This is a genomic window from Serratia proteamaculans (assembly GCF_949794035.1).
GTDB lineage: Bacteria > Pseudomonadota > Gammaproteobacteria > Enterobacterales > Enterobacteriaceae > Serratia > Serratia proteamaculans.
The window spans coordinates 744,542-859,884 of record NZ_OX461105.1; the positions used below are offsets into that span (position 1 = coordinate 744,542).

Sequence of the window (115,343 nt, forward strand, 5' to 3'; positions counted from 1 at the left end):
TCACGCGATGAGCCGCAACCGAAGTTTTCACGCGCCAGCAAAATGCTGGCACCTTTGTAACGCGGTTGGTTCAGTACAAACTCCGGATTTGGCTGCTGGCCGGCATCGTCCAGAAAACGCCAGTCGTTAAACAGGTGCTGGCCAAAGCCGGTGCGCGTTACCTTCTGTAAAAACTGTTTTGGAATAATGGCATCGGTATCGACGTTAGCCGCATCCAAAGGCACCACTAAACCGGTATGTTGAGTAAATTTAGCCACGGTTGCGTCCCTTAGTGAATATCACGGATATCGGCGAAATGGCCGGCAATAGCGGCCGCAGCGGCCATTGCCGGGCTGACCAGGTGAGTACGTCCACCGCGGCCCTGACGCCCTTCGAAGTTACGGTTGCTGGTGGATGCGCAGCGTTCGCCCGGGTTCAGGCGGTCGTTGTTCATCGCCAGGCACATCGAGCAGCCCGGCAGACGCCATTCAAAACCGGCATCGATAAAGATTTTATCCAGACCTTCGGCTTCCGCCTGCGCTTTCACCGGGCCAGAGCCTGGTACCACGATGGCCTGAACACCGCTGGCAACCTTGCGGCCTTTGGCGATGGCCGCCGCTGCGCGCAGGTCTTCAATGCGTGAGTTGGTGCAGGAACCGATAAATACCTTGTCGATCGGCACGTCTGTCAGCTTGATACCCGGTTTCAGATCCATATAAGCCAGGGCTTTTTCGGCCGAGGCGCGCTCACCCGGATCGCTGAACGATTCTGGCGCGGGGATGGTCTGGTTGACGGCGATAACCTGACCCGGGTTGGTGCCCCAGGTCACCTGTGGCGCGATGTCTTCAGCGCGCAGGGTAACAATGGTGTCGAATTTGGCATCGTCGTCGGATTTCAGCGTGCGCCAGTAGGCAACGGCCTGTTCCCAGTTATCGCCGGTTGGTGCAAACTGACGGCCCTTCAGGTAATCAAAGGTGGTGTCGTCCGGCGCAACCAGCCCGGCTTTGGCACCCATTTCGATCGCCATGTTGCACAGCGTCATGCGGCCTTCCATGCTCAGCGCCTGAATGGCTGTGCCACAGAATTCCACCACGTGGCCGGTACCGCCGGCACTGCCGGTTTTACCAATCACTGCCAGTACGATGTCTTTAGCGGTGATGCCAACGGCGGCATCGCCGGTCACTTCAATTTTCATGGTCTTGGCGCGGCCCTGTTTCAGGGTCTGGGTCGCCAGCACGTGCTCCACTTCAGAGGTACCGATACCAAACGCCAGTGAACCGAAAGCGCCGTGAGTCGCGGTGTGTGAGTCACCACAGACGATGGTCATGCCCGGCAGCGTCATGCCCTGCTCAGGGCCGATCACGTGTACGATGCCCTGATACGGGTGGTTCAGGTCATACAGCAACACGCCAAACTCTTCGCAGTTCTTGATCAGCTCTTGCATCTGAATGCGCGCCATCTCGCCACTGGCGTTGATGTCTTTGGTTTGGGTGGACACGTTGTGGTCCATGGTGGCAAAAGTCTTGCCCGGCTGGCGTACTTTACGGCCCATGGCGCGCAGGCCGTCGAACGCCTGCGGGGAGGTCACTTCGTGCACCAGGTGGCGATCGATATACAACAGCGGGGTTTCTTCCGGTGCTGAGTAGACCACGTGGGCATCGTATAATTTCTGATATAACGTTTTAGACATGTTATGCCCCCTGAGCAACAAAGCGGGCGATGATGTCACCCATTTCATCGGTGCTGATGGCTGGACCAACACCGGCCAGATCGGCGGTGCGGTAACCCTGTTCCAGCGCCTGATTGATGGCACGTTCAACGGCATCGGCCGCTTCGCTGGCACCCAGGCTGTAACGCAGCAGCAGGGTGGCTGACAGGATCTGGGCGATCGGGTTGGCAATGCCTTTACCCGCGATATCCGGCGCTGAACCACCGGCCGGCTCATACAGGCCAAAGCCCTGTTCGTTCAGGCTGGCGGAAGGCAGCATGCCCATCGAACCGGTGATCATCGCACATTCGTCAGACAGAATGTCACCGAACAGGTTGGAGCACAGCAGCACGTCGAACTGCGACGGGTCTTTGATCAACTGCATGGTGGCGTTGTCGATGTACATATGCGACAGCGACACATCCGGGTAATCCTTGGCGACCTGATTGACCACTTCGCGCCACAGAATGGAACTCTGCAATACGTTGGCCTTATCAATCGAGGTCACTTTGTTGCGACGCTTGCGGGCGGACTCGAAGGCGATGCGGGCAATGCGCTCGATCTCGAAGCGGTGATAAACCTCGGTATCGAAGGCGCGTTCTTGCATGCCCTGGCCTTCGCGGCCTTTTGGCTGGCCAAAGTAGATGCCGCCGGTCAGTTCACGCACGCACAGAATATCGAAACCGCGGGCGGCGATGTCGGCACGCAATGGACAGAACTCTTCCAGCCCCTGGTACAAACGAGCAGGGCGCAGGTTGCTGAACAGTTTGAAGTGCTTACGCAACGGCAGCAAAGCGCCACGTTCAGGCTGCTCTGCCGGCGGCAGGTGTTCCCACTTCGGGCCACCGACTGAACCGAACAGGATGGCGTCGGCTTGCTCACAACCGGCGAGGGTGGCCTGTGGCAGCGGGCTGCCATGGCGATCGATGGCGATGCCACCGACGTCGTATTCGGCTTCGGTGATACGGATGTCAAAGCGCTGACGCACTGCGTTCAACACTTTACGTGCTTGGGCCATTACTTCCGGGCCGATTCCGTCTCCGGGCAAGACGGCAATGTGGTAAGTCTTCGTCATGTTCACACCGTTTCCTGATTATTTTGATGTTTGCTTTGCTGCAGACGCTGTTTTTCTTTTTCTACCTGCTGGGAGCGCCAAATATTATTTAATACGTGAACCATCGCCTTGGCGGAGGATTCCACAATGTCGGTCGCCAGACCCACGCCGTGGAAGCGGCGGCCGTTGTAGGACACCACAATATCAACCTGGCCCAGGGCGTCGCGGCCCTGGCCTTTGGCGGTTAACTGGTATTTCACCAGTTCAATGGGATAACCGGTAATGCGATTGATGGCCTGATAGACCGCGTCAACCGGCCCGTTACCGGTGGCCGCTTCGGCTTTCTCTTCTTCGCCGCAGATCAATTTCACCGATGCGGTGGCCATGATGCTGCTGCCTGACTGCACGCTGAAGTAGTCCAGGCTGAAATGCTCGGGCTCTTCCTGCTGCTTATTAATGAAGGCCAGGGCTTCCAGATCGTAATCGAACACCTGACCTTTCTTATCGGCCAGCTTCAGGAAGGCGGCGTACAGATTGTCCAGGTTGTAGTCCTGTTCTTTGTAGCCCATCTCTTCCATGCGGTGTTTCACCGCCGCGCGGCCGGAACGGGAAGTCAGGTTCAACTGCACATCTTTCAGACCTATGGTCTGCGGGGACATGATTTCGTAGTTTTCACGATTTTTCAGCACGCCGTCCTGATGAATGCCAGAGGAGTGGGCGAAGGCATTGGAACCGACGATCGCCTTGTTGGCAGGGATCGGCATATTACACAGCTGGCTGACAATTTGGCTGGTGCGGAAAATTTCCTGATGGTTGATGTTGGTGTGCACGTTCATGATGTCCTGGCGCACTTTGATTGCCATGATCACTTCTTCCAGCGAGGTGTTGCCTGCGCGTTCACCAATGCCATTCAAGGTACCTTCTACCTGGCGTGCCCCCGCCTGCACCGCGGCGATGGAGTTGCCGACCGCCATCCCCAGATCGTCGTGGCAGTGCACAGAGATAATGGCCTTGTCGATATTCGGTACGCGGTCATACAGGGTGGTGATAATGCCACCAAACTGGTTCGGCGTGGTGTAGCCAACGGTGTCTGGAATATTGATGGTGGTAGCACCGGCGTTGATGGCGGCTTCTACCACACGACACAGGTTATCGATCGGCGTACGGCCTGCATCTTCACAGGAGAACTCTACGTCATCAGTGTAGTTACGGGCGCGCTTCACTGAGCGGATTGCCATCTCCAGCACTTCGTCGAACGAGCGCTTCAGCTTGGATTCAATATGCAGGGTGGAGGTAGCCAGGAACACGTGAATACGGAAGGCTTCGGCCACGCGCAACGCTTCGGCTGCGACGTCGATGTCTTTATCCACGCAACGGGCCAGGCCACATACACGACTGTTTTTAATCTGGCGGGCAATGGTTTGTACGGATTCGAAATCGCCCGGTGAGGATACCGGGAAGCCGACTTCCATGACGTCGACACCCATTCTCTCCAGCGCCATCGCTATCTGAATCTTCTCTTTCACGCTCAGGCTGGCTTGCAGCGCTTGTTCGCCATCACGCAGCGTTGTATCGAAAATAATGACTTGTTGGCTCATCAGGGCGTTCCTTATCGTGTTTATTTCACGCTAAGCGGGTAAAAAAAAACCCGCGCAGTAGCGCGGGTTTGTTATGAGGGTGGGCTAAATCAGCTCTGAACTGCGTCCACCGGCATACCGCGCAAACAAGATGCGTTAAGTAGTAGGCCTAGTAGACGGTAAGTACGGTTCATGGCGGTTCAGCTTCTCTAAAATAGTTTCGTTGCCTAATTTGATACGTTATTGGCTTGGTCATGTCAACACCTGATTGAAAATGAGGGTACTCACTGACCTCCTGATTAACGTTCCGCGGCGAACAGAAGATAGTTCGGTAAAAAATGACATTGTCAGATAAAAGGCAATGAAGGATTTGCGGGCCTGTTAGCATAAATGAAATGAATATATATCGTCGCAATTGCTTCTGATGTTCATTAGGTTAAAATTAAAGATGCAAAACGACAGAAGGCATGCTAGCCAAAAGAAAAATAGGGGTGGTTATATTTTTTCCATCAATATGTTTGTGGTTTGTTATGTTTTTTATGAATTATTCATAGAGTTAATGGCTATCAGTAATTAATGAGGGGGTTTTATTAAAGGAAGTGGTTATTAACCGTATTTTTATCGGAGTAAGTAAGGGTGAGGAACAGAAGTTAAATGAAGGTGCAAAGAGAGGTTTGTGAAGTTAACCGATTTAAATGGTGTGTGTGATCTCTTCCCGCGAGAAAAATGGATGTGATGTGCGGCAGGTATTAACTTTTAACCATGTTTGTATATAGGACGTTGCTTGAGCTCGGTTTAAATGAACGGAGCGAGAGATAACTAATTCTGCTTTGTGCGATTAGAACAGCGATGAATTATCACTCGTTAATTGTACTTTGGGGATTATCTACACAGGACTTAGTGGAGTGGGATATGTCGGAATATAATTCAGAAGTTATCACTGAGAAAGAAACCAGCGATTTGCATTTACGCAGTGTCGATCTGAATTTGCTAACGGTGTTTGATGCCGTTATGCAGATGCAGAATATTACCCGGGCCGCGAGCTTTTTGGGGATGTCGCAACCGGCAGTGAGCAACGCCGTTGCGCGCTTGAAACTGATGTTCAATGACGAGTTGTTTGTGCGCTGTGGGCGCGGGATCCAGCCTACTGTAAGGGCCAGGCAGCTTTTTGGGCCGGTGAGGCAAGCATTGCAGTTGGTGCAAAATGAGCTGCCTGGCGCGGAGTTTGAACCCTTTACCAGTGAGCGAGTCTTCTCCATCGCCATTTGCAGCCCACTTGATTTGCGCTTGGGATCCGCGCTAATCAACCACCTGAAGGAAATAGCGCCTCAGACCCATTTAAAAATAAAATCATATATAACGAGTAGTATTGATAGCCAATTGCGCTACCAAGAGGTTGAGTTCGTTATTGGCTATGCCTGTTTTGAATCGGCAGAGTTTAAAAGTGTGAGGCTTTTTGAGGATGAACTGGTGCTGGTTCTTGCCAAGAAACATCCGAGAATTGAAAAAGCCATCACGCCGGAACAAATTCTTGGGGAGCAGCATGCGGTGGTTTCGCTGGATATTTTTAACTCCTTCAGTAAGCCTTACTATATAGAGGAGGCGATGCAGCGCGTCGTGGCTCAGCAATGTACCGATTTATACAGTGTGCTGAATATGGTATCCAATACTGACATGATTGCCATAGTTCCTGCCTGGCTGGCTCAGCAGCAGGCTGAAGCATTACAGCTGCGTTTTATTCCTTTCCCCTGCAGTGAGAATAAGGTGACCTGTTATCTATCCTGGCATGAGTCGGCAGAAAGAGATAAGGGACATCTATGGATGAAAGGTATGCTTGGCCAGTCTGATATGTCTGAGTAAATCAGCCGATTATTACCCCCGAGGTGGTAGTTTCCCGTTGGGGGAATAATTTTTCCCATTCGTTGGTTAGGAATTACCTTGGGTTTATGTAAGATATATCTTGGCTTAAGTGTTCTGAATTAACCGCTTCCGCATGACCTCGGTAGTTTCATTGAAAATTATTATAATGAAATTATATTCTGAAATATTAATTACAGTTGGTGTTTTTATCTGTTTTCTTCGGTGCCTGTCGAACCCGCGTTTTGTGACCTGGATAAAACCTTTTCATCACCCTTCTGTCCAATGAGAGGTTGCGGTGAAATTAACCTGGGTTTTAGCTCACACTTCTACGCTGAAATCTCTTTTCCCGTTGCCAGAGAGTAGGTAGACTGCGCGAAAAAAAGTAAACACGTGTAAGCTGAGATGCAGAGCAAGATGGCCTGCTCAACGCTAACTGTTTGATTCATTTCAGGCTCAGGGCGCTATGATCAATAATCTGCTGCAATACCATTTGACTCACCGTATACAGCACCAAATTTCCCAGCGTGCCGATCGCACAGCTTTTCGCCAATGGTCTCCTGCTGGAGAGACCCAATTGACCTGGCAGCAGGTCGATACGCATATCAACCACATTGCCAGTGCGCTGTTGGCGTTGGGCACCGAGGTGCAGGAGCGTATCGCGATCTTTGCCAATAACAGCATGGCCTGGTCGCTGGCGGATTTGGCGATCCTGCGCTTACGTGGGGTCAGCGTGCCGCTGTATGCCACCAATACACCGGCCCAGGCGGCTTTTATCATTAATGACGCCGATATCCGCATTCTGTTCGTTGGCGAACAGGCTCAGCTGGATGCTGCCATCGCATTACGCGGTGTCTGTCCGCAATTGAACCACATTATTGTGTTTGATGACGGCGTTGATCTGCGCGGTTGTGAGATTGCTCAGCACCTGAGCGCCTTTGAGCATGAAGCCGATCCGGCGGCGTTTGAATCGCAGCTGCAGCAACGCATTGCCGATTGCGATCTGCGGGATCTGTTCACACTGATCTACACCTCCGGTACCACCGGCGAACCTAAAGGGGTGATGCTGGATTACCGCAACCTGGCGGCACAGCTGTATCTGCACGATGAGCGACTGACGGTAACGGAAGAAGATGTCTCTCTCAGTTTCCTGCCGATGTCGCATGTGTTTGAACGCGCCTGGAGTTTCTTCATTATGCACTCCGGTGCGCAAAACGTGTTTTTGCCCAATACCGACTGGGTGCGTGAGGCCATGACGGCGGTACGCCCGACGCTGATGTGCGCGGTGCCGCGGTTCTACGAAAAAATCTTCAGTGCAGTGCACGAGAAAGTTGCCCGTGCCCCCTGGCTGCGCCGTGCACTGTTCCACTGGGCAATTGTCTGCGGTGAGCGTAAGTTCCTGCAAGAACGCGCCGGTAAACCTCTGGGCAAGTTGTTTGATCTTTCCCACCGTTGGGCCGATAAGCTGGTGTTGAGTAAACTGCGCGGCATTCTCGGCGGGCGGGTGCGGTTCTTGCCGGCTGCCGGTGCCAAACTGGACGACAATGTCATCCTGTTTTTCCAGGCGATGGGCATCAACATCAAATATGGTTATGGCATGACCGAGACCTGCGCCACCGTTTCCTGCTGGGAAGAGGGCAATTTCCGCTTTGGCTCGATTGGCAAACCCTTGCCGGGGGTTGAGGTGCGTATTGGTGAGGAGAATGAAATCCAGGTGCGTGGCCCGGTGGTGATGCGCGGTTATTTCAATAAGCCGCTGGAAACCGCCGCCTCCTTTACCGAAGATGGCTGGTTGAAGACCGGCGATGCCGGTGCCATTGACGAAGGCGGCAACCTGTTTATCACCGAGCGCCTCAAGGATCTGATGAAAACCTCCGGCGGCAAGTACATTGCTCCGCAGATGCTCGAAGGCACGCTGGCGCAGGATCGCTTTATCGAACAGGTGGCGATCATTGCCGACGCACGTAAATTTGTCTCCGCCTTGATTGTGCCCAGCTTTGAGTCGCTGGAAGAGTATGCCAAGTCCATCAACCTGAAATACCAGGATCGGCTTGAACTGCTGCGCAACAGCCATATTCTGGAAATGTTCGACAGCCGCCTGCGTGAGATGCAAAAAGAGTTGGCGCGTTTCGAACAGGTGAAAAAGTTTACCCTGTTGCCGGCGGCCTTTTCGATGGAGTTGGGGGAACTGACACCGACGTTGAAGCTGCGTCGTAAAGTGATTTTGCAGCGCTATCAGAGTGAAATTGATTCAATGTACCAGGAGAAGGCTTAACCACGCCTTAGTGCAGGTTTCCCGGTTAAAAAAACGGCATCCTTCTTGCCTGATATAGTTCTGTAATTCCTCGCCTGACTGAAACAATGCCTAGCCCGATTTGCCAGCGGCTAGTGCATTGTTTCTGTAAACCCCCGATCCCCAGCTCGTTGCCAGTAACCCTTTTGTTGTTGTGCCATTTTGCCGTTTGCCTGCCTTATATTCTGACGTTATGTTAATGGGTTATAGTCAATCCATAAAAAGTTTGGGGTATTGCCCCACAACAGGCGCCACGTTCCGGCGCCAGATAAGAATAAGTTAGCCTGGAGGCAAACCCATGGAGATGTTGTCAGGAGCCGAGATGGTCGTCCGATCGTTGATCGATCAGGGCGTTAAGCATGTATTCGGTTATCCGGGCGGGGCGGTACTCGATATCTACGATGCCCTGCATACGGTCGGAGGAATCGATCACATATTGGTACGCCATGAGCAAGGTGCCGTGCATATGGCCGATGGCTATGCGCGTGCGACTGGCGAAGTGGGGGTGGTGCTGGTGACCTCAGGTCCCGGAGCGACCAATGCGATCACCGGCATTGCGACCGCCTATATGGATTCCATCCCAATGGTAGTGCTGTCCGGTCAGGTTCCCAGCTCGCTGATTGGCTATGATGCCTTCCAGGAGTGCGACATGGTGGGGATTTCTCGCCCGGTAGTGAAGCACAGCTTCCTGGTCAAACGCACCGAAGATATTCCCGGCATCCTGAAGAAGGCTTTTTACCTGGCTTCTACCGGTCGCCCTGGTCCGGTGGTGATCGACCTGCCGAAAGACATCGTGGGTCCGGCGGTGAGAATGCCTTACGCCTATCCGCAGGAAGTGAGCATGCGTTCCTATAACCCGACAGTGCAAGGGCATCGCGGGCAGATTAAGCGTGCGTTACACACCGTACTGTCGGCTAAAAAACCCGTGATGTACGTTGGCGGCGGGGCGATCAACTCGGCCTGTGAGGCAGAGCTGCTGGAATTGGCGGAGAAGCTGAATCTGCCGGTGACCTGCACCCTGATGGGGTTGGGTGCCTTTCCCGGTACGCATCGCCAGAGCGTCGGCATGCTCGGCATGCACGGCACTTATGAAGCCAACAAAACCATGCACAACTCTGACGTGATTTTTGCCGTCGGCGTGCGTTTTGACGATCGTACCACCAACAACCTGGCCAAATATTGCCCGGACGCTACCGTACTGCATATCGACATTGACCCTACCTCAATTTCCAAGACGGTAGACGCCGATATTCCAATTGTTGGCGATGCCAAACAGGTGCTTACGCAGATGCTGGAGCTTCTGGCACAGGAAGACAAGGCGCAGGACCACGATGCGTTGCGTGACTGGTGGCAGTCCATTGAGCAGTGGCGCGCGCGCGATTGCCTGAGCTACGACAAAAACAGCGGCACCATTAAGCCACAGGCAGTGATCGAAACCCTGCACCGGCTGACCAAGGGTGACGCTTATGTCACTTCCGATGTCGGCCAGCACCAGATGTTCGCCGCGCTCTATTATCCCTTCGACAAGCCACGCCGTTGGATTAACTCCGGCGGGCTGGGCACCATGGGCTTTGGTCTGCCGGCGGCGCTGGGCGTGAAGTTGGCGCTGCCTGATGAAACCGTGGTGTGTGTCACCGGGGACGGCAGTATCCAGATGAACATTCAGGAGCTGTCCACCGCGCTGCAGTACAACCTGCCGGTGATCGTGGTGAACCTGAACAACCGCTATCTGGGGATGGTGAAGCAGTGGCAGGACATGATTTATTCCGGCCGCCACTCCCAGTCTTATATGGATTCCCTGCCGGACTTCGTCAAACTGGCGGAGGCTTATGGCCACGTAGGCATCGCCATTCGCACCCCGGATGAGCTGGAAAGCAAACTGGCACAGGCGCTGGCCGAGAAGGAGCGTCTGGTATTTGTCGACGTCACCGTCGATGAGACCGAACATGTTTACCCGATGCAGATCCGGGGTGGAAGCATGGACGAAATGTGGTTAAGCAAAACGGAGAGGACCTGATCATGCGCCGTATTTTATCTGTATTGCTGGAAAATGAATCCGGTGCGTTATCGCGTGTGGTGGGCTTGTTCTCTCAGCGCGGTTACAACATTGAAAGCCTGACGGTAGCACCGACCGACGATCCCACTCTGTCACGAATGACGATTCAAACCGTTGGCGATGAGAAAGTGCTGGAGCAGATCGAAAAGCAGCTGCATAAGTTGGTGGACGTGCTGCGCGTCAGCGAACTGGTGCAGGGCGCGCACGTTGAGCGTGAAATCATGCTGGTGAAGCTGCAGGCCAGCGGTTATGGCCGCGAAGAGGTGAAACGCTGCGCCGACATTTTCCGCGGTCAGATTGTCGACGTCACCGCCACGCTATACACCGTTCAGCTGGCAGGTACCAGCGACAAGCTGGATGCGTTCCTGAGTGCGGTGCGTGAAGTGGCCGAAATTGTCGAGGTGGCGCGTTCCGGTGTGGTCGGCGTGTCGCGCGGCGATAAAATCATGCGCTGAGGCGTGATACCGGCATAATCTAGGGGCGTAGCCAGGCTGCGCCCTTTGTTTTTCGGTGTTTTTTGCCCGTTTGCTGGCACCTTTCGGCAAAAGCGGTTGCTAGGCAGTGTTTTCTGCTGTTAGATCGCAGAGGCTGGATTGAATAACCGCACAGGATGCGATGGTTAATCCGGGCATGGTTTTCACTTCTATTTTCAGCGTCATTAAGGGGTTAACGTGAAACTGGATGAAATCGCGCGTCTCGCAGGCGTTTCGCGCACTACGGCCAGTTATGTCATCAACGGCAAGGCGAAGCAGTATCGTGTCAGCGATAAAACCGTCGAAAAAGTGATGGCCGTGGTCAGGGAGCACAACTATCATCCGAATGCCGTCGCGGCAGGGCTGCGCGCCGGGCGGACTCGTTCAATCGGTCTGGTGATACCGGATCTGGAAAACACCAGCTACACCCGCATTGCCAACTATCTGGAACGTCAGGCTCGCCAACGCGGCTACCAGTTGTTGATTGCCTGTTCGGAAGATCAGCCGGATAACGAAATGCGCTGCATTGAGCACCTGTTGCAACGCCAGGTCGACGCGCTGATCGTTTCCACCGCCTTACCGCCGGAGCACCCGTTCTATCAGCGTTGGGCCAACGATCCACTGCCGATTATTGCTCTGGACCGGGCACTGGATCGCGAGCATTTCATCAGCGTGGTGGGGGCCGATCAAGAGGACTCATTCGCGCTGGCGCAGGAGCTTCGTACCTTCCCGGCTGAATCGGTGCTGTATCTGGGGGCCTTGCCGGAGCTTTCCGTCAGCTTCCTGCGTGAGCAGGGGTTCCGTGAGGCATGGCAGGATGACGAGCGGCATGTCGATTATCTGTATGCCAACAGTTATGAGCGTGAGGCTGCCGGCGTGTTGTTTGCCGAATGGCTGAAAACCCATCCGATGCCCCAGGCGTTGTTCACCACCTCATTCTCTTTGCTGCAAGGGGTGATGGACGTGACGCTGAAGCAACGTGGCCGCTTGCCGACCGATCTGGCGATCGCTACCTTTGGCGATCACGAGCTGTTGGACTTCCTCGAGTGTCCGGTTCTGGCGGTCGCCCAGCGTCACCGTGACGTGGCCGAGCGCGTGCTGGAACTGGTGCTCGCCAGCCTGGATGAACCGCGTAAACCCAAACCGGGTCTGACGCGCATCCGGCGCAATCTGTTCCGTCGCGGCAGTCTTAGCAGGAAATAATCCTCAACAGGAGCGCGCCGTTGCGCTCCTGCTTCATGCTTCACACGTAGCCTGCCACTCTGAACAATCTTCTGCAGTATTCGAGAAAGTAACCGTACACCACGCCCATTGCCATCGACACCACTGCGTTACTGGTCACCGCCGTCATGATTTGTTGCCCATCGGCACCGACGCTCCACAGGATGGCGGCATAGACGGGGGACTGGAAACTGACATAGGCCAACAGGTCGGCCAGGTTGCGCAGTAAAAAGGGTTGGCGGTGAAAGCGCCTGGCGACACGGATAAACAGATCGCGATAGCGGCCATAGGGCCAGGCGATCAGGATGTTCACCGGGATCGACAGCAAACGGGACGAGAGTGATTGTTGAAAGCTCATGCCGGACACCAGGATTTCTATCGCCATACCGGCGATGAAGCAGTACACCACCAGTGCAAAGGTATCGGCAGCGGCGCTGCGCCAATGAGGGACAGGCGAAAGCATGATGCAATCTCCGTGGTTATTGGTTAATATTCTGTTAAATCATTAATTATTGGTTGTTAAATCTGGTTTTTTATTCTTTTTGTAGTTTACACTTCCGCTATGAATTAACTAAGTAGCTAAATATTTTTATTTTAAGGTGTTGCGTGGTTTTTGTGCTGAGCTCGGGCAGAGGAATATGGCGCGAAGGGATTAAAAATGGATGAATTGCAACTATTCAATAAAAAACAATGAGTTGCATTATTTGTTGCGGCGAACTGCTTTTTCACAGTAAAAATTGTGGGAATAAATGATGTAAGGAAATGAAACCATAATTGTAAACAGGTATTTTGAGAATAATCTTACTAAATTGATTTAAATCGAAATTAGCTCCCCTCGTAATATCCGAGTCATTTATTTTTTCAGCGAACTTATCACTGAGGCTTTAATTGAAGTAAAATAGCGGCCGGTGTGGGGCGTAATAACCGTTGAGCGTTATTAACTCAATGGCTTAAGCCCTATTTCGGCGGTAAGGCAAGTTTGCGCCGGGCCTTGTCCGGTGCGGGTCCCAACGGGTTACAGGGATGTGATTGCCGAGCTAAAAAATGAGACATCGATTGCAGAAGGAAGTATTGAGTTAATTAATCGCCAATTTGTCAGGTTTTTAATCACGTTCTTTCCGCTTAGAAATTTCTCCCCGTTTATCATGATGTTAATTTTTAATCATCTAATAAATAGCGTTCCTTTCGCGAGCCAGCTCCCAAAATGACCGAAGAAATATTGCCAAAGCGCTGGCGCTCTGGCTTGACAAGGTTTTCATACCCTCCGTAAACTCCATTATGTGGGAATTTGTGGGGTAAAGTGGTGAAAATGGTCGTGGAGGGGTAGCTCAGGCATGTTCCGTGGAGCAACGATGGTTAATCTCGACAGCAAAGGGCGGCTTGCCGTACCCACCCGTTACCGGGATTTGCTGAACGAGCAATCGCTAGGCCAAATGGTTTGCACCATTGACCTCCATCAGCCCTGCCTACTGCTTTACCCACTGCCCGAATGGGAAATTATCGAGCAAAAGTTATCCCGTCTGTCGAGTATGAATCCCGCCGAGCGCCGCGTTCAGCGCTTGCTGTTGGGACATGCTAGTGAGTGTCAGATGGATAGCGCCGGTCGGTTGCTGTTAGCGACAACGCTACGCCAACACGCCGGGCTCACCAAAGAAGTGATGCTGGTCGGGCAGTTCAACAAGTTTGAACTGTGGGATGAACAGACCTGGTATCAACAAGTCAAGGATGATATTGACGCAGAACAGTCGACTCAGGAACCGTTGTCTGAGCGGCTACAGGACTTGTCGCTATAAGCATGTTGGAAAATTATAAACACACCACCGTACTGTTGGATGAGGCGGTAAAAGGTCTCAATATTCGCAGTAACGGCATATATATCGACGGTACTTTTGGCCGCGGTGGCCATTCGCGTCTGATTCTGTCCCAGTTGGGGCCGGAAGGGCGTTTGCTGGCAATTGACCGCGACCCACAGGCGATTGCAGCCGCCAAGTCTATTGAAGATCCTCGTTTTAGCATCGTACACGGCCCATTTTCAGATTTGTCACACTATGTGCGGGAACGCGAATTAGTGGGGCAGATAGATGGCATTTTACTCGATCTGGGCGTTTCTTCGCCGCAGTTGGATGACGCAGAACGCGGCTTCTCCTTCATGCGTGACGGACCACTGGATATGCGTATGGACTCCTCAAGCGGTCAGTCAGCCTCAGAGTGGCTGATGAAAGCGGAAGCCGACGACATTGCCTGGGTGTTGAAAACCTTTGGCGAGGAGCGTTTCGCCAAGCGTATCGCTCGCGCCATCGTGGAAAGAAATCTGGTCGATCCGATGACTCGCACCAAACAGCTGGCTGATTTGATCGCCAACGCCAGCCCGTTCCGGGATAAACACAAACACCCGGCAACCCGTAGTTTCCAGGCGATCCGCATCTACATCAACAGTGAGTTGGAAGAGATCGAACGTGCGCTGGACGGCGCGCTGGAAGTGCTGGCCCCGCAGGGTCGCCTGTCGGTGATCAGCTTCCACTCGCTGGAAGACCGTATCGTTAAACGCTTTATGCGCCACCACAGTCGCGGTGCTCAGGTACCGGCCGGTATTCCGCTGACCGAAGCGCAATTGCGCAGCATGGGCGGACGCACGCTGAAAGCGCTGGGCAAGATGATGCCTGGAGATGCCGAAGTGGCGGAAAACCCACGTGCGCGTAGCTCGGTGTTGCGTATTGCCGAGAGGATGCCCGCGTGATTGGTAATGAGCGTCATGGCTTAGTCGGGGTGATTGGCGGCGATCTGCTGCGTAACGCCAAGATCCCGTTGATTTTGCTGATTGCCTCGCTGGTGTCTGCGGTTTTTGTGGTGACTACCGCGCACCGTACCCGTTTGCTGACCGCCGAGCGCGAGCAGCTTGTTTTAGAGCGAGATGCTCTGGACATTGAGTGGCGCAACCTGATTCTGGAAGAGAATGCTCTTGGGGATCACAGTCGGGTAGAGCGCATCGCTACTGAAAAACTGCAGATGCAACATGTTGATCCATCGCAGGAAAATATCATCGTTAAACAATGAATGGTTTAACTGAAATCACTACACGGAGTAGAAAGGGAACGCATGAAAGCAGCACGCCCCGGTAAGTTGAAACGCCAGGAAGATCAGGCCAGCTTTGTAAGCTGGCGTTTTGCGTTGCTGTGCGGCTGTATTTTGCTGGCGTTGGTGGGGTTGATGCTGCGTGTGGCTTATCTGCAGGTAATTAACCCGGACCGCCTGGTGAAAGAAGGCGACATGCGTTCACTGCGCGTGCAGGAAGTGCCAACCTCTCGCGGGATGATCAGCGATCGCTCAGGGCGCCCGTTGGCGGTGAGCGTGCCGGTTAACGCCATTTGGGCTGACCCGAAAGAGCTGAATGAGCGTGGTGGCATAACGCTGGACAGCCGTTGGAAGGCACTGTCCGATGCGTTGAATATCCCGCTGGATCAGCTTTCTACCCGTATTAACGCCAACCCGAAAGGGCGCTTTGTCTACCTGGCGCGCCAGGTGAACCCGGCGATTGGCGATTACATCCACAAGCTGAAACTGCCGGGGATTTACCTGCGTCAGGAGTCTCGCCGTTACTATCCTTCCGGCCAGGTGACCTCGCATATCATCGGCGTGACCAACATTGATGGCCAGGGGATTGAAGGCGTCGAGAAGAGCTTTGATCGCTGGCTGACCGGGCAACCGGGCGAAAGAACCGTGCGTAAAGACCGCTATGGCCGGGTGATTGAGGATATCTCCTCGGTCGACAGCCAGGCGGCGCATAACCTGGTGCTGAGCGTCGACGAACGTCTGCAGGCGCTGGTTTATCGCGAACTGAACAATGCCGTGGCGTTCAACAAGGCCGAATCCGGTACCGCAGTACTGGTGGACGTGAACACCGGCGAAGTATTGGCCATGGCCAACAGCCCGTCTTACAACCCGAACAATATGGCCGGTACGCCGAAAGAAACCATGCGTAACCGTGCTATCACCGATATTTTTGAACCCGGCTCCACCGTGAAACCTATGGTGGTCATGACGGCATTGCAGCACGGCATTGTGAAAGAAAACAGCGTGCTGAATACCGTCCCTTACCGTATCAACGGCAAGGAAATCAGGGACGTTGCGCGTTATGCGGAACTCTCCCTGACCGGGATCTTGCAGAAGTCGAGTAACGTCGGTGTTTCACGACTGGCGTTATCGATGCCGTCCTCAGCGTTAGTAGATACTTACTCTCGTTTTGGATTGGGAAAAGCGACCAATTTGGGGCTGGTCGGAGAAAGCAGTGGCATATACCCAAAAAAACAACGGTGGTCTGACATAGAGAGGGCCACCTTCTCTTTCGGCTATGGGCTAATGGTAACCCCGTTACAGTTAGCGCGAGTCTACGCAACGATCGGCAGTTTGGGCGTTTATCGCCCGTTGTCGATTACCAAGGTTGACCCACCGGTTGCCGGTGAGCGCGTGTTCCCTGAACCTCTGGTGCGCACTGTGGTGCACATGATGGAAAGCGTTGCCCTGCCGGGCGGCGGTGGGGTGAAAGCCGCGATCAAGGGCTACCGTATTGCCATCAAAACCGGTACCGCCAAAAAAGTGGGCCCGGACGGCAAATACGTCAACCGATACATCGCTTATACCGCCGGCGTTGCGCCGGCGAGTAATCCCCGATTTGCTCTGGTGGTGGTCATCAATGACCCGCAGGGTGGGAAATACTACGGTGGTGCGATCTCCGCACCGGTGTTTGGCGCCATCATGGGCGGCGTATTGCGCACCATGAACGTCGAGCCGGATGCGTTGCCTACCGGTGAGAAAAGCGATTTTGTAATTAACAGAAAAGAGGGTTCAGGTGGCCGATCGTAATTTGCGCGATTTACTCGCTCCGTGGGTGCCAACGGCGCCCGGGCGCGCGCTGCGGGAAATGACATTAGACAGCCGTATTGCGGCTGCCGGGGATCTGTTTGTCGCCGTTGTCGGCCATCAAACGGATGGACGCCGCTATATTCCGCAGGCCATCGCGCAGGGCGTTGCCGCTGTGATTGCCGAAGCTGAAGGTCAGGCTGAAGACGGCGCTATTACTGAAATGCACGGCGTGCCGGTGATTTATCTGAGCCAGCTCAATCAGCGTCTTTCCGCGTTGGCCGGTCGTTTTTACCATCAGCCGGCGGAGCGCCTGCGTCTGGTTGGCGTCACCGGGACTAACGGCAAAACCACCACCACTCAACTGCTGGCGCAGTGGGGCCAACTGTTGGGCGAAACCAGCGCCGTGATGGGCACCGTGGGCAACGGTCTGTTGGGCCAGGTATGCCCAACGGAGAATACCACCGGTTCTGCGGTGGATATTCAGCACGTGTTGAACGAATTGGTCGACAGCAGTGCGACCTTTGCCGCGATGGAAGTTTCTTCCCATGGGCTGGTGCAGCACCGCGTGGCGGCGTTACCTTTTGCCGCTGCCGTATTCACCAACCTGAGCCGCGATCACCTGGATTACCACGGTGATATGGCCAATTACGAAGCGGCCAAGTGGTCGCTGTTCGCCGGTCACGAAGTGGGCCAGGCGATTATCAATGCTGATGATGAAGTCGGTCAGCGCTGGTTGAGCAAATTACCGGATGCCGTGGCCGTTACCATGCAGGATAACCTGCAGCCGGGCTGCCATGGCCGCTGGCTGAAGACCACTGCGGTCAACTATCACGATAACGGTGCCACCATCCACTTCAGTTCAAGCTGGGGTGACGGTGAGATTGAAAGCCGCTTGATGGGGGCCTTCAACGTCAGCAATCTGCTGCTGGCACTGGCGACGCTGCTGTCGCTGGGGTATCCGCTGGACAAATTGGTCGCCACCGGCAATCAGCTGCAGCCGGTCTGCGGCCGAATGGAAGTGTTCAACGCGCCGGGTAAACCGACGGTAGTGGTCGATTACGCCCACACCCCGGACGCGCTGGAAAAAGCCTTGGAAGCCGCTCGCTTGCACTGCCTGGGGCAGTTGTGGTGCGTGTTTGGCTGTGGCGGCGATCGTGACAAAGGCAAGCGTCCGTTGATGGGCGGTATCGCCGAACAGTTCGCCGATCGCGTGGTCGTGACCGACGATAACCCTCGTACCGAAGAGCCGCAGGCGATCATCGCCGATATCCTGACCGGCCTGCTGGACGCCGGACGTGCTCTGGTGATCCACGGTCGTGCGGAAGCGGTAACCAGCGCCATCATGCAAGCTAAAGAACAAGATGTGGTACTGGTGGCAGGTAAAGGCCACGAGGACTACCAACTGGTGGGGAATCGCCGCCTGGATTACTCCGATCGCACCACCGTAGCGCGTCTGCTGGGGGTAGTAGCATGATCCCTGTCTCCCTTCGGACACTGGCCGATGTATTGAACGCTGAGTTGATCGGCGCCGATTGCCAAATCGTTGAGGTGACGACAGATACCCGTCAGGTAACCGCGGGTTGCCTGTTTGTGGCATTGAAAGGCGAGCGTTTCGACGCTCACGATTTTGCTGTTGATGCGGTAGCCGCTGGCGCTGGGGCGCTGCTGGTAAGTAAGCGCTTATTGGTGGAGGTTCCGCAACTGGTGGTAAAAGATACCCGCCTGGCTCTGGGACAGCTTGCTGCCTGGGTTCGTCAGCAGGTGCCGACTCGCGTAGTGGCATTAACCGGTTCATCGGGCAAGACCTCGGTGAAAGAAATGACTGCGGCCATTCTGCGTGAATGCGGTGAAGTGCTGTATACCGCCGGTAACTTCAACAACGATATCGGCGTGCCGCTGACGTTGTTGCGTTTGCAGCCGCAGCACGACTTTGCCGTGATTGAGCTGGGCGCCAACCATATTGGTGAAATTGCTTACACCACGGCTTTAACCTGTCCGCAGACCGCACTGGTGAATAACCTGGCGGCCGCCCACCTGGAAGGCTTTGGCTCTTTGGCCGGTGTCGCTCAGGCGAAAGGCGAAATTTTTGCCGGTTTGCCGGCTGACGGCGTGGCAATCCTCAACGCCGACAATAACGACTGGCCGCACTGGCAGAGCATGCTGGACGGCAAAACCGTCTGGCGTTTCTCGCCGCAGGCGGCAGAAAACATCGATTTCTTCGCCAGCGATGTGCAGGTGAATGGCAAAGGCACGCAGTTTACGCTGCACAGCCCGTTCGGTACCGCGCCCATCGCATTGCCGCTGCCGGGCCGTCATAACGTGGCCAATGCGTTGGCCGCTGCGGCGCTGGCAATGTCGGCGGGTGCCTCGCTCGAAGCCGTGCGTCAGGGATTGAAACAGTTACAGGCGGTACCGGGGCGTTTGTTCCCGATTGCGCTTTCTGACCACCAGCTGCTGCTGGATGACAGCTATAACGCCAACGTCGGTTCAATGACGGCTGCCGCACAGGTGCTGGCGGAAATGCCGGGCTACCGCGTGATGGTGGTGGGTGACATGGCAGAGTTAGGGGCAGAAGCCGAAGAATGTCACCGTCAGGTGGGCGAAGCCGCCCGGCTGGCAGGGGTGGATAAAGTGTTGGGCGTTGGCCCGTTAAGCCAGGTGCTGGTTGCAGCCTCGGGTCATGGCGAACATTTACAGGATAAGGCAGCAGTGATCGCGCGCGTGGCGGAATTACTGTCAGAGCATGCGGTAATTACCGTGTTAATCAAGGGTTCACGTAGTGCCGCAATGGAGCAGGTAGTACGCGCGTTACAGGAGAAAGCACCATGTTAGTTTGGCTGGCCGAACATTTGGTCAAATATTATTCCGGCTTCAACGTCTTTTCCTACCTGACGTTCCGAGCCATTGTCAGCCTGCTGACCGCGCTGTTCCTCTCCTTGTGGATGGGGCCGCGGGTGATTAAACGCCTGCAGGAGATGTCCTTCGGCCAGGTGGTGCGTAACGACGGTCCGGAGTCGCATTTCAGCAAGCGCGGTACGCCGACCATGGGCGGCATCATGATCCTGACCTCCATCACCGTTTCGGTATTGATGTGGGCCTATCCGTCGAATCCTTATGTGTGGTGTGTACTGTTCGTGCTGGTGGGTTACGGGATTGTTGGCTTCGTTGATGATTACCGCAAGGTGGTGCGTAAAGACACCAAAGGGCTGATTGCCCGCTGGAAATACTTCTGGCAGTCGGTGATTGCGTTGGTGGTTGCCTTCGCCATGTATGCCGTAGGAAAAGACACGCCAGCCACCGAGCTGGTTGTGCCGTTCTTTAAGGACATCATGCCGCAGCTCGGCCTGTTATACGTGCTGCTGGCGTACTTTGTGATTGTGGGCACCAGCAACGCGGTCAACCTGACCGACGGGCTGGATGGCCTGGCGATTATGCCAACGGTGTTTGTGGCCGCGGGCTTTGCGCTGGTGGCCTGGGCGACCGGTAACATGAACTTCGCCAACTACCTGCACATTCCTTATCTGCGCCATGCCGGTGAGCTGGTAATCGTCTGTACCGCCATCGTCGGTGCCGGTCTGGGCTTCCTGTGGTTCAACACCTACCCGGCTCAGGTCTTTATGGGTGATGTTGGCTCCCTGGCACTGGGCGGCGCGTTGGGCACCATTGCGGTGCTGCTGCGCCAAGAGTTTTTACTGTTGATTATGGGCGGCGTGTTCGTGGTTGAAACGCTGTCGGTGATTTTGCAGGTGGGGTCGTTCAAGCTGCGCGGACAACGTATCTTCCGCATGGCACCGATTCACCACCACTATGAATTGAAGGGCTGGCCAGAACCGCGCGTGATCGTGCGCTTTTGGATTATTTCGCTGATGCTGGTGCTGATTGGCCTGGCGACGCTGAAGGTGCGGTAATTATGACGGATTATCAGGGTAAAAAAGTGGTCATCATCGGGCTGGGCCTCACCGGCCTGTCCTGTGTTGATTTCTTTATGACGCGCGGCGTGACGCCACGCGTTATGGATACCCGCATCTCACCGCCAGGGCTGGACAAGCTGCCTGAAAGCGTTGAGCGTCATTTGGGCGATTTGAATCTGGACTGGCTGTTGGCGGCAGATTTGATCGTCGCCAGTCCAGGCATGGCGTTGGCGACCCCGGCATTAAGCGCTGCTGCAGAGGCTGGCGTGGAGATCGTCGGTGACGTCGAGCTGTTCTGTCGCGAAGCCCAGGCACCGATCGTAGCCATCACTGGCTCTAACGGCAAAAGCACCGTCACCACTCTGGTGGGTGAGATGGCGAAAGCGGCCGGTTGGGCGGTGGGGGTTGGCGGCAATATCGGCCTGCCGGCGCTGAGCCTGTTGCGCCAGGAATGCCAGCTGTACGTGCTGGAGCTGTCAAGTTTCCAACTGGAAACCACCTTCAGCCTGCATGCGGCTGCGGCGACCATTTTGAATGTCACCGAAGATCACATGGACCGCTATCCGTTTGGCCTGCAGCAGTACCGTGCGGCCAAACTGCGCGTTTATGAAAATGCCAACCTGTGCGTGGTGAATGCGGATGATGCGCTGACCATGCCAGTACGCGGTGCCGACCAGCGCTGCATCAGCTTCGGTGCCGATGTGGGCGACTACCATCTGAACCGTCAACTGGGTGAAACCTGGCTGCGCGTGCGCGGCGAGAAAATCCTCAATACCCGTGAGATGAAGCTGACCGGCCGCCACAACTATACCAATGCGCTGGCGGCGTTGGCACTGGCCGATGCGGTGAATATCCCGCGTGCTTCCAGCCTGAAAGCGTTAACCACCTTTACCGGGTTGGCACACCGCTTCCAACTGGCCTGGGAACATAACGGCGTACGCTGGATTAACGATTCCAAAGCCACCAACGTCGGCAGCACCGAAGCGGCGTTGAATGGTCTGCAGGTTGACGGCACTCTGCACCTGCTGCTGGGCGGCGACGGCAAATCTGCCGACTTCTCCCCGCTGGCGCAGTATCTGCAAGGCGACAATGTCCGCCTTTACTGCTTCGGCCGTGATGGTGAACAGCTGGCGCAGCTGCGACCGGAGGTGGCTACGCTGACCGAGACCATGGAACAGGCGATGCAGGCGATAGCCGGTCGGGTGCAGTCCGGCGATATGGTGTTACTGTCACCGGCATGCGCCAGCCTGGATCAGTTCCGTAATTTTGAAGTGCGCGGCGATGAGTTCGCCCGCCTGGCACAGGAGCTCGGTGGATGAGACTACGCTTGCCGAACTTCGGGCTGACCGAACTGTTTAAAAACTGGGTGGCGGGATCGCGGGATAACGATTCGGTCAATATGGTGCTGTACGACCGTACCCTGCTGTGGCTGACCTTTGGGTTGGCCATTGTCGGCTTTGTGATGGTGACTTCGGCGTCGATGCCGATCGGCCAGCGTTTGGCAGACGATCCTTTCCTGTTCGCCAAGCGTGACGCGCTGTACCTCGGGTTGGCATTTGGCCTGTCGATGGTGACGCTGCGCATTCCGATGGAAGTCTGGCAGCGTTACAGCAATGTCATGCTACTGATGTCGATTGTGATGCTGCTGATCGTGCTGGTGGTCGGTAGCTCGGTAAACGGGGCATCGCGCTGGATTGCATTGGGGCCATTGCGTATTCAGCCGGCGGAGCTGTCCAAGCTGTCGCTGTTCTGTTACCTGGCGAGCTATCTGGTGCGCAAGGTAGAAGAAGTGCGTACCAACTTCTGGGGCTTCTGTAAGCCGATGGGTGTAATGGTGGTGCTGGCGGTATTGCTGTTGGCACAGCCGGACCTCGGTACCGTGGTAGTGCTGTTTATCACTACGCTGGCGATGCTGTTCCTGGCCGGCGCCAAAATGTGGCAGTTCCTGGCGATTATCGGCTCTGGTGGCTTCGCCGTGGCGCTGTTGATCATTGCCGAGCCTTACCGTATGCGCCGCGTGACTTCGTTCTGGAATCCATGGGCCGATCCGTTCGGCAGCGGCTACCAGTTGACCCAGTCGCTGATGGCCTTTGGGCGCGGTGAGTTCTGGGGACAGGGGTTGGGCAACTCGGTGCAGAAACTCGAGTATTTGCCGGAGGCGCACACCGACTTTATCTTCTCGATTTTAGGCGAAGAACTGGGCTATATCGGTGTGGTTTTCGCATTGTTAATGGTATTCTGCGTCGCTTTTCGTGCTATGTCGATTGGCCGCCGTGCGCTGGAGCTCGATCAACGCTTTTCCGGCTTTTTGGCCTGCTCAATTGGCGTCTGGTTTAGCTTCCAGGCGCTGGTTAACGTCGGGGCCGCCGCCGGTATGTTGCCGACCAAGGGCCTGACGCTGCCGCTGATAAGTTACGGCGGCTCGAGCCTGTTGATTATGTCGACGGCGATCGTGCTGTTACTGCGTATTGATTATGAAACGCGTCTGGCTAAAGCCCAGGCGTTTGTGAAGAGGTAAGGGATGAGCGGGAAACCTAAGCGTTTAATGGTGATGGCAGGCGGTACCGGCGGACATGTGTTCCCGGGACTGGCGGTCGCACATCATCTGATGGCGCAGGGCTGGCAGGTGCGCTGGCTTGGAACCGCAGACCGAATGGAAGCCGATCTGGTGCCCAAGCACGGGATCGAGATTGATTTCATCCGTATTTCCGGCCTGCGCGGCAAAGGGCTGAAGGCCCAGTTGAGCGCACCGCTGCGTATCTGGCACGCCGTTCGTCAGGCGAAGGCGATTATGCGCAGCTACCAGCCGGACGTGGTGTTGGGCATGGGCGGTTATGTTTCCGGCCCTGGCGGTTTGGCGGCATGGCTGTGCGGTATCCCGGTGGTATTGCACGAGCAAAACGGCATTGCCGGGTTGACCAACCGCTGGCTGGCGCGCATTGCCAAAACCGTGCTGCAAGCCTTCCCCGGCGCGTTCCCGAACGCGGAAGTGGTGGGCAACCCGGTGCGAACCGACGTACTGGCGCTACCGTTGCCGGCAGAGCGATTGATTGGCCGTGAAGGGCCGACCCGCGTGCTGGTTATAGGCGGAAGTCAGGGCGCCAGGGTGCTGAATCAGACAGTTCCTGAAGTCGCGGCGAAATTGGGCGATAAAATGACGCTCTGGCATCAGGTAGGTAAAGGCGCGCTGGAAAACGTGTTACGCGACTACGAGAGGGTAGGGCAGACACAGCACAAGGTGACCGAGTTTATTGATGACATGGCTGCCGCCTACGCCTGGGCTGATGTGGTGGTGTGCCGTTCCGGCGCGCTGACCGTCAGCGAGATTGCTGCTGCGGGCCTGCCGGCGATATTTGTGCCGTTCCAGCACAAAGACCGTCAGCAGTATTGGAATGCTCGTCCGCTGGAAGAAGCCGGCGCGGCGAAGATTATCGAACAGCCACAGTTTAACGCCGATGTCGTGGCAGAACTGCTGGCCAGCTGGGATCGCCCAACGCTGTTGGCGATGGCTGAAAAGGCACGTGCAGTCGCTATCCCGGATGCCACCGAACGCGTGGCGGCGGAGCTGGTGCGGGTCGCCAAATAATTTGCAGGGGTTCGGTACGCCGGACCTGAATTAAAGAATGTCATACAGGGGCCCGGCAAGCCGGACCCGGATTAGAGAGAGTGATGAATACACAACAACTGGCGAAACTACGTACTATCGTGCCCGAGATGCGACGCGTCCGGCACATTCACTTTGTCGGCATCGGTGGCGCCGGCATGGGTGGTATCGCCGAAGTGTTGGCTAATGAAGGTTATCAAATCAGCGGTTCCGATCTGGCACCGAACCCGGTAACCCAACAGTTGAGCGCGCTCGGGGCGACGATTTACTTCCATCACCGCCCGGAAAACGTGCTGGATGCCAGCGTAGTGGTAGTTTCTACCGCCATTTCCGCCGACAACCCGGAAATTGTCGCTGCCCGTGAGGCGCGTATCCCGGTGATCCGTCGCGCAGAGATGCTGGCTGAACTGATGCGCTTCCGCCACGGTATCGCCGTTGCCGGTACGCACGGCAAGACTACGACCACGGCGATGGTATCGAACATTTATGCCGAAGCCGGTCTGGATCCGACCTTTGTGAACGGCGGACTGGTGAAAGCGGCGGGTACCCATGCACGTTTGGGATCCAGCCGTTACCTGATTGCGGAAGCGGATGAGAGCGATGCGTCGTTCCTGCATTTGCAGCCGATGGTGGCGATTGTCACCAATATCGAAGCCGACCATATGGAGACTTACCAGGGCGACTTCGAGATTCTGAAGCAGACGTTTATTAACTTTTTGCACAACCTGCCGTTCTACGGCCGTGCGGTGATGTGTGTTGATGACCCGGTGGTGCGCGAATTGCTGCCACGCGTGGGCCGCCATATCACCACTTACGGTTTTAGCGATGATGCCGATGTTCGCATCGAGAACTACCGTCAGGTGGGGCCACAGGGCCACTTTACCCTGAGCCGTCAGGATAAGCCGTTGATGACGGTGACCCTGAACGCACCGGGCCGCCATAACGCGTTGAACGCCGCGGCGGCAGTGGCGGTAGCAACAGAAGAAGGCATTGACGACGCAGATATCCTGCGTGCGCTGGCGAATTTCCAGGGTACCGGTCGCCGCTTTGATTTCCTCGGCGAATTCCCGCTGGAGCCGGTAAACGGCAAAAGTGGTAGTGCGATGCTGGTGGATGATTATGGTCACCATCCGACCGAAGTTGACGCAACGCTGAAAGCCGCACGTGCCGGTTGGCCGGACAAACGTCTGGTGATGATTTTCCAGCCGCACCGTTACACACGTACTCGCGATCTGTACGACGATTTCGCCAATGTGCTGTCGCAGGTCGATGTGTTGCTGATGCTGGATGTGTATTCCGCGGGTGAGACGGCAATCCCGGGGGCGGACAGCCGCTCGCTGTGCCGGACCATTCGCAGCCGCGGCAAGCTGGATCCGATTCTGGTTTCCGATGCGGACACGGTGCCGGAAACCCTGGCGCAGTTGCTGCAAGCCGACGATTTGGTACTGGTGCAGGGCGCCGGTAACGTGGGTAAAGTTGCCCGCAAACTGGCTGAGCTGAAACTGCAGCCACAGAAAAAAGAGGAGGAACATCATGGCCGATAAAGTTGCCGTACTGCTGGGTGGCACCTCCGCTGAACGTGAAGTGTCATTGCAATCCGGCGCCGCCGTACTGGCCGGGCTGCGTGAAGCCGGTATCGATGCCCACGGCATTGATATCCGTGACTTCCCGGTAACCCAACTGAAAGAGCACGGGTTTACCAAGGTATTTATCGCGCTGCACGGTCGCGGCGGTGAAGACGGCACCCTGCAAGGGATGCTGGAGTTCCTCGAACTGCCTTATACCGGCAGCGGTGTGATGGCTTCGGCGCTGACCATGGACAAATGGCGTACCAAGATGGTGTGGCAGTCGATGGGCTTGCCGGTTGCGCCCTATGTAGCGCTGAACCGCAAGCAGTATGCCGGTGCAGAGAAAGCGACGCTGATTGCTCGCGTGGAGGCCCTGGGCCTGCCGCTGATCGTCAAGCCAAGCCGTGAAGGTTCCAGCGTCGGGATGAGCAAGGTCACCGAGCGTGACGCGCTTGAAGCGGCATTGGAAGAAGGTTTCCGCCATGACGACGACGTCCTGGTCGAGAAATGGCTGAGTGGCCCGGAATACACGGTGGCGATGCTGGGTGACCAGGTTCTGCCTTCGATCCGCATTCAGCCGGCCGGCGTGTTTTACGACTATCAGGCCAAGTACATTTCGGACGATACCCAATATTTCTGTCCGAGTGGCCTGGGTGCGGAACAGGAAGCCGAGATGGCTGCCCTGGCGTTACGCGCCTACCGTGGGCTGGACTGCAGCGGCTGGGGCCGTGTGGATGTAATGCAGGATAGCGATGGCAGCTTCTATCTGCTTGAGGTGAATACCTCGCCAGGCATGACCAGTCATAGCCTGGTGCCGATGGCAGCGCGCCAGTCTGGTTTAAGCTTCTCGCAGCTGGTAGCGAGAATTTTGGAGTTGGCCGACTGATATGTCGCAAGCTGCCCTGAATGCACGTGAACGCGAGGTGGATAACAACCCGCGCCGCAGCAATGGAACCCAGTTGGCGGGAATGGTTTTCCTGCTGATGGTGTTGGGAACGGTCCTGTGGAGTGGCTGGGCGGTGATTGGCTGGATGAAAGACGCCAGCCGCCTGCCGCTGTCACGACTGGTGGTGACCGGGGAACGTCACTACACCACCAACGACGATATTCGCCAGGCGATCCTGGCGTTGGGATCGCCGGGGACTTTCATGACGCAGGATGTGGACATCATCCAGCAACAGATTGAACGCCTGCCGTGGATCAAGCAGGCCAGCGTACGCAAGCAGTGGCCGGATGAGCTGAAAATCCACCTGGTGGAGTATGTCCCGGTAGCGCGCTGGAATGATTTGCACATGGTGGACGCCGAAGGCAAATCCTTCAGCGTGCCGGCAGAACGAATTGGCAAACAGAAATTGCCGTTGCTTTATGGCCCGGAAGGGAGCGAACAGGATGTTCTGGATGGATATCGGACCATGAGCAGCATGTTAGCGGCCAGCAAATATACGCTGAAAATGGCGGCCATGAGTGCCCGCCACTCCTGGCAGCTGGCTTTGGATAATGATGTTCGGCTGGAGCTGGGACGCGACGATCGCACCGGACGCCTGCAGCGCTTTATCGAGCTTTATCCGGTATTGCAGCAGCAGGGGCAGGCAGAAAGCAAGCGAGTCAGCTATGTCGACTTACGCTATGAGGCCGGTGCATCGGTAGGTTGGGCCCCAGTGTTAATCGACCCGCAGGCAGCAGGCGATCAGCAAAACAGTAATCAGCAACAGAATCAGGCACAGGCAAAACAACAATGATCAAGTCGACGGACAGAAAACTGGTAGTTGGACTGGAGATCGGTACTGCAAAAGTCTCCGCATTGGTAGGGGAAGTTCTGCCCGATGGCATGGTCAACATTATCGGGGTGGGCAGCTGCCCGTCTCGCGGCATGGATAAGGGTGGCGTTAACGACCTGGAATCGGTAGTGAAGTGCGTACAGCGCGCTATCGATCAGGCCGAACTGATGGCTGATTGCCAGATTTCTTCGGTTTACCTCGCATTATCGGGGAAACACATCAGTTGCCAGAACGAAATAGGGATGGTTCCTATTTCCGAAGAGGAAGTGACACAGGAAGATGTGGAGAACGTGGTGCATACCGCTAAATCGGTACGCGTACGCGATGAACACCGCATCCTGCACGTCATCCCTCAGGAATACGCCATCGACTATCAGGAAGGCATCAAAAACCCGGTTGGGTTGTCCGGCGTGCGTATGCAAGCCAAGGTGCACCTGATTACCTGTCATAACGATATGGCGAAGAACATCGTTAAGGCAGTAGAACGTTGCGGTCTGAAAGTAGACCAACTTATTTTCGCCGGTCTGGCCGCCAGCTATGCGGTACTGACCGAAGATGAGCGCGAACTCGGCGTTTGTGTGGTGGATATCGGCGGGGGCACCATGGATATGGCGGTGTACACCGGCGGTGCGTTGCGCCACACCAAAGTGATCCCTTACGCCGGGAACGTGGTCACCAGCGATATCGCCTACGCCTTCGGCACACCGCCGACAGATGCGGAAGCGATCAAAGTTCGACACGGCTGTGCGCTTGGGTCGATTGTTAGCAAGGATGAAAGTGTAGAGGTGCCAAGCGTTGGGGGGCGTCCTCCTCGTAGTCTGCAAAGACAGACACTGGCTGAAGTTATTGAGCCACGCTACACCGAACTGTTGAATCTGGTTAACGATGAGATTTTGCAATTGCAGGAGCAACTGCGTCAGCAAGGGGTTAAGCATCATCTGGCAGCGGGTATTGTGCTGACCGGTGGCGCCGCCCAGATTGATGGCCTGGCAGCTTGTGCGCAACGGGTATTCCATACCCAGGTACGCATCGGCCAACCCTTGAACATCACGGGTCTGACGGATTATGCGCAGGAGCCTTACTACTCTACGGCGGTAGGTCTGCTGCACTATGGAAAAGAGTCTCACCTGAGTGGTGAGGCAGAAGTAGAAAAACGCGCCTCGGTGGGCAATTGGTTTAAACGTATCAATAGCTGGCTGAGAAAAGAGTTTTAATGTTTCAACAAAGAGATCATGCTGAGTAATCTTTTTATGATCTCGCAGCGACAGGCACAAAACGGAGAGAAACTATGTTTGAACCAATGGAACTAACCAATGACGCGGTGATTAAAGTCATCGGCGTCGGCGGTGGCGGTGGCAACGCCGTTGAACACATGGTGCGCGAGCGCATCGAAGGTGTTGAATTCTTCGCCGTTAATACAGACGCTCAGGCGCTTCGTAAAACGGCAGTTGGCCAAACCATCCAGATCGGTAGCGGTATTACCAAAGGTCTGGGTGCAGGCGCGAACCCTGAAGTGGGTCGCAATTCAGCGGAAGAAGACCGTGAAGCCCTGCGCGCCGCACTGGATGGTGCAGACATGGTCTTCATTGCAGCCGGCATGGGCGGCGGTACCGGTACCGGTGCAGCGCCAGTCGTCGCAGAAGTTGCTAAAGATCTGGGTATTCTGACAGTGGCCGTGGTTACCAAGCCTTTCAATTTTGAAGGCAAGAAACGCATGGCGTTCGCTGAGCAGGGTATTGCAGAATTGTCCAAACATGTGGACTCACTGATCACTATCCCGAACGACAAGTTGTTGAAAGTTCTGGGTCGCGGTATTTCTCTGCTGGACGCGTTCGGCGCGGCTAACGACGTGCTGAAAGGCGCGGTGCAGGGTATTGCCGAACTGATCACCCGTCCGGGCCTGATGAACGTCGACTTTGCCGACGTGCGCACCGTAATGTCCGAAATGGGCTACGCGATGATGGGTTCCGGCGTTGCCTGTGGTGAAGACCGTGCTGAAGAAGCAGCGGAAATGGCGATCTCCAGCCCACTGCTGGAAGACATCGACCTGTCCGGCGCTCGCGGCGTTCTGGTCAACATCACCGCCGGCTTCGACCTGCGCTTGGATGAGTTCGAAACCGTGGGTAACACCATTCGTGCTTTCGCTTCCGACAATGCGACCGTAGTTATCGGTACCTCGCTGGATCCGGAAATGAACGACGAACTGCGCGTGACCGTGGTTGCGACCGGTATCGGCATGGACAAACGTCCGGAAATCACTCTGGTGACCAACAAACAGGCCAGCCAGCCAGTGATGGATCATCGCTACCAGCAGCACGGCATGTCGCCGTTGCCGCAGGAAGTGAAACCTGCCGCCAAGGTAGTTAACGATCCGACTGCGCAGCCTAATAAAGAGCCCGACTATCTTGATATTCCTGCCTTCCTGCGCAAGCAGGCAGACTAAGAATATCCTGAGAATTTGGAATCTCCGCTCTTTGTGCTAAACTGTCCCGCCGACCTTGCTGTATGCTTGGTCGGTAGGATTGATAACATTGCGAGATAAAACGATGATCAAACAAAGGACATTAAAACGTATTGTTCAGGCGACTGGTGTCGGTTTGCATACCGGCAAGAAGGTCACGCTGACAATGCGCCCCGCGGCGGCTAATACCGGGGTCATCTATCGTCGCACTGACTTGAATCCCCCGGTTGATTTCCCGGCTGATGCAAAATCCGTGCGTGATACCATGCTCTGTACTTGCCTGGTGAATGAGCATGACGTGCGTATTTCTACCGTTGAGCATCTTAATGCCGCACTGGCTGGATTGGGCATCGACAACATCGTTATCGAAGTTGACGCCGCCGAAATCCCTATCATGGACGGCAGTGCCAGTCCGTTCGTCTTCCTGTTGCTGGATGCCGGCATTGAAGAACTGAACTCTGCGAAGAAATTCCTGCGTCTTAAAGACACCGTGCGTGTTGAAGATGGCGACAAGTGGGCCGAGCTGTCCCCGCATAACGGGTTCCGCCTGGACTTCACCATCGACTTCAACCACCCGGCAATCGATGCCAGTACGCAACGCTACCGCCTTGATTTCTCTGCCGACTCGTTCGTGCGTCAAATCAGCCGTGCGCGTACCTTCGGTTTTATGCGTGACATCGAGTATTTACAGTCACGTGGCCTGGCCCTGGGCGGCAGTTTTGACTGCGCCATCGTGGTAGATGATTACCGCGTGCTGAACGAAGACGGTCTGCGCTTTGAAGACGAATTCGTACGCCACAAAATGCTGGACGCCATCGGCGACCTGTTCATGTGCGGCCATAACATTATTGGCGCGTTTACCGCCTACAAATCTGGTCATGCGCTGAACAACAAACTGCTGCAAGCGGTTCTGGCGAAACAGGAAGCGTGGGAATTTGTCACCTTCCAGGACGAAGCCGAAATGCCACTGGCATTCAAAGCCCCGTCCACCGTATTGGCATAAGCTGATACTGCTGATTACTTATCGCGACTGGTAGCGTTGGCACCTTCTCCGGCCAACGATGCCAGTCGTTCCAATATCTTGCGCAGTTTTTCTGGGCTGCGACTCGCCAATCCCCTTAATTCCTCAGCACTTTCCTGGCTCAGATGACGCATAGGCACCTTCGCCTGCGGATTTCCTGTGGTTTTTGCGGCGTTCTGCACAAGGTTGTTTCCTTTTGCCATCAAGGCAGGATTAATCCTGATGTCGATCGACGACAATGATGGTAGAATTTGCGCTCGTAGTGCAGATAATAAAGCCGGTTGTTCGTAGCGTAGACGCATCATCCAGCTGGCATTTGCCGTTTCTAGCACTAAAATACCCTGTCGGAAATTAGCGACGCGGCACCAGGGATGCAGTTGAACCGGCAATACGCCTTTCACTGCCCGGTTAAGCTTAAGCAGCGCCACTGCGCGTTGCTGGACGTTATACAGCGGGCCTTTGTCTTCTGTGTGAGCGTCGTCAAACAGGGAATCTAATAATTGTGGACGGCTATCGCGCATAATGGGCTCCGGCGGATAATAAACTCGTGATCGGTATTCTAAATCGTTGGCGACAATTTGGCAGACGTTATTTCTGGCCCCATCTCCTGTTAGGGATGGTCGCGGCCACGCTTGGCGTACCTACAAATCTGTCCGGCGCACCCGATCAAGCCGCTCTGCCGAGCACCTCGTCCAGCCTTAACCGGCAAAATTCCGCCAGCGGTGCCTTTAACAGTCTGGCATTGCTGCAGGAAGCGCATCGTCGCCCGAATTTCAGTGTCGATTATTGGCACCAGCATGCGCTTCGCACCGTCATTCGTCACCTTTCTTTTGCTCTCGCTCCGCAGGCAGTTTACGCGCGGATACAGGAACGCGAAGCGGAAGCGACCGAACCCCCATCACAGGTAGCGCAACTGGCGCTGCTTTCTACTCTCAACGCGCTGTTGACGCATGAGCCGAAGCCGCCGACCATCATTCGTGATACCCACCATGCCGTGCTGCCTGCCATTGCGCAGCATCAGACAGGGTTGTGGCTTGCACAGGTGCAGGGCATCCGTGCTGGACCCACAGTCTTAAGCTGATTTTTTGCCCGTCGGGCGACAAAAAACCTAAAAAATAACAGCAAATTGACGGCCTGTGTTGGCTGTCATGACAGAGATATCAAACATTATGTTAGTGAAATTATTGACCAAAGTTTTTGGTAGTCGTAACGATCGTACACTTCGCCGCATGCGTAAATCGGTTGAGCAGATCGGTCTGATGGAACCGGACATGGAAAAACTGTCCGATGACGAGCTGAAAGCCAAGACCAACGAGTTCCGCGCACGCCTGGAAAAGGGCGAAGTGCTGGAAAACCTGCTGCCGGAAGCCTTCGCCGTAGTGCGTGAGGCGAGCAAGCGCGTATTCGGTATGCGTCACTTCGACGTGCAGTTGCTGGGTGGTATGGTCCTGAACGATCGCTGTATCGCAGAGATGCGTACCGGTGAAGGTAAAACCCTGACCGCAACCCTGCCTGCCTACCTGAACGCCCTGAGCGGCCGTGGTGTGCACGTGGTAACAGTGAACGACTATTTGGCACAGCGTGACGCCGAAAACAACCGCCCACTGTTCGAGTTCCTCGGTCTGAGCATTGGTATTAACCTGCCAGGAATGCCTGCGCCAGCCAAGCGTGAAGCCTATGCCGCTGACATTACCTACGGTACCAACAACGAATACGGTTTCGACTACCTGCGCGACAACATGGCGTTCAGCCCGGAAGAGCGCGTTCAGCGTAAGCTGCACTATGCGTTGGTGGATGAGGTTGACTCCATCCTGATCGATGAAGCACGTACTCCGTTGATCATCTCCGGCCCGGCCGAAGACAGTTCCGAGATGTACATCAGGGTCAACAAGCTGATCCCTAAGCTGATCCGTCAGGAAAAAGAAGATTCCGATTCCTTCCAGGGCGAAGGCCACTTCTCGGTTGACGAGAAAGCGCGCCAGGTGCACCTGACCGAACGCGGTCTGATCCTGATCGAAGAAATGTTGATGGAAGCCGGCATCATGGATGAAGGCGAGTCACTGTACTCACCGACTAACATCATGTTGATGCACCATGTGACCGCCGCACTGCGTGCCCATGTGTTGTTTACCCGTGACGTTGACTACATCGTAAAAGACGGTGAAGTCATTATCGTTGACGAACACACCGGTCGTACCATGCAGGGGCGTCGCTGGTCTGATGGTCTGCATCAGGCAGTAGAAGCCAAAGAAGGCGTGGAGATCCAGAACGAGAACCAAACGCTGGCCTCCATCACCTTCCAGAACTACTTCCGTCTGTACGAGAAGCTGGCCGGGATGACCGGTACCGCTGACACCGAAGCCTTTGAATTCAGCTCTATCTACAAGCTGGATACCATCGTGGTGCCGACTAACCGTCCGATGATCCGTAAAGACATGCCGGATCTGGTCTATATGACCGAGCTGGAAAAGATTGGTGCAATCATTGAAGACATCCGTGAGCGTACCGTCAACGGGCAACCGGTGTTGGTGGGGACTATCTCGATTGAAAAATCCGAAGTGGTTTCTCGCGAGTTGACCAAAGCCGGTATCGAGCACAAGGTACTGAACGCCAAATTCCACGCCATGGAAGCGGACATCGTAGCTCAGGCCGGCCAAAGCCGTGCGGTCACTATCGCCACCAACATGGCGGGCCGTGGTACCGATATCGTGTTGGGTGGCAGCTGGCAGGCCGAAATTGAACAGTTGGAAGATCCGACTGAACAGCAAATTGCTGAAATTAAAGAAGCCTGGAAAATCCGCCATGATGAAGTATTGGCTGCGGGTGGCCTGCACATCATTGGTACCGAGCGCCATGAATCACGCCGTATCGATAACCAGCTGCGCGGTCGTTCAGGTCGTCAGGGTGACGCCGGTTCATCCCGCTTCTACCTGTCGATGGAAGATGCCCTGATGCGTATTTTCGCCTCGGATCGCGTTTCCAGCATGATGCGTAAACTGGGTATGAAAGAGGGTGAGGCCATTGAGCACCCATGGGTCACCAAGGCGATTGCCAACGCACAGCGTAAAGTGGAAAGCCGCAACTTCGACATTCGTAAGCAATTGCTGGAGTACGATGACGTGGCCAACGATCAGCGCCGCGCTATCTACAGCCAGCGTAACGAACTGCTGGACGTGTCTGACGTTAGCGAAACCATTACCAGCATTCGTGAAGACGTGTTCAAGACCACCATCGACGGCTACATTCAGCCGCAGTCGCTGGAAGAAGAGTGGGACATTCAGGGGCTGACAGAGCGCCTGAAAAACGACTTCGATCTGGACATGCCAATCGCCGAATGGCTGGATAAAGAGCCTGAGCTGCACGAAGAAACGCTGCGTGAGCGTATTCTCGAAAAAGCGAAGGAAGAATACCTGCGCAAAGAAGAAGTGGTTGGCACCGAGATGATGCGCAACTTCGAGAAAGGCGTGATGCTGCAGACGCTGGATTCCCTGTGGAAAGAGCATTTGGCGGCGATGGACTACCTGCGCCAGGGCATCCATCTGCGTGGTTATGCGCAGAAGGATCCTAAGCAGGAGTACAAGCGCGAGTCCTTCAACATGTTCGCCACCATGCTGGAATCGTTGAAGCATGAAGTGATCAGCGTACTGAGCAAGGTACAGGTGCGGATGCCGGAAGAGGTTGAAGCGCTGGAGCAGCAGCGTCGTGAAGAAGCTGAGCGTCTGGCCAAACAGCAACAGCTGAGCCACTATGAAGAAAATGCGCTGGTCACCGAAGATCCGAATGCGCCGGCAACGGCGGAACGTAAAGTAGGGCGTAACGATCCATGCCCATGCGGTTCCGGTAAAAAATACAAACAGTGCCACGGTCGTCTGCAGAACTAAGACCGGCAGTGTTTAACCAATAAAACCCAGGGGTTCAGCATGCTGAGCCCCTGTTTTTTGGGGCGTTTCCCGCGCCCGACAAATCTATCAGGAGGATGTGATGAAACATCTGAACATCGCCGTTGGCATCATTCGTAACGCCCAGCAGGAAATCTTTATTACCCGACGCGCCGCCGATTCGCATATGGCCGGTTTTTGGGAGTTTCCAGGCGGTAAGATTGAGCAGGGGGAGACGCCGGAGCAGGCACTCAACCGTGAACTGCAGGAAGAAACCGGCATTGAAACCGAGCGCGCAGAGCTACTGGAAGTGCTTGAACACCGGTTTAGCGATCGTATTGTGACGCTGAATTTTTATCTGGTGGAAGGTTGGGCAGGCGAACCCTTTGGCCGTGAAGGCCAGCCTATGCGCTGGGTGAAGCAGGCTGATTTACGGGAGGAGGAGTTCCCGGAGGCCAATGTCAGTATTATCAAACTGTTGGTGGCACAGGCGAACGCTGCACAGTAAAACGAGCGGCCTGGCAGACACCAGGCCGACAAAAGACGATCGATTAACGATCGTCCCCTTCACTCCATTCTTCGCTTTCCGACAGATCGCTGCTGCTGGGAATGCGCTTTTCTTCGTCGGCCCATTCGCCCAAATCAATTAACTGACAGCGCTTGCTGCAAAACGGGCGGAACGGGCTGACTTCACCCCAAACCACGCCTTTGCCACAGGTTGGGCATTTCACTACGGTCGTCATATCTGTTCCTTACTCCCTTCCAACGCGTGAAAGGTTTTTATGTCATTGGGTTAGCAACAGGCCAACTCAAAGGTTAATCGTTCCGGGACCACGCCAAGCTCACTGTCCAGCGGCAGGAAGCGGATCGCATAGCGCGTTTTATGGCCGGAAATCTGTGGGTAAAGCTGATGGGCCAGATTGATGCGCAAGCGCAACAGATCGGCGCCTTCCGCGTTATCCTGGAAGAAACCGTTCAAACTGATCTGATTGCGAAACGGGCCGGACTGACGGATCAGATCCAGCACCATGATCAGCGCCTGGTTCAGGGGCTCCAGCGTTTGCTGCCATTTGCTGACGTCGTCATCCCGCTCTTGCTGTGGAGCATGCATCCACATGTGCAGCGTCGGTAAATCAAAGCTGCAACATCCACCGGGGATGCTCAGGCGTTGACGCACCAGGCTAATCAGCCGGTCTTCACGCAGCGATTGACCGAGGCGGGGAGCAGACATCAGTGCCGCCGCGCGCTGTTTCAGCTGGTTGCGTAACTGATCCACCAGCGACATATCGACGCCCGGTACATCGGCCCATGCCAGCAGCTTTTGCTGCTGACGTTCCAGCTCTTTCAGTAACTCGGTACGCACTTCACCACGTTCCAGTACGTCGAGCAGATCGGCGACAGTGCGGAAGAAGGTTAGGGCGATAGCGGTTTCGCTCAATGCCCGCTGGCCATGCAACTGCTGCAGTAAAAACTCCATACGCAACCAGGTGCGCATTTTTTCATTCAACGGGTGTTCAAAAAGAACGCTTGGGGAAACATCACTCATTCAGTTTAATCCTGTCGGGTCGCTGATGCCGCCAGCTCAAGGTAACGGCGATGCAGTGCGGCAACCAATGGCTCTATCCCCTGAGCGGTGCCGCTATTATCAATTATGTCATCTGCAGCGGCCAAGCGCTGCTCGCGCGTGACCTGCGCGGACAGTATGTTCTGTGCCTGCTGACGACTGATACCGTCGCGGGCGATGGTTCTGGCCAACTGAGTCTCGCTGTCAACGTCGACCACCAGCACGCGATCGGCGCGTGCCTGCAGGTTGTTTTCCACCAACAGGGGAACCACCCAAAGTGCATAGGGGCTGGTGACTTGCGCCAGTTGGCGTTGGGTTTCCTGATGAATCAGCGGGTGCAGCAGTTGGTTCAGCCAGCGCTTTTCGTCAGGGTTACTGAAGATACGCTGGCGCAGTGCGGCACGGTTAAGTGTGCCGTCTGACTGCAACATTTCATTACCAAATCGTTCGACGATGGCAGCCAGCGCTGGAGCACCAGGTTCGACAACCTGTCGGGCGATGACGTCCGCGTCGACCACCATCACGCCGTGGCGGGCAAAGGCGTCTGCCACGGTTGACTTACCGCTGCCGATACCCCCTGTCAACGCAACAATGTAGGTCATGGTAGGGAATGCACCTGATGTTCATAAAAAAATAATAGACGAATCATAAAGCGATCGCGCAGAAGTGCAAGTCAGCAGGCGGCGCTTGTCTGGCAGCTTGCCCCGTACGGTGATAAAAAACGCAGCCGGAAAGGGAAAATGAGCGGGAGGTCACACTGCGTATTCGCAGGTAAATTTGTCGGATTGTAGCGTAAATAAAGGAGAATTCGCAGTCTTGTCCGGCGATTATTAGCGAGTATGATAACGACACTGGAACTGGCATTAATAACGTTCGATCACAACCCTGCGATCCGTCGCCATAAACCAGGAAATCATAAGTCATGCGTATTGAAGAAGATTTGAAGTTAGGCTTTAAAGATGTGCTGATTCGCCCTAAACGCTCCACGCTGAAAAGCCGTTCAGAAGTTGAACTGGAGCGTCAGTTTACCTTCAAACATTCTGGCTTGAACTGGTCCGGCGTGCCGATTATCGCCGCCAACATGGACTCGGTCGGCACCTTCAGCATGGCAGAGGCCCTGGCTTCCTTCGACGTACTCACCGCCGTCCACAAACACTACAGCGTTGAACAATGGGCCGCATTTGTGCAGCGCGTACCGGCATCGGTGCTGCGCCACGTGATGGTCTCAACCGGCACCTCCGAAGCTGATTTTGTGAAGATGCAGCAAATTCTGGCCTTGTCGCCGGGGCTGAAGTTTATCTGTATCGACGTCGCTAACGGTTACTCCGAGCATTTTGTCGCCTTCTTGCAGAAAGCGCGCGAGGCCTGCCCAAACCATGTGATTTGTGCAGGCAACGTGGTCACCGGCGAAATGGTGGAAGAGCTTATCCTGTCCGGTGCCGATATCGTCAAGGTGGGTATTGGTCCTGGTTCAGTTTGCACCACCCGTGTGAAAACTGGTGTGGGTTACCCGCAGCTGTCTGCGGTGATCGAGTGTGCCGATGCGGCACACGGCCTGGGCGGCCAGATCGTCAGCGACGGTGGCTGCTCTGTACCGGGCGACGTAGCGAAAGCCTTTGGTGGCGGCGCGGACTTCGTCATGCTGGGCGGCATGCTGGCGGGTCATGACGAGTGCGAAGGCACCGTAGTGGAAGAGAACGGTGAGAAATTCATGCTGTTTTACGGCATGAGCTCCGAGTCAGCGATGAAACGCCACGTCGGCGGTGTTGCTCAGTACCGTGCGGCCGAAGGTAAAACCGTCAAGCTGCCATTGCGTGGTGAGGTTGAGTTTACCGTCCGTGACATTCTCGGCGGCCTGCGCTCCGCTTGCACTTATGTCGGTGCAGAGCGTCTGAAAGAGCTGACTAAACGCACCACCTTCATCCGCGTAGCGGAGCAGGAAAACCGCGTGTTCGGCAGTAACTGATTTAGCCTGACCAAACCTTGGGTGCCGTTCGGTGCTGCACTCAAGGTTCTCCAGGCGTTATCCCAATACGTTCCCCAATTGAAATATCGGCAGGTACATGGCGATCACCAGCGTGCCGACGATCCCACCCACCACCAGCATCAATATCGGTTCCAGCGTTTGCGCCAGCGTATCGGCTAACTCAAAAGTTTGCTGCTCATGCCACAGCGCCAGTTTGCCTAACAGCGTATCTAACGAACCGGACTCTTCGCCCACCCGCACCAACTGCTGACACAAGGTGGGGAAAAGCGCCTGCTGCCCCAATGCGCTGTGGAAAGTCTGTCCTTGTGCAATCTGTTGCCGCACCCTCTCAATCGCCTGACGGTAAAATAAATTATCCACCGACAGCGCTGCGGCGTTCAGCCCTTCAATCAGCGTGAGCCCGGCCTGCTGAGTCATGGCCAAAATACGAAATATTTGGCTCAGGCAACCGCCTTTGATCAATTGTGCAACCAGCGGCAGGCGCAGCAATACGGCCTGTTCGCGTCTGCGCCAGTGTGGTTGCGGGTGCAGTTGGCGAAAATAGGCAAATAGCGTGCAGCCCAGTATCGCCGCCAGCCAGGGGCCGCCGTGGATCAACAGGGTGGAAAGGTTCAACAGTCCCTGGGTAAACCACGGCAGTGGGGCATCGAAAGACTGGTAGACGCCGGCAAATTCCGGCAGCACCATGACCAGCATCAGAATACTCACCAACAGCGCCACTGCGCAGATAAACAAGGGATAACGCAGCGCTTTAACCACTTTCTTCTGCAATTTTTGCTGTGCTTCCTGTTGCTGGGCCAGTTGCAGGCAGCACTCATCCAGGTGGCCGGTCAGTTCTCCGATGGCGATCAACTGGCGGTAGATCAGCGGGAAGATGGCGTGTTGCCCGGCGATAACCTCGGAAAACGGCTGGCCTTGCCGTACCTGTTCGCCCAGCTCGCGCAGCAGGCAACGCCAGGCTGCGGACGGGTGTTCTGTCGCCAGCAGCTGCAACCCGCTGACCAGCGGCAACCCAGCCTGCAGCAGGGTGGCCAGTTGGCGGGTGAACTGGATCAAGGGCTCTCCGCGCCACTGGCTGGGAGCAATGCGTTTCCCGCTGTTAATTTGGCAGGGTTGCAGTCCTTGTTCGATCAGCCACTGACTAACCCGGTTTTTTTCGCTGCTCATCAGTTCGCCCTGACGCAGTTGGCCCTGCGGGTCAATCGCCTGCCAGAGGAAAAGGCGCAGCGCTTTCATACGGCCTCCTCACCGGCAATGTTGCCGACAATGCGGTACACCTCCTCCAGCGAGGTGACGCCTTGCGAAACCAGCGTTAACCCAGCCTGCAGCAGCGTGGTCTGCCCTTGCTGTCGGGCGATCTCGGCCAGTTGACCAGGAGCCGCTCCCTGCAACAGACCGGCCTGCACCTCCGGAGTGATGGTTAGTAATTCATACACGCCGGTGCGGCCGTAATAGCCGCTAAAACAGTGCTCGCAGCCGTCAGCTTGCCAGGGCAGCAGGGGCGTGGCCCAAATCGCCGCGGGGAAGCGTACCGGTTGGCTGTGCTGATAGCGACAGTGGCTGCAAAGTTTACGCACCAGCCGTTGGGCGATCACCAGCTTCAGGCAAGCGGCAATCAGATAGCCGGGAATGCCCATATGGGTCAGGCGTGTCAGGGTTTCGCTGGTGGAGTTGGTGTGCAAGGTGGATAACACCAGATGACCGGTTTGCGCGGCTTTCACCGCGATCTCTGCGGTTTCCCGATCGCGGATCTCACCGATCATGATCACGTCTGGATCCTGTCGCAGTAAGGCGCGTAAAACGCGGGAAAAATCCAGATCGGTTTTGGCATTAATTTGCGTCTGGTTAACGCCGAACAGGGGGATCTCGATCGGATCTTCGACGCTGCATAAATTACTTTGCGCGTCATTCAACTGGCGCAACCCACTGTACAGCGTGACGGTTTTACCGCTACCGGTCGGGCCGGTGACCAGCATCATACCCTGCGGGCAGGACAACGCGGCGGCGAACTGCGCCAGCGCTGTCGGATCCATTCCCAACCGATCCAGCGGCAGATCCTGGCGCTCGGTTTGCAGGATCCGTAGCACCACTTTTTCGCCGTGCAACGTGGGCAGGGTGGCGATGCGCATTGAGTAACTGGCGTTATCCAATTGCACACTGAGCTGGCCATCTTGCGGCAGGCGACGCTCGGCGATATCCAACTGCCCCATGATCTTCAGCCGGGCAGTGAGGCGGGCGGCGAGCGCAAAAGGCGGTGAGGTTATCGTCTGCAGTACCCCATCAATACGCAGCCGGATACGCAGAGCCTGTTGGTAGGGCTCGAAATGAATATCCGAGGCCCGCCGTTGAATGGCGATGCGCAGCGCCTGATTGATAAACTGGACTACGGGTGCGTCACTGTCATCGTTTAAGGAGGGCATGTCAGGCCCAACTTCTGGAACGTCTTGCGCAGGGCGATCGTCCTGTATTTGACGGTGGTTCAGTTCCAGCTCCAGCCGGGCTGCCGGCCACTGTTCCAAATGAATGCGCTTGCCGGTGGCGAAACGCAGTGCCGACAGCAACGCTTGTGGCGCCTCCTCCGTCAGGGCTACGCTCAGGCTGTGCTGGTCCTCGCTGAGAGCCAGCGCTTGATAGCGCTGGCACAGCGCATGGATTTCGTCGCTGATTGTCGTACTCATGGCGTTGGTGCCGTTGCGGTAGTGTCAAAACGGAAAACTTCCTGACAGGTTTCCTGCAGATTGGCGTTGGCGCTGGTGCATTGGCGTGTCCAACGCGTCAGCCCGCTGGTGTTTTGGGTAGGGGTCAGTGCGACCGTTAGCCCCTGCAGCGTTTGAGTACCGGTCAGCGAGATCACTCCCTGGTTGACCTGGACGGCACTGACATAACGTGAGGCGTCACCGGTCGGGATACCTTGGCTGCCGGCGTTACAACCGGTTGGTGCACCGCTGTCGAGCACGCACAGCTCAACGGCCAGCTTATACGGCGTCATGGTTTGCAGCATGTCGGTCATCGCTGCTTTTTGGATATAGCGCTGGTAGGCGGGAATGCCTATGGCGCTGAGGATCGCGATAATGGCGATCACCACCATCAGTTCGATCAGGGTAAAACCGCGCTGTGTTTCCATCTGTTATTGCCTCCATGTGAATGTGGAAGCAAAGGTAAGCGCACAGGGCGTGAGCTTCGAGCGGGTTATGGCGGTTTTGGGGCGCAGTTCCACAGCAATTTATTAGCATTGCAGAGGAAGGAGAAAAGATGGGGCGAGCTTCGCAATTCTGACGAGAAAATACCTCCCCGGCTGGCCAGGGAGGTCTGGATGGCGGAGATTATTTAAAGCGCATTGACAGATCGAGCGCGGTTACGTGCTTGGTCAGGGCGCCCACCGAGATGTAGTCCACGCCGGTTTCGGCGAAGGTACGCAGGGTTTCGCTGGTCACGTTACCTGACACTTCCAGTTGAGCACGGCCCTGAGTTTGCGCCACCGCGGTACGCATCATCTCGACGCTGAAGTTATCCAGCATGACGATGTCGGCACCGGCGTCCAGCGCCTGCTGCAGTTCATCCAGCGACTCGACTTCTACCTCGACCGGTACGTCGGCATGCAGCCAGAAAGCCTTCTCGACCGCCTTTTTAATCGAACCGGAGGCAATGATGTGGTTTTCCTTGATCAGGAAGGCATCGGAAAGCCCCAGGCGATGGTTACTGCCGCCGCCGCACAGTACGGCATATTTCAGCGCGGTACGCAGCCCCGGCAGGGTTTTGCGGGTATCCAGCAGGCGAGTTTGCGTGCCCTGTAACAGTGCCACATAGCGGCTGACTTCGGTCGCGACGCCGGAAAGCGTCTGTACAAAATTCAGCGCCGTGCGCTCACCGGTCAACAACACCCGCGCCGGACCGGTCAGTTTGCAGAGCGGTTGGTCGGGGACCAGGCTATCGCCGTCTGCCACCAGCCATTCGACCTTCACCTGGTTACCCAGTTGAATGAAGACTTCGTTCAGCCAGCGCTGGCCGCAAAATATGCCGGGCTCGCGGGTAATAATAGTGGCTTCGGCCTGGGTGTCGGCCGGTAATAATTGCGCGGTAATATCGCGTTCGGCATCGACTTCGCCCCCTAGGTCTTCACGCAGCGCCTGGGCAACGGCATAGGGGATATCGCTTTCAATTCGTTCAAGAAGCTCGGTGCGGCGACTGTCGGCACTGTAGCGGCGTGTCGGCATAGAAAACTCCGAAATGGACGGTAATATCGTAGGGGGAACATGCTACTCTGTTGCCGTGACAAGTACCACCGCAGCGCAGTGGTTGCACTGCTAATCAGGCATTAATCCGATGTCAGCGGCGCGGATTACCGGGCACAGTAATATCGCCACAGGCCGTAAAACCGATCCAGGCCCGATATTTGATCGGGATTTAAATCTGGCATCTCTGGAACAACCCGGCAAGCCCGATAACGCTATGCTTGGAACAATGGAAAGGGAGAGGAGTCGCTAATGACGCTGTTTACGCTGTTACTGGTTCTGGCGTGGGAACGTTTGTTCAAGCTGGGTGAGCATTGGCAGTTGGACCATCGCCTGGAGGTGGTGTTTCATCGGTTGCACCGCTTTTCGCTGGCGCAGACGTTGCTGATGACCCTGGCCTGGATGGTGGTGGTCGGCGGGATCCTGTGGCTGGCTCAAGGGCTGTTTTTCGGCGTAGTGACGCTGTTGCTGTGGATCGTTATTGATTTGCTGTGTGTGGGTGCAGGCATCAAGCGCAAACACTATCGCGCCTACCTGAAAGCGGCGCGCCAGGGGGATGTTCATGCCAGCGACCAAATGGCGGAGGAGCTGGCATTGATCCACGGTTTGCCGGTGGATTGCAGCGAAGAGCTGCGCCTGCGCGAACTGCAAAATGCGCTGCTGTGGATTAACTTCCGTTATTATCTGGCACCGCTGTTCTGGTTCGTGGTCTGTGGGCCTTACGGGCCGATCGCGCTGGCGGGCTACTCTTTCCTGCGTGCTTACCAGACCTGGCTGGCGCGCCACAATACCCCGCTGGAGCGTTCGCAGTCGGGTATCGATCATCTGTTGAACTGGCTGGACTGGATCCCGGTGCGGCTGGCAGGCGTGGCTTACGCTCTGTTTGGGCATGGTGAGAGAGCGCTGCCGGCGTGGTTTGCTTCGCTGGGCGATCTCCATTCTTCTCAGTATCAGGTGCTGACACGGCTGGCGCAGTTCTCATTGGCACGCGATCCGCATATGGATCCGGTGCAGACGCCGCGGGCTGCGGTAACCCTGGCACGTAAGGTGACCATGATTATCGTGGTGGTGGTGGCACTGCTGACGATTTACGGCACTTTGCTCTGACGGCAAAATTTGAAAATAAAAACGGGCGCTCAGCGCCCGTTTTTATTGGATGGTCGAAACTTACAGCTTGGCGAAGCAGCGGCGTGCGGCATCGACAGTGCGCTGAATGTCTTCCTTGCTGTGGGCAATGGACATAAAGCCGGCCTCGAAGGCCGAAGGCGCCAGATAAACCCCTTCCTCCAACATCAGATGGAAGAAGCGCTTAAAGCGTTCGACATCGCACTGCATCACGTCCTGGTAGCTGGTGACAGCAGGCGCATCGGTAAAGAACAGGCCGAACATGCCGCCAACGTGGTTCACCACCAGCGCGACATTTTCTTCTTTCGCCGCGTGTAGCAGGCCGGTTGCCAGCATATCGGTCAGTTCGGTCAGCGTCTGGTGGACACCGACCTGCGAAACCTCGGTCAGACAGGCAAAGCCGGCCGCCATGGCAATCGGGTTACCGGACAGCGTGCCCGCCTGATAGACCGGGCCAGTGGGGGCCAACGCCGCCATCACTTCACGACGGCCGCCGAACGCGCCAACAGGCATACCACCACCGATGATTTTACCCAGACAGGTGAGGTCAGGTTCCACATCGTAATAGGCCTGTGCCCCGGCCAGTGCCACACGGAAGCCGGTCATGACTTCGTCAATAATCAGCAGCGCGCCATACTTGTCGCACAGTGCGCGCAGGCCAGGCAGGAATTCTGGCAGAGGTGGCACGCAGTTCATGTTGCCCGCGACCGGTTCGACGATGATGCAGGCGATCTCGGAAGGGTACTGTTCAAATGCGGTGCGTACCGAATCGAGATCGTTAAAGGTGCAGGTCAGAGTATGTTTGGCGAAGTCGGCCGGCACGCCCGGTGAGTTTGGCTGGCCCAGGGTCAGCGCGCCGGAGCCGGCTTTTACCAGCAGACAGTCGGCATGACCATGGTAGCAGCCTTCAAACTTGATGATTTTATCGCGGTTGGTATAGCCACGCGCCAGACGAATGGCGCTCATGGTGGCTTCGGTACCCGAGTTTACCATCCGCACCATGTCCATGGTCGGCACCAGTTCGGTGACCAGCTCCGCCATTTTGACTTCCATTTCGGTGGGGGCGCCAAAGCTCAGACCGCGCTGCGCCGCTTCGATGACCGCGTTGCGGATCGCCGGGTGGTTGTGTCCCAGTACCATTGGGCCCCAGGAACCGACGTAGTCGATATAGGCTTTGCCGTCGACGTCGAACAGGTAAGCCCCGTCCGCCCGTTCGATAAACAGCGGCACACCGCCAACGCCGTTGAATGCACGCACCGGAGAGTTAACCCCGCCTGGGATTACCTGTTTTGCCTGGGCATACAGACTTTCGGACTTGCTGTGTAAGCTCATAAATCGGCTCCTGGATTCTGTTTTGAATGATTTGACCGCGCTATTCTAGTGAAGTGTTCGCCGATATGAAACGATCACAGTCAGATACCTATTTTGAGGGGCGGTCAGCCAGCAGGTAAGCTAGAATAATCGGCTGGCCTATTTGTATTACATTTAATTCCATTAATGAATAACCCATTATGACTGAATTACAGCAACAGCCGCCGCTAGCGCGTGCCCCACGCCTGAAACGCAGTGACGCGGTGCGTCAGCTTATGCGCCGTGATAAAACCCCGATAGCGATCCTGTTAATGGCGGCAGTGGTGGGAGCCCTGGCGGGCTTGCTCGGCGTGGCGTTCGATAAAGCGGTGGATTGGGTGCAGCAGCAGCGTTTGTCCGGGCTGGCCCAGGTCGCCGATTATTGGATCCTGGTTTGGCCGCTGGCCTTTATTATTTCCGCCCTGCTGGCGGTGCTGGGGTACTATCTGGTACATCGCTTTGCCCCGGAGGCGGGCGGTTCGGGTATCCCGGAGATCGAGGGGGCGTTGGAAGAGCTGCGTCCGGTGCGCTGGTGGCGCGTGATCCCGGTGAAGTTTATCGGCGGCATGGGCACGCTGGGGGCGGGCATGGTACTGGGTCGTGAAGGGCCGACGGTACAAATGGGCGGCAATGTTGGGCGCATGGTGCTGGATATCTTCCGCATGCGTGGCGCCGAAGCGCGTCATTCGCTATTGGCCACGGGGGCGGCGGCTGGGCTTTCTGCTGCCTTCAACGCGCCGCTGGCGGGTATTCTGTTTATCATTGAAGAGATGCGTCCGCAGTTCCGCTATAACCTGATCTCGATTAAAGCGGTGTTTATCGGCGTTATCATGTCGAGCGTGGTATTCCAGCTGTTCAACGGTGAAGGTTCGGTGATTGCAGTGGGTAAGCTCTCCTCGGCACCGATTAACACCCTTTGGCTGTATCTGGTGCTCGGGGCGATCTTTGGTGCGGTGGGCGTCATGTTCAATGCGCTGATTTTCCGCACTCAGGACATGTTCGCTCGTCTGCACGGCGGCAAAATGCGTAAGGTTTTGCTGATGGGCGGCTTGCTTGGCGGCATCTGCGGCATTCTGGGGCTGATCCAGCCAGAAGCGGCAGGCGGGGGCTTTGGACTGATCCCGATCGCAGCGGCAGGTAATTACAGCGTCGGCATGCTGATGTTTATTTTTATCACCCGGGTGATCACCACGCTGTTATGCTTCGGCTCCGGTGCGCCGGGTGGGATTTTTGCCCCTATGCTGGCATTGGGCACGTTGTTTGGTACTGCCTTTGGCCTGGCCGGTGCCCACCTGTTCCCGGCGTACGGCATTGAGGCCGGTACCTTTGCCATTGCCGGGATGGGCGCCCTGTTTGCCGCCACGGTACGTGCGCCCCTGACCGGGATCGTGCTGGTGCTGGAAATGACCGATAACTACCAGCTCATACTGCCAATGATCATTACCTGCCTTGGTGCTACGCTGGTAGCGCAGTTCCTCGGGGGTAAGCCGTTGTATTCCTCAATATTGGCCCGAACCTTACAGCGTCAGGAAGCGTTGCAGACGCGCGAAGCGGCAGATAAAACAGGTAAAGAAAATACAACAAATGCGGTGAATACTTGAACGGAACACTCAGGTATTGGATAATCATTAACATTAATCCGGCCGCCATTGTAGCGACCTGATGCAGAACAATGTTGGGAGTAAAGAGTATGAGTGATGAAACAGCACTGCCCCTGCAATTTACCGAGGCAGCAGCAAGCAAGGTTAAAGTCCTGATTTCTGATGAAGAAAATCCGAATCTGAAGTTGCGGGTTTACATTACCGGTGGCGGTTGCAGCGGATTCCAGTACGGCTTCACTTTTGACGACAAGGTCAACGATGGCGACATGACCATCGAGAAGCAGGGCGTTGCGCTGGTGGTTGACCCAATGAGCCTGCAATATCTGGTGGGCGGTTCGGTCGATTATACCGAAGGGCTGGAAGGCTCACGCTTCGTGGTGACCAACCCGAACGCCAAAACAACCTGCGGCTGCGGATCCTCGTTCAGCGTCTGATCCTGCCTGCAACAGTATAAAACCCGCCAACCTCACCGGTTTGCGGGTTTTTTTATTGCTACCACTCTACGGTCACCAGTTCCTGGTGGGACCCGTTTTCACTCCCGGCCTGCAACGGGCTGTGGGTGACTTTAGGCTGGGTATCGGCCGTACCACCGCATTTCACCTGGGGCACGGAATCGTCGATATGCACGCTGCACTTTGGGACGATGGTCAGGCTGACGCCGATTTGTCCGCTGGTGGCACCGGCGTAAACGAGCGGGCTGCACAGCAGTACACTGAATAAAGAGAGAATATTTTTCATAATTTGGGGAATAGCCATCCGTAAGCAATCACATAATGGCTTATCGGCAAAAAGTTAATAAGATTTAACAGGGTGGGAAAATAATTAACCTGGCGTTAAAAAGTTTATTACATTGTTTTCCCTGCATTTTTCAGGCGTTGATAATAACACTTTGCTTATTTTTTAGTCGAAAATTCTGTTTTTAAATGTGACTGCCTGATAAGGCTCCGCCCGTAGATCGGGCGGAGGGATTAGCGCTCGAGGATAAAGGCGGGAAGTTTCAGGTGCCAGCGAATGGCCGCCAGGCGGATCGCCAGCGTGATGCCCATGCCGAGCATCATCGCCTGCTGCAGCGGCATACCGAAGGTGGCATAGGCCGTAGCATGCACAATGCCGCCGATGATACAGGCGGTGGCGTAAATTTCAGTTCGCAGGATCATCGGAATTTCCCGCGCCAGCACATCACGGATAATGCCACCGCCGACCCCGGTGATCACGCCCATGCAAATCGCCACCAGCGGACTGGCGTCGGCGGCAAAGGCTTTATTGACCCCGATACCGACGAACACGGCCAGGCCGACGGCATCGAGCACCGGCAGGATCCACTTGGGCAGACGGCGCGGCTGGCGTACCAGCAGCAGCGTCAGCACGCAGGTGATCATGGCGACTATCAGATCGGTCGGATCTTTCACCCAGAATACCGGCCCGTTGGCCAATGCCATGTCGCGGATGGTGCCGCCACCGACCGCCGTGACCACGCCCAGTACCAGTACGCCAAATGGATCCATCCGCAGCTTGCCCGCCAGCAATACGCCGGAGATGGCGAAAACCGCAGTGCCGAGAATATCCAGCCAAAACACCAGCATTAACGGATCTCCGCCAGTTGGCTGCACAGTTGCTGCGCCGCCAGCATGATGCGAGGGCCGGCGCGGTTGAACCAGTCGCCATTCACCGCAAGCACCGGCACCTGTAATTGCGGTGCCCAGAAGGCTTTCACGCTGGCGATTTCTTTTTGGTCGCCGGTAATGACGATGGCCTGCGGTTGGCGGGCCAGTACCTGTTCGCGGCTGATTTGCGGCCACGGCATACGGCTGTCGGCAAAGATATTCTCTGCGCCACACAACGACAGCACCTGGCTTTGCAAGGTGGCGCCGGAGCTGGTGAACAGCGGCTGGGTACCGAATTGCAGCAGCACCCGTCGTGGCTGACTGTGTGGATATTTTGCTTTCAGCGCAGCAATTTGCTGACGGATCGCGTCTGCCGCCTGATGCGCTTGCTCAGGATGCGGGCTGTATTGGGCCAGGTCATCCAGCCGCTGGGCGATGTCATCAATGGTGGTGGCATCGGCATAAAAGATCGGGATACCAAAAGCGGCGAGCTGATCCAGCACTCGCTGCGGGTTGCCGCCGCGCCAGGCCAGGATCAGGTCCGGCTTCAACGCCAGCACTCGCTCCAGATTGATCCCTTGCCAGGAGGCGACTTGTTCCAGCTTCCTGGCCTCTGGTGGGTAGTCGGAATAAGCACTGACTGCCAGCAGGGTTTCGCCCATGCCGGCAGCATAGGCAAGTTCAGTGGTGTTGGGAGCCAGGCTGATCACCCGTTGGGCGGCGCCGGCAGGCAGCGCCATCCATAAGGCCAGCAGCCACAGCAGGGCTGAAAAGCGTCGTGTCACATCAACCGCGCTTAGCCAGGGTTTGCAGCATGGCGTTGACCATCAGCGTAGATTGCTTGGCAGCCACGGTAAGGAACTCGTCAAAACTCATGTGCGATTCACTGTCGGCCACGTCAGAGATAGCGCGCACGACGACAAACGGCGTAGCGAACAGGTGGCAAACGTGCCCGACCGCCGCCGCTTCCATTTCTACCGCGGCCACGGTCGGGAAGGTGGCACGGATGCGGGCCAGCGGCTCGGCGCCGTTAATGAAAGCATCGCCGCTGCAGATCAGGCCGCGTACGGCGTTCAGGTTCAGCTGTTTGATGCAGTCTTCCGCCAGCGCAATCAGCGCGTCGTCCGCCACAAACGCCGCCGGGCAGCCGGCCATCTGACCTGGCTCGTACCCAAAGGCGGTCACGTCGGCATCGTGGTAGCGCACTTCTTCGGACACCACGATATCGCCGACCTTCAGCGTGCTGGCCAGGCCACCGGCGGAACCGGTATTGATCACCAGATCCGGCTTGCAGTGTTCCAGCAGCAGGGTGGTGCCCATGGCCGCAGAAACCTTGCCGATGCCAGACTTCAACAGCGCCACGTCAACGCCGCCGATCTGGCCGGTATAGATTTCACAGCCCGCGCGTTGAAGGGTCTGACGGTTTTCGATTTGATCGCGCAGCAGGGTGACTTCCTGCTCCATTGCGCCGATGATGCCTACTTTCATAAATAACACTCACTGATTGGGTGTGGGAATTTCGCCATAGTCTATCATGGCTCTCATAGAGAGATAATCCGTTGCATATGCCGTCGGGAATTGTTATCACGGGGCAGGGTACAACGGCGGAGAAACAGATGTCCGGGATCGACTTTAAGCAGAAAATCAGCTTCCAACGGCCATTCAGCAAGCCAATTGAAGCCGAGGAAGAATACGATATTGTCCGGCAGTTCGAGAGCGATCGCGGGCGCATCGTCAATTCCGCCGCCATTCGCCGTCTGCAGCAAAAAACCCAGGTGTTTCCTCTCGAGCGTAACGCCGCGGTTCGCAGCCGCCTGACACACTCGATGGAGGTGCAGCAGGTCGGACGGCATATCGCCAAAGAGATCCTCAATCGTTTTAAACAGGACGGACGAATCGATGAGCTCGGCCTGACAAAACTACTGGATCCCTTTGAAAGCATTGTTGAAATGGCCTGTCTGATGCACGACATCGGCAACCCGCCCTTTGGTCACTTTGGCGAGTCCGCGATTAACAACTGGTTTTCCCAGCGGCTCGATCCCGCCAGCTGCGGCAGCGAGCCGGCCAGTAACGATCGTTGTCAGGTCAGTGCACTGCGTCTGCACGAAGGCGAGAGCGATCTTAACCGTCTGCGCAGCCGCATCCGTCAGGACCTCAGCCATTTCGAAGGCAATGCTCAGGCGATCCGGCTGGTGTACAGCCTGCTGAAACTTAACCTGACCTATGCGCAGGTGGGCTGTATCCTGAAATATACCCGCCCGGCCTATTGGGCCAGTGACATTCCCGTCAGCCATAACTACCTGATGAAAAAACCGGGCTTTTATCTGGCGGAAGAAGCGTTTGTCGATCGGCTGCGGCGCGAGCTGAATATGGGCGAGTTCGACCGCTTCCCATTGACCTATATAATGGAAGCCGCTGACGATATTTCCTACTGCGTGGCCGATCTGGAAGATGCGGTGGAAAAAAACATTTTCACCGTTGAGCAGCTTTACCAGCATTTAACCCAGGAATGGGGGGCAGTGTCGCCGGGCGATTTGTTTGATAAAACCGTGGCCAGCGCATTTCGCAAGATCGATCGCGGTGGCGCGCGACGCAGCAGCGAAGACCAGTTCTTCATGTATTTACGGGTTTTCACCGTGGCGCGGTTGGTCCCGCATGCGGCGCAGCGGTTTATTGATAACCTGGAGGCGGTTTATCAGGGGAACTTTAATCAGGCGCTGTTGGAGGATTCCAGCCCGGCTTACCAATTGCTGAAAATATTCAAAAATGTCGCGTTCAAACACGTGTTTAATCATCCGGAAGTCGAGCAGCTTGAACTGCAGGGGTACCGGGTGATCAGCGGCCTGCTGGATATTTACAGCCCGCTGTTGGCAATGCCGCTGGCGGATTTTACCCTGTTGGTGCAGGAAGACAGCCATCGTGCTTATCCAATCGAAACGCGTCTGTTTCATAAGCTGTCGACCAAACATCGGCTGGCTTACATAGAAGCGATTGAAGGCCTGCAACACCTGTCGCCCGAGCAGTTGGCGATCCGCGAGTATTATTTTCGTGCACGTTTGCTGCAGGATTATATCAGCGGTATGACCGATCTTTATGCTTATGACGAATACCGGCGATTAATGGCTGCTGAATAATTCATTCAGCTAATAAATATTATTTTAAGCACTTTACTGGACGGCGCGTTATCTATTTCGAGTTTTGTAAAGACGGACAATATTTGTTTACTATTACCAATAACCTGCGCTGGAACTTAGGGGTATTAATACGTTCTGACTATGCACAAAGACCGTAATACTTTCTGAACGACTTTATAAGAGACACACAGATGAAAAAAACCGCATTAGTTCTGAGCGCATTGGCTTTCAGTATTGGTATGGCGATGGGTCCGATGACGGCCAGCGCCGCAGAAACCGCTTCTTCCAGCACTCAGCAATTGCCAAGCCTGGCACCGATGCTGGAAAAAGTGATGCCTTCCGTGGTGAGCATCAATGTTGAAGGCAGCACAACCGTCAACACGGCGAAGATGCCGCCGCAGTTCCAACAGTTCTTCGGTGAAGACTCACCGTTCTGCCAGGACGGTTCACCGTTCCAGGCTTCGCCGATGTGTCAGGGCGGTGGGCAGGGTGCACCTGGCCAGGGGACTCAGCAGAAATTCCAGGCGCTGGGTGCCGGGGTGGTGATTGATGCCGCCAAAGGCTATGTGGTAACCAATAACCACGTGGTGGATAATGCCAACAAAATACAGGTCCAACTGAGCGATGGCCGTAAATTTGACGCCAAGGTGATCGGTAAGGATCCGCGTTCCGATATCGCATTGATTCAGCTGAAAGACTTTAAAAATCTGACGGCGATCAAGATGGCGGACTCTGAACAACTGCGTGTGGGTGATTACACCGTAGCGATCGGCAACCCGTATGGACTGGGTGAAACCGCCACCTCCGGCATCGTTTCTGCGTTGGGTCGTAGCGGCTTGAATATCGAGAACTACGAGAACTTTATCCAGACCGATGCGGCAATTAACCGCGGTAACTCCGGCGGTGCGTTGGTTAACCTGAATGGCGAGCTGATTGGCATTAACACTGCCATTTTGGCACCGGACGGCGGCAACATCGGTATTGGCTTTGCCATCCCGAGCAACATGGTGAAAAACCTGACGGCGCAAATGGTCGAATTCGGTCAGGTGAAACGCGGTGAATTGGGCATTATGGGCGCTGAGCTGAACTCTGAGCTGGCGAAAGCGATGAAAGTGGACGCGCAGCGCGGGGCATTTGTCAGCCAGGTAATGCCGAAATCTTCTGCCGCCAAGGCGGGCATCAAGGCCGGTGACGTGATTGTCACCATGAACGGTAAAGCCATCTCCAGCTTCGCGTCGTTCCGTGCGGAAATCGGTACTTTGCCGGTCGGCAGCAAAATGTCGCTGGGTATTATCCGCGACGGCAAACCGATTACCGTGGACGTCACGCTGGAGCAAAGTTCACAGACTCAGGTTGAATCCGGCAATATCTACACCGGTATCGAAGGCGCCGAACTGAGCAATGGCCAGACGGGCAGCCAGAAAGGCGTGAAGGTGGATAACGTTAAGGCCGGCAGCGCGGCTGCACGTATCGGCCTGAAAAAAGGCGACTTTATCCTGGGGGTTAACCAGCAGCCGATCCAGAATCTGGGCGAACTGCGTAAAATCCTCGACAGCAAGCCGTCGGTACTGGCGCTGAATATTCTGCGTGGCGACACCTCGCTGTATCTGCTGATGCAGTAATAGCTAACCAGTCCCAATCAGAGGCACGCTTCGGCGTGCTTTTTTTATTGCGTATGGCATCAGGCCAGGTGCGCGCGAGCCGCCTGGCTGACCAGTTCAATCTCATCCAACAGCTCCAGCCACTCCGGCTCCAGCTCATCATTACTGACGCCCTGACGCAGTTGCTGTTCAAGGTAGAAACACAGCTGTTTCAGGCGGGGTACGCCGCTGTAGCTGCAACTGCCGTGCAGTTTGTGGATCAAATCGAGAATGCCATCATCCGGCGTGCCGTCCAACATCGCTTGTACCCGTCCGCTGACCTGCGGCAGGAAATCGAGCAGCATCTGTAGCAGGTCATGCGCCAGATCGGGCTTGTTCGCGGCCTGACGCAGCGCCAGCGGCCAGTCGAGCGACAGCAGCGGCTGATTAAGCGGCGCTACCGGCTCCGGTTCGCCACTGTAATAACGTGCCAGTACGCGGGTCAGCATCGCTTCGTCAATCGGCTTGGCCAGATAGTCATCCATACCGGCCTGCAACAAATGTTCGCGCTCGCCACTGACCGCATGGGCGGTGACGGCGACGATCGGCGTCGAATTGTGGTGCGGCAGTTGGCGGATCAGCTCGCTGGTACGAATACCGTCAATATTGGGCATCTGGATATCCATCAGGATCAGATCCAGCACGTTGTCGCGCGCCAGTAGCAACGCTTCTTCCCCACTTTCACACAGCAGGGTCTTTTCCACCTGTTCGGCCAGCAGAGTGCCAATCAGCTTCAGGTTGGCCGGGTTATCGTCGACCGCCATCACCGTCAACGGCAGGCGTTTATGTTCCGGCAGGGCGGTGAGGCGCAGCGGGGTTTCCATACGCAGCAGCGGGAACAGACGGTTGCTGGTGATCGGCTTGATCAGGCAGCCGGCCGCACCTTGCTGTTTAAGCTGTTCGGCATTGATCTGTGACTGAGAGGGCAGCGCCAGAATTACCCGGTCGGCGATCTTCAATGCCGCCAACAGCTTGCTTTCGTGCTGTGCCATATTCTCGCGGAACGGGATCGGCACTCCCACCAGCAGGAAGTCGTAATTTTTCTTCGGTAACTGGGCCAGCGTTGGCGAATGGGTGATCACCAAATGGGTGACGCTCAGCATATTCAGCGTCGCCTGCGCCGCCATCGGGTTGGCTTCGATATAACCCAGGGTCTTGCCTTGCAGATCCGGCAGGTTTGACGGCAGCGACAGCATGCCCTCATGCAGATCAAGAGTGATATGGAACCAGAAGGTCGAGCCGCGGTTCAACTGGCTGTGGAAGCAGATATCGCCCCCCATTTCCTTCACCAGCTTCTGGGTGATCACCAGCCCCAGGCCGGTACCGCCGTGGCGGCGTGAAATACTGGCATCCGCCTGACGAAACGCCTGGAACAGCTGCGACTGCTGCCGTTCGGAGATGCCAATGCCGGTGTCATGGATCTGCACTTCCAGCTCCATCTGGCGATCCTGCTGGCCACGTAGCTCGACGCGGATATCGATGTTGCCGGTCTCGGTAAATTTGATCGCGTTGCCCAACAGGTTGGTAATGATCTGTTGCAGTCGCAATGAATCGCCAATCACCTGTTCCGGCACGTCGTTGTGCACATCCAGCGTCAGTTCCAGCCCTTTCTCATGGGCGCTGGGGGCCAGCAGCACTATCACTTCGTCCAGCGTCTCACGCAGCGAGAACGGGATATGCTCCAGTACCAGCTTGCCGGCCTCCAGCTTGGAGAAGTCCAGCACGTCGTTGATGATGGTCAGCAGGTTGTTGGCCGAGCGCTCGATGGTTTGCAGATAGTCGGTCTGGGTGACGCTCATCTCGGTTTTCAGCATCTGGCGGGTAAAGCCGATCACGCCGTTGAGCGGGGTCCGCAGCTCGTGTGACATGTTCGCCAGGAATTCGGATTTGATACGCGCCGCTTCCTGAGCGCGTTTTTTTGCCAGGTCCAGCTCAACGTTCTGGATCTCCATCTGCTCCAGCGTTTCGCGCAGGTCGGAGGTGGCCTGATCGATATTCTGCTGCATCTCTTCATGGTAAGCGGTGAGCGACATCGCCATCGAGTTGATGCCGTTTTTCAGCATGTGCAGTTCGCCGAGCATAAAGCCTTCGACCCGACTGTCGAGCTGGCCACGGCGGATGCGGTCAACGGTGTTCACCATATTGCGGATCGGGCCTGTGACGTCACGCATCAGGCGGTAAGCAAACAGAATGGCGATACACATGCACAACAGCAGCAGCAGGGTGGAGACAAACACCTCTTTGTATTGCTGCAACCGGACTGACTGCAGATCCAGCTCGATCGCCACATAGCCCAGGCGGTTATCCTGCTGGGGATCGCTGCTGACGGCTTGGTCCGGATATTGGCTCTCCGACAGGATCGGGGTGCGCAGGATCAGCGAGTCGCCACGCCGTGTCAGCATCAGATCGGTGGGGATAGGTACCCCTTTCGGTAACTGCAATTGGGTAAAGTTGTGATGATAATTGGAGGTGACAAACAGATTGTTCTGCGCGTCGAACACCGTAATGGATCGCACGATATCCGAATGGCGACGGTGCAACAGGCTGACCAATTGCCTGACCGACTCACGGCTGCGGAACGTCATGCCGTACTCGCTGGCCACCGCCAGCGGTTCGATAATACTGGCACCGGCATCAACCAGCTGTTCCTGTAATTCATTGTAGCGGTGCACCACGAAGAAAGTGCTGAGCAACAGACCAATCAACAGCGTTGGGGCCAGAATCAGGATCATCATGCGCGCCCGCAGGCTGTATTTGGTCATGGGATTCCAATGTGGGAAAATTGCCGGACAGGCTCTACTTTAAATGAACCGGCACTCGATCGACAAACTATGGCGCACTTCTTTATTCGGCACCGGGCAGTGAGAGTCTCGAAAAACTGTGCGCTGAAACGCCGTATTATCAGAGCGACGGGCTACGCTTAGACTTTGGTTGGTGTGACTTTATTCAGATAAATAGCTTATTAAATCAGTTAATGGTGGGGCTTGCCCTTGAATGGCAGGCTATTCAACCCAATGTTCGGGTATTGGATCTGTTCTGCGGCCTGGGGCTTTTTACCCTGCCGTTGGCGCGACGCGCCGCTGCGGTGGCAGGCATAGAAGGTGTTGCCACACCGGGAGCGAATGGGCAATATAATGCACATAAGAATAGGCTGAGTCACGCCAGCTTCTTATCGTCTTGCGCGTGTGTGAATGTTGGAACGGTTTTCGCATACGGGGCATATTGAGTCAATGGCGCTGTTGATTAACGGTTTGCGCCAGAGGTCGCTGCAAAGTAGGGAGAGGTTATGGTTGCGGTAAGAAGTGCACATCTGAACACGGCTGGCGAATTTGCTCTCGACGAGTGGATTGCCAGCTTGGGGCTACCTAACCCGCAGTCATGTGAGCGATTAGCCGCAACCTGGCGCTACTGTGAGCAACAGACTCAGAATCACCCTAACGCCTCGCTATTGCTGTGGCGCGGGCTGGAAATGGTTGAAATCCTCTCGACCCTGAGCATGGACAACGACAGCATGCGTGCTGCGCTGCTGTTCCCGCTGGTGGATGCCGGTATTGTGGAGGAAGAAACCCTGACCGAAGCCTTCGGCAAGGGCATCACCTACCTGGTACACGGTGTCCGCGACATGGATGCCATCCGCCAACTGAAAGCCACCCAAAACGATTCGATGGCCTCCGAACAGGTCGACAACGTGCGCCGCATGCTGTTGGCGATGGTGGAAGATTTCCGCTGCGTGGTGATCAAGCTGGCGGAGCGTATCGCTCACCTGCGTGAAGTGAAAGATGCGCCGGAAGACGAACGCGTACTGGCGGCCAAAGAGTGTTCGAATATCTATGCACCGCTGGCCAACCGCCTCGGTATCGGGCAACTGAAATGGGAGCTGGAAGATTTCTGCTTCCGCTACCTGCACCCGGACGAATACAAGCGCATCGCCAAACTGCTGCATGAACGCCGCATCGATCGCGAGCAATTTATTGATGATTTCGTCGCTACATTGCGCGGTGCTATGGGCGACGAGGGCATCAAGGCGGATATTTACGGCCGCCCGAAACATATCTACAGCATCTGGCGCAAGATGCAGAAGAAAGCCCTGGCGTTTGACGAGCTGTTTGACGTGCGCGCGGTGCGCGTGGTGGTCGAGCGCTTGCAGGACTGCTATGCGGCGCTGGGGATTGTGCATACCCACTTCCGCCATCTGCCGGATGAGTTCGACGACTATGTCGCCAACCCGAAGCCTAACGGTTATCAGTCGATCCACACCGTGGTGCTGGGGCCGCGCGGTAAAACGCTGGAGATCCAGATCCGTACCCGCCAGATGCATGAAGACGCCGAACTGGGCGTGGCTGCGCACTGGAAATACAAAGAGGGTGCGGTTGCGACAGTGCGTTCCGGCTATGAAGAACGCATCGCCTGGCTACGCAAACTGATCGCCTGGCAGGAAGAGATGGCGGACTCCGGCGAGATGCTCGACGAGGTTCGCAGCCAGGTATTCGACGATCGGGTTTATGTGTTTACCCCGAAAGGTGACGTGGTGGATCTGCCGGCCGGCTCTACGCCGCTCGACTTTGCCTACCATATTCACAGCGACGTCGGCCACCGCTGTATCGGCGCCAAAATTGGCGGCCGCATCGTACCCTTTACCTACCAGTTGCGGATGGGCGATCAGATTGAAATCATCACCCAGAAGCAGCCGAACCCGAGCCGTGACTGGCTGAACCCGAACCTGGGCTACGTCACCACCAGCCGCGGGCGCTCCAAGATCCACAACTGGTTCCGCAAGCAGGATCGTGACAAGAACATCCTGGCCGGTCGCCAAATGCTGGACAGCGAGCTGGAACACCTCGGCATCAGCCTGAAAGAGGCCGAGAAGCTGCTGATCCCGCGTTACAACATGAATTCGCTGGATGAAATCCTGGCGGCGATTGGTGGCGGGGATATTCGCCTGAATCAGATGGTGAACTTCCTGCAGGGCAAGTTCAACAAACCGAGCGCCGAAGAGCAGGATCGCGAAGCACTGCGCCAACTGGTTCAGCACAAGGCGCCGGCGGCAACTCGCAGCAAGGACAACGGCCGGGTGGTGGTGGAAGGGGTAGGTAACCTGATGCACCACATTGCCCGCTGCTGCCAGCCGATCCCGGGCGACGACATTGTCGGCTTTATCACCCAGGGACGCGGTATCTCGATCCACCGGGCTGACTGTGACCAACTGGTGGATCTGCAGTCGCACGCGCCGGAACGTATCGTTGACGCCGTGTGGGGCGAAAGCTACTCCAGCGGCTATTCACTGGTGGTGCGCGTGATGGCCAACGATCGCAGTGGTCTGCTGCGCGACATCACCACCATTTTGGCCAACGAAAAGGTCAACGTGCTGGGCGTGGCCAGCCGCAGCGACACCAAAAAGCAGTTGGCGACCATCGATATGGACATTGAAATTTATAACCAGCAGGTGCTGGGCCGGGTATTGGCCAAGCTCAACCAACTGCCGGATGTGATAGACGCCAAGCGACTGCACGGCAGTTAAATCCCCTGGGTCTTTCGAGCCGCATCGTTGTTGGCCAAGCTCCGTGGCTTCAGTTATCGTAGGGGGCGAATATATTCGCCCCGATTGACTCGGGCGCTGCATGCAGCGCCCCTACGTTTCACCTTAATGACTGATGCCCATTCTTTTGTCAGAGACTTTCATATGACCCAATCTTCTCCGCTGCAACGCTTGCTGAACATCATGAAAACGCTGCGCGATCCGCAGGCCGGTTGCCCGTGGGACCGCAAGCAAACCTTCGCCACCATCGCGCCTTACACGCTGGAAGAAACCTACGAAGTGCTGGATGCCATTGAGCGCCAGGACTATGGCGATCTGCGTGATGAACTGGGCGATCTGCTGTTCCAGGTGGTGTTTTATGCCCAAATGGGCCAGGAGCAGGGGCTGTTTGACTTCGATGAGGTGTGCAATGCCATCAGCGACAAGCTGGAGCGCCGTCATCCGCATATCTTTGGCGAAGCCGATGCTGCGGACAGTGAAGTCGTTGCGGCGCGCTGGGAGCAGTTGAAGGCCGGTGAACGTGCTGAGAAAGAGCTGCATTCGGCCTTGGATGATATTCCTCAGGCGTTGCCGGCACTGATGAAGGCGCACAAAATCCAGAAACGCTGCGCCTCGGTCGGTTTTGACTGGCACACCCTGGGGCCGGTGCTGGACAAAGTGTACGAAGAGATCGACGAAGTGATGCATGAAGCGCGGCAGGCGGTGGTCGACGAGCAGAAGCTGGAAGAGGAAATCGGCGATCTGCTGTTCGCCACGGTGAATTTATCCCGTCATCTTGGTCACAAGGCAGAAAACGCGCTGCAGGCAGCCAATCGCAAGTTTGAGCGCCGTTTCCGTCAGGTGGAAGAGATCGTCAAACAGCGTGGACTGCAAATGGGTGAAGCCACGCTGGAGCAGATGGAAGAGGCGTGGCAGCAGGTTAAACGTCAGGAAAACTAATCCGCTGCGGTGCTGTCCTATGAATGTCGCAATGTTGATCGGCGACAAGATTTAGCCAAGCTGAAACGGTTAAGCTTTGGGTCATGGTTTGCTGAACCGCGACGTCCCGACAGTAAAACGCCAACAAACTGAAATCTAAGGTGTTTTATGGTTGCCAAAGGGCGGTAAATTGAGATTTTCCGTGCTAACTCATTGTTTTAAAAAGACCACCGAGGGTGTGCCGATAAGGTAAACCCGGATGAACTCCTGAGGGTGACAGAGATGATGGACAGTAAAACGATCGTTTGTAGGTCTGAAGAGGTTCGGGTATACTACTTTCCCGTCTTGGTTCTTCCATCGTCTTTAAACCTAAACTCTCAGGTTCAGCATGACAACTAATTATATTTTTGTGACCGGCGGGGTCGTATCCTCTCTGGGTAAAGGCATTGCCGCAGCCTCTCTGGCGGCTATTCTTGAAGCCCGTGGCCTCAACGTTACCATCATGAAACTGGACCCGTACATCAACGTGGATCCGGGCACCATGAGCCCGATTCAGCATGGGGAAGTTTTCGTCACCGAAGACGGCGCAGAAACCGATCTGGATTTGGGTCACTACGAGCGCTACATCCGTACCAAAATGTCGCGCCGCAATAACTTCACCACTGGCCGTATCTACTCCGACGTTCTGCGTAAAGAACGCCGTGGCGACTATCTGGGCGCAACCGTACAGGTTATCCCGCACATCACCAACGCGATCAAAGAGCGTATCCTCGAAGGTGGCGAAGGTCACGACGTGGTATTGGTGGAGATCGGCGGTACCGTGGGCGATATCGAATCGCTGCCGTTCCTGGAAGCCATTCGTCAGATGGCTGTGGAAGTGGGCCGTGAGCACACCCTGTACATGCATCTGACGCTGGTGCCGTACCTGGCCGCTGCCGGTGAAGTGAAAACCAAACCGACTCAGCATTCCGTAAAAGAGCTGCTTTCAATCGGTATTCAGCCTGATGTGCTGATTTGCCGTTCCGATCGCGCCGTTCCTGCTAACGAACGTGCGAAAATCGCACTTTTCTGTAACGTGCCGGAAAAAGCGGTTATCTCCCTAAAAGACGTTGATTCTATTTATAAAATCCCAGGCCTCTTGAAATCTCAGGGCCTTGATGATTATATTTGTAAACGATTCAGCCTCAACGCGCCGGAAGCCAACCTGGCCGAATGGGAGCAGGTGATTTACGAAGAAGCCAATCCGGGCGGCGAAGTGACTATTGGCATGGTCGGCAAATATGTCGAATTGCCGGATGCCTATAAGTCAGTGATTGAAGCCTTGAAACACGGCGGCCTGAAAAATCGTCTGACCGTGAACATCAAGCTGATCGACTCGCAGGATGTGGAAACCCGCGGCGTAGAAGTGCTGAAAGGTCTGGATGCGATCCTGATCCCAGGCGGCTTCGGCTACCGTGGTGTGGAAGGCAAGGTGATGACCGCGCGTTTTGCGCGTGAGAATAACATCCCTTACCTGGGCATCTGTCTGGGTATGCAGGTGGCACTGATGGAGTTCGCCCGCAACGTGGTGGGTATGGAGAACGCCAACTCTACCGAGTTTGTGCCAGACTGTAAGTATCCGGTGGTGGCGTTGATCACCGAGTGGCGTGACGAAGACGGCAACGTCGAAGTGCGTACTGAAGAAAGCGATTTGGGTGGCACGATGCGTGTCGGTGGCCAGCAATGCCACCTGACCGACAATAGCCTGGTACGTCAGATGTACGGCGAACCGACCATTGTTGAACGTCATCGTCACCGCTATGAAGTTAACAACATGCTGTTGAAGCAGATCGAAGCCGCCGGGCTGCGTGTTGCCGGCCGTTCTGCAGACAACAAGCTGGTTGAGATTATCGAACTGCCGAATCATCCGTGGTTTGTAGCTTGTCAGTTCCACCCGGAATTTACTTCGACGCCGCGTGATGGTCATCCGTTGTTCGCCGGCTTTGTGAAGGCCGCTGGTGAGTATCAGAAGCGCCAGGTGAAATAAAATATTTGGTAGGCGGCGCGCGGTGAGAACCGCGCGCTGTTTGTCTGGAGTTTTAGTTTAACTTGTACTGAGGAAAACCTAATGTCCAAAATCGTTAAAGTCATCGGTCGTGAAATCATCGACTCCCGCGGTAACCCGACTGTTGAAGCCGAAGTGCATCTGGAAGGCGGTTTCGTAGGTCTGGCTGCTGCGCCGTCAGGTGCTTCTACCGGTTCCCGTGAAGCACTGGAACTGCGTGACGGTGACAAGTCTCGTTTCCTGGGTAAAGGCGTACTGAAAGCCGTTGCTGCAGTAAACGGCCCGATTGCTCAGGCAGTACTGGGTAAAGATGCGAAAGACCAGGCTAACATCGACAAGATCATGATCGACCTGGACGGCACCGAAAACAAATCCCAATTCGGCGCTAACGCCATTCTGGCGGTTTCCCTGGCTGCTGCCAAAGCGGCTGCGGCTTCCAAAGGTATGCCGCTGTATGAGCACATCGCTGAGCTGAACGGCACCCCAGGCAAATTCTCTATGCCACTGCCTATGATGAACATCATCAACGGCGGCGAGCACGCTGACAACAACGTCGATATTCAGGAATTTATGATTCAGCCGGTTGGCGCGAAATCCCTGAAAGAAGCCGTTCGCATCGGTTCTGAAGTATTCCATCACCTGGCGAAAGTGCTGAAGGCCAAAGGCCTGAACACGGCTGTCGGTGACGAAGGCGGCTACGCACCAAACCTGGGTTCCAACGCTGAAGCACTGGCTGTTATCGCTGAAGCGGTAAAAGCAGCAGGCTACGAGCTGGGCAAAGATGTGACCCTGGCTATGGACTGTGCGGCTTCCGAGTTCTACAAAGACGGTAAATACGTACTGGCCGGCGAAGGCAATAAAGCCTTCACTTCCGAAGAGTTCACTCACTTCCTGGAAGACCTGACCAAACAGTACCCAATCGTGTCTATCGAAGACGGTCTGGACGAATCTGACTGGGATGGTTTCGCATACCAGACCAAAGTGCTGGGCGACAAAATCCAGCTGGTGGGCGACGACCTGTTCGTAACCAACACCAAGATCCTGAAAGAAGGCATCGATAAAGGCATCGCTAACTCCATCCTGATCAAATTCAACCAGATCGGTTCTCTGACCGAAACCCTGGCTGCTATCAAGATGGCGAAAGACGCAGGCTACACCGCGGTGATCTCTCACCGTTCAGGTGAAACCGAAGACGCAACTATCGCCGATCTCGCGGTAGGGACTGCGGCTGGCCAGATCAAAACCGGTTCCATGAGCCGTTCTGACCGCGTTGCTAAATACAACCAACTGATCCGTATCGAAGAAGCGCTGGGTTCACGCGCACCGTTCAACGGCCTGAAAGAAGTTAAAGGTCAGTAATAACGGCTTGGTTCGTTGCTAAATAAAAACCCGCTGCGGCGGGTTTTTTTATAGGTGTTATCCAGCGATTTATAATTCCAGTAAGTTATAGTGTGTTATTTATTAGTATATTATTAATTGTTGATTAGGTGTTTTATAACTCTATAATTTAATTATAATAATAAAATTCCCATTTATAAATACCCTTTTTAATTGCTTTATAATTTTTAGTTACTAGACTGCCAGTAAGGCAGAGCTCGGATAGCAGTAACCTGCCTCAATTCGTTCCCCTATTAATTTGCCGACCCGCAGGCCGGCTGGGCGAGGGCTTGATGCGAAACAGGATTGTGATTGTCGGTGGTGGCACTGGCGGGACTATATTGGCTAATTTACTGGCCGCGAAATTACATCGGGAGATAGTGAATAATAAAGTTGAGTTATTAATGATATCGGACTCCCCGTTTCACTATTATAAACCGGCATTTATGTATGTGGCTTTTAACGCCTTCTTCAAGCAGGAATTAACCCGTTCTCAACAAAGCCTGTTACGCCCGGAAATAAAGTTTATTGTCGACAAGGCAGAGCGATTCGATTTATCTCAACTGGTGATCCATTGCCACAGCGGTAAACAGTACCCCTATGATTTTTTGGTGTTTGCCACTGGCTGTGTGCCCTGGCCGGATCGTATCGACGGACTGGCGCAGGCGGGCGATCACTTCTACCAATATCAGGCAGCCCGACAGCTGGCGCAAAAGCTGGCGACAATTGAAAAAGGCCGAATTTTTATTACCGTCTCCTTCCCCGAAACGCCTAACGTGCCGCATCAGTGCGGTATTGCACCGATAGAAACCACGCTGATGCTCGATGATTACCTGCGTCGACGCGGGGTGCGTAAGGCGATCGAAATTGTTTATACCTACCCCAGCGTCTCGCAGTTGCTGCGTAACTGTTTGTTTTTGCAACGTCCAACCGCCGAGGCCTTGCCCGGCATCTTCGCGGCGCGTGATATCCGTCATCAGCGTGGGTTTACTCTCAGCCGGGTGGACGCACAGCAGAAAATTGCTTACTCCGCCGAGGGTGAGGAACAGCCGTTCGATATCCTGATGGCTACGCCACCGATCCGCGCGGTTGAGGCGGTGCGCAATACCGGTCTGAGTGAGGGCAACACTGGCGAAGGCTGGCTGCCGACCGACCACCAGACGTTACAGGTTTATGGTCAGCAGGGGGTTTATGTCATCGGTGATACGGTGGATCTGCCGGTCAGCAAGGCCGGTGGCTCTTGCCACAATCAGGCACCGGTGATCGCCGACAATATCGCGGCTGAACTGCGACTGGGCCAGACCGTCAGCCACTACGACGGCAAAGTACAGGCGATCGCTCAAATGGGGCTGCAAGCCGGTATGCCGCTGGTCTATGACTATCGCCACGATGTGCTGCCGACACCGTCAACCAAAGTGGGCGGCATGCTGCGCAACGGCTTTAATCGCGGGCTCTATTGGGCAACGGTACGCGGGCTGATCTAACGGAGGGCCTATGAACGCATCTGAACAACAATCCCTGGCACCCTTGCTGGACAAGTTACAGCCACTGCTGGCCGGTGGGCGGCTCGATAACGTGGTCGATCTGCTGTCGCTGCTGTCGGATCTGGTGGATATCGCCGATAACGCGCTGGTGGAGAAATTGTCCGGCGTGTTTGAAGGCCTGGTGGCTGCGGGGTGGGAAGGGGGAATGGCATTAAAGATGGCGCATACCGAGCTGCAGTCGGATCCCTCACCCGCTAATTTTCGCTCGCTGTATGCCTTGTTGCGTCAGCCAGATACCTTGCTGGGCCTGATGCTGGTGCTACGTACCCTGCAAATCATCGGCCAGCGGGTGCGCAGCGGAGCACTGCCCCCAGAGGTTTAATCGGAATCATTGGAATTGCTTTCACTTACTCAGGAAAGGAGTTGTTATGTCTGCCATCCTCAGGCACGGCTTTGCCACGCGTGCGATCCACCACGGCTACGATCCCCAGCAATATCTGGGGGCGCTCTGCCCACCGGTGTTTATGAGTTCGACCTTTACCTTCCCGACGGCCGAATACGGCGGTGCCTGTTTTGCCGGCACTGAGCCAGGCTATTTTTATTCACGTATTGCCAACCCAACGGTCAACCTGCTGGAACAGCGAATTGCCGATCTGGAAGGTGGGGAGGCGGCGGTGGCTTTTGCCTCCGGCATGGGCGCGATTACCGCCTGCTGCTGGACGCTGCTCAGCCCGGGGGATGAGCTGATCGTCGATGAAACCATTTATGGCTGCACTTTCAGCTACTTCCATCATGGGCTGGCACGTTACGGTGTAAAAGTCACCCACGTTGACCTGACCCGGCCAGAGCGGTTGGCGGCGGCGATAGGGCCGCGTACCCGGCTGGTGTATTGCGAAACGCCGGCTAACCCGAATATGCGGCTGGTCGATATTGCTGCGGTCGCCGAGATTGCTCACCGTCAGGGGGCGTTGTTGCTGGTGGATAACACCTATTGCACGCCGTATCTGCAACGGCCGCTGGAGTTGGGGGCGGACATTGTGGTGCATTCCGCCACCAAATACATCGGGGGGCACGGTGACTTACTGGCCGGTCTGGCGGTGACACGTCAGGATCTGGCGCAGGACATCCGTTTGGTCGGGTTGAAAGACATGAACGGTGCGGTGCTGTCGGCACAGGATGCCGCGCTGTTGCTGCGTGGGCTGAAAACCTTGCCGCTGCGTATGGAGCGCCACTGCGATAACGCCCAGCGCCTGGCGGAAATGCTGGCACAGCATTCGGCGGTGGAACGGGTTTATTATCCCGGTCTGGAAGACTTTCCGCAGTATGCATTGGCGCAGCGGCAAATGGCGCGGCCGGGCGGCATGCTGGCATTTGAACTGAAAGGCGGTATGGCCGCGGGGATCCGCTTCCTCAATGGGCTAGGTCTCATCTTGCGCGCGGTCAGCCTGGGGGATTGTGAATCTCTGGCCCAACACCCGGCCAGCATGACGCACTCGGCCTACAGCGCCGAGGAGCGGCAGCGTCACCATATCAGCGACGGTTTGGTGCGGCTGTCTGCCGGGCTGGAAGATCTGAGCGATCTGCAGGCGGATATCCGTCAGGCTCTGGCTCTGCGCTAACCTGGGTGCCCCCGCCCGGCGGGCAGGGACGGGGGTTACAGTAATGCCGGGGCAATCTCCGCCAGCGCCTGCTCATCCTGCAACAGCGCGGCGCTGCTGGCGATGTCCGGTGCCAGCCAGCGGTCCTGATGATAGGGTGCCACCACTTGCCGCAGCCGCTGCCAGGCACGCTGGGTGCCGTCACCGAAACGGTACTGCTGCAGGAACTCAAAGGCCTGCGCCGCCAGCAGGTATTCAATCGCCAGGATCTGGTTAACGTTGGCCAGCGCCTTATGCAGCCTTAGCGCTGCCCCGGTGCCCAGGCTGAGGTGATCTTCCTGCAGCGCCGAAGTCACATAGTTATCCACCACGCAAGGCTGTGCCAGTTGGCGGTTCTCCGCACACAGCGATGCCGCAACGTATTGAGCAATCATCATGCCCGAGTTTACCCCAGGCTCGCTGACCAGAAATGCCGGCAAGCCACTGACCAGCGGGTTAATCAGCCGATCGATACGCCGCTCTGCGATACCGCCGAGTTCGGCGATGGCGATCGCCAGCAGATCGGCGGCCATGGCCACAGATTCTCCGTGTGGATTGGCCTGCGACATCACGCGATAGTTTTCCGGCGTGCCGAGCAACAGGGGATTATCCGTAGTGCCGTTCAGCTCGGTTTCAATCTGCCGTTCAGCATGAGCAATTTGATCGCGGCAGGCACCGTGCACCTGTGGGATCGAACGGATACTCAGCGCATCCTGGGTACGAATGCCCTCGCTGGCGGCTATCATCTCACTGCCGTTCAATAACATGCGCAAATTACTGCCCACCCGTTGCATTCCCGGGTGCGGCTTCAGCGCCAAAATTTCGCTGTCGAAGGCGGCTATCTGCCCGCCCAGCGCTTCAAAACTCATCGCCGCGAGCACGTCCGCCCAGCGGGCCAGCCGCCAAACATCGGCCAGCGCCAGACAGCTTAATCCGGTCATGCACGGCGTGCCGTTGACCAGGCACAGGCCATCTTTGGCGCCCAACTGCGGTGGCACAATGCCTTCCTCCGCCAAAGCCTGGGCTGCGGTGACGAGTTGACCGCGGTAGCTGACTTTACCCAGCCCAAGCAGTGCGACGCCGACGTGTGCCATATGGGTCAGGTAGCCGACTGAACCCTGCGACGGCACCTGCGGGGTAATTCCGCGGTTAAGCAGTGCCAGCAGGGTTTCGACTAGCGGGCGTTGAATACCGGATTTTCCTTGGCTGTAGTTGACGATGGCACAGCAGATAATGGCGCGAGTCTGCTCATCACTCAGTGGTGCACCCACGCCGCAGGCGTGACTCATCAGCGTGTTGCGTGACAGTTGCGACAGCTGTTCGCCGTGCAGCGCCTGATTGCATAACGCCCCCAGACCGGTGTTGACGCCATAGGCGCGTTGTTCACTGACGACAATTTTCTGGACGATGGCCTGCGCATTGTCGATACGCGCCCAGGCAGCGCCAGACAGGCTGAGCGGGGCCTGATACCGAGCCACCGCCACCACGTCCTGCCAGCGTAGCGGCAGGGTGTCTAGGGTGATCGAAGGAGGATAGTGCATGTGGCTCTCCTCAGGCGCGGGCTGCGATCATTGGGCGCGGTTTCTGTACGTTTTCATCCAGCGCCAGACGGCGTTGCACGAAGCGGTTAACATACTCATCGGCCGGGTTGTTAAGAATTTCCTGTGGTGTGCCGACCTGGATCAGTTTGCCGTCTTTGAGGATCGCGATCCGATTACCGATACGCACGGCTTCATCCAGATCGTGGGTGATAAACACCAGCGTCTTGTGCAGCTCTTTTTGCAGCGCCAGCAGTTGATCCTGCATCTCGGCGCGGATCAACGGATCCAGCGCGCTGAAGGCTTCGTCCAGCAAAATGATATCGGTATCGGTGGCCAGCGCACGCGCCAGCCCGACACGTTGACGCATGCCGCCGGAGAGCTGATGCGGGTACGATTTCTCATAGCCCTTCAGCCCGACGGTGTTGATCCAGTGCAGTGCGCGCTCCTGATAGACTTCTTTTGTCTCACCGCGAACTTTCAGGCCGTAGGCCACGTTGTCCAGCACCGTCTTGTGTGGCAGCAGGCCAAAGCTCTGGAATACCATGCTGATCTTATGACGGCGGAAGTGCTCGAGCTGCTTCTCGTCGTAACGCAGAATATCTTCACCATCCACCAGGATCTGGCCGCTGGTGGGATCGATCAGCCGGTTGAAGTGGCGCACCAGCGTGGATTTACCCGATCCTGACAGGCCCATGATCACAAAGATCTCACCGGCCTCGATCGACATCGACAGATCGTGCACGCCGATCACGCAGTCGGTTGCTGCCTGGACTTCCTGCTTGGTTTTACCCTGCTCGCTCATGGCCAGCGCCGCAGCCGTTTTGTGGCCGAAGATCTTGTAAACGTTTTTGATTTCGATTTTGTTCATCGGGGTTACCTCGCAACGGCGGAGCGGCCATAAGCCTGAGTGATACGGTCAATGACCACGGCCAGAATAACGATCGCCAGACCCGCCTCCAGTCCCAGGCCGACGTTCAGCGTCTGAATGCCCACCAGCACGTCTTCGCCCAGGCCACGAGCACCGATCATCGAGGCTACAACCACCATCGACAGCGACATCATGGTGGTCTGGTTGATCCCAGCCATAATACTTGGCAGTGCCAGCGGTAACTGCACGCCGAACAGTTTCTGCCAGCGGTTGGCACCAAAGGCGGTGACGGACTCCATCACTTCTTTGTCCACCTGGCGGATACCCAAATCGGTCAGGCGGATCAGCGGTGGCGTGGCGTAGATCACCGTCGCCAGGATCGCCGGCACCTTGCCCAGCCCAAACAGCATTAATACCGGGATCAGGTACACAAAGCTTGGCATGGTTTGCATCACGTCCATCAGCGGCATCATTACTGCCCGCACCCGATCGTTACGCGCCGCCAGCACGCCCTGCGGAATACCGATAATCACCGCCAGCAGCGTGGCGACCAGCACCAGAGCCAGGGTTTGCATTAATTTGTCCCACATGCCGGCGGTACCGACCAGCAGCAGCAGACCGACGATCACCACCGTCGGCAGCCAGCGGCGGGTAGCATGCCAGGCCAGCAGCCCAACCACTGCCAACATCAGCCACCAGGGCGTAGCACGCAGCAGGCTTTCGAGGTGGATCACCGCCCACAGCAGGGTGTCGGAGATCTTGCGGAACGTATCGCCATAGTTGTTGACCAGGACATCGACCCAGCGATTGATCCAATCGGCGATGGAGAAGGTAAAGCGATCTGGGAACATAAGTATTACCCCTGTCAGGCCCGAAGCGCACAGGCTTCGGGTTGGTGTTTACTGAATGCCAAAGCGATTACAAGGAGGCTTGAATTTTTTTCGCTGCGTCTTCGCTGACCCACTGTTTCCAGATGTCTGGGTGCTGCTTGAAGAACTCCAGTGCCAGCTTCTCTGAGCTGATGCGTTCCTTGCTCATGCGCGCCAGATTCTGGTTAACCAGATCGAGCGGCAGGTTCACTTTTGACAGCACCTGCACCAGTTCAGGTGCCTGCTGGTTAAACTCGCTGGAAAGACCGACCTTGATGTGAATGTTCTTGTTCACACCCGGTTCGTCCAGTTTCACCAGATCGAGCTGGCCCATGATCGGGGTCGGTGACCAGTAGTAGAACAGGATAGGTTCGCCACGACGGTAGCTGGAGAGAATAGCGGTATCCAGTGCCGGACCGGTGCCTGGGCGGAAGTTGGTGAATTTGTCATCCAGCTTGAATTTCTTCAGGATCGCGGTGTTGTCCAACTCGCAGGTCCAGCCGGCCGGGCAGTTGTAGAAACGGCCTTTGTCCGGCTCTTCCTGATCGCGGAACACCTGGGCATATTTGGCTAAGTCCGGGACGCTTTTCAGGTCCGGTGCCAGCGGTTTCAGGTTGCGTTTGGCATCGCCCTCAATCACATAGCGCGGCACGTACCAGCCTTCCACCGCCCCGACAATCGGTGCGCCAACGCTGACCGCTTTGCCGGCTTTTTCGGCCTTGTTCCAGACTTCGCTGCGGCCAATCCATTCTTCGGCGAATACCTGAATGTCGTTGTTGCCCACCGCCTGCTCCATGGTGATGGAGTTACCCGGCAGCGCGTCGGTTTTGCAGTCGTAACCCTTTTGCAGCACGTATTGCATGACGTCGGTCAGCAGCATGCCGCTTTCCCAGTTCAGCCCGGCGAACTTGACCGGCTTGCCGGATTCGCACCAGCCTGCTGCACGGGCGGACAGGCTGCCTGTCATCAGCCCGAGTGCAATAAGCGGTATCCATAGTTTGTGTCGTGTTTGCATAATGATACTCCAGTGTAATGACTAAGAGCCCGGGAACGGCGGGCTCATGAGGTTAATACTGGGGGGACGACGTGACGGGTGAACCCCCGCCCTTTTTACGTACCCACAACCAGTAAGCCAGGGTAAGGAAGGCCACCCACACCAGCCCAACGTACAGGGCGATGCGGCTGTCTTCGAAGTAACCGAGCAGGCCAATAACGAACAGCATAAATATCGTTGCCAACGCTGGAGCAACCGGCCACCACGGCACCGGGAAACTCAGTTTGCTGACCTCTTGCGGGGTCAGCGTGCGGCGCATGGCGATCTGCGACAGCAAGATCATCAGCCACACCCAGACGGTGGCGAAGGTGGCAATCGAGGCGATGATCATAAACACCTGTTTTGGCATCAGGTAGTTGAGCACCACGCCCAGCAGCAGGGCCACCGACATCACCAGCACCGTCATCCAGGGCACGCCGTTGTTGGTCAACCGGGTAAAGCTTTTCGGCGCCTGGCCATCCTGTGCCATGCCGTACATCATGCGGCCCGCACCGAAAATATCGCTGTTGATGGCGGAAATCGCGGCGGTGATCACCACCACGTTCAACACGTTGGCGGCGGAGCTGATCCCCAGATTGCTGAAGATCTCAACAAATGGGCTGCCGTTCTGACCGATGCTGTTCCACGGATAGATAGCCATCAGTACCAGCAGCGTCAGCACATAGAACAGCAGGATACGAATCGGAACCGCATTGATCGCCTTCGGCAGGACCTTTGCGGGGTCTTTCGCCTCGCTGGCGGTGATGCCGATGATCTCAATGCCGCCAAAGGCGAACATCACGACCGCCAATGAAGCGATCACGCCGCTGAAGCCGTTAGGCATAAAGCCGCCGTGTTCCCACAGGTTGCTGATGCCGGTGGCATGCTGAGTCTGGCCGAAACCAAACAGCATCACCGCCGCACCGCCGATGATCATTGCCACAATGGCTGCAACCTTGATCAGCGACAGCCAAAACTCCATTTCACCGAACACTTTCACGCTGCACAGATTGAGCGCGCCGATAAACATAATAATGCTGAGTACCCACACCCATTGGGCGACGTCCGGGAACCACAGCCCCATATAGATGCCGAAGGCGGTCACGTCCGCCAGGGCGACAATCACCATTTCGAAGGTATAGGTCCAGCCGGTGAGGAAACCGGCCAGCGGGCCGAGATAGTGGCTGGCGTAGTGGCCGAACGAACCGGAAACCGGCTGGTGTACCGCCATTTCACCCAGCGCGCGCATCACCATAAACACCGCCGCGCCGCCCACCATATAGGCCAGCAGCACCGCAGGACCGGCCAGTTGTATCGCCCCGGCGGAGCCATAAAACAGACCGGTACCGATGGCGGAACCGAGTGCCATAAAGCGGATATGTCGCGCGTTTAATCCGCGTCTGAGTTGTGTTGTTTCGTTATGCATGTTGCTTCCCGTCGAGTTTTTACGGCAGAACAGGCACGCGCTATCCGCACCGGGCGGAACGCGCCCGGTGGGACAGAACAAACTGCGTGGTAGGGTTTATTTATGCCTGGCTAGGCAGCAGCGCTGCAGGCATCAACGAGGTCAGATGACCGGCCGCCAACAGCAGGCTGGCGGCTTCAATGTCGGGGGCGAAGAAACGATCCTTGTCGTAGTAACTGACTTGCTCGCGTAGCACCCGACGGGCCTGTTCCAGACTTTCGGTGGTTTTCAGCCCTTTACGCAAATCCAGTCCCTGACAGGCAGCCAGCCATTCAACGGCCAGAATGCCGCGCACGTTATCGGCCATCTCCCACAGGCGGCGACCGGCGGCCGGTGCCATGGAAACATGGTCTTCCTGGTTGGCGGAGGTTGGGATGCTGTCGACGCTGGCCGGATGCGCCAGTGCCTTGTTTTCGCTGGTCAGCGCCGCGGCGGTAACCTGAGCAATCATAAAGCCGGAGTTCACCCCGCCGTTGTCCACCAGGAACGGTGGCAGTTGCGACATGTGCTTATCCATCATCAGCGAGATGCGACGTTCGGACAACGAGCCAATTTCGGCAAACGCCAGCGCCAGATTGTCGGCAGCCATCGCGACCGGCTCGGCGTGGAAGTTACCGCCGGACAGCACGTCACCCTGCTCCGCGAACACCAGTGGGTTGTCAGAGACGGCGTTGGCTTCGATTTCCAGTACTTCGGCGGCCTGGCGGATTTGGGTCAGGCAGGCACCCATCACCTGCGGCTGGCAGCGCAGGGAGTACGGATCCTGCACCTTGTCGCAGTTGCGGTGTGAATCGGACACTTCGCTGCGTTCACCCAGCAGGTGGCGGTAAGCGGCGGCGGCGTCAATCTGGCCGCGCTGGCCACGCACGGCATGAATACGCTCGTCGAACGGGCTGCGTGAGCCCAGAGCGGCTTCCACCGTCATGCTACCGGTGACCGTTGCTGCGGCGTACAGATCTTCTACATCAAACAGGCCACGCAGGGCGAAGGCGGCGGAAACCTGGGTGCCGTTCAGCAGCGCCAGGCCTTCTTTGGCCGCCAGCGTCAGCGGTTTCAGGCCCGCTTTGGCCAGTGCTTCGGTGGCGGGCAGCCATTCGCCCTGATAACGGGCCTTGCCTTCACCCAGCAGCACCAGGCTCATGTGTGCCAGCGGTGCCAGGTCGCCGGAGGCGCCAACGGAGCCTTTCAGCGGGATATGCGGGTAAACTTCGGCGTTGACCAGCGCCATCAGCGCCTGGATCACTTCCAGACGGATGCCGGAGAAACCGCGCGACAGGCTGTTGATCTTCAACACCATAATCAGACGCACCAGGCTATCGTCGGTTGGCGCACCGACACCGGCAGCGTGGGACAGCACGATCGAACGCTGCAGATTTTCCAGATCTTCGCGGGCGATGCGGGTGGATGCCAACAGGCCGAAACCGGTGTTGATACCGTAAGTGGTGCGGTCTTCTTCAACGATACGCTCTACCAGGGCGACGCTCTGCTGGATGTCGGCGTAGGCATTGTCGTCCAGTGTCAGGGTGACCGGGTGTAGGTAAACTTCACGCAGTTGCGCCAGCGTCAGGTGGCCAGGGCGAATAGTCAGCGCTTTCATGCTTTGTCTCCTTGAGTCGCAGCCACCATCGGCAGGTTCAACCCTTGCTCGCGGGCGCATTCAATGGCGATGTCGTAACCGGCATCGGCATGACGCATCACGCCGGTGGCCGGGTCATTATGCAATACGCGGGCGATGCGTTCTGCGGCTTCATCGGTGCCATCACAAACGATAACCATACCGGAATGCTGGGAGAAGCCCATGCCGACGCCACCACCGTGGTGCAGAGAAACCCAGGTCGCGCCACTGGCGGTATTGAGCAGGGCATTAAGCAGTGGCCAGTCGGAGACGGCGTCTGAGCCGTCTTTCATCGATTCGGTTTCACGGTTCGGGCTGGCAACGGAGCCGGAGTCCAGATGGTCACGGCCGATCACTATTGGTGCGGAAAGTTCGCCGCTGCGGACCATTTCGTTGAACGCCAGACCCAGCTTGGCGCGCTGGCCCAGACCGACCCAGCAGATACGTGCCGGCAGGCCCTGGAAGCTGATGCGCTCGCGCGCCATATCCAGCCAGCGGTGCAGATGCTCGTCATCCGGGATCAGCTCTTTAACCATGGCATCGGTTTTGTAGATGTCTTGCGGATCGCCGGACAGAGCAGCCCAGCGGAACGGACCAACACCGCGACAGAACAGCGGGCGGATGTAAGCCGGTACGAAGCCCGGGAAATCAAAGGCGTTGCTGACGCCCATTTCTTTCGCCATCTGACGAATGTTGTTGCCGTAGTCGAAGGTTGGTACGCCCATTTTCTGGAACGCCAGCATGGCTTCGACGTGTTCGGCCATCGACTGCTTGGCGGCGATCACCACCTGAGCCGGTTCGCTCAGCGCACGCTGACGGTATTCTTCCCAGCTCCAGCCTTTAGGCAGGTAGCCGTTCAGCGGATCGTGGGCGCTGGTCTGGTCGGTGACCATGTCCGGACGCACGCCGCGGCGTACCAGTTCCGGCAGAACATCTGCTGCGTTACCGCACAGGGCGATGGAGATGGCTTTGCCTTCGGCGGTGTATTTCTTGATGCGGGCCAGTGCGTCGTCCAGATCCACCGCTTGTTCATCGACATAGCGGGTTTTCAGACGGAAATCGATGCGGCTCTGCTGGCATTCGATGTTCAGCGAGCAAGCGCCTGCCAATGTCGCGGCCAGCGGCTGTGCGCCACCCATGCCACCCAGACCGGCGGTCAGCACCCAGCGGCCCTGCAGGCTGCCGTCATAATGCTGGCGACCCGCTTCCACGAAGGTCTCGTAGGTGCCCTGGACGATGCCCTGGCTGCCAATGTAGATCCAGCTGCCGGCGGTCATCTGGCCGTACATGGCCAGGCCTTTGGCGTCCAGTTCGTTAAAGTGTTCCCAGGTTGCCCAGTGAGGCACCAGGTTGGAGTTGGCGATCAGTACGCGTGGCGCGTTGCTGTGGGTTTTGAATACCCCAACCGGTTTGCCGGACTGCACCAGCAGCGTTTCGTCGTCTTCCAGGGTTTTCAGGGTGGCGACAATTTTGTCGTAGCAATCCCAGTCACGCGCAGCGCGGCCGATACCACCGTACACCACCAGCTCGTGCGGGTTCTCCGCCACTTCAGGATCGAGGTTGTTCATCAGCATGCGCAACGGCGCTTCGGTCAGCCAGCTTTTTGCATTTAATTTTGTGCCGCGTGGCGCGCGTACTTCGACATTGCGAACTTTGTTATTTGCAGTCACAGCATTTTCCTCAAACAGTATTGGAGCAGATCCCATAACGCGGTGGGGTGAATCACCACGCCATAACAATGCGTAGGGTTTATTAACATATACTTGTATGTACAAGCATATGCAACACCGACCAGTGGATGCCAAAAATGGCATAAGAGAAAGCTATTGTTGTTGTTAATCAGGTTGATACGGATTTATTGGGCGTTGTACTCATTAGTCTGACAGGGGAGAACAGTGAGCTATTCAACAAAAATGAATTAAAAATGGGTCAATTTTGAGCGTCCAATCACAATAATTTTACATACCTATTACAAGTTAGGCGCTGTGATAAAAAAGTCCTATCGCTGGAAGCAAAACGCCCGCCAGAGGGCGGGCGTGAGGCCGTTGACAGAGTGCTCGGTTGTTTTGTGGCAGGGGCACTGCATGCTGCGCCCTACCGGTTTAGCCCTTACGCGGGTTTATCAGCAGGCTGTAACACCGCCCGGCGGGTCATTTTGAATACCGTGGCGATAGCGGCGATCAACGCCGGCACGCACAGGAACATCAAAATACTCTGCACTTCCCACTGCATGGCCAGCAACTGCGCCCCCATCATGGTACCCGCTACGCCACCAAAGCGGCCGATGCCCTGCATCCAGGCAATGCCGGTTGCACGACTGTGAGTCGGGTAAAAGGTCGCTGCCAGCGTTTGCAGGCCGGACTGCGCCCCGTTCATGGTGATCCCCATCAGGAAGATAAAGGTGCCCAGCAGCACGATATGGCTGTCTTCGGTCGCCATCGCCACAATCAGCAGCGCGGTAATGACAAAGCCGCTCGACACCACCTTATGGGCGTTCCAGCGGTCCATCAGCCAGCCGGCCACCAGAATGCCGAGGGTCCCGCCAAAGGTGAACAACGAGGTCAGGATCGCCGACTGCTCCAACTGATAACCCAGACCCTGCATCAGGATCGGCATCCAGCTCAGCAAGACGTAATAAATCACCAAACCCATAAAGTAGGTCAGCCACAGCATCAAGGTTCCGGTCAGATAAGGCCGGGTGAACAACAGGCCGACGCTGGTTTTTGACTTCGCCAGTGGTTCTTCATACAGATAAAAACGCGAGACGTTATCGAGATCCTGGCTGACAAAGCGCTGGGCGATGCGTTTGATTTTGAGCGTCTCTTTGCCGCGGTTAACCATGTACTTCACCGACTCCGGCAGGAACAGGATCAACAAGACCGTCAACACCAGCGGAGCTATCGCCCCCAGCAACAGCACGCTGTGCCAGCCATAGGCCGGGATCAGCCACGACGAAATGGCGCCGCCGCCGGCCGCACCCAGTGGGAAACCGCAGTACATGGTGTTAATCGCCATCGAACGGCAGCGCTGCGGCGCATATTCGGAAATCAGCGTGATGGCGTTCGGCATTGCCGCACCCAGCCCCAGGCCGGTGAGAAAACGCCATAGCGTCAGACTGTTGAGTGATCCTGCATAGGCAGTAGCCAGACTCGACAGGCCGAAGAACAGGCACGAAAACACCAGCACCCGTTTGCGGCCGATACGGTCGGAGATCGGCCCGGCAACCAGTGCACCGAGTGACAGCCCCAACAGGGCGGCGCTCAGCACCGGGCCGAGATCCTGCTTCACGATGCCCCAGTCTTTGGCGACCGAAGGGGCGATATACCCCATTGCCGCAGTGTCAAAGCCATCAATGGCCAGGATCAGGAATCCCAAAATGATCAAGGTCCAGTGAAACAGCGAGAATTTGCTGTCGTCGATGGCCTGTTGAATATTCAACTCGGTGGAATGAGCCATGGCACCCTCTAAACGCAGATATGATTGTGGTGAATGAACCGCCGGAACTGACGTCCGACTTGTGCTTGCCTGTATATACATCTGCGTGTGAGCGGTTTATGTCAAATATATTTATCTTATACGTTAATTAAATGTTGTTTTTGCGAAGCAGATTACACCGTCAATGCAAGGGGATGGCACAGTAAGCGAATTAAATGAAGCCGATAGCCGGTGAGATAAGCTGCCGATAGCGCGGAGGATAAAATTTAATACAATTTCGCCTGTTTGGTCACCGGGCCGGAATCTGCGATAATCCCTTTTTACCTTTCCAGATTGAGAAACCGATGCAGTACCCGATTAATGAAATGTTCCAAACCTTGCAGGGCGAAGGCTTTTTTACCGGCGTTCCGGCCATTTTCATCCGCCTGCAGGGCTGCCCGGTAGGATGCAGCTGGTGCGATACCAAACATACCTGGGAAAAGGAAGCCAATCGGGAAGTTGATATGCAACGGATTCTGGTTAAAACCGAAGAGAGCGATGCCTGGGGCAGCGCCAGTGCCGAGCAGTTGTTGGCCGTCATGCGCCAGCAAGGTTATACCGCGCGCCACGTGGTGATCACCGGCGGTGAGCCCTGCATTTACGATCTGACTCCGCTGACCGAGTTACTGGAAGATCACGGCTACGGCTGCCAGATTGAAACCAGCGGTACTCACGAAATTCAATGCTCGGCGAAAACCTGGGTAACGGTTTCACCCAAGGTGAATATGCGCGGTGGCATGAAGGTGTTGAGCCAGGCTTTGCAACGTGCTGATGAAGTGAAGCATCCGGTCGGACGCGAGCGTGATATTGAAGCGCTGGATGCGCTGCTGGCGACGCTGCATGATGAGAAACCGCGGATTATCGCGTTGCAGCCGATCAGTCAGAAGGAAGAGGCGACCCGCCTGTGTATTGAAACCTGCATTGCGCGCAACTGGCGCCTATCGATGCAGACCCATAAGTATCTGAATATTGCCTAAAATTCAGGGCGCCATCGGCGCCCTTTCTTTAACCTTTATACACGCATCCCGCGGTACAGGTTTCTTTCACCATCACCGCAGTCAGTTCCGGCAACTGGGGTTTGAGCTGCTGCCAAATCCAGGCGGCGAGAACTTCGCTGGTGGGATTTTCCAATCCTGGAATATCGTTTAGATAATTGTGATCCAGGCGCTCCCAGATAGGGGAGAACACGGCTTTAAGCTCGGCGAAATCCATCACCCAACCGGTGTGTGCATCGACTTCACCGGTCACTTCCAGACGCACCATAAACGAATGCCCGTGTAGACGACCACATTTATGGCCCTCCGCGACGTTCGGCAAGCGGTGTGCGGCTTCAAACTGAAAATCTTTAAACAGCGTGGTTGCCATTATTACGGCCTCATTGACTCAAAAACCGCCGAAGTTTACCGGAAATGGAGCCTGCTTGCCATTTATACCGCTTTGGTCTACCGCCAGCCGCCGCAAAGCGGTCTTAACACTTTTTTTGTTTGGTCATTGATAGACCTATCGGTTGGGGTAATGAGTGGTAAATGCGAGTCATTCAATAAGCTTCAAAAAAACAGGTTTATTTTCATAGGGATAAAAAATACACCTTAACGCTTTAACTGCTAACCCTTACCAGAAAAACCGCTTAGTCATTTTAGTTATTATTTATGGCTATCCCTTATTTAATCGTTGCTAATCTGCTCGGTAACCTTACAAACTATCCTGATCTTTTCAGCACCACGGACTGAACGAAAAGACAGCGACTGACATTGGCGAGCACCTGGCTGGATAGGTGCCAAGTATAGGAAATAAGTACTGCAATGACGACTCAGGCACCTCCAACATCTTTGCTCCCGCTGACGCCCGAACAGCTGGCACGCCTGCAGGCGGCGATTGGTGAATATTCACCAACGCAGCTGGCGTGGCTGTCAGGTTATTTCTGGGGAATGGTTAATCAACAGCCTGGCGCCGTAGCCATTGCGCCGGTGGCCTCTGCTGCCGCCAGCATCACGCTGATCTCCGCGTCGCAAACCGGTAATGCACGCCGTCTGGCAGAACAGCTGCGTGACGATCTGTTGGCCGCCAAATTGAGCGTCACCCTGGTGAACGCCGGTGACTACAAGTTCAAGCAAATTGCCCAGGAACGTTTGCTGGTGATCGTCGCCTCCACGCAGGGGGAAGGTGATCCGGCGGAAGAGGCGGTTGCGCTGCATAAATTCCTGTTCTCGAAGAAAGCCCCCAAACTCAATGAGACCGCGTTTGCGGTATTCGGGTTGGGGGACACTTCCTACGAAAACTTCTGTCAGTCGGGGAAAGACTTCGACGGCAAACTGGCCGAACTGGGTGCCGAGCGCCTGGTCGAGCGGGTTGACGCCGACGTGGAATATCAGGAACTGGCCACGGCCTGGCGTAAACAGGTAGTGGAAGTGCTGAAAGCACGTGCCCCGGCTGAAAGCGCTGCACCGGGCCAGCTTGCCAGCGGCGCGGTTGATCTGCTCGACAGCAGCCCATACAGCAAAGAACAGCCGCTGACCGCGCAACTGGCGGTGAAGCAAAAAATTACCGGCCGTGCGTCAGACAAAGACGTGCGCCATATCGAGATCGACCTGGGCGATTCTGGCCTGCGTTACCGACCGGGTGACGCGCTGGGTGTATGGTTCGATAACGATCCTGCGCTGGTGGATGAGCTGGTGCAACTGCTGTGGCTGAAAGGCGACGAGTCGGTGGAAGTGGAAGGTAAAACCTTGCCGCTGGCGCAAGCGTTGCGCAGCCATTTTGAGCTGACGCAGAACACCACGCTGATTGTCGACAAATACGCGGCCCTGTCGCGTGATGAGAAGTTGATCGGCCTGCTGGCGGATAAAGCGGCGCTGCAGCATTACGCGCACAACACGCCGATTGTCGACATGGTGCGTCAGGCCCCGGCCGATCTCAACGCCGAACAGTTGATTGCTTTACTACGTCCGCTGACGCCGCGTTTGTATTCCATCGCTTCCTCGCAGGCTGAGAACGAAAACGAAGTGCACGTTACCGTCGGTGTGGTGCGCTACGACATCGACGGCCGCGAACGTGCCGGTGGCGCCTCCAGTTTCCTGGCCGATCGTCTGGAAGAGGACGGCGACCTGCGGGTCTTCATCGAACATAACGACAACTTCCGTTTGCCGGCCAACCCGGAAACACCGGTGATCATGATTGGTCCGGGTACCGGCATTGCGCCGTTCCGTGCCTTTATGCAGCAGCGTGATGCTGACGGTGCCGGTGGCAAGAACTGGCTGTTCTTCGGCAACCCGCACTTTACCGAAGATTTCCTGTATCAGGTCGAATGGCAGCGCTATGTGAAGGACGGCCTGCTGACTCGCATCGATCTGGCCTGGTCACGCGACCAGCAACATAAAGTCTACGTGCAAGACAAACTGCGCGAACAGGGCGCTGAAGTGTGGCGTTGGATCCAGGAAGGCGCACACATTTATGTCTGCGGCGATGCAAACCGCATGGCGAAGGACGTGGAAAATACATTACTGGAACTGGTGGCCGAGCACGGTGGTATGGATGCCGAGCTGGCGGATGAATTTTTAAGTGAGCTGCGCCTTGAGCGCCGTTATCAGCGAGATGTTTACTGATGAGTGATAAACACCCGGGGCCTCTGGTGGTTGAAGGCAAATTGGCCGATGCCGAGCGTTTGAAGAAAGAAAGTAACTTCCTGCGCGGCACCATTGCTGAAGATTTGAAGGACGGCCTGACCGGCGGTTTTACCGGTGACAACTTCCTGCTGATCCGTTTTCACGGCATGTACCAGCAGGACGACCGTGATATCCGTGCCGAACGCGCCGAGCAGAAGCTGGAGCCGCGTCACGCGATGATGCTGCGTTGCCGTCTGCCGGGGGGGATTATTTCCCCGCAGCAGTGGCTGGGCATTGATAAGTTTGCGCAGGAAAGCACGCTTTACGGCAGCATTCGTATCACCAACCGTCAGACCTTCCAGTTCCATGGCATTTTGAAGGGCAACGTGAAGCCGGTTCACCAACTGCTGGGCCGACTGGGCCTGGATGCGCTGGCTACCGCCAACGACGTCAACCGCAACGTGCTTTGTACCTCCAACCCGGTAGAGTCCGAGCTGCATCAGGAAGCCTACGAGTGGGCGAAGAAGATTTCTGAACATCTGCTGCCGCGTACCCGCGCTTATGCAGAAGTGTGGCTGGATCAGGAAAAAGTGGCGACCACCGACGAAGAGCCAATCCTCGGTGCTACCTATCTGCCGCGCAAATTTAAAACCACGGTGGTGATCCCGCCGCAGAATGACGTTGATCTGCACGCTAACGACATGAACTTCGTTGCGATCGCCAAAAACGGCAAGCTGGTGGGCTTCAACCTGCTGGTGGGCGGTGGTTTGTCGATTGAACACGGCAACAAGAAAACTTATGCCCGCCAGGCCAGTGAATTCGGCTATATCCCGCTGGAACACACGCTGGCCGTCGCGGAAGCGGTAGTGACCACTCAACGCGACTGGGGCAATCGTACCGATCGCAAGAACGCCAAAACCAAATATACGCTGGAGCGTGTCGGGGTCGACACCTTCCGTGCTGAAGTGGAAAAACGGGCAGGCATCACTTTCGAGCCAATCCGCCCATACGAATTTACCGGTCGTGGCGATCGCATCGGTTGGGTGAAAGGCATTGATGATCAATGGCACCTGACGCTGTTTATCGAGAATGGTCGATTGTTGGATTACCCAGGGCGTCCGCTGAAAACCGGCGTTGCCGAGATAGCACGGATCCACAAAGGGGATTTCCGTCTGACCGCCAACCAGAACCTGATCGTCGCCGGCGTGCCTGAAAGCGAGAAGGCGAAGATCGAAGCTCTGGCACGGGATCATGGTCTGATCGACGACGGGATCAGCGTACAGCGTCAAAACTCGATGGCCTGCGTATCTTTCCCAACCTGCCCATTGGCAATGGCAGAGGCTGAGCGTTTCCTGCCGGAGTTTGTCACCAAGGTGGAAGGGATCCTGCATCGGCACGGGGTAGGTGACGAGCACATTGTGCTGCGCATCACCGGTTGCCCGAACGGCTGTGGTCGTGCGCTGCTGGCGGAGATTGGTCTGGTAGGTAAAGCGGTTGGCCGCTATAACCTGCATCTTGGCGGTAACCGGGAAGGCACGCGTATTCCGCGCATGTACCGAGAAAATATTAACGAAGAAGAAATTCTGCGAGAGATTGACCAACTGGTGGGCCGTTGGGCCACCGAGCGCACGGCAGGCGAAGGCTTTGGTGATTTCACCATCCGCGCCGGTGTGGTCCGGCCGGTGGTTGATCCGGCACAGGATTTCTGGGACTGACGCCATTTGGCCCCGCTGTTACAGGGGGCTGGATCTGCGCGGTATGATTCAAGTATCAGGAGGCAGGCAACATGGCTGAATTCAATCTGGCAGAGCTGAATGCGCTGCCCAAGTCTGGGCAGGCGTTGGCACTGGCGGTGGTTAATGGTCAGTTGGAGACACTTTCTGCCGAGCAACGTGTGGAATGGGCGCTGGAACATCTGCCGGGCGAGTTTGTGCTCTCTTCAAGCTTTGGCATTCAGGCGGCGGTGTGCCTGCATTTGGTCACCAGGATCAAGCCGGATATCCCGGTGATCCTCACCGATACCGGCTATCTGTTCCCGGAAACCTATCAGTTTATCGACCAGTTGGCTGACAAACTGAAGCTGAACCTGCAGGTGTTCCGCGCCGAGCAGTCGCCTGCCTGGCAGGAGGCACGCTATGGCAAACTGTGGGAGCAGGGCGTTGAGGGCATAGAGAAGTACAACCAGCTTAACAAGGTTGAACCGATGAACCGCGCGCTGGAAACCCTGGGCGGACAGACCTGGTTCGCCGGCCTGCGCCGTGAGCAATCCGGCAGTCGCGCTCATTTGCCAGTGTTGGCGGTACAACGCGGGGTGTTCAAGATCCTGCCGATTATCGACTGGGACAACCGCAAAATTTATCAATACCTCACCGAGCACGGCCTGAGTTACCACCCGCTGTGGGAGCAAGGCTATCTGTCGGTAGGGGATACCCATACCACGCAGAAATGGGAACCGGGCATGAGCGAAGAAGAAACCCGCTTCTTCGGTCTGAAGCGCGAGTGCGGCCTGCACGAAGGCTAATACCCTATTAAACCGGCCAGGGGCTCAGCATTTGCTGGGCCCTTGTTAATTCAGCAACATATGCCGCCAGAGTGCCGCACCGATATCTTGGCGGGTATGCAAAATAAGTAGAATATCTACGCGATTTTCTGTCACTTCATATAGCGTTCGGTAGTCGTGACGATCCAGTCGCTCACGCACCGCCAGCCCAAATTCAGCTAACTGAACGTTATACCGGCAGCGTAGCGGATCAAGGTGTAAATGTTGGAGAGTATCGGCAAACAGTGAGTCAACGAATCTTGCTGAGCCTTGTGGGCCAAGAGTGGAGGCCTTAAAGGATTCAATATCGCTGAGGCACTGCAATGCTGTATTCGTAAGGTGAACATCATACATGGTGGTGATCCTTACCCCCGTGATGCGCGTAACCTTTGTAATGCCTCTTCAGCAGAAAGTGTTCTGCCTTCGGTGACATCCTGTTTTGCCTTCAAGGTCAGTTTCAGCAACGCATGCGTTTGCCGTTCTCGTTCCCAAGCGGCGAGCTCTTCCTGGCGCTCGGCTGCAGTTTGAACGAATAATTCAGCGGTTCCATTTCTCGTCACCCAAACACCTCCCTCGAAATTTTCGGGAGAGCCGAGGCTTTCCCGCGTCGCTTTCTGCGACAGGGTCTTTTGCGTGCTCATCAGTAGGGCTCCTGCTGCGTATTCCTGGCAACAGTATACTCAGTCGAGTACTGGGGTACAAAATTTGTACTGAATTTTGCCCCCGATACGACTACTTCTTCTTGGGTGTTTTTACCGGGTGTGCCTGTGCCAGCTCTTTGAGCAGCGGCAACAGGATCTGCACGCTCTCGCGGCTGCGCTTGTCGATTCGCCCTGGCAGATTACGCTCCAGGTATTGCAGGTTATCGTACTGCGGGCGATGCCAACTGATGCCCTGCGGGAAATGCGGGCTGACGGCGCGTTGTTGATAGCCGTCTTTATCACCCAGTGACCAATTGGTGGCTTCGACGGCCAGTACCGGGATACCTGCTTTATCAAACACTTCCTGATCGGAGCAGCAGCCGGTGCCTTTTGGGTGCGCCTTAGTGCCCGGGTTAGTGGCGGCGGCGATGCCGTAGCGATGGGCAATATCCAGCGCGCGATCGCGGCTCTGTTTCGCCAGTTTCGGCGGCGTGTTGAGACCGGAATTGAAGTACAGGCGATCGCCGGTAATCAGGCTGTCGAGGTTAATCACCAGCAGCGTATTACGTTTCTCTTCCGGGCTCATGCGCTGCAAATAGTTCTGTGCACCCAGCGAACCGATCTCTTCGGCGCTGGTGGCGACAAAGCGCAGGCCGTAAGTCGTGGGGATATTCTTCAAGCGTTCCGCCAACTCCAACATCACACCAACGCCAGAGGCATTGTCATCGACGCCCTGTAGTGTCAAGCCGCCGAGATTGTTGTCCAGATCGGCATCGCTCTTCGGCGTATAGGTATCAAAATGCGCCACGATCAGGATTTGCTGCGGATTACTGCCATTTTTGGCGGCGATCACCGAGCTGGCGGTGACGTTATTCCAGTTCTTCTTGCCGTCTTTGCTGGTGTAGATATACCGGGTATTGAAACTGCGGATATCGCTCTGATACCCCATCTTGCTGAACTGCTGGTTCAGATAATCGGCGGTGAGCAATTCGGCTGGGCTGCCTGCCATACGGCCGGGGAAATAGGTGGCAATATGACGAATTTGATCGGCGGCGAACTTGCCCATCGGGGCCTCTTTCGCGGGCTGGGCGGCAGCCGAAACGCTGAAAATACCGCCAAGCACTGCCACCAGCAGGCCGGTCTTCAGGTAAACGCGGGAAAACATACCGAAAAATCCTTCTTTTTAATGTCGGTAATACCGATTCTTTTTGCGGCTCTCAGTATGAGACTCGGCGGCAGATTAAACAATTTCCTCCGCTCTGAAATTTACGCTGTGCAGGCAAAATTTCGGCGCTGTGCGCAACTATTGATATCGATCCCGGGTTCGTGCAACACATTTTGCGAAATGCTGGGCATATTACGGGAATCGGTATTTAACCATGTCCAGTGTGTGGTTTATTATTCAGCGATAAGGTTCATACGGGCCGAAGGAGAAACCCTGATGTTGGACAACTGTGATAACAGGTTCGGCCTGATAGAGAAGAAAGCTGAGTATGTGGAACATACTCTCACTCAGGTTAAAACCGATTTGGCGACGCTGACCATGCGTTCCGTAGAGTTTGTTACCAAAGGCGATTTGCATAAGGAAGTGGGATTGCTGCACCGGGAGATCGGTTTGGTTCATAAAGAGATGGCTAATCAAACCAAATGGATGGTTAGCACCATATTGGTTGTAGCCGGACTGTGCATGACTGCCGCGAAGTTTTGGTTTTAACTTCCGTCCCCTGGCGTCTGCCTGGGCTGGTTCATCGCTGTGGCCATACCGGGCGTGAAACCGCCGCAAACCCTGACGCGGCGTGCCTTATTCCATTATTGCACTAGTCATTCCTTTTCGTCATTTCAGAGGCTAAATCTCAGCCCGTATAGTCACAGTATCTTCCTGCATAGATGAAAAGGCTGTTGTGGACTATCTACCTATATTTGCCGACCTAAAACAACGTCCGGTGCTGGTCGTTGGCGGCGGTGAAGTGGCTGCGCGCAAAGTTGATCTTCTCCTGCGCGCCGGGGCTGAAATACGGATAGTTGCGCAGTCACTCTCACCGATACTCGAACAATTACGTCAGCAGGGGCAAGTCCACTGGCTGGGAAAAGCTTTTGTCGCTCAGCAACTGGATGAGGTTTTCCTGGTGATTGCCGCCACTGATGACAGTGCGCTGAATGCCGAGGTGTTTGCCGAAGCGGACAAACGCCGGGTGCTGGCCAATGTGGTGGACGATCAGCCGCGCTGCTCGTTCATCTTCCCGTCGATAATCGACCGTTCACCCCTGGTGGTGGCCGTCTCTTCCAGCGGCCAGGCTCCGGTGTTGGCGCGCATGCTGCGTGAAAAACTCGAAGCCTTGTTGCCCGCCAGCCTGGGGCAGATGGCCGAGGTCGCCGGGCGCTGGCGCGGGCAGGTGAAACAACGGCTGAATGCGATCGGTGAACGCCGGCGCTTTTGGGAAAAAACCTTTGGTGGCCGTTTCGCAACGCTGGTGGCCAATGGCCAAACTGCCGAGGCAGAACGGCAACTGGAGCAAGACTTACAGCAGTTTGCCCAGGGCAGTGAAGGCACTCAGGGCGAAATCTCGCTGGTGGGCGCCGGGCCGGGCGACGTGGGGTTACTGACCCTGCGCGGGTTGCAGGTGATGCAGCAGGCCGACGTGGTGCTGTATGACCATCTGGTCAGCGATGAAATCCTTGATTTGGTTCGTCGCGATGCCGAACGTATCTGTGTGGGCAAACGCGCTGGCGCGCATTTGGTGATCCAGGAAGAAACCAACCGTCTGCTGGTGGAACTGGCGCAACAGGGCAAGCGCGTGGTGCGGTTAAAGGGAGGCGATCCCTTTATCTTTGGCCGGGGTGGCGAAGAATTGCAGGTGGCTGCTGCGGCAGGCATTCCGTTCCAGGTGGTGCCGGGTGTGACCGCTGCCGCCGGGGCTACCGCCTATGCAGGTATCCCGCTGACGCACCGCGATCACGCACAAAGTGTCACCTTTATTACCGGTCACTGTCGTCCCGACGGTGATGGGCTGGACTGGGCCGACCTGGCGCGTGCGCGTCAGACTCTGGCTATCTATATGGGCACCATGAAGGCGGCGGATATCAGCCAGCGCCTGATAGCCCACGGCCGCGCGGCCACTACGCCCGTAGCGGTCATCAGCCGCGGCACGCGTGCGGACCAACTGGTGCAAACCGGTACGCTGCAACAACTCGAACAATTGGCTCAACAGGCACCGTTACCGGCGCTGCTGGTGATCGGCGAAGTGGTGGAGTTACATCACCAAATCGCCTGGTTTGGGCATCAACCGCAGACGGAAGGGGTATCACGCCCAGCCGTCGTGAATTTGGCTTAAGGATCTGTTATGGACGAAAAACGACTCACTCATTTGCGGCAATTGGAGGCGGAGAGTATCCATATCATCCGTGAAGTCGCCGCTGAATTCGGCAACCCGGTGATGCTCTATTCCATCGGTAAAGACTCTTCCGTGATGCTGCACCTGGCGCGTAAGGCCTTTTACCCGGGCACGCTGCCGTTCCCTCTGCTGCACGTGGATACCGGCTGGAAATTCAGCGAAATGTACCAATTCCGTGATCGCACCGCGAAGGAATACGGTTTTGAACTGTTGATCCACAAAAACCCGGAAGGCGTGGCGATGGGCATCAACCCGTTCGTTCACGGCAGTGCCAAGCACACCGATATCATGAAAACCGAAGGCCTGAAGCAGGCGCTGAACAAATACGGTTTTGATGCCGCCTTTGGCGGTGCTCGCCGTGACGAAGAGAAGTCACGAGCCAAAGAGCGTATCTATTCTTTCCGCGACCGTTTCCACCGCTGGGATCCGAAGAACCAGCGTCCGGAGCTGTGGCACAACTATAACGGCCAGATTAACAAGGGCGAGAGCATTCGTGTGTTCCCGCTGTCGAACTGGACCGAGCTGGATATCTGGCAATACATCTTCCTGGAAAAGATCGACATTATCCCGTTGTACCTGGCGAAACCCCGCCCGGTGGTAGAGCGCGACGGCATGCTGCTGATGGTGGACGACGATCGTATTGATCTGCAGCCGGGTGAAGTGATCAGCCAGCGCATGGTGCGTTTCCGCACGCTGGGTTGCTGGCCGCTGACCGGTGCGGTGGAGTCCGAGGCCGAAACGCTGCCGGAAATCATCGAAGAGATGTTGGTGTCCACCACCAGTGAGCGCCAGGGACGGATGATCGACCGCGATCAGTCCGGCTCGATGGAGCTGAAAAAGCGTCAAGGGTATTTCTAAGGAGCCGCCGGATGAATAACGCAATTGCACAACAAATCGCTGAACAGGGCGGGGTCGAGTCTTACCTGCACGCACAGCAACACAAAAGTCTGTTACGGTTCCTGACCTGCGGCAGCGTCGACGACGGTAAAAGTACCCTGATCGGCCGCCTGTTGCACGATACCCGCCAGATCTACGAAGATCAGCTGTCAACGTTGCACAGTGACAGCAAGCGCATCGGCACCCAGGGCGAAAAGCTCGATCTGGCATTGCTGGTCGACGGCCTGCAGGCCGAGCGTGAACAGGGCATTACCATCGATGTGGCCTATCGTTATTTCTCGACCGAAAAGCGCAAGTTTATTATCGCCGATACGCCGGGGCATGAGCAGTACACCCGTAATATGGCGACCGGTGCCTCTACCTGCGATTTGGCGATCCTGTTGATCGACGCACGCAAAGGGGTGCTGGATCAAACTCGCCGACACAGCTTTATCGCTACGTTGCTGGGGATCCGCCATCTGGTGGTCGCGGTCAATAAAATGGACCTGGTGGATTATCAAGAGTCAGTATTCGAGCAGTTCAAACAGGACTATCTGACCTTCGCTCAGCAGTTGCCGAACGATCTGGACATCAAGTTTGTCCCGCTATCGGCGCTGGACGGCGATAATGTGGCCAGCGAAAGCACCCAGATGCCTTGGTATAACGGCCCAACGCTGCTGCAGGTGCTGGAAAGTGTGGATGTGATCAGCGAGCGCGAAACGCAGCCGCTGCGCTTCCCGGTGCAATATGTTAACCGTCCGAACCTGGATTTTCGTGGCTATGCCGGCACCCTGTCTGCCGGTGTGGTGCGCGTGGGCCAACGCGTGAAGGTGCTGCCTTCCGGTGTGGAATCTACCGTTGCACGCATTGTTACCTTTGATGGCGATTTGCAGGAAGCGGTGCCGGGTGAGGCGATCACGCTGGTGCTGAAGGATGAAGTGGATATCAGCCGTGGCGATTTGCTGGTCGATGCCGGGGAAACCTTACAGGCGGCGCAAAGCGCACTGGTCGACGTGGTGTGGATGGCCGAGAAGCCGCTGTTGCCAGGGCAGAGCTATGACATCAAGGTTGCCGGTAAAAAGACCCGTGCACGGGTGGAAGGTATTCGTCACCAGGTAGAAATTAACTCCCTGGCCCAACATCAGGCCGACACCTTGCCGCTGAACGGCATTGGTCTGGTGGAGCTGACCTTCGACGAGCCGCTGGTGCTGGACAGCTATCAGCGTAACCATGATACCGGTGGGCTGATTTTTATCGATCGCCTGAGTAACGTCACGGTCGGCGCCGGATTGATCCGCGAAACCTTGCAGGACGCTCCGGTAGCGGCAGGGGAGTTCAGTGCGTTCGAGCTGGAACTGAATGCTCTGGTACGCAAACACTTCCCGCATTGGGGCGCGCGTGACCTGATCGGGGGCAAATAACGTGGCCGATGCAGAGCAACGGCCAACCGGGCCGGAGGACGATAACGTGGTCTGGCACCCGCATGCGGTAGCGCGTGCGGATCGTGAAGCCCGTAATGGCCATAAAGGCGTGGTGCTGTGGTTTACCGGGCTGTCCGGCTCGGGTAAATCCACCGTCGCCGGTGCACTGGAGCAGGCGCTGCACGCCCTTGGCGTCAGTACCTATCTGTTGGATGGCGATAACGTTCGCCATGGCCTGTGCCGAGATCTGGGCTTTTCCGATGACGATCGACGCGAGAACATTCGCCGCGTGGGTGAAGTGTCCAAACTGATGGTGGACGCCGGACTGGTGGTGCTGACCGCGTTTATTTCACCGCACCGCGCAGAACGGCAGATGGTGCGCCAACTGCTTGATGAAGATCGCTTTATCGAGGTGTTTGTCGACACGCCGCTGGCGATTTGTGAGGCGCGCGATCCGAAGGGATTGTACAAAAAAGCCCGCGCCGGCGAACTGCGTAATTTCACCGGAATCGACTCGGTTTACGAGGCACCGCAACGGCCGGATATTCACCTTGATGGCCAACAATTGGTAACAAATTTGATTGCGCAATTGTTAGACGTGCTGCGTGGTCGAGCTATTATCAAACCCTGAATTCAGAAAAGCGTGTGGCGTTTTTGCGTCATACGCTTTTTACGCTAAGCCCGCCGAAGAGCGTGCCGAATAACCAGGGATCACTATGCAAAATGTCTCGCCTATCTTGATTGACTCAAACCAGGAGAAAGAGGAACCCTCTTATTCTTTCCTGGGCGGCGTCTGTGGCTTTGTTTTCTACTGGCTGGCGTTCGCGGTGCCGTTCGTGGTCTATGGCTCCAATACCCTCTTCTTCCTGCTCTACACCTGGCCGTTCTTCCTGGCCCTGATGCCGGTTTCGGTGCTGATTGGCATTACGCTCAGCATGCTGCTGCGTGGCCGTCTGATCCTGACGTTGCTGCTGACTGGCGCTATCGTGCTGTGTCTGTTCTGGCTGGTATTCAGTTTTCTGACCGGTTGGTGAGAGAGCGGGCGCAGTCGTCTGCGCCCGAAGCATTGCAAAGCCGTGCCGAAGGTTACAAAACTTTGCTTAGAAAAGCCTGAGTTCGCGGGTTGGCAGGCTGGCTGAAAATCTGCTGCGGCGTGCCTTCTTCCTGAATGATCCCTTGATCGATAAACAACACCCGATCGGCCACTTCGCGGGCAAAACCCATCTCGTGCGTAACCACCACCATGGTCATTCCTTCGTGCGCCAACGACTTCATGACCGCCAGCACTTCGCCGACCAACTCGGGATCAAGCGCTGAGGTGGGTTCGTCGAACAGCATGATTTTCGGCTCCATCGCCAGCGCCCGGGCAATAGCCACCCGCTGTTGTTGGCCGCCGGACAGGCTGCTGGGATAGGCGTCAATCTTATCCAACAGACCCACTTTACGTAACAGCGCTTCTGCGCGCAGGACGGCGTCGGCGCGCGACAGCTTTTTCACCCCCATCGGCGCCATAATGATGTTCTCCAGCACCGTCATATGCGGGAACAGGTTAAAGCGCTGGAACACCATCCCCACGCTCTCACGCATTTTATTGAGATCGGTTTTCTGGCTGTGTATGGCAAAACCGTTAACCAGGACCTCGCCGCCAGAAAGCGTTTCCAGCGCGTTGATACAACGCAGGAAGGTGCTTTTACCGGAGCCGGACGGGCCGATGACGCAGACCACTTCGTTGGTCGCGATTTCGCAGGAGATGCCACGCAGTACGTGGCTTTCGCCGAATTGTTTTTGCAGATTATGTACGCGAATCACTTTTCCCGAACCTCTTTTCCATGTGTTGCACCATCAGCGAAAGCAGGAAGGTGAGGACCCAATAGACCAGCGAAATGGTCAGGTAGGGCTCCCAATAGGTGGCATAGGCGCCGGAAACCGTCCGGGCGGCATAGGCCAGATCGGCCAAACCGATGGCGGAGGCCAAAGAGGAATCCTTGACGATGGCAATGGCGTTGTTGCCCAGCGGTGGCAGCATGCGACGGAATGCCTGTGGCAGGATCACCTTGCGCATGGTTTTGCCGTAGCTCATGCCCAGTGAGCGTGAAGCCTCCATCTGGCCGCGATCGATTGACTGAATGCCGGCACGGAAAATTTCCGAGACGTAGGCACCGGCGTTGAGCGTAATCGCCACGACGCAGGAGAGAAACGCGCCGTAGTCGGAGCGCAGCGCACGGGCGAAGTCACTGCTCATCAGGCCGTTGGTGACCAGCAGGCCGTCACGTGGGTTGATAAACAACGGTACCAGGGCGAAGTGCACCACCATGATCTGCACAAACAGCGGTGTGCCGCGGAAGGCACTGATATAAATGCGCACCGGCCATTGGACGCCGTAATGCAGTATCGGTTTCCAGATGCCGTGCGGTGCTTGTGCCAGACGGCCTAACCCCAGGAGCAGCCCCCAGGTGGTGCCCAATATCACGCAGATAATGGTGCATTTGATGGTCATCCAGGCGCCTTCCATAAACAGCGGGGCGTACTCCTGGATAATCTCCCAACGGAAATTCAAGGTCGGATCCTTCTTTAAGAGTGTTTAGGCTACTGCGCGTCGTCATCTCGAGCTTGGGCTGTGCTCGCCATCCTCATGGACGTTGTGTCCATTCCGGTGGCTGCGCGCTACCCGCACCCGAGATGACTTAGCTCGCTACGCCTGCCTGCGAGTGTTTTCCGGTTGCAGGCAACTGTTGAGTTATTCGGCAGGCAGCGTCGGCACGTTGCTGTCAAACCAGGTCTGGTAAATTTTGGCGTAGGTGCCGTCGGCGATGATTTTCTTCAGGCCGGCGTTGATCTTGCCGCGCAGTTCCTCGTTGCCCTTGGCAACGGCAATGCCGAAATACTGACGCTCGAATTTGGCGTCGGACACCAGTTTGAACTCTTTTTCCGGGTGAGTTTTGATGTAGAACTTGGCCACGCCAACGTCGCCCACGGCGGCGCCGATGCCGTCTTCGTACAGCTCCTGCAACAGCAGCGGGGTGTTGTCGAAGCGTTTGATGGCGGTGCTGTTTTTGCCCAGCACGTCGGATACCACAATGTCGCCGGTGCTGGAGTTCACCACACCGACCTTCAGCGCTTTCAACGCGGCGATGGAGTTCACGTTAGAGTCTTTAGGCACCACGATAGTCTGCTCCGCCGGGAAGTAAGGCGCAGAGAAATCAACCATTTGCTTGCGTTTGTCGGTGATGGTGATGCCGGAGATAATGATGTCGCGATCGCCGGAATTCAGCGTGGCGAAGATCCCTTCCCACGGCGTATTCACCAGTTTGACCTGGAAGCCTTCGGCCTTGGCCACGGCCTTGATGATATCAATATCAAAGCCTTCCAGCTGTTTGTTGCTGTTTTCGAATTCGAACGGACGATAGGTGCCGCCGGAGCCGACGACGTAAGTAGGTTCGGCTGCCAGGGCAGAAGCCGACAGGGTGGCGGCCAGGCAGGCGCCAATCAGAACTAAGCGTTTTAACATCACTATCCCCGGTAATTAAAAGTTATCCATTGGATTTATTTATGCACTATGAGTGCATAAAAATAATCCTTAATGAATAAAAACACAACTCTTACCTGATGATGGAATTTTCAATGGTGTTAAATATGCACTTTTCGTTCGTGGTCGGCGGAAGCGTTGGCAAAACGACGGGGCAGCCAGTTTTTCTTGCTGCATAACCGAGAAAAACCCTGATTGAGGGAGGGCGGTGCTGTCGATCTGTGTCTTATCGGGTGAAAGTGGTTTTTTTTGCCGCTTTCGGCGCGAATTTAGGTTATAAACTCAAGAAATTCTCATCCTACTCTGAATTTGGCGGTGAAATGCCGTTCTCAGTGTGGAGTCCAACGAAAAGTTGTGGGATGATTAGGCGGTTTTTCAGGGGGCGGAGATGGGAAAACTTACGCTGTTATTGCTGGCATTGCTCGGTTGGTTACAGTATTCACTGTGGCTGGGCAAAAATGGTGTTCACGATTACGTGCGGGTCAATGATGACGTTGCAGTCCAACAGGGCAGCAATGCGAAATTGAAAGCGCGTAACGATCAGCTGTTCGCCGAAATCGACGATTTGAACGGCGGTCAGGAAGCGATCGAAGAGCGTGCGCGCAATGAACTGAGCATGATTAAGCCCGGTGAAACTTTCTATCGTCTGGTTCCTGATCAATCCAGACGCAACGCGGCGTCCTCCTCGCAAAATAACCTACAAAAGTAACGCATGAATCACTCCGCAGGAACCGTTCCACCGGTGATTGCCGTCCTGCCCGCTGCCGGTATCGGCAGCCGTATGCAGGCGGATTGCCCGAAGCAGTATTTAACCATCGGCCACCAAACCATTCTTGAGCATGCGATCCACGCGCTATTGCGCCATCCGCGTATTCCGCAGGTGATTGTGGCGATCGGCCCCGATGACCAGCAATTTCACCAGTTACCTATTGCCAGGGATCCCCGCGTGCGGGTCACCGTCGGCGGTCAGCAACGCGCCGATTCGGTAATGGCCGGCTTGCAACTGGCCGGTGAGGCAAAATGGGTGCTGGTACACGATGCTGCGCGGCCCTGTCTGCATGCCGACGATCTGGAACGCCTGTTGGCGATCACCGAACACAGCGAGGTGGGGGGGATTTTGGCCGCACCGGTACGTGACACCATGAAGCGTGCCGAGCCGGGTCACAGTGCAATCTCCCATACCGTTGAGCGTCAGGACCTGTGGCATGCGTTAACGCCGCAGCTATTCCCGCTGGCCTTGCTTAAACTTTGCCTGCAGCGCGCGTTGGACGACGGCGCGACGGTCACCGATGAGGCCTCTGCGCTGGAGCATTGTGGCTATCATCCGTTGCTGGTCAGTGGACGCTCGGACAATATTAAAGTCACGCGCCCGGAAGATTTGGCGCTGGCGGCCTTCTATTTAACTCAGTTGGACAATTAAGGAGCGCATCATGCGTATCGGTCACGGTTTTGACGTACATAAATTTGGTGGCGAAGGGCCGCTGGTGATCGGTGGTGTTCGTATCCCTTATGAAAAAGGTTTGCTGGCCCACTCCGACGGTGATGTGGCGCTGCACGCGGCGACCGATGCCCTGCTGGGTGCGGCGGCGTTGGGGGATATTGGCAAGCTGTTTCCGGACACAGACCCCGCTTTCAAAGGCGCCGACAGCCGCGTGCTGCTGCGTGAGGCCTGGAAGCGTATCCGCGCCAAAGGCTATCGTCTGGGGAATCTGGATATCACCATTATTGCCCAGGCCCCTAAAATGGCGCCGCATATCCCGCAAATGCGCGTTTTCCTGGCGGAAGACCTGCAATGCCATATGGATGATGTCAACGTTAAGGCTACCACCACCGAACAGCTCGGATTCACCGGGCGCGGCGAAGGCATTGCCTGCGAAGCGGTTGCCTTGTTGATCAAGGAATAAGTGCATGGATATGGCTAACCTGACCTGGCTGCATGGCCAGCCGCAGAGCACCGGCGTGTTAAAAGCCAACCCGGAAGATTTCGTGGTGGTGGAAGACCTGGGTTTTGAGCCGGACGGCGAAGGCGAACATGTGCTGGTGAACATCCGCAAAAATGGCTGTAACACCCAGTTTGTCGCCGATTATCTGGCGCGCTTTGCCGGTATTCACGCCCGCTCTGTCAGCTATGCCGGTCTGAAAGATCGTCATGCGGTGACCGAGCAGTGGTTCTGCCTGCATTTGCCGGGTAAAGAAACACCCGATTTTACTCAGTTCTCACTGGAGGGCTGCGAAGTGCTGGCCAGCGCCCGCCACTTGCGCAAAATGCGTATTGGCACGCTGAAAGGCAATGCCTTCACGCTGGTACTGCGTCATATCTCCGATCGTCAGGATGTCGAACCGCGTCTGCAGGCGATTGCCGCCGGCGGTGTACCGAACTATTTTGGCAGCCAGCGCTTTGGTCGCGGCGGCAATAACCTGGTGATGGCGCGCCGCTGGGCAAATGATGAGATCCGGGTTAAAGAACGCAGCAAGCGCAGTTTTTATCTTTCTGCCAGCCGCAGTGCGCTGTTTAATCTGATTGCCAGCCGACGTCTGGCCAATCAGCAGCAACATACCGTGCTGGAAGGAGATGCCTTGCAGCTCAGTGGTCGTGGCAGCTGGTTTGTTGCCCAGCCTGAAGAGTTGGAAGCGCTGCAACAGCGGCTGGATGCCGGCGAACTGATGATTACCGCCCCCTTGCCGGGTGACGGCGAGCCGGGCACCGCCGGTGAAGCGTTAAATTTTGAACAGCAGTGTTTGCTGGAGCAACCGGAACTGATGGCGCTTTTAAAGCGTGAACGTGTTGATCCGGCCCGCCGTGCGCTGTTGTTACAGCCAAAAAATATGCAGTGGGACTGGTGGGATGATGCCACCGTTGAACTGCGTTTTTGGCTACCGGCCGGCAGTTTCGCCACCAGCGTGGTGCGCGAAATTATGCGGCAGGACAGCAGTGATGCGGATATTAGCGAGTAATAGAAAACCTGCTTAGGCAGGTTTTTTTTCGTCTGGAGCATGACGGCGCCATGAGGTGTATTGGCCCTGTCTGCGGTTTTTGGTGTTAAGAAGTGTGCCGAAGCCGGTCGAAAATTCGTCTTTTCCCTTGGTGACTGGACATGCCGGGGGGAGTGAACATAATATCTGCTGGTTAAGCCCCTCCTTTTGGGCGTTCATTCCGAGTAGTTAAATAGCCGGCCCGCTTAAAAAGGGTCAGGTTGAGAGATAAAAAAGAAGACAACCTCTTATGCGGATATTGCTGAGTAATGACGACGGCGTGACCGCCCCGGGCATTCAGGTGCTGGCGGCGGCATTGCGAGAGTTCGCCGAAGTTCAAGTTGTGGCACCGGATCGTAACCGCAGTGGTTCATCCAATGCGCTGACGCTGGAATCCCCATTGCGCACCCTGACGATGCCCAATGGCGATATCGCCGTACAGCAGGGAACGCCGACCGACTGTGTGTATCTGGGTGTGAATGCCCTGATGCAGCCTGCGCCGGATATCGTGGTTTCCGGTATCAACGCCGGGCTTAATCTGGGGGATGACGTTATCTATTCCGGCACCGTAGCGGCTGCTATGGAAGGGCGTCATTTGGGGTTACCTGCGCTGGCCGTGTCGCTGAACGGCCATCAGCATTATGCGACCGCCGCGGCGATCACCTGTCGGGTACTGCGTGCGTTACTGCGGGAACCGTTGCGAACCGGTAAAATTCTGAATATTAACGTGCCGGATTTGCCGCTGGACCAGATTAAGGGCATTCGTGTGACCCGCTGCGGCAGCCGCCATCCGGCTGACAAGGTGTTCTGTCAACAAGATCCGCGCGGGCAAAATCTCTATTGGATCGGGCCGCCGGGTGATAAGTTTGATGCCGGGCCAGACACGGATTTCGCTGCGGTAGAACAAGGTTATGTGGCCATCACGCCACTGCAGGTGGATTTAACCGCCTATGCGGCTCAGGACGTGGTAAAAACGTGGTTAACCAAAGCAGGGGTCGGCGGGGAATGGTGAACAAGCGTATGCAAACATTGCTGACGCAGCTGCGTCAACAGGGGATCCGGGACGAACGGTTGCTGCAGGCGATCGAAGCAGTGCCGCGGGAACGTTTTGTTGATGAAGCACTTGAACACAAGGCCTATGAGAATACCGCGTTACCCATTGGCTCCGGCCAAACGATCTCCCAACCTTATATGGTCGCACGCATGACCGAACTGCTGAACCTGACGCCAACCTCCCGGGTATTGGAGATCGGTACCGGTTCCGGCTATCAAACCGCCATCCTGGCGCATCTGGTGCAGCATGTTTGCTCTGTTGAACGTATCAAAGGGCTGCAATGGCAGGCCAAGCGCCGGTTGAAACAACTCGATCTTCACAATGTTTCCACCCGTCACGGCGATGGCTGGCAGGGCTGGGCATCGCGCGGGCCGTTTGATGCCATCATTGTCACGGCGGCACCACCGGAGATCCCTCCGGCGCTGATGGAGCAGTTGGACGACGGTGGCATTCTGGTGTTACCGGTCGGTGAGCAGGCCCAAACGCTGAAGTACATTCGGCGCCAGGGAAGCGAATTTGTTATCGATACCGTCGAAGCGGTGCGTTTTGTTCCCCTGGTGAAGGGCGAATTGGCCTAGCGATTGTCTGAATTTTCGACAGGAAACGAAATCTGTTGCACTTTCATCACCTCCGGTTAATGTTTTAACGTTTCAATAAAACTAATTTTCAATACAATTGCCTTTCTGCGCAGTTGTCTTATGGTGCAGCGGCGCTAATGTGGTTAGCATTGGCGCGCTGTTTTGAGGCTCCGGCATGAGGATTTCCTGACGTTCAGGGATCGGCCGTGGGCACCTTTCAGGGTAGAAATCGAGAGAATGTTAAAAGCTCAGCTACCATGTAAAGGGTATTTGGATATATCGCTGATATTGCTGTCATGGGGGAAGCATGAGCACGGGAAGCCCAATGATTACATTACGCCGGGTTGCGGTGTGTACGATGGTAAGTTTGTGGTTGGCAGGTTGTTCGAACACTGAGTCGACATCGGCCCCTATTAGTAGTGTGGACGGTGGCGGAGCCGCTGCATCCGGCAATGCTGGATCACAGGCTAATGCTGAAGGGCACATTGTTTACAACCGCAGTTACACTTCGATCCCCAAAGGGAGCTACAGCGGTAATACCTATACGGTTAAGCGCGGAGACACGCTGTTTTACATCGCCTGGATCACCGGAAACGATTACCGTGACCTGGCCCAGCGCAATAATATTCCTGAACCATACAGCCTGAATGTCGGCCAAAGCATTCAGCTTGGTAATGGTTCTGCCAACGGAAACGGCGGCATGCTGGCGGCAACAGACGCAACCAGCGGCGGTGTTCCGAAGCCGCCATCGACCTCTCAGATACAAACTGCAACGGTTGATTCTCCATCAACTAACGCGTATTCTGATAATTCGGGTAAACAGAATGTAGGTAAGATGTTACCTACAGCAGGTGCAGTGGCGGCAACTACCGCAACAGCCCCTGTTACCGCACCGGTAGTTGCTCCACCAGTGAGCAGCACCGTCAGCAACAGCGCCCCAGTAAGTACCTGGAGATGGCCGACTGACGGTAAGATTATTGATAACTTTTCCTCATCAGAAGGTGGGAATAAAGGTGTCGATATCGCCGGGACTCGTGGGCAGCCAATCTTCGCTACCGCCGATGGTCGTGTAGTGTACGCAGGCAACGCTTTACGGGGTTACGGTAATCTAATCATCATCAAACACAATGATGATTACCTGAGCGCCTACGCTCACAACGACACAATGCTGGTCCGGGAACAACAAGAAGTGAAGGCGGGTCAAAAAATAGCCACCATGGGTAGCACCGGAACCAGTTCAGTACGTTTGCATTTTGAAATTCGTTACAAGGGGAAATCCGTAAACCCGCTGCGTTATCTTCCGCAGCGATAGATTGGGCAGAATACGCTGTATTCTGCTCGCGGTATCACGGGTAGGAGCAGCATATGAGCCAAAATACGCTGAAAGTTAACGAGTTACATGACGATGCGGATTTCGACGAGAACGCAACGGAAGCGGAATCATTCGACGAAAAAGCACTGGTTGAAGAAGAGGCCAGTGAGAGTGATTTAGCGGAAGAAGAGTTGTTGTCACAAGGCGTGACCCAACGCGTATTGGATGCGACGCAGCTCTATCTTGGCGAAATCGGTTATTCTCCGCTGCTGACCGCAGAGGAAGAAGTTTATTTTGCGCGGCGTGCACTGCGCGGTGACGTGCCGTCCCGCCGCCGAATGATTGAAAGTAACCTGCGGTTGGTGGTGAAAATCGCCCGCCGTTACAGCAATCGCGGCCTGGCGCTGCTGGATCTGATTGAAGAGGGTAACCTCGGTCTGATCCGTGCGGTGGAAAAGTTTGACCCAGAACGCGGTTTCCGTTTCTCGACTTACGCAACCTGGTGGATCCGGCAGACGATTGAACGGGCGATCATGAACCAAACCCGTACCATCCGCTTGCCTATCCACATTGTTAAAGAACTGAATGTCTATTTGCGCACCGCGCGCGAGCTTTCTCATAAACTGGATCATGAACCGAGCGCTGAAGAGATTGCAGAGCAACTCGACAAGCCGGTCGATGACGTCAGCCGTATGCTGCGTCTGAACGAACGTATCACTTCTGTCGATACGCCGTTGGGCGGGGATTCAGAGAAGGCTTTGCTGGATATTCTGGCAGACGAGAAAGACAACGGACCGGAAGACACCACGCAAGACGATGACATGAAACAGAGCATCGTTAAATGGCTGTTCGAACTGAACGCCAAACAGCGTGAAGTGCTGGCGCGTCGCTTTGGCCTGTTGGGCTACGAAGCGGCAACGCTTGAAGATGTGGGCCGTGAAATTGGCCTGACTCGCGAGCGAGTACGCCAGATCCAGGTTGAAGGTTTACGCCGTTTACGTGAAATTCTGCAAATGCAGGGCCTGAGCATTGAGGCTCTGTTCCGCGAGTAACGTCGACAGTCGAATCGCATCAAAATAAAAACGGTGAGCATCATGCTCACCGTTTTTTTATGCCTGCAGTTTATGCAGGATCAGACCATATTCTTCAGACGGTAAATCCACTCCAGCGCCTGGCGTGGCGACAGTGAATCCGGATCCAATGCCTCGAGTGCTTCAACCGCCGGTGAGGTTTCCTCATTCAGCAGCGTCATCTGGGTGGCATCAACGGTACCGGTAGCGGTATGGCTGGAAATGGCCTCCAGTTCACGCAGCTTCTGGCGCGCGCGCTTGATCACCTCACGCGGTACGCCGGCCAGTGCAGCAACCGCCAGACCATAACTCTTGCTGGCCGCGCCGTCCTGCACGCTGTGCATAAAGGCGATAGTGTCGCCGTGTTCCAGCGCATCCAGATGCACGTTAACCACGCCTTCCATTTTTTCCGGCAGGGTGGTGAGCTCAAAGTAATGGGTGGCGAACAGCGTCATGGCTTTAATGCGGCTGGCCAGGTTCTCGGCGCAGGCCCAGGCCAGGGATAAACCGTCATAAGTTGAGGTACCGCGGCCAATCTCATCCATCAGCACCAGGCTGTTTTCGGTGGCGTTATGCAGGATATTGGCGGTTTCGGTCATCTCCACCATAAAGGTAGAACGCCCGGAGGCCAGATCGTCCGCCGCGCCCACGCGGGTGAAAATGCGGTCTACCGGGCCGATGACCGCCTTGCTCGCCGGCACATAACTGCCGATGTGTGCCATCAGCACGATCAGCGCCGTTTGGCGCATATAGGTACTTTTACCGCCCATATTTGGGCCGGTAATGATCAACATCCGACGCTGAGGTGACAGCGACAGCGGGTTGGAAATAAACGGCTCGCTCAGCACCTGCTCGACCACCGGGTGGCGGCCTTCGGTGATGCGCACGCCGGGTTGTTCGCTCATGGTCGGGCAGGCGTAGTTCAGCGTCTCTGCACGTTCAGACAGGTTGGCCAACACGTCCAGCTCGGCCAGTGCACCGGCGCTTTGTTGCAATTCACCCAGGTGCGGCAACAACAGGTCGAACAGCTCTTCGTACAGCCCTTTCTCGATCGCCAGCGCTTTCCCTTTCGAGGTCAGCACCTTGTCTTCATATTCTTTCAGTTCTGGAATGATGTAGCGTTCGGCATTTTTCAGCGTCTGGCGGCGCACGTAGTGGATCGGCACCAGATGGCTTTGCCCGCGGCTGACCTGGATGTAATAGCCATGCACGCCATTGAAGCCCACCTTCAGCGTATCCAGCCCCAGTTTTTCACGCTCGCGGATCTCAAGACGGTCGAGATAGTCGGTGGCACCATCGGCCAGCGCGCGCCATTCATCCAGTTCGCTGTTGTAGCCGGGAGCGATCACGCCGCCGTCACGTACCAGCACCGGCGGGGCTTCAACCACTGCGCGTTCCAGCAAATCCTGTAGTTCATCAAACTGACCGACCTGTGACAGCAACTGTTGCACATAGGGGGTTTCTACCCCTTTTAGCAACGCATGGATATCCGGCAATTGTTGGAAAGCATGACGCATACGCGCCAAATCGCGTGGACGGGCACTGCGCAACGCCAAACGGGCCAGTATGCGTTCCAGGTCGCCGACCTGGCGCAGCGAAGGCTGCAAATCGGCATACAGATCCTGCAGGGAGCCAATTGCCTGCTGGCGGTTATTCAGCACCTTGATGTCACGGGTGGGCATGTGCAGCCAACGCTTAAGCATGCGGCTGCCCATCGCCGTCACGCTACAGTCGAGGATCGCCGCCAGGGTATTTTCGCTGCCGCCGGACAGGTTCTGAGTCAGCTCAAGGTTACGCCGCGTGGCGGCATCCATGATAATGCCGTCCTGCTGGCGCTCCATGGTGACCCCGCGGATATGCGGTAATGAGGTACGTTGGGTATCTTTAACGTACTGCAACAGACAACCGGCAGCGCGCAGCGCCTGATGAGCCTGTTCAACGCCGAAACCGGTGAGATCGCGGGTGCCGAACTGCAGATTAAGCTGCTGGCGTGCCGTTTCAGGTTCAAATTCCCACAGTGGACGACGGCGCAGGCCGTGGCGCTGTTCAATCAGCGACATCTGTTCAAAGGTTTCGGGGTACAGCAACTCGGCGGGATTGGTGCGCTGCAACTCTGCCGCCATGGTCTCGATATCTGCCGGTTCGGCAACGCGGAAACGACCGGAGCTGATGTCCAGCGTGGCGTAACCAAAGCCGCGTGCGTCCTGCCAGATGGCCGCCAGCAGGTTATCCTGACGTTCTTGCAACAGGGCTTCGTCGGTGATGGTGCCTGGCGTGACGATACGCACCACTTTGCGCTCCACCGGACCTTTACTGGTGGCGGGATCGCCGATTTGTTCACACAGGGCGACAGATTCACCGAGCTGCACCAGCTTGGCCAGATAGTTCTCTACCGCGTGGTGGGGTACGCCGGCCATTGGGATAGGCTCCCCCGCTGAGGCACCGCGTTTGGTCAGCGAGATATCCAGCAGTTGGGAAGCGCGTTTGGCGTCGTCATAGAACAGCTCGTAAAAGTCGCCCATGCGGTAGAACAGCAGGATCTCGGGATGCTGGGCCTTAAGGCGCAGGTACTGCTGCATCATCGGCGTATGTGAATCGAGCTTGTCGGTACTATTCATAAGATTACTGTTTCCAATCCATTGAATTTAAAGTTGGTTGCGATTTTGATTGTCATCATCAGGGGGCACGCCGTGGCATAAAAAAACCACTCGATAAGCTGTGGTTGACGGCGTTAAGGATCAATAAGCCCTTAATACTGTCGCTATACTAGCCCAGCGGGCAATCGGCTGTCACAGGTAAAAATGGGAAGCTTTACGCAAAGTCGGTTTGCAAGACGGGGGATGAGGTTGCAAGGACCTATACCGAGCAGAACCTCGTTTAAAACTCGGCCACCTGGCCATTGTATTAACTGCGTTCAACATTGACATGATACTCACTCGGGAGTTTACTATTTTCATTATTGTTAAACCAAGGGTGAATCTATGTCATCAAAGTTAAACTGGCTTTTGCAGAATACGGCACCGGGATCCTTGGTTTTGCAGTCCTGGCTGACGAAAAATGGCATCAGCCCTTCTTTGGCCAATAAGTATATGCACAGCGACTGGTTGCAAAAACTACGTGCTGGAGTATACGTGAGGAGTGGGCGTGAGCCTCAGTGGAGTGATGCAATTCTATGCCTGCAACATCAACTTGGGGTTTCTGTACATCTGGCAGGGCTTACTAGTCTGACCTATCAAGGACGCTCTCATTATCTTCAGTTAACGCGCCAGGTTATTTGGCTCTGTGTTGAAAATAAAGCTTCATTGCCAAAGTGGTTCAAAGAATTTCCCAATGTTGAGTGGCTTTTACTTTCAAATCAGAAGCTCAATATGCATGACGGAAAATATCTGACCGAGGTAGAAATTAAGGGCGAGCGGTTGAAGGCGAGTGTGCCGGAGTTAGCGGCTTACGAGGTTGCTAACGCCGTTCCAGGTTCGCTTTCATTTGAGCATGCAGCAGAGCTGTTTCAGGGCCTGGTAAACCTGAGTCCACGTAAAGTCGAAGCATTGTTGCAATCCAGTCGAGCAGTGCAAACTAACCGCCTTTATCTATTTTTGGCCGATCACTATGCTCATGCATGGGTTAAGCGAATAGATAAAACCAACATTGATTTAGGGGCAGGAAAGCGACAGATCGTATCGGGTGGCAAGCTGGACCAAAAATATCAGATCACGGTTCCAGAGAGTTTTGTTAGCAAAGAGATCTCACATGGATAAGCATTCACCCTATTATCGCCAAGTGGCGTTGCTACTCAGTACATTACCTGTCGTAGCATCAGAGCGCTGCTTTGCACTAAAGGGTGGGACGGCGATTAACTTGTTTGTTCGCGATTTTCCACGTTTATCAGTTGATATTGATTTGGCTTACATTCCGCTGGAAAACAGAGATGTGGCATTGCCAAATGTTCGGGCGGCCTTGACACGTATCGCTGAAATACTGCAACAACAGGCGGGTATTTCGGCGGTGCTACAAACGAATAACTCTGATGAAATGCGCATTGTTGTTTATTCTCAGCAGGCACAGATTAAGATTGAAGTTTCGCCTGTCGCACGAGGCACTCTGTATCCTTCAGAAGAACGTGATGTTGTTGAAGCGGTCGAAAACGAGTTCGGTTTTGCAACCATTCAGGTTGTATCACTTGCCGATCTCTATGGTGGCAAGCTTTGCGCTGCATTGGATAGGCAACATCCTCGCGATTTCTATGACGTCAAAATGCTACTCGAAACACAAGGTATTGATCGCCAAATCTTTAATGGATTTATCACCTATCTGCTGGGACATCCACGTCCATTATCAGAGGTACTGAACCCCCGCTGGAAAAATATCTCTGAACTGTATGCGAATGAATTTAACGGAATGACATTCGATATGGTTTCTCTGGAAGAACTCAATGCGATACCCGAATTAATGGTGACGGCTCTCAAAGTACAATTTACTCAGCGGGATTGTGATTTTCTGATGTCTTTCAAGCGCGGTGAACCGGATTGGAGCCTTGCTCCCGAAAACCAGATTCAGTATTTACCTGCGGTGAGGTGGAAGCTCCAAAATATTGGTCGTATGCCAAAAGAGAAACACATTCAGGCGTTGGTGAAGCTTGAGGAGACTCTTGCCGGGTGGATAGGGTAGTTTAAAATTTTGACTGTACATTCACTCTGAGTGTCACTTTGTGGTGTTTTATAAACCGCATCGTTTTTTACGGTTATGCGAAAATGAAGAAGGCCCAAAAATAGGGCGCTGGACTTGTGGAGTATATTCTCCAGCAAGCCCAGAAAGGTTGAAGTGTCAGTTGGCGGCGGATAAGGGCAGTGGAAGTTGGTAAATACGAAAGCTGTCGGGTACTTCGGCTTCGTGGCCGGGCAGCAGGCGGTGGCGAATACGCGATTCAGTGACAAAGGCGCAGCCCTGTGGCGTGATGTCCAGATTGACCGGCGACTCCATTCCCTCACGAATAACTTCAATAGAATGCATACCGGCAGCATCGGGATCGGTAATTCGCAGGATCCTGCCCTGGCCGCTTTTAATGCCATTTTCGAGCACGATCAGCGAACCGTCTGGTGCCATTCCCATCCCATCCGGATTTTCGATAGTGCGAGGCAGCAGGATTTCAGTCAGTTGCGGCGTCGCCTCCCCATAGCTCAGGGTATAGAGCTTTCCGCTGCCAAAGTTGGCAACCGCCATTATCCGGTCATTCAACAGAACAATGCCTGCGGCACCGATACCCTCGGGACCAGCCAGACGTTTATCGCGGAAGAGGATCTGAAAGTTGTCTTCACCCGGGCGTAGCCTCATGATGCTGCCCGCTTTGGTCTCCGTAAGATAAACCGTGCCATCTTTGGCGAGAACCAGGTCATTGCCCATGCCCCCCTCTGGTAAGGTCAAACTGCGGTTAATCGTGGCACTGGGGACATTCAGGGCAAAAACGCGATGGGCGCGGGTTTTTCCTGTGGGCAGGAAATCCGGCGAGTTTCCCCATAACAGACCATGTTGTTCATCCAACCGCAGCGTGGTTGAGGCGAAAACGGTATCGGCGCCGGCAAAGAAGGTCTCCCAATCTTCGTTCGGGCGTTTGCGCAGGATGCGGCCACTGGTCACCAGGCCAACATACAGGGTGCCGTCGGATGCGCGGGCAATGCCATTAGGGTAGAGTGCGCCCGGCGGTAATGTCAGACTGGACGAGTTGCAGGTGGCGTTCGGCGCAGCGGTGACGGCAGCGGAAACCGCAGGCGTTGTCATGGCGAGCATAAAGGCCACCAGCGCAGCCTGTGCCGGGCGATAGTTTATAGCGTATAACATTGAGCCTCTCCTGTGATTGATGATGGGGCGAAGTCCTACCAACGCTGAAGGCGAGTCTGTTCTTTCATCGGTGCTTCAAGTTGTGCGATTTCCTCATGGGACAGCGTGAGAGAGAGCGCCTTGAGCGCATCCTGGAGGTGATGTGACTTGGACATACCGACAATCGGCGCAGCAACCACCGTTTTGGCCAGCACCCATGCCAGAGAGACCTGGGCCGCCGGAACGCCTCTCTCGGCAGCGATGTTTTCAACGGCCATAATGCTTTGTTCGACTTCTTTTCTGTCGCCGTACCAGCGGGGCGCTTGTTCGTCGGTTTCGGCGCGTAGCGTCCCGGCTCCTTTTGCCCCTGCCAGTAACCCCCTCGCCAATGGCGACCACGGAGTCAGGCTGACTCCTTCCTTCAGGCAGAGCGGGATGAGATCCTCTTCATCCTCACGCGTGACCAGATTGTATTGGCTTTGCATGGAAATAAAGGCGGCCAATTTGTTATGGCGTTGAAACGCCAACATTTTCATAAAATGCCAGGCCTGCATCGAGGACGCGCCGAGATAGCGGATCTTGCCGGCCCGCACCAGCGCATCGAGCGTTTCGGCCGTTTCCTCAATCGGGGTTTCCTCATCGAAACGGTGCATGACGAACAGATCGAGATAATCAGTCCCCAGACGTTGCAGCGAGGCCTCAACGCTTTGAATGATATGTTTGCGTGACAGGCCGCGATTGTTGGGCTGTTCGCCCATCGGGAAGAATGCCTTGGTGGCGATCACCATGTCATCGCGGTGGGCAAAATCCTTCAACGCACGCCCGAGAATGCGTTCACTCTCGCCTGAAGAATAGATATTGGCAGTATCGAAAAAGTTAATTCCGGCTTCCAGCGCTTCCCGGATGAAGGGGCGGGCTTGATCTTCTGGCAATACCCAGGGACGCCAACCGGGATCGCCATAGGTCATACAGCCCAGACAAAGCTGGGAGACTTTCAGACCGCTATTTCCAAGGCGCACATAGTTCATCATCTTCCCTCCGGGGACTCGTCGAGCTGGGTGTCGACAGGGTTATCTCTCAGCGCATACCGGCGATGGTGTAGCCGCCGTCCACCAAAATGCTTTGTCCGGTGATAAAGCGGGCGTCATCCGTCGAAAGCCAGACGGCGACATCACCGATATCTTCAGGCTGACCCAGACGTTGGGCGGGCGTATGTGCGATGAAAGGCGTAAAGGCGGATGCGTCGGATATGCTGCTGTGGGCCATCGGCGTGTCGATGATGCCGGGATTGATGTTGTTGATACGGATAGCCTGATTGCCATACTCAAGCGCTACCGCACGGATCAGCGAATCGAGTGCACCCTTGCTGGCGGAATAACTTGATGATCCGGCAAGTGCGCCTTTGGCGAGCCAGGAAGAGGTGTTGACGATCACGCCGCCCGAGTTTTGCGCCAGGAAAGTCTCGACCTGGTATTTAATCGAGAGCCACACGCCCCTGAGGTTGATGGCGATCACCGCGTCGAAATCTGCACTGGTTTGTTGATGAATCGGCACAAAGTTGCCGAGAATACCGGCGTTGTTGAAGGCGATATCCAGTCGTCCGTAGTGCGCGTTGACTCTGGCGAGCAAACGACGGACATCTTCTTCCTGTGAAACGTCAGCCACCACGGCCAGCGCTTCTCCGCCGGCCAGCACAACCTCATGAGCGGTGGCTTCTATCTCTGCAGCGCGGCGCCCGGCCAGCACGACTTTCGCCCCTTCGCGAGCATAAGCCAGTACGGCGGCGCGCCCGATACCGGTGCCCCCGCCGGTAACCAGGGCGACTTTCCCCTCCAGACGTTTACGGGAGGGCGTTTGTACAGCATCAGCGTAGTGAGTCATGGCATTAATACTCAGTAATTGAACACCTCACCATGCTATGTTGTTGCGAAAAGGATAACTATCCGTTAAAAATTCACTTCACTATTAGATTATTTATATCAATCCAATGAAAAAAACCGACTTGTCAGGGCTGGTGGCTTTCGTCGCCATTGCTCAGGAACGCAGTTTCAGGCGGGCTGCCGCCAGGCTTGGCGTGACGCCGCCAACGCTCAGTCATACGATGCGCGAGCTGGAGGCGCAGGTCGGTATTCGTCTGTTGAATCGGACTACCCGTAACGTAGCGCCGACTGAGGCCGGTGAACATCTGTTGGCGCAGCTGGTACCGGCGTTTACGGATATAGATACCGCACTGGAAAGCCTGAATACCTTCCGCGAACAACCCCAGGGGCTGGTGCGGATCAATGCGCCGCGAACGGCAATAGAACTTGCGCTGGTCCCTCATTTGGGGCGACTGGCCCGTGATTACCCAGGAATTACGCTGGAAATCGTGGCGCAAGAGGGCTTTGCCAATATCGTTGAACAAGGTTTTGATGCCGGTATCAGGCTCGGAAAGGATCTGCACAACGACATGCGGGCGGTGCGCGTTACCCCTGATTTGCGGCTGGCCATTGTGGCAACCCCTGAATATTTCCAACAGTACGGCAAGCCGAATCATCCTGAAGATCTGTTGAGTCATCGCTGTATCGGATGGCGAAAGATTGCCTCAGGAGAGCTCTACAAGTGGATATTCCAAAAAGGGACTCAGGCGCTTTCCGTCTCGGTGAACAGCCCGCTGATACTGGATGACGCGAGACTGATGTTGCAGGCTGCGTTAGCTCACGCAGGCATTGCGTTCGCTATCGAGGAAGAAGTGAATGAACATCTGGCAACAGGGCGGCTGGAGCGAGTGTTGGCTGACTGGTGCGCGCCGTTCCCTGGTTTTTATCTTTATTATCCGAACCGCAGAAACCATCCAGTGGCACTGACCACGGTGATCAATGTCATGCGTTATCCCAGCCAGGCGAATAATCCCGCGGAGTCATAGCACCGAGTCCAGACCTCATCCGGCAAACGCCCTCTGCTCAAAATCCCTGCCATTTTACCTCTGGTTTTCCTCTGTCGAATCGTCCCGTCTTGTTGAAGTCGGCTAATCAAGGGCGAACGATTTTTTGTTCATCTATCGAGCGATGGCTGGTCCCGCGCGTCGAATAATCCATAAATACCCTGCATGTTTATAACTTATTGTTTATAATTGTTTTTTAGTTATTTTTATCGAATTTATTCAGTAATTTAAGGTTATTTGCGACGTCGATCACACTATTTTTTTATGTGAAATGTGAAGAGGGTCAATCAGGCAGGTCAAGCAGAGACGGTTCTCTATGCTGATGGCTTACCGATCCGCTGCAATGCCTCCGTATACTGTCTGCAACCAGGGCAAAGTGACGGAAATTTTCATAAGGAATGTGCGTGAGGCAATGGCTATTGCATCTGGCAAACAAATGACACGGGGCTTTTTTGATTATCTTGAGGGATTGGGTATGGAAAAGAAAAAAATCTATCTGTTTTGTTCTGCCGGTATGTCGACTTCCCTGCTGGTTTCCAAAATGAAAGCGCAAGCCGAGAAGTACGAAGTGCCGGTAATCATTGCCGCTTATCCGGAGGCGCTGGCAGCAGAAAAGGGCGCTGAGGCAGATTTGATCCTGCTGGGGCCGCAGATTGCCTACACGCTGGCTGAAGTACAGAAGCAGTTGCCTAATAAGCCCGTCGAAGTGATCGACTCTGCTTTATACGGCAAGCTCGATGGTCTTGGGGTATTGAAGGCCGCAGTCGCCACTATAAAAAAAGCTAACCAATAAAGGGGTCTGCCGTGAATACGTTAATTGCCTCGTTGGAAAAGGTCATACTGCCTTTTGCTGTGAAAATTGGTAAACAGCCCCATGTTAATGCCATCAAAAACGGGTTCATTCGATTAATGCCGCTGACGTTGACCGGGGCGATGTTCGTGCTGATCAACAACGTGTTCCTCAGCTTCGGTGAAGGCTCGTTCTTCTTTTCAATGGGGGTGCGGCTGGATGCGTCCACCATTGAGACGCTGAATGGCCTGAAGGCCATCGGTGGCAGCGTTTATAACGGCACCCTGGGGATTATGTCCCTGATGACGCCCTTCTTTATCAGCATGGCTTTAGCCGAAGAGCGCAAGGTCGACCCACTGGCCGCGGCTCTGCTGGCGGTTGCCGCCTTTATGACGGTGACCCCGTTCAGCGTCGGTGAGGCCTATGCCGTTGGCGCTAACTGGCTGGGTGGTGCCAACATTATTTCAGGCATGGTGATCGGCCTGGTGGTGGCAGAGATGTTTACCTTTGTGGTGCGCCGCAACTGGGTGATCAGCCTGCCGGACAGCGTACCTTCTTCAGTGTCACGTTCGTTCTCGGCCCTGATCCCCGGCTTTCTTATCCTGTCGATCATGGGCGTACTGGCCTATTGCCTGACGCTGTGGGGAACCAACTTCCACCAAATCATTATGGACAGCATCTCGGCACCGCTGGCGAAAATGGGCAGCGTAGTGGGCTGGGTGTATGTGATGTTCTCCTCACTGCTGTGGTTCTTTGGGGTGCATGGTTCGATGGCTCTGGCCGCGCTGGACAGCGGCATTATGACGCCATTCGCGCTGGAGAACGTAGAGCTGTACAACAAGTATGGTTCCGTCGAAGCGGCAGTGGCTGCCGGTAAAGAGTTCCACATGTGGGCGAAGCCGTTTGTTGACTCCTACATCTATCTGGGTGGGACGGGATCGACGCTGGGGCTGATCATTGCCATCTTTATCGCTTCACGCCGCGAAGATTATCGTCAGGTTGCCAAGCTGGCGACGCCATCGGGCATCTTCCAGATCAACGAACCTATTCTGTTCGGTCTGCCGGTGATTATGAACCCGGTGATGTTTATTCCCTTTATCCTGGTTCAGCCGGTGCTGACGATCATCACCACGGTGGCTTATTACACCGGGCTGATCCCGCCAATCACCAACATTGCACCGTGGACCATGCCGGTGGGGTTGGGGGCGTTCTTCAACACTAACGGCAGTATCGTCGCCATGTTGTTGAGCTTCTTCAACCTGGGCGTCGCGACCTTGATTTACCTGCCGTTTGTGATGATCTCCAACAAGGCGCAGAGCCAGATTGATCAGGCAACGGAAAGCGAAGAAGACATTGCCAAAGCGTTGAAATTCTAACTGCAGTCTGGGGCAGCGCTTGCTGCCCCGGTTTTAGGGAGCCTTCGGATGAAATATCAATTTGCTGACGATTTCTGGTGGGGAAGTGCCACCTCTGCGCCGCAGTCGGAAGGGGCAGCAGCCCGGGATGGCAAAAGCCAGAACATCTTCGATTACTGGTATGAGATTGCGCCAGAACGCTTTCATCATCAGGTTGGCCCGTCCGAGACCTCCACCTTTTATGACCATTTCCAGCAAGATGTCCTGTTGTTAAAGACCCTTGGCCATAATAGCTTCAGGACTTCCATCTCCTGGTCGCGGTTGATCCCGCAGGGGGATGGCGAAGTGAACCCGAAAGCGGTCGCTTTCTATAATGCGATGATCGACAGCCTGCTAGCCCAGGGCATCACGCCATTTATCAATCTTTACCATTTCGATATGCCGCTGTGCATGCAGCAACAGGGCGGCTGGGAAAGCCGGACGGTGGTGGAAGCCTACGCCCGCTATGCCAAAACCTGTTTCAGCCTGTTCGGCGACAGAGTCAGCCATTGGTTCACCTTCAATGAGCCGATTGTCCCGGTCGAAGCCGGGTATCTGAATGACCTGCATTATCCTTGTGTGGTTGATTTCAAAAGGGCGATCGCGGTGGCTTACCACAGCGTTTTGGCCCATGCCAAAGCGGTGAACGAATTCAGAGCGCTGGGGAATCAGGGCAGCATCGGGATTATCCTGAACCTGAGCCCGACTTATCCGCGTTCGGACAGCCAGGAAGACGGCATTGCCGCCCACTATGCGGATCTGCTGTTGAATAAAAGTTTCCTCGATCCGGTGACCAAGGGCCGCTATCCGGAAGATCTGGTGAATTTACTGCGGGCCAATGATTTGTTGCCGCAGACAGCACCGGAAGACGCGCAGCTGATTGCCGATGGGGTGGTGGATATTCTGGGCGTCAATTACTATCAACCGCGCAGAGTTAAAGCCAAGTCCGGCTATCAGGCCAGTGACCCGGTGACGATGCCGGAAGATTTGTTCAGCTTTTACGAGATGCCGGGCCGCAAGATTAACCCGCATCGCGGTTGGGAAATCTATGAAAAAGGCCTGTATGACATCCTGATGGACTTGAAGGAGAACTACGGCAATATTCCCTGCTATATTTCAGAAAACGGCATGGGTGTAGAGGGTGAAGAGGCCTTTATTGGTGCCAGTGGGCGGGTAGAGGATGATTATCGCATCGACTTTATTCGCGACCACCTGAAATGGCTGCATCAGGCGTTGTCCGAGGGGGCTAACTGTAAAGGCTACCATTTATGGACCTTTATTGACTGCTGGTCCTGGCTTAATGCCTACAAGAATCGCTACGGGTTGGTTCGACTGGAGCGGGAAAGCCAACGGCGCACGATCAAAAAGAGCGGCTATTGGTTTGCTGAGACGGCCAGACAAAACGGCTTTGACTAATGGGAGCGCGCGCGGTGTCTGAGAACCTGGTTTCGCTGAATGCGAACGACGTTAAGCTGATTCGGGAGCAGGATTTTTTTAACTGCAAAGATTTCCATCTGTTTATCTATAACAAGGTGGAGAGCGCCACCGGGCTGCATCAGCATGACTATTACGAATTCACCATCGTCCTGAGCGGCAAATGCTATCAGGAGATTAACGGCAAGCGGGTGCTGCTGGAGCGGGGGGATTTTGTGTTTATCCCCATTGGCTCGCGTCACCAAAGCTTCTATGAATTCGGCGCCGCGAAAATCTTTAACGTGGCGGTCGGCAAGGTTTTCTTTGAAGAGAACTATTTGCAGCAGTTACCTCGTTGTTTTGTCGCCTCTCAGGCCTATAGCCTGAAGAACGAGTTCCTGGCTTATATCGAGTCGGTGGTCAGTTCACCGCAGTTTCGTGAGGATGATTTTGCCGAGTTTCTGGAAACGCTGACCTTTTATATCATCAGCCGCATTCGTCATTATAAGGAAGAGAGTGGCGAGGGGGATGACATTCCTCAGTGGCTGAAGAACACCCTGGCGGGGATGCATGATAAGGCGATGTTTGGTGAAAAGGCATTGCTTAATATGGTAGAGCTGTCGGGGAAAACGCAGGAGTACCTGACCCGGGCAATGCGGCGTTATTACCATAAAACCCCGATGCAGGTGATCAATGAAATCCGCATCAACTTCGCCAAAACCCAGCTTGAGGTCACCAACTATTCGGTCTCGGATATTGCCTTTGACTCGGGCTATGGTGACGTGAGCCTGTTTATTAAAAACTTTAAAAGACTCACTGAAGTGACGCCGGGTAATTACCGAAAAAAGTTCTACGGCCCTATTTAGGGCCGCTCCCGATAAGCATTAACGCCGATATTCCGAATGCCTTTCAGGCCGCCAATAGCCTGATGCGATAAATTTCTTTGCTTAAGCGAAGGGGAATTGCCGTACCTGACGGACGGTATTCCCTTGCCAAAAATTTGTTAAATGGATGCCCACAATGGACAAGTTACTGATAGTGAATGCCGACGATTTTGGCCTGAGCAAGGGCCAGAACTACGGCGTTATCGAGGCGTTTCACTCTGGGGTTGTTTCTTCGACCACGGCCATGGTCAATAGCGCGGATGTGCACCATGCGGCCAGGCTCAGCCAGCTTTATCCCGGGCTGCAGATTGGCCTGCACTTTGTACTGACCCACGGGCATCCCCTGACCGCCATGCCGTCGCTGGTCAACGAGCGTGGGGAGCTGGGCAAGTGGTTATGGGAACGCGCGGAATCTGCGCTGTTGGACCTGAACGAAATCCACGATGAGTTGGTGAGCCAATACGACAAATTCGTGGCCGTGTTTGGTAAAGCGCCGACGCATATCGACAGCCACCATCACGTGCACATGCTGCCGCAGATTTTTCCGCTGGTGGAGGCCTTTGCCCAGACCAAATCCATCCCGCTGCGCATCGGCCGCGAAGAAGTCGCACGGCAAGACATTCCACTGCGCTATGGTCGCAGCACCGAATGGTTTGATGCGGGCTTTTATGGTGAGGAGATATCCGAGGCGCTGTTTTTACAGGTGCTTGAGCGCACCGATCAACGCGGTGCCCAGTCGGTGGAGATGATGTGTCACCCGGCGTTTTTGGATAAAACGATATTGGCGAGCAAGTATTGCTACCCGCGCCTGGCCGAAGTGGATGTTTTGACATCGCCAGGCATTAAAAACATGATTGCGGAGCGCGGCTACCGTCTGGGATCCTTCCTGGATCTGTGAAGACCCCGACGTAGCATCATAAAAATGGCCCGCTTAAAGCATCGAGTGGGCCTTTTTCAGCCCGGTATCCTCATCAGGATCGGCGCCCTGCGGGACCGGTGTCTCTGCGTCTTCTTCCCCCGACGTTTCACTGGTCTGTGGCTCGACCGGATCCGGTGCCGCTTCCGGCGGCGGCATGGTGTCATGGATGATCTGCTCATCGAAGGTTGGGTTCAGCGCCGGAGAAAGCGGGGAACTGGTCAGGCTGTCCGGCAGGGGAATATGCGGCAAGGGCGCATCCTGCACAAACTGCGATTCGTCCTGTTTTACCGTCCGACTGAAGCCCACCAGCAGCAGACCGCAAAGCGAGAAGAAGGCATACAGAATATTGCCGCCCAGTGGCTCAATCAGCGAGCCGACTGCCAATGGGCCGATACTGGCACCTACGCCGAAGGCCATCAGCAAACAGGCGGCCAGGGATACGCGTCGTTCCGGTTCAATCAAATCGTTCGCCAGGGCGACCACCAGCGGATACAGCGTGAACTGCAGCATGCTGACGATAAAGCCCACCACCAGCAACACCGGAAAATCAATGTGCGGCACCAGCGCCAGCGGCAGGGCGGCGACGATCAATAAAATGGCGTTGATGCGCATCAGCAGTGTGCGGTTGTAGCGGTCTGACAGCCAACTAAGCGGGAACTGCGCTACCAGCCCGGCGAAGATGGCTATCGCCATAAACAAGCCGGTCTGCTGAGTAGTCAGCGATTGCAGGCTCGCGTATACCGGTGCCAGCCCATAGAAAGATCCCACCACCATGCCGATCACCAGCGTGGTGGCCAGCACCTTGGGAATGGCCCCGATAAAATAGCG

Annotated in this window: 103 protein-coding genes and 1 pseudogene (2 of these 104 running past the window's edge); 65 read left to right on the plus strand and 39 right to left on the minus strand. The window is 55.7% G+C overall.

Annotation, left to right across the window (positions count from 1 at the left end; genetic code table 11):
* The 4 genes in view from leuD to leuA are tightly spaced (at most 11 nt apart) and all read right to left on the minus strand, a layout consistent with a single transcriptional unit that may run on beyond the window.
* A protein-coding gene (gene leuD / locus QOT07_RS03375; protein ID WP_085120215.1) for a 3-isopropylmalate dehydratase small subunit crosses the window boundary here: on the minus strand, window positions 1–257 show its 5' end (the start). Its footprint begins 346 nt before the window's first position; 257 of the gene's 603 nt are visible here — the first part of the coding sequence; it begins with the start codon at window positions 255–257; its stop codon lies beyond the left edge, outside the window.
* 11 nt (window positions 258–268) lie between these two features.
* Complete coding sequence (gene leuC / locus QOT07_RS03380) at window positions 269–1,669, minus strand: 3-isopropylmalate dehydratase large subunit (protein ID WP_099063088.1); 1,401 nt, start codon at window positions 1,667–1,669, stop codon at window positions 269–271.
* A 1-nt stretch (window position 1,670) separates the two neighbouring features.
* On the minus strand, window positions 1,671–2,762 hold the full coding sequence (leuB, locus tag QOT07_RS03385; RefSeq protein WP_085120217.1) for a 3-isopropylmalate dehydrogenase: 1,092 nt from the start codon (window positions 2,760–2,762) through the stop codon (window positions 1,671–1,673).
* Window positions 2,763–2,764: 2 nt separating this feature from the next.
* Window positions 2,765–4,339: a 2-isopropylmalate synthase gene (gene leuA / locus QOT07_RS03390; RefSeq protein WP_017891594.1), complete on the minus strand. Its 1,575-nt coding sequence runs from the start codon at window positions 4,337–4,339 to the stop codon at window positions 2,765–2,767.
* An 891-nt stretch (window positions 4,340–5,230) separates the two neighbouring features.
* Here leuA and leuO point away from each other — a divergent pair.
* The 5 genes from leuO (at window position 5,231) to cra (ending at window position 12,200) form a co-directional block, all read left to right on the plus strand.
* A complete protein-coding gene (gene leuO / locus QOT07_RS03395; protein WP_099063086.1) occupies window positions 5,231–6,178 on the plus strand; it encodes a transcriptional regulator LeuO in 948 nt (315 codons plus the stop codon).
* Window positions 6,179–6,641: 463 nt separating this feature from the next.
* On the plus strand, window positions 6,642–8,450 hold the full coding sequence (locus QOT07_RS03400) for an AMP-dependent synthetase/ligase (RefSeq protein WP_099063085.1): 1,809 nt from the start codon (window positions 6,642–6,644) through the stop codon (window positions 8,448–8,450).
* 316 nt (window positions 8,451–8,766) lie between these two features.
* Window positions 8,767–10,485 (plus strand): acetolactate synthase 3 large subunit, encoded by a 1,719-nt coding sequence (ilvI, locus tag QOT07_RS03405; RefSeq protein ID WP_099063084.1) that lies wholly within the window; start codon window positions 8,767–8,769, stop codon window positions 10,483–10,485.
* Between the two features lie 2 nt (window positions 10,486–10,487).
* On the plus strand, window positions 10,488–10,979 hold the full coding sequence (gene ilvN, locus QOT07_RS03410; RefSeq protein WP_004932806.1) for an acetolactate synthase small subunit: 492 nt from the start codon (window positions 10,488–10,490) through the stop codon (window positions 10,977–10,979).
* 216 nt (window positions 10,980–11,195) lie between these two features.
* The gene (cra, locus tag QOT07_RS03415; RefSeq protein WP_085120221.1) at window positions 11,196–12,200 is read left to right on the plus strand and encodes a catabolite repressor/activator; all 1,005 of its coding nucleotides are present in this window, start codon (window positions 11,196–11,198) and stop codon (window positions 12,198–12,200) included.
* Between the two features lie 40 nt (window positions 12,201–12,240).
* Here cra and QOT07_RS03420 read toward each other — a convergent pair whose 3' ends face one another.
* A complete protein-coding gene (locus QOT07_RS03420; RefSeq protein ID WP_085120222.1) occupies window positions 12,241–12,681 on the minus strand; it encodes an L-alanine exporter AlaE in 441 nt (146 codons plus the stop codon).
* A gap of 871 nt (window positions 12,682–13,552) precedes the next feature.
* On the opposite strand from QOT07_RS03420, the gene mraZ reads away from it, so the two are divergent.
* From mraZ to lpxC, 16 genes are all read left to right on the plus strand, one after another.
* On the plus strand, window positions 13,553–14,011 hold the full coding sequence (mraZ, locus tag QOT07_RS03425; RefSeq protein ID WP_085120223.1) for a division/cell wall cluster transcriptional repressor MraZ: 459 nt from the start codon (window positions 13,553–13,555) through the stop codon (window positions 14,009–14,011).
* Window positions 14,012–14,013: 2 nt separating this feature from the next.
* Window positions 14,014–14,955, plus strand: a complete 942-nt coding sequence (rsmH, locus tag QOT07_RS03430) for a 16S rRNA (cytosine(1402)-N(4))-methyltransferase RsmH (protein ID WP_085120224.1) — start codon at window positions 14,014–14,016, stop codon at window positions 14,953–14,955.
* A complete protein-coding gene (gene ftsL / locus QOT07_RS03435) occupies window positions 14,952–15,272 on the plus strand; it encodes a cell division protein FtsL (RefSeq protein WP_012005204.1) in 321 nt (106 codons plus the stop codon). Before rsmH ends, ftsL begins: the two co-directional genes overlap by 4 nt.
* A 42-nt stretch (window positions 15,273–15,314) precedes the next feature.
* The gene (locus tag QOT07_RS03440) at window positions 15,315–17,078 is read left to right on the plus strand and encodes a peptidoglycan glycosyltransferase FtsI (protein ID WP_099063083.1); all 1,764 of its coding nucleotides are present in this window, start codon (window positions 15,315–15,317) and stop codon (window positions 17,076–17,078) included.
* Window positions 17,065–18,552, plus strand: coding sequence for a UDP-N-acetylmuramoyl-L-alanyl-D-glutamate--2,6-diaminopimelate ligase (gene murE / locus QOT07_RS03445; RefSeq protein ID WP_283602571.1), 1,488 nt, complete (start codon window positions 17,065–17,067; stop codon window positions 18,550–18,552). Before QOT07_RS03440 ends, murE begins: the two co-directional genes overlap by 14 nt.
* Complete coding sequence (murF, locus tag QOT07_RS03450; protein ID WP_283602572.1) at window positions 18,549–19,910, plus strand: UDP-N-acetylmuramoyl-tripeptide--D-alanyl-D-alanine ligase; 1,362 nt, start codon at window positions 18,549–18,551, stop codon at window positions 19,908–19,910. Before murE ends, murF begins: the two co-directional genes overlap by 4 nt.
* Window positions 19,904–20,986, plus strand: a complete 1,083-nt coding sequence (gene mraY, locus QOT07_RS03455; RefSeq protein WP_012005208.1) for a phospho-N-acetylmuramoyl-pentapeptide-transferase — start codon at window positions 19,904–19,906, stop codon at window positions 20,984–20,986. The genes murF and mraY overlap by 7 nt, the downstream gene beginning before the upstream one ends.
* Before the next feature lie 2 nt (window positions 20,987–20,988).
* The gene (gene murD / locus QOT07_RS03460; RefSeq protein ID WP_283602573.1) at window positions 20,989–22,308 is read left to right on the plus strand and encodes a UDP-N-acetylmuramoyl-L-alanine--D-glutamate ligase; all 1,320 of its coding nucleotides are present in this window, start codon (window positions 20,989–20,991) and stop codon (window positions 22,306–22,308) included.
* Window positions 22,305–23,507 carry a cell division protein FtsW gene (gene ftsW / locus QOT07_RS03465; protein ID WP_207979267.1) on the plus strand — a complete coding sequence of 401 codons (1,203 nt, stop codon included), beginning with the start codon at window positions 22,305–22,307 and terminating at the stop codon, window positions 23,505–23,507. The genes murD and ftsW overlap by 4 nt, the downstream gene beginning before the upstream one ends.
* Before the next feature lie 3 nt (window positions 23,508–23,510).
* Entirely contained in the window at window positions 23,511–24,575 is a 1,065-nt protein-coding gene (gene murG / locus QOT07_RS03470) for an undecaprenyldiphospho-muramoylpentapeptide beta-N-acetylglucosaminyltransferase (RefSeq protein WP_099063079.1), read from the plus strand.
* A gap of 83 nt (window positions 24,576–24,658) precedes the next feature.
* On the plus strand, window positions 24,659–26,137 hold the full coding sequence (murC, locus tag QOT07_RS03475; RefSeq protein WP_085120231.1) for a UDP-N-acetylmuramate--L-alanine ligase: 1,479 nt from the start codon (window positions 24,659–24,661) through the stop codon (window positions 26,135–26,137).
* A complete protein-coding gene (locus QOT07_RS03480) occupies window positions 26,127–27,047 on the plus strand; it encodes a D-alanine--D-alanine ligase (protein ID WP_085120232.1) in 921 nt (306 codons plus the stop codon). The genes murC and QOT07_RS03480 overlap by 11 nt, the downstream gene beginning before the upstream one ends.
* Window position 27,048: 1 nt before the next feature.
* A complete protein-coding gene (gene ftsQ / locus QOT07_RS03485) occupies window positions 27,049–27,900 on the plus strand; it encodes a cell division protein FtsQ (protein ID WP_099063078.1) in 852 nt (283 codons plus the stop codon).
* Window positions 27,897–29,153 carry a cell division protein FtsA gene (ftsA, locus tag QOT07_RS03490; RefSeq protein ID WP_004950148.1) on the plus strand — a complete coding sequence of 419 codons (1,257 nt, stop codon included), beginning with the start codon at window positions 27,897–27,899 and terminating at the stop codon, window positions 29,151–29,153. The genes ftsQ and ftsA overlap by 4 nt, the downstream gene beginning before the upstream one ends.
* Before the next feature lie 74 nt (window positions 29,154–29,227).
* Complete coding sequence (gene ftsZ / locus QOT07_RS03495) at window positions 29,228–30,382, plus strand: cell division protein FtsZ (RefSeq protein ID WP_004950150.1); 1,155 nt, start codon at window positions 29,228–29,230, stop codon at window positions 30,380–30,382.
* 103 nt (window positions 30,383–30,485) lie between these two features.
* Window positions 30,486–31,403 carry a UDP-3-O-acyl-N-acetylglucosamine deacetylase gene (gene lpxC, locus QOT07_RS03500; RefSeq protein WP_017891607.1) on the plus strand — a complete coding sequence of 306 codons (918 nt, stop codon included), beginning with the start codon at window positions 30,486–30,488 and terminating at the stop codon, window positions 31,401–31,403.
* A gap of 14 nt (window positions 31,404–31,417) precedes the next feature.
* Here lpxC and QOT07_RS03505 read toward each other — a convergent pair whose 3' ends face one another.
* Window positions 31,418–31,942 carry a DUF721 domain-containing protein gene (locus QOT07_RS03505; protein ID WP_099063077.1) on the minus strand — a complete coding sequence of 175 codons (525 nt, stop codon included), beginning with the start codon at window positions 31,940–31,942 and terminating at the stop codon, window positions 31,418–31,420.
* A gap of 26 nt (window positions 31,943–31,968) precedes the next feature.
* Here QOT07_RS03505 and secM point away from each other — a divergent pair, with 26 nt between their 5' ends.
* From secM to mutT, 3 genes are all read left to right on the plus strand, one after another.
* The gene (secM, locus tag QOT07_RS03510; RefSeq protein WP_099063076.1) at window positions 31,969–32,502 is read left to right on the plus strand and encodes a secA translation cis-regulator SecM; all 534 of its coding nucleotides are present in this window, start codon (window positions 31,969–31,971) and stop codon (window positions 32,500–32,502) included.
* Window positions 32,503–32,590: 88 nt separating this feature from the next.
* Complete coding sequence (gene secA / locus QOT07_RS03515) at window positions 32,591–35,302, plus strand: preprotein translocase subunit SecA (RefSeq protein WP_099063075.1); 2,712 nt, start codon at window positions 32,591–32,593, stop codon at window positions 35,300–35,302.
* Window positions 35,303–35,402: 100 nt separating this feature from the next.
* Window positions 35,403–35,807, plus strand: coding sequence for an 8-oxo-dGTP diphosphatase MutT (gene mutT, locus QOT07_RS03520; protein ID WP_085120238.1), 405 nt, complete (start codon window positions 35,403–35,405; stop codon window positions 35,805–35,807).
* Between the two features lie 43 nt (window positions 35,808–35,850).
* Here mutT and yacG read toward each other — a convergent pair whose 3' ends face one another.
* From yacG to coaE, 3 genes are read right to left on the minus strand one after another with little or no spacing between them, the layout of a single operon-like run.
* Window positions 35,851–36,042 carry a DNA gyrase inhibitor YacG gene (gene yacG, locus QOT07_RS03525; RefSeq protein WP_099063074.1) on the minus strand — a complete coding sequence of 64 codons (192 nt, stop codon included), beginning with the start codon at window positions 36,040–36,042 and terminating at the stop codon, window positions 35,851–35,853.
* Between the two features lie 50 nt (window positions 36,043–36,092).
* Window positions 36,093–36,845 (minus strand): cell division protein ZapD, encoded by a 753-nt coding sequence (gene zapD, locus QOT07_RS03530; protein ID WP_085120239.1) that lies wholly within the window; start codon window positions 36,843–36,845, stop codon window positions 36,093–36,095.
* 5 nt (window positions 36,846–36,850) lie between these two features.
* Window positions 36,851–37,465 carry a dephospho-CoA kinase gene (gene coaE, locus QOT07_RS03535; RefSeq protein WP_099063073.1) on the minus strand — a complete coding sequence of 205 codons (615 nt, stop codon included), beginning with the start codon at window positions 37,463–37,465 and terminating at the stop codon, window positions 36,851–36,853.
* 320 nt (window positions 37,466–37,785) lie between these two features.
* Here coaE and QOT07_RS03540 point away from each other — a divergent pair, with 320 nt between their 5' ends.
* Window positions 37,786–38,829 carry a GMP reductase gene (locus QOT07_RS03540; protein ID WP_099063072.1) on the plus strand — a complete coding sequence of 348 codons (1,044 nt, stop codon included), beginning with the start codon at window positions 37,786–37,788 and terminating at the stop codon, window positions 38,827–38,829.
* Window positions 38,830–38,886: 57 nt separating this feature from the next.
* Here QOT07_RS03540 and hofC read toward each other — a convergent pair whose 3' ends face one another.
* The 4 genes from hofC to nadC form a co-directional block, all read right to left on the minus strand.
* Window positions 38,887–40,086 (minus strand): protein transport protein HofC, encoded by a 1,200-nt coding sequence (hofC, locus tag QOT07_RS03545; protein WP_283602575.1) that lies wholly within the window; start codon window positions 40,084–40,086, stop codon window positions 38,887–38,889.
* The gene (gene gspE / locus QOT07_RS03550) at window positions 40,083–41,528 is read right to left on the minus strand and encodes a type II secretion system protein GspE (protein ID WP_283602576.1); all 1,446 of its coding nucleotides are present in this window, start codon (window positions 41,526–41,528) and stop codon (window positions 40,083–40,085) included. Before gspE ends, hofC begins: the two co-directional genes overlap by 4 nt.
* Window positions 41,525–41,974, minus strand: coding sequence for a prepilin peptidase-dependent pilin (ppdD, locus tag QOT07_RS03555; protein WP_099063069.1), 450 nt, complete (start codon window positions 41,972–41,974; stop codon window positions 41,525–41,527). Before ppdD ends, gspE begins: the two co-directional genes overlap by 4 nt.
* A 199-nt stretch (window positions 41,975–42,173) precedes the next feature.
* A complete protein-coding gene (gene nadC / locus QOT07_RS03560) occupies window positions 42,174–43,064 on the minus strand; it encodes a carboxylating nicotinate-nucleotide diphosphorylase (protein WP_283602577.1) in 891 nt (296 codons plus the stop codon).
* 75 nt (window positions 43,065–43,139) lie between these two features.
* Between nadC and QOT07_RS03565 the strand changes: the two are divergent.
* A pseudogene (locus QOT07_RS03565) lies at window positions 43,140–43,335 on the plus strand (1,6-anhydro-N-acetylmuramyl-L-alanine amidase AmpD); the annotation flags it as partial.
* Window positions 43,335–44,189 (plus strand): beta-lactamase regulator AmpE, encoded by an 855-nt coding sequence (ampE, locus tag QOT07_RS03570; protein WP_085120245.1) that lies wholly within the window; start codon window positions 43,335–43,337, stop codon window positions 44,187–44,189. The pseudogene QOT07_RS03565 and the gene ampE, both read left to right, overlap by 1 nt.
* Before the next feature lie 60 nt (window positions 44,190–44,249).
* Here the strand turns inward: ampE and hemL are convergent, their stop codons facing one another.
* Window positions 44,250–45,539 carry a glutamate-1-semialdehyde 2,1-aminomutase gene (gene hemL / locus QOT07_RS03575; protein ID WP_099063067.1) on the minus strand — a complete coding sequence of 430 codons (1,290 nt, stop codon included), beginning with the start codon at window positions 45,537–45,539 and terminating at the stop codon, window positions 44,250–44,252.
* A gap of 179 nt (window positions 45,540–45,718) precedes the next feature.
* Here hemL and clcA point away from each other — a divergent pair, with 179 nt between their 5' ends.
* Complete coding sequence (clcA, locus tag QOT07_RS03580) at window positions 45,719–47,158, plus strand: H(+)/Cl(-) exchange transporter ClcA (RefSeq protein ID WP_099063066.1); 1,440 nt, start codon at window positions 45,719–45,721, stop codon at window positions 47,156–47,158.
* 89 nt (window positions 47,159–47,247) lie between these two features.
* Window positions 47,248–47,592 carry an iron-sulfur cluster insertion protein ErpA gene (gene erpA, locus QOT07_RS03585; RefSeq protein ID WP_062791309.1) on the plus strand — a complete coding sequence of 115 codons (345 nt, stop codon included), beginning with the start codon at window positions 47,248–47,250 and terminating at the stop codon, window positions 47,590–47,592.
* Between the two features lie 58 nt (window positions 47,593–47,650).
* Here erpA and QOT07_RS03590 read toward each other — a convergent pair whose 3' ends face one another.
* The 4 genes from QOT07_RS03590 to mtnN form a co-directional block, all read right to left on the minus strand.
* Window positions 47,651–47,896: a hypothetical protein gene (locus QOT07_RS03590; protein WP_237520843.1), complete on the minus strand. Its 246-nt coding sequence runs from the start codon at window positions 47,894–47,896 to the stop codon at window positions 47,651–47,653.
* Between the two features lie 230 nt (window positions 47,897–48,126).
* A complete protein-coding gene (locus QOT07_RS03595) occupies window positions 48,127–48,741 on the minus strand; it encodes a TRIC cation channel family protein (protein ID WP_099063065.1) in 615 nt (204 codons plus the stop codon).
* Window positions 48,741–49,502, minus strand: a complete 762-nt coding sequence (gene btuF, locus QOT07_RS03600) for a vitamin B12 ABC transporter substrate-binding protein BtuF (protein ID WP_390903421.1) — start codon at window positions 49,500–49,502, stop codon at window positions 48,741–48,743. Before btuF ends, QOT07_RS03595 begins: the two co-directional genes overlap by 1 nt.
* A gap of 46 nt (window positions 49,503–49,548) precedes the next feature.
* Entirely contained in the window at window positions 49,549–50,250 is a 702-nt protein-coding gene (gene mtnN / locus QOT07_RS03605; protein WP_099063063.1) for a 5'-methylthioadenosine/S-adenosylhomocysteine nucleosidase, read from the minus strand.
* A gap of 128 nt (window positions 50,251–50,378) precedes the next feature.
* Between mtnN and dgt the strand changes: the two genes are divergently transcribed.
* The gene (gene dgt / locus QOT07_RS03610) at window positions 50,379–51,896 is read left to right on the plus strand and encodes a dGTPase (protein WP_207979249.1); all 1,518 of its coding nucleotides are present in this window, start codon (window positions 50,379–50,381) and stop codon (window positions 51,894–51,896) included.
* Window positions 51,897–52,087: 191 nt separating this feature from the next.
* The gene (gene degP, locus QOT07_RS03615; RefSeq protein ID WP_099063061.1) at window positions 52,088–53,518 is read left to right on the plus strand and encodes a serine endoprotease DegP; all 1,431 of its coding nucleotides are present in this window, start codon (window positions 52,088–52,090) and stop codon (window positions 53,516–53,518) included.
* 59 nt (window positions 53,519–53,577) lie between these two features.
* On the opposite strand, the gene barA is transcribed toward degP, so the two are convergent.
* Entirely contained in the window at window positions 53,578–56,298 is a 2,721-nt protein-coding gene (gene barA, locus QOT07_RS03620) for a two-component sensor histidine kinase BarA (protein ID WP_262261706.1), read from the minus strand.
* A 188-nt stretch (window positions 56,299–56,486) separates the two neighbouring features.
* Between barA and QOT07_RS25890 the strand changes: the two genes are divergently transcribed.
* The 8 genes from QOT07_RS25890 to QOT07_RS03660 all read left to right on the plus strand — a co-directional run bounded on the left by QOT07_RS25890 (window position 56,487) and on the right by QOT07_RS03660 (window position 66,514).
* Window positions 56,487–56,762, plus strand: a complete 276-nt coding sequence (locus tag QOT07_RS25890) for a hypothetical protein (protein ID WP_391575253.1) — start codon at window positions 56,487–56,489, stop codon at window positions 56,760–56,762.
* 60 nt (window positions 56,763–56,822) lie between these two features.
* A complete protein-coding gene (gene relA / locus QOT07_RS03630) occupies window positions 56,823–59,054 on the plus strand; it encodes a GTP diphosphokinase (protein WP_099063059.1) in 2,232 nt (743 codons plus the stop codon).
* Window positions 59,055–59,216: 162 nt separating this feature from the next.
* Window positions 59,217–60,011 carry a nucleoside triphosphate pyrophosphohydrolase gene (mazG, locus tag QOT07_RS03635; protein WP_085120255.1) on the plus strand — a complete coding sequence of 265 codons (795 nt, stop codon included), beginning with the start codon at window positions 59,217–59,219 and terminating at the stop codon, window positions 60,009–60,011.
* A gap of 367 nt (window positions 60,012–60,378) precedes the next feature.
* A complete protein-coding gene (gene pyrG / locus QOT07_RS03640) occupies window positions 60,379–62,016 on the plus strand; it encodes a glutamine hydrolyzing CTP synthase (RefSeq protein WP_099063058.1) in 1,638 nt (545 codons plus the stop codon).
* Between the two features lie 81 nt (window positions 62,017–62,097).
* Entirely contained in the window at window positions 62,098–63,393 is a 1,296-nt protein-coding gene (eno, locus tag QOT07_RS03645; RefSeq protein WP_099063057.1) for a phosphopyruvate hydratase, read from the plus strand.
* 311 nt (window positions 63,394–63,704) lie between these two features.
* Window positions 63,705–64,895, plus strand: a complete 1,191-nt coding sequence (locus tag QOT07_RS03650) for an NAD(P)/FAD-dependent oxidoreductase (protein ID WP_283602578.1) — start codon at window positions 63,705–63,707, stop codon at window positions 64,893–64,895.
* A gap of 10 nt (window positions 64,896–64,905) precedes the next feature.
* Window positions 64,906–65,277 (plus strand): hypothetical protein, encoded by a 372-nt coding sequence (locus QOT07_RS03655; RefSeq protein ID WP_085120259.1) that lies wholly within the window; start codon window positions 64,906–64,908, stop codon window positions 65,275–65,277.
* A gap of 46 nt (window positions 65,278–65,323) precedes the next feature.
* The gene (locus tag QOT07_RS03660; RefSeq protein ID WP_099063055.1) at window positions 65,324–66,514 is read left to right on the plus strand and encodes a methionine gamma-lyase; all 1,191 of its coding nucleotides are present in this window, start codon (window positions 65,324–65,326) and stop codon (window positions 66,512–66,514) included.
* 35 nt (window positions 66,515–66,549) lie between these two features.
* Here the strand turns inward: QOT07_RS03660 and QOT07_RS03665 are convergent, their stop codons facing one another.
* The 8 genes from QOT07_RS03665 to QOT07_RS03700 form a co-directional block, all read right to left on the minus strand.
* Entirely contained in the window at window positions 66,550–68,073 is a 1,524-nt protein-coding gene (locus tag QOT07_RS03665) for an HAL/PAL/TAL family ammonia-lyase (RefSeq protein WP_283602579.1), read from the minus strand.
* Between the two features lie 10 nt (window positions 68,074–68,083).
* Window positions 68,084–68,941, minus strand: a complete 858-nt coding sequence (locus QOT07_RS03670; RefSeq protein WP_207979245.1) for a quaternary amine ABC transporter ATP-binding protein — start codon at window positions 68,939–68,941, stop codon at window positions 68,084–68,086.
* A 5-nt stretch (window positions 68,942–68,946) separates the two neighbouring features.
* Entirely contained in the window at window positions 68,947–69,792 is an 846-nt protein-coding gene (locus QOT07_RS03675; RefSeq protein ID WP_174354292.1) for an ABC transporter permease, read from the minus strand.
* A 67-nt stretch (window positions 69,793–69,859) separates the two neighbouring features.
* Window positions 69,860–70,825 (minus strand): ABC transporter substrate-binding protein, encoded by a 966-nt coding sequence (locus tag QOT07_RS03680; protein WP_283602580.1) that lies wholly within the window; start codon window positions 70,823–70,825, stop codon window positions 69,860–69,862.
* Between the two features lie 52 nt (window positions 70,826–70,877).
* Window positions 70,878–72,269, minus strand: coding sequence for an amino acid permease (locus QOT07_RS03685; protein WP_283602581.1), 1,392 nt, complete (start codon window positions 72,267–72,269; stop codon window positions 70,878–70,880).
* Between the two features lie 100 nt (window positions 72,270–72,369).
* Window positions 72,370–73,905: a histidine ammonia-lyase gene (gene hutH / locus QOT07_RS03690; protein WP_099063053.1), complete on the minus strand. Its 1,536-nt coding sequence runs from the start codon at window positions 73,903–73,905 to the stop codon at window positions 72,370–72,372.
* Complete coding sequence (hutU, locus tag QOT07_RS03695) at window positions 73,902–75,593, minus strand: urocanate hydratase (protein WP_099063052.1); 1,692 nt, start codon at window positions 75,591–75,593, stop codon at window positions 73,902–73,904. The genes hutH and hutU overlap by 4 nt, the downstream gene beginning before the upstream one ends.
* A 439-nt stretch (window positions 75,594–76,032) precedes the next feature.
* Entirely contained in the window at window positions 76,033–77,379 is a 1,347-nt protein-coding gene (locus QOT07_RS03700) for an MFS transporter (protein WP_283602582.1), read from the minus strand.
* A gap of 323 nt (window positions 77,380–77,702) precedes the next feature.
* Between QOT07_RS03700 and queE the strand changes: the two genes are divergently transcribed.
* Window positions 77,703–78,374, plus strand: coding sequence for a 7-carboxy-7-deazaguanine synthase QueE (gene queE, locus QOT07_RS03705; protein WP_207979235.1), 672 nt, complete (start codon window positions 77,703–77,705; stop codon window positions 78,372–78,374).
* 28 nt (window positions 78,375–78,402) lie between these two features.
* Here the strand turns inward: queE and queD are convergent, their stop codons facing one another.
* Window positions 78,403–78,762: a 6-carboxytetrahydropterin synthase QueD gene (gene queD, locus QOT07_RS03710; protein WP_012005257.1), complete on the minus strand. Its 360-nt coding sequence runs from the start codon at window positions 78,760–78,762 to the stop codon at window positions 78,403–78,405.
* Window positions 78,763–79,199: 437 nt separating this feature from the next.
* Between queD and cysJ the strand changes: the two genes are divergently transcribed.
* From cysJ to QOT07_RS03725, 3 genes are all read left to right on the plus strand, one after another.
* Window positions 79,200–80,999, plus strand: a complete 1,800-nt coding sequence (cysJ, locus tag QOT07_RS03715) for an NADPH-dependent assimilatory sulfite reductase flavoprotein subunit (RefSeq protein WP_261427601.1) — start codon at window positions 79,200–79,202, stop codon at window positions 80,997–80,999.
* Window positions 80,999–82,714: an assimilatory sulfite reductase (NADPH) hemoprotein subunit gene (gene cysI, locus QOT07_RS03720; RefSeq protein ID WP_207979233.1), complete on the plus strand. Its 1,716-nt coding sequence runs from the start codon at window positions 80,999–81,001 to the stop codon at window positions 82,712–82,714. Before cysJ ends, cysI begins: the two co-directional genes overlap by 1 nt.
* 71 nt (window positions 82,715–82,785) lie before the next feature.
* A complete protein-coding gene (locus tag QOT07_RS03725) occupies window positions 82,786–83,520 on the plus strand; it encodes a phosphoadenylyl-sulfate reductase (RefSeq protein ID WP_099062775.1) in 735 nt (244 codons plus the stop codon).
* Window positions 83,521–83,565: 45 nt separating this feature from the next.
* On the opposite strand, the gene QOT07_RS03730 is transcribed toward QOT07_RS03725, so the two are convergent.
* The 3 genes from QOT07_RS03730 to QOT07_RS03740 form a co-directional block, all read right to left on the minus strand.
* Entirely contained in the window at window positions 83,566–83,892 is a 327-nt protein-coding gene (locus QOT07_RS03730) for a type II toxin-antitoxin system RelE/ParE family toxin (RefSeq protein WP_207979231.1), read from the minus strand.
* Window positions 83,893–83,903: 11 nt separating this feature from the next.
* Complete coding sequence (locus QOT07_RS03735) at window positions 83,904–84,179, minus strand: hypothetical protein (protein WP_085120271.1); 276 nt, start codon at window positions 84,177–84,179, stop codon at window positions 83,904–83,906.
* Between the two features lie 91 nt (window positions 84,180–84,270).
* A complete protein-coding gene (locus QOT07_RS03740) occupies window positions 84,271–85,308 on the minus strand; it encodes an aminopeptidase (RefSeq protein WP_283604283.1) in 1,038 nt (345 codons plus the stop codon).
* On the opposite strand from QOT07_RS03740, the gene QOT07_RS03745 reads away from it, so the two are divergent.
* The 6 genes from QOT07_RS03745 (at window position 85,213) to QOT07_RS03770 (ending at window position 90,902) form a co-directional block, all read left to right on the plus strand.
* Window positions 85,213–85,893: a hypothetical protein gene (locus QOT07_RS03745; protein ID WP_283604440.1), complete on the plus strand. Its 681-nt coding sequence runs from the start codon at window positions 85,213–85,215 to the stop codon at window positions 85,891–85,893. The genes QOT07_RS03740 and QOT07_RS03745 overlap by 96 nt on opposite strands.
* Window positions 85,894–86,080: 187 nt before the next feature.
* Window positions 86,081–87,511 (plus strand): siroheme synthase CysG, encoded by a 1,431-nt coding sequence (cysG, locus tag QOT07_RS03750; protein WP_283602583.1) that lies wholly within the window; start codon window positions 86,081–86,083, stop codon window positions 87,509–87,511.
* 9 nt (window positions 87,512–87,520) lie between these two features.
* Complete coding sequence (cysD, locus tag QOT07_RS03755; RefSeq protein WP_037424720.1) at window positions 87,521–88,429, plus strand: sulfate adenylyltransferase subunit CysD; 909 nt, start codon at window positions 87,521–87,523, stop codon at window positions 88,427–88,429.
* Between the two features lie 11 nt (window positions 88,430–88,440).
* Window positions 88,441–89,868 (plus strand): sulfate adenylyltransferase subunit CysN, encoded by a 1,428-nt coding sequence (cysN, locus tag QOT07_RS03760; RefSeq protein ID WP_099062780.1) that lies wholly within the window; start codon window positions 88,441–88,443, stop codon window positions 89,866–89,868.
* 1 nt (window position 89,869) lies between these two features.
* Entirely contained in the window at window positions 89,870–90,499 is a 630-nt protein-coding gene (gene cysC / locus QOT07_RS03765; protein ID WP_283602584.1) for an adenylyl-sulfate kinase, read from the plus strand.
* A gap of 85 nt (window positions 90,500–90,584) precedes the next feature.
* Window positions 90,585–90,902 carry a DUF3561 family protein gene (locus tag QOT07_RS03770; protein ID WP_012005269.1) on the plus strand — a complete coding sequence of 106 codons (318 nt, stop codon included), beginning with the start codon at window positions 90,585–90,587 and terminating at the stop codon, window positions 90,900–90,902.
* 52 nt (window positions 90,903–90,954) lie between these two features.
* Here the strand turns inward: QOT07_RS03770 and QOT07_RS03775 are convergent, their stop codons facing one another.
* The 3 genes from QOT07_RS03775 to QOT07_RS03785 all read right to left on the minus strand — a co-directional run bounded on the left by QOT07_RS03775 (window position 90,955) and on the right by QOT07_RS03785 (window position 93,376).
* Window positions 90,955–91,677, minus strand: coding sequence for an amino acid ABC transporter ATP-binding protein (locus tag QOT07_RS03775; protein ID WP_099062782.1), 723 nt, complete (start codon window positions 91,675–91,677; stop codon window positions 90,955–90,957).
* Window positions 91,661–92,380 carry an amino acid ABC transporter permease gene (locus tag QOT07_RS03780; RefSeq protein WP_051922616.1) on the minus strand — a complete coding sequence of 240 codons (720 nt, stop codon included), beginning with the start codon at window positions 92,378–92,380 and terminating at the stop codon, window positions 91,661–91,663. Before QOT07_RS03780 ends, QOT07_RS03775 begins: the two co-directional genes overlap by 17 nt.
* Window positions 92,381–92,605: 225 nt before the next feature.
* Window positions 92,606–93,376 (minus strand): basic amino acid ABC transporter substrate-binding protein, encoded by a 771-nt coding sequence (locus QOT07_RS03785; protein ID WP_099062783.1) that lies wholly within the window; start codon window positions 93,374–93,376, stop codon window positions 92,606–92,608.
* A 406-nt stretch (window positions 93,377–93,782) separates the two neighbouring features.
* On the opposite strand from QOT07_RS03785, the gene ftsB reads away from it, so the two are divergent.
* The 8 genes from ftsB (at window position 93,783) to rpoS (ending at window position 100,363) form a co-directional block, all read left to right on the plus strand.
* Window positions 93,783–94,103 (plus strand): cell division protein FtsB, encoded by a 321-nt coding sequence (gene ftsB, locus QOT07_RS03790; protein ID WP_012005273.1) that lies wholly within the window; start codon window positions 93,783–93,785, stop codon window positions 94,101–94,103.
* A 3-nt stretch (window positions 94,104–94,106) separates the two neighbouring features.
* Window positions 94,107–94,814 carry a 2-C-methyl-D-erythritol 4-phosphate cytidylyltransferase gene (gene ispD / locus QOT07_RS03795; protein ID WP_099062784.1) on the plus strand — a complete coding sequence of 236 codons (708 nt, stop codon included), beginning with the start codon at window positions 94,107–94,109 and terminating at the stop codon, window positions 94,812–94,814.
* Between the two features lie 10 nt (window positions 94,815–94,824).
* On the plus strand, window positions 94,825–95,298 hold the full coding sequence (ispF, locus tag QOT07_RS03800; protein WP_012005275.1) for a 2-C-methyl-D-erythritol 2,4-cyclodiphosphate synthase: 474 nt from the start codon (window positions 94,825–94,827) through the stop codon (window positions 95,296–95,298).
* A 4-nt stretch (window positions 95,299–95,302) separates the two neighbouring features.
* Window positions 95,303–96,349 carry a tRNA pseudouridine(13) synthase TruD gene (gene truD / locus QOT07_RS03805; RefSeq protein ID WP_283602585.1) on the plus strand — a complete coding sequence of 349 codons (1,047 nt, stop codon included), beginning with the start codon at window positions 95,303–95,305 and terminating at the stop codon, window positions 96,347–96,349.
* A gap of 268 nt (window positions 96,350–96,617) precedes the next feature.
* Complete coding sequence (gene surE, locus QOT07_RS03810) at window positions 96,618–97,379, plus strand: 5'/3'-nucleotidase SurE (protein WP_283602586.1); 762 nt, start codon at window positions 96,618–96,620, stop codon at window positions 97,377–97,379.
* Window positions 97,373–97,999: a protein-L-isoaspartate(D-aspartate) O-methyltransferase gene (locus QOT07_RS03815; RefSeq protein WP_012005278.1), complete on the plus strand. Its 627-nt coding sequence runs from the start codon at window positions 97,373–97,375 to the stop codon at window positions 97,997–97,999. The genes surE and QOT07_RS03815 overlap by 7 nt, the downstream gene beginning before the upstream one ends.
* Window positions 98,000–98,324: 325 nt before the next feature.
* Window positions 98,325–99,311 (plus strand): murein hydrolase activator NlpD, encoded by a 987-nt coding sequence (nlpD, locus tag QOT07_RS03820; RefSeq protein ID WP_198404416.1) that lies wholly within the window; start codon window positions 98,325–98,327, stop codon window positions 99,309–99,311.
* Window positions 99,312–99,364: 53 nt separating this feature from the next.
* Window positions 99,365–100,363, plus strand: a complete 999-nt coding sequence (gene rpoS, locus QOT07_RS03825) for an RNA polymerase sigma factor RpoS (RefSeq protein WP_012005280.1) — start codon at window positions 99,365–99,367, stop codon at window positions 100,361–100,363.
* Between the two features lie 80 nt (window positions 100,364–100,443).
* On the opposite strand, the gene mutS is transcribed toward rpoS, so the two are convergent.
* Window positions 100,444–102,999: a DNA mismatch repair protein MutS gene (gene mutS / locus QOT07_RS03830; protein ID WP_283602587.1), complete on the minus strand. Its 2,556-nt coding sequence runs from the start codon at window positions 102,997–102,999 to the stop codon at window positions 100,444–100,446.
* A 363-nt stretch (window positions 103,000–103,362) separates the two neighbouring features.
* Between mutS and QOT07_RS03835 the strand changes: the two genes are divergently transcribed.
* Window positions 103,363–104,136 carry a type IV toxin-antitoxin system AbiEi family antitoxin gene (locus QOT07_RS03835; protein ID WP_283602588.1) on the plus strand — a complete coding sequence of 258 codons (774 nt, stop codon included), beginning with the start codon at window positions 103,363–103,365 and terminating at the stop codon, window positions 104,134–104,136.
* Window positions 104,129–105,046, plus strand: coding sequence for a nucleotidyl transferase AbiEii/AbiGii toxin family protein (locus QOT07_RS03840; protein ID WP_283602589.1), 918 nt, complete (start codon window positions 104,129–104,131; stop codon window positions 105,044–105,046). Before QOT07_RS03835 ends, QOT07_RS03840 begins: the two co-directional genes overlap by 8 nt.
* Window positions 105,047–105,202: 156 nt before the next feature.
* On the opposite strand, the gene QOT07_RS03845 is transcribed toward QOT07_RS03840, so the two are convergent.
* Genes QOT07_RS03845 through QOT07_RS03855 form a run of 3 tightly spaced genes read right to left on the minus strand, consistent with a single transcriptional unit; the run spans window position 105,203 to window position 108,073 of the window.
* Window positions 105,203–106,213 (minus strand): NHL repeat-containing protein, encoded by a 1,011-nt coding sequence (locus QOT07_RS03845; RefSeq protein WP_283602590.1) that lies wholly within the window; start codon window positions 106,211–106,213, stop codon window positions 105,203–105,205.
* Between the two features lie 35 nt (window positions 106,214–106,248).
* Window positions 106,249–107,220: an aldo/keto reductase gene (locus QOT07_RS03850; protein ID WP_261416465.1), complete on the minus strand. Its 972-nt coding sequence runs from the start codon at window positions 107,218–107,220 to the stop codon at window positions 106,249–106,251.
* A 49-nt stretch (window positions 107,221–107,269) separates the two neighbouring features.
* A complete protein-coding gene (locus QOT07_RS03855) occupies window positions 107,270–108,073 on the minus strand; it encodes an SDR family NAD(P)-dependent oxidoreductase (RefSeq protein ID WP_099062793.1) in 804 nt (267 codons plus the stop codon).
* A gap of 106 nt (window positions 108,074–108,179) precedes the next feature.
* Between QOT07_RS03855 and QOT07_RS03860 the strand changes: the two genes are divergently transcribed.
* The 6 genes from QOT07_RS03860 (at window position 108,180) to chbG (ending at window position 114,494) form a co-directional block, all read left to right on the plus strand.
* Window positions 108,180–109,097 (plus strand): LysR family transcriptional regulator, encoded by a 918-nt coding sequence (locus tag QOT07_RS03860; protein ID WP_283602591.1) that lies wholly within the window; start codon window positions 108,180–108,182, stop codon window positions 109,095–109,097.
* 493 nt (window positions 109,098–109,590) lie between these two features.
* Complete coding sequence (locus QOT07_RS03865) at window positions 109,591–109,908, plus strand: PTS sugar transporter subunit IIB (protein WP_020825274.1); 318 nt, start codon at window positions 109,591–109,593, stop codon at window positions 109,906–109,908.
* A gap of 11 nt (window positions 109,909–109,919) precedes the next feature.
* Window positions 109,920–111,281, plus strand: a complete 1,362-nt coding sequence (chbC, locus tag QOT07_RS03870; protein ID WP_012005283.1) for a PTS N,N'-diacetylchitobiose transporter subunit IIC — start codon at window positions 109,920–109,922, stop codon at window positions 111,279–111,281.
* Between the two features lie 48 nt (window positions 111,282–111,329).
* Window positions 111,330–112,715: a glycoside hydrolase family 1 protein gene (locus QOT07_RS03875; RefSeq protein ID WP_207979221.1), complete on the plus strand. Its 1,386-nt coding sequence runs from the start codon at window positions 111,330–111,332 to the stop codon at window positions 112,713–112,715.
* A complete protein-coding gene (chbR, locus tag QOT07_RS03880) occupies window positions 112,715–113,578 on the plus strand; it encodes a transcriptional regulator ChbR (protein ID WP_085120302.1) in 864 nt (287 codons plus the stop codon). The genes QOT07_RS03875 and chbR overlap by 1 nt, the downstream gene beginning before the upstream one ends.
* 154 nt (window positions 113,579–113,732) lie before the next feature.
* On the plus strand, window positions 113,733–114,494 hold the full coding sequence (chbG, locus tag QOT07_RS03885; RefSeq protein WP_099062797.1) for a chitin disaccharide deacetylase: 762 nt from the start codon (window positions 113,733–113,735) through the stop codon (window positions 114,492–114,494).
* A gap of 33 nt (window positions 114,495–114,527) precedes the next feature.
* Here chbG and QOT07_RS03890 read toward each other — a convergent pair whose 3' ends face one another.
* A protein-coding gene (locus QOT07_RS03890) for an MFS transporter (protein ID WP_099062798.1) crosses the window boundary here: on the minus strand, window positions 114,528–115,343 show its 3' portion. Its footprint extends 579 nt past the window's final position; the window shows 816 of its 1,395 coding nt (coding positions 580–1,395); the start codon falls outside the window, past its right edge — the gene reads right to left on this strand; the stop codon is at window positions 114,528–114,530.

What these genes read in the sequence shown, in the direction of transcription:
- nlpD (WP_198404416.1), top strand. Translation starts at nt 98,325, where the DNA reads ATGATTACATTACGCCGGGTTGCGGTGTGTACGATGGTAAGTTTGTGG.
- QOT07_RS03670 (WP_207979245.1), bottom strand. Translation starts at nt 68,941, where the DNA reads ATGAACAAAATCGAAATCAAAAACGTTTACAAGATCTTCGGCCACAAA.
- QOT07_RS03860 (WP_283602591.1), top strand. Translation starts at nt 108,180, where the DNA reads ATGAAAAAAACCGACTTGTCAGGGCTGGTGGCTTTCGTCGCCATTGCT.
- murG (WP_099063079.1), top strand. Translation starts at nt 23,511, where the DNA reads ATGAGCGGGAAACCTAAGCGTTTAATGGTGATGGCAGGCGGTACCGGC.
- mraY (WP_012005208.1), top strand. Translation starts at nt 19,904, where the DNA reads ATGTTAGTTTGGCTGGCCGAACATTTGGTCAAATATTATTCCGGCTTC.
- ispD (WP_099062784.1), top strand. Translation starts at nt 94,107, where the DNA reads ATGAATCACTCCGCAGGAACCGTTCCACCGGTGATTGCCGTCCTGCCC.
- QOT07_RS03780 (WP_051922616.1), bottom strand. Translation starts at nt 92,380, where the DNA reads ATGGAAGGCGCCTGGATGACCATCAAATGCACCATTATCTGCGTGATA.
- cysJ (WP_261427601.1), top strand. Translation starts at nt 79,200, where the DNA reads ATGACGACTCAGGCACCTCCAACATCTTTGCTCCCGCTGACGCCCGAA.
- cysI (WP_207979233.1), top strand. Translation starts at nt 80,999, where the DNA reads ATGAGTGATAAACACCCGGGGCCTCTGGTGGTTGAAGGCAAATTGGCC.
- murD (WP_283602573.1), top strand. Translation starts at nt 20,989, where the DNA reads ATGACGGATTATCAGGGTAAAAAAGTGGTCATCATCGGGCTGGGCCTC.
- QOT07_RS03540 (WP_099063072.1), top strand. Translation starts at nt 37,786, where the DNA reads ATGCGTATTGAAGAAGATTTGAAGTTAGGCTTTAAAGATGTGCTGATT.
- ftsB (WP_012005273.1), top strand. Translation starts at nt 93,783, where the DNA reads ATGGGAAAACTTACGCTGTTATTGCTGGCATTGCTCGGTTGGTTACAG.
- QOT07_RS03650 (WP_283602578.1), top strand. Translation starts at nt 63,705, where the DNA reads ATGCGAAACAGGATTGTGATTGTCGGTGGTGGCACTGGCGGGACTATA.
- relA (WP_099063059.1), top strand. Translation starts at nt 56,823, where the DNA reads ATGGTTGCGGTAAGAAGTGCACATCTGAACACGGCTGGCGAATTTGCT.
- QOT07_RS03850 (WP_261416465.1), bottom strand. Translation starts at nt 107,220, where the DNA reads ATGAACTATGTGCGCCTTGGAAATAGCGGTCTGAAAGTCTCCCAGCTT.
- QOT07_RS03660 (WP_099063055.1), top strand. Translation starts at nt 65,324, where the DNA reads ATGTCTGCCATCCTCAGGCACGGCTTTGCCACGCGTGCGATCCACCAC.
- queD (WP_012005257.1), bottom strand. Translation starts at nt 78,762, where the DNA reads ATGGCAACCACGCTGTTTAAAGATTTTCAGTTTGAAGCCGCACACCGC.
- eno (WP_099063057.1), top strand. Translation starts at nt 62,098, where the DNA reads ATGTCCAAAATCGTTAAAGTCATCGGTCGTGAAATCATCGACTCCCGC.
- surE (WP_283602586.1), top strand. Translation starts at nt 96,618, where the DNA reads ATGCGGATATTGCTGAGTAATGACGACGGCGTGACCGCCCCGGGCATT.
- QOT07_RS03675 (WP_174354292.1), bottom strand. Translation starts at nt 69,792, where the DNA reads ATGTTCCCAGATCGCTTTACCTTCTCCATCGCCGATTGGATCAATCGC.
- mazG (WP_085120255.1), top strand. Translation starts at nt 59,217, where the DNA reads ATGACCCAATCTTCTCCGCTGCAACGCTTGCTGAACATCATGAAAACG.
- rpoS (WP_012005280.1), top strand. Translation starts at nt 99,365, where the DNA reads ATGAGCCAAAATACGCTGAAAGTTAACGAGTTACATGACGATGCGGAT.
- QOT07_RS03730 (WP_207979231.1), bottom strand. Translation starts at nt 83,892, where the DNA reads ATGTATGATGTTCACCTTACGAATACAGCATTGCAGTGCCTCAGCGAT.
- ampE (WP_085120245.1), top strand. Translation starts at nt 43,335, where the DNA reads ATGACGCTGTTTACGCTGTTACTGGTTCTGGCGTGGGAACGTTTGTTC.
- QOT07_RS03845 (WP_283602590.1), bottom strand. Translation starts at nt 106,213, where the DNA reads ATGTTATACGCTATAAACTATCGCCCGGCACAGGCTGCGCTGGTGGCC.
- leuC (WP_099063088.1), bottom strand. Translation starts at nt 1,669, where the DNA reads ATGTCTAAAACGTTATATCAGAAATTATACGATGCCCACGTGGTCTAC.
- hutH (WP_099063053.1), bottom strand. Translation starts at nt 73,905, where the DNA reads ATGAAAGCGCTGACTATTCGCCCTGGCCACCTGACGCTGGCGCAACTG.
- ilvI (WP_099063084.1), top strand. Translation starts at nt 8,767, where the DNA reads ATGGAGATGTTGTCAGGAGCCGAGATGGTCGTCCGATCGTTGATCGAT.
- QOT07_RS03505 (WP_099063077.1), bottom strand. Translation starts at nt 31,942, where the DNA reads ATGCGCGATAGCCGTCCACAATTATTAGATTCCCTGTTTGACGACGCT.
- ftsW (WP_207979267.1), top strand. Translation starts at nt 22,305, where the DNA reads ATGAGACTACGCTTGCCGAACTTCGGGCTGACCGAACTGTTTAAAAAC.
- rsmH (WP_085120224.1), top strand. Translation starts at nt 14,014, where the DNA reads ATGTTGGAAAATTATAAACACACCACCGTACTGTTGGATGAGGCGGTA.
- QOT07_RS03855 (WP_099062793.1), bottom strand. Translation starts at nt 108,073, where the DNA reads ATGACTCACTACGCTGATGCTGTACAAACGCCCTCCCGTAAACGTCTG.
- QOT07_RS03400 (WP_099063085.1), top strand. Translation starts at nt 6,642, where the DNA reads ATGATCAATAATCTGCTGCAATACCATTTGACTCACCGTATACAGCAC.
- leuO (WP_099063086.1), top strand. Translation starts at nt 5,231, where the DNA reads ATGTCGGAATATAATTCAGAAGTTATCACTGAGAAAGAAACCAGCGAT.
- mutS (WP_283602587.1), bottom strand. Translation starts at nt 102,999, where the DNA reads ATGAATAGTACCGACAAGCTCGATTCACATACGCCGATGATGCAGCAG.
- coaE (WP_099063073.1), bottom strand. Translation starts at nt 37,465, where the DNA reads ATGACCTACATTGTTGCGTTGACAGGGGGTATCGGCAGCGGTAAGTCA.
- hofC (WP_283602575.1), bottom strand. Translation starts at nt 40,086, where the DNA reads ATGAAAGCGCTGCGCCTTTTCCTCTGGCAGGCGATTGACCCGCAGGGC.
- QOT07_RS03770 (WP_012005269.1), top strand. Translation starts at nt 90,585, where the DNA reads ATGCAAAATGTCTCGCCTATCTTGATTGACTCAAACCAGGAGAAAGAG.
- nadC (WP_283602577.1), bottom strand. Translation starts at nt 43,064, where the DNA reads ATGCCGACACGCCGCTACAGTGCCGACAGTCGCCGCACCGAGCTTCTT.
- mraZ (WP_085120223.1), top strand. Translation starts at nt 13,553, where the DNA reads ATGTTCCGTGGAGCAACGATGGTTAATCTCGACAGCAAAGGGCGGCTT.
- dgt (WP_207979249.1), top strand. Translation starts at nt 50,379, where the DNA reads ATGTCCGGGATCGACTTTAAGCAGAAAATCAGCTTCCAACGGCCATTC.
- secA (WP_099063075.1), top strand. Translation starts at nt 32,591, where the DNA reads ATGTTAGTGAAATTATTGACCAAAGTTTTTGGTAGTCGTAACGATCGT.
- QOT07_RS03745 (WP_283604440.1), top strand. Translation starts at nt 85,213, where the DNA reads ATGACGAATTTGATCGGCGGCGAACTTGCCCATCGGGGCCTCTTTCGC.
- QOT07_RS03785 (WP_099062783.1), bottom strand. Translation starts at nt 93,376, where the DNA reads ATGTTAAAACGCTTAGTTCTGATTGGCGCCTGCCTGGCCGCCACCCTG.
- QOT07_RS03655 (WP_085120259.1), top strand. Translation starts at nt 64,906, where the DNA reads ATGAACGCATCTGAACAACAATCCCTGGCACCCTTGCTGGACAAGTTA.
- QOT07_RS03595 (WP_099063065.1), bottom strand. Translation starts at nt 48,741, where the DNA reads ATGCTGGTGTTTTGGCTGGATATTCTCGGCACTGCGGTTTTCGCCATC.
- truD (WP_283602585.1), top strand. Translation starts at nt 95,303, where the DNA reads ATGGATATGGCTAACCTGACCTGGCTGCATGGCCAGCCGCAGAGCACC.
- QOT07_RS03590 (WP_237520843.1), bottom strand. Translation starts at nt 47,896, where the DNA reads ATGAAAAATATTCTCTCTTTATTCAGTGTACTGCTGTGCAGCCCGCTC.
- leuA (WP_017891594.1), bottom strand. Translation starts at nt 4,339, where the DNA reads ATGAGCCAACAAGTCATTATTTTCGATACAACGCTGCGTGATGGCGAA.
- QOT07_RS03700 (WP_283602582.1), bottom strand. Translation starts at nt 77,379, where the DNA reads ATGGCTCATTCCACCGAGTTGAATATTCAACAGGCCATCGACGACAGC.
- QOT07_RS03480 (WP_085120232.1), top strand. Translation starts at nt 26,127, where the DNA reads ATGGCCGATAAAGTTGCCGTACTGCTGGGTGGCACCTCCGCTGAACGT.
- yacG (WP_099063074.1), bottom strand. Translation starts at nt 36,042, where the DNA reads ATGACGACCGTAGTGAAATGCCCAACCTGTGGCAAAGGCGTGGTTTGG.
- mutT (WP_085120238.1), top strand. Translation starts at nt 35,403, where the DNA reads ATGAAACATCTGAACATCGCCGTTGGCATCATTCGTAACGCCCAGCAG.
- ftsA (WP_004950148.1), top strand. Translation starts at nt 27,897, where the DNA reads ATGATCAAGTCGACGGACAGAAAACTGGTAGTTGGACTGGAGATCGGT.
- QOT07_RS03685 (WP_283602581.1), bottom strand. Translation starts at nt 72,269, where the DNA reads ATGCATAACGAAACAACACAACTCAGACGCGGATTAAACGCGCGACAT.
- clcA (WP_099063066.1), top strand. Translation starts at nt 45,719, where the DNA reads ATGACTGAATTACAGCAACAGCCGCCGCTAGCGCGTGCCCCACGCCTG.
- ftsQ (WP_099063078.1), top strand. Translation starts at nt 27,049, where the DNA reads ATGTCGCAAGCTGCCCTGAATGCACGTGAACGCGAGGTGGATAACAAC.
- QOT07_RS03865 (WP_020825274.1), top strand. Translation starts at nt 109,591, where the DNA reads ATGGAAAAGAAAAAAATCTATCTGTTTTGTTCTGCCGGTATGTCGACT.
- QOT07_RS03840 (WP_283602589.1), top strand. Translation starts at nt 104,129, where the DNA reads ATGGATAAGCATTCACCCTATTATCGCCAAGTGGCGTTGCTACTCAGT.
- chbR (WP_085120302.1), top strand. Translation starts at nt 112,715, where the DNA reads ATGGGAGCGCGCGCGGTGTCTGAGAACCTGGTTTCGCTGAATGCGAAC.
- murC (WP_085120231.1), top strand. Translation starts at nt 24,659, where the DNA reads ATGAATACACAACAACTGGCGAAACTACGTACTATCGTGCCCGAGATG.
- ispF (WP_012005275.1), top strand. Translation starts at nt 94,825, where the DNA reads ATGCGTATCGGTCACGGTTTTGACGTACATAAATTTGGTGGCGAAGGG.
- QOT07_RS03725 (WP_099062775.1), top strand. Translation starts at nt 82,786, where the DNA reads ATGGCTGAATTCAATCTGGCAGAGCTGAATGCGCTGCCCAAGTCTGGG.
- barA (WP_262261706.1), bottom strand. Translation starts at nt 56,298, where the DNA reads ATGACCAAATACAGCCTGCGGGCGCGCATGATGATCCTGATTCTGGCC.
- zapD (WP_085120239.1), bottom strand. Translation starts at nt 36,845, where the DNA reads ATGAGTGATGTTTCCCCAAGCGTTCTTTTTGAACACCCGTTGAATGAA.
- QOT07_RS03680 (WP_283602580.1), bottom strand. Translation starts at nt 70,825, where the DNA reads ATGCAAACACGACACAAACTATGGATACCGCTTATTGCACTCGGGCTG.
- QOT07_RS03440 (WP_099063083.1), top strand. Translation starts at nt 15,315, where the DNA reads ATGAAAGCAGCACGCCCCGGTAAGTTGAAACGCCAGGAAGATCAGGCC.
- QOT07_RS03875 (WP_207979221.1), top strand. Translation starts at nt 111,330, where the DNA reads ATGAAATATCAATTTGCTGACGATTTCTGGTGGGGAAGTGCCACCTCT.
- leuB (WP_085120217.1), bottom strand. Translation starts at nt 2,762, where the DNA reads ATGACGAAGACTTACCACATTGCCGTCTTGCCCGGAGACGGAATCGGC.
- QOT07_RS03735 (WP_085120271.1), bottom strand. Translation starts at nt 84,179, where the DNA reads ATGAGCACGCAAAAGACCCTGTCGCAGAAAGCGACGCGGGAAAGCCTC.
- ftsZ (WP_004950150.1), top strand. Translation starts at nt 29,228, where the DNA reads ATGTTTGAACCAATGGAACTAACCAATGACGCGGTGATTAAAGTCATC.
- pyrG (WP_099063058.1), top strand. Translation starts at nt 60,379, where the DNA reads ATGACAACTAATTATATTTTTGTGACCGGCGGGGTCGTATCCTCTCTG.
- cysD (WP_037424720.1), top strand. Translation starts at nt 87,521, where the DNA reads ATGGACGAAAAACGACTCACTCATTTGCGGCAATTGGAGGCGGAGAGT.
- ppdD (WP_099063069.1), bottom strand. Translation starts at nt 41,974, where the DNA reads ATGGAAACACAGCGCGGTTTTACCCTGATCGAACTGATGGTGGTGATC.
- QOT07_RS03420 (WP_085120222.1), bottom strand. Translation starts at nt 12,681, where the DNA reads ATGCTTTCGCCTGTCCCTCATTGGCGCAGCGCCGCTGCCGATACCTTT.
- chbG (WP_099062797.1), top strand. Translation starts at nt 113,733, where the DNA reads ATGGACAAGTTACTGATAGTGAATGCCGACGATTTTGGCCTGAGCAAG.
- ilvN (WP_004932806.1), top strand. Translation starts at nt 10,488, where the DNA reads ATGCGCCGTATTTTATCTGTATTGCTGGAAAATGAATCCGGTGCGTTA.
- murF (WP_283602572.1), top strand. Translation starts at nt 18,549, where the DNA reads ATGATCCCTGTCTCCCTTCGGACACTGGCCGATGTATTGAACGCTGAG.
- erpA (WP_062791309.1), top strand. Translation starts at nt 47,248, where the DNA reads ATGAGTGATGAAACAGCACTGCCCCTGCAATTTACCGAGGCAGCAGCA.
- degP (WP_099063061.1), top strand. Translation starts at nt 52,088, where the DNA reads ATGAAAAAAACCGCATTAGTTCTGAGCGCATTGGCTTTCAGTATTGGT.
- QOT07_RS03835 (WP_283602588.1), top strand. Translation starts at nt 103,363, where the DNA reads ATGTCATCAAAGTTAAACTGGCTTTTGCAGAATACGGCACCGGGATCC.
- gspE (WP_283602576.1), bottom strand. Translation starts at nt 41,528, where the DNA reads ATGAGTACGACAATCAGCGACGAAATCCATGCGCTGTGCCAGCGCTAT.
- QOT07_RS03665 (WP_283602579.1), bottom strand. Translation starts at nt 68,073, where the DNA reads ATGCACTATCCTCCTTCGATCACCCTAGACACCCTGCCGCTACGCTGG.
- lpxC (WP_017891607.1), top strand. Translation starts at nt 30,486, where the DNA reads ATGATCAAACAAAGGACATTAAAACGTATTGTTCAGGCGACTGGTGTC.
- hemL (WP_099063067.1), bottom strand. Translation starts at nt 45,539, where the DNA reads ATGAGCTTACACAGCAAGTCCGAAAGTCTGTATGCCCAGGCAAAACAG.
- cysN (WP_099062780.1), top strand. Translation starts at nt 88,441, where the DNA reads ATGAATAACGCAATTGCACAACAAATCGCTGAACAGGGCGGGGTCGAG.
- btuF (WP_390903421.1), bottom strand. Translation starts at nt 49,502, where the DNA reads ATGGCGCTGCCTGCCGGCGCCGCCCAACGGGTGATCAGCCTGGCTCCC.
- mtnN (WP_099063063.1), bottom strand. Translation starts at nt 50,250, where the DNA reads ATGAAAGTAGGCATCATCGGCGCAATGGAGCAGGAAGTCACCCTGCTG.
- QOT07_RS03815 (WP_012005278.1), top strand. Translation starts at nt 97,373, where the DNA reads ATGGTGAACAAGCGTATGCAAACATTGCTGACGCAGCTGCGTCAACAG.
- queE (WP_207979235.1), top strand. Translation starts at nt 77,703, where the DNA reads ATGCAGTACCCGATTAATGAAATGTTCCAAACCTTGCAGGGCGAAGGC.